Source organism: Streptomyces sp. NPDC014991 (assembly GCF_043080665.1).
Classification (GTDB): Bacteria; Actinomycetota; Actinomycetes; order Streptomycetales; family Streptomycetaceae; genus Streptomyces.
Genome location: NZ_JBIBVY010000026.1, coordinates 1 through 94,389, shown reverse-complemented (window position 1 = coordinate 94,389; position 94,389 = coordinate 1). Strand labels below are relative to the sequence as shown.

At 72.6% G+C, this 94,389-nt stretch carries 84 protein-coding genes and 4 pseudogenes; 39 read left to right on the top strand and 49 right to left on the bottom strand.

Annotated features, from left to right (window positions below):
- The 6 genes from ACF1BE_RS30630 to ACF1BE_RS30605 all read left to right on the top strand — a co-directional run.
- On the top strand, positions 1 to 149 hold a 149-nt coding region (locus ACF1BE_RS30630; protein ID WP_392202261.1), incomplete at its 5' end, for a sigma-70 family RNA polymerase sigma factor.
- A 395-nt stretch (positions 150 to 544) separates the two neighbouring features.
- Positions 545 to 1,207: a ScbR family autoregulator-binding transcription factor gene (locus tag ACF1BE_RS30625; RefSeq protein WP_392202258.1), complete on the top strand. Its 663-nt coding sequence runs from the start codon at positions 545 to 547 to the stop codon at positions 1,205 to 1,207.
- A 403-nt stretch (positions 1,208 to 1,610) separates the two neighbouring features.
- Positions 1,611 to 3,803: an MMPL family transporter gene (locus ACF1BE_RS30620; RefSeq protein WP_392202257.1), complete on the top strand. Its 2,193-nt coding sequence runs from the start codon at positions 1,611 to 1,613 to the stop codon at positions 3,801 to 3,803.
- A 330-nt stretch (positions 3,804 to 4,133) separates the two neighbouring features.
- On the top strand, positions 4,134 to 4,883 hold the full coding sequence (locus ACF1BE_RS30615; protein WP_392202256.1) for an FAD binding domain-containing protein: 750 nt from the start codon (positions 4,134 to 4,136) through the stop codon (positions 4,881 to 4,883).
- A gap of 194 nt (positions 4,884 to 5,077) precedes the next feature.
- Positions 5,078 to 6,517 carry an MFS transporter gene (locus ACF1BE_RS30610; protein ID WP_392202255.1) on the top strand — a complete coding sequence of 480 codons (1,440 nt, stop codon included), beginning with the start codon at positions 5,078 to 5,080 and terminating at the stop codon, positions 6,515 to 6,517.
- A 50-nt stretch (positions 6,518 to 6,567) separates the two neighbouring features.
- On the top strand, positions 6,568 to 7,029 hold the full coding sequence (locus tag ACF1BE_RS30605) for an AAA family ATPase (RefSeq protein WP_392202254.1): 462 nt from the start codon (positions 6,568 to 6,570) through the stop codon (positions 7,027 to 7,029).
- A gap of 120 nt (positions 7,030 to 7,149) precedes the next feature.
- Here the strand turns inward: ACF1BE_RS30605 and ACF1BE_RS30600 are convergent, their stop codons facing one another.
- Both ACF1BE_RS30600 and ACF1BE_RS30595 read right to left on the bottom strand, forming a co-directional pair.
- A complete protein-coding gene (locus ACF1BE_RS30600) occupies positions 7,150 to 9,087 on the bottom strand; it encodes a cellulase family glycosylhydrolase (protein ID WP_392202253.1) in 1,938 nt (645 codons plus the stop codon).
- Positions 9,088 to 9,269: 182 nt separating this feature from the next.
- Entirely contained in the window at positions 9,270 to 9,698 is a 429-nt protein-coding gene (locus tag ACF1BE_RS30595) for a septal ring lytic transglycosylase RlpA family protein (RefSeq protein ID WP_392202252.1), read from the bottom strand.
- A 482-nt stretch (positions 9,699 to 10,180) separates the two neighbouring features.
- Here ACF1BE_RS30595 and ACF1BE_RS30590 point away from each other — a divergent pair.
- A pseudogene (locus tag ACF1BE_RS30590) lies at positions 10,181 to 10,526 on the top strand (sodium-independent anion transporter); the annotation flags it as partial.
- 169 nt (positions 10,527 to 10,695) lie between these two features.
- Here ACF1BE_RS30590 and helR read toward each other — a convergent pair.
- On the bottom strand, positions 10,696 to 12,843 hold the full coding sequence (gene helR / locus ACF1BE_RS30585; protein ID WP_392202251.1) for an RNA polymerase recycling motor ATPase HelR: 2,148 nt from the start codon (positions 12,841 to 12,843) through the stop codon (positions 10,696 to 10,698).
- Positions 12,844 to 13,299: 456 nt separating this feature from the next.
- Between helR and ACF1BE_RS30580 the strand changes: the two genes are divergently transcribed.
- The 5 genes from ACF1BE_RS30580 to ACF1BE_RS30560 all read left to right on the top strand — a co-directional run bounded on the left by ACF1BE_RS30580 (position 13,300) and on the right by ACF1BE_RS30560 (position 16,407).
- Positions 13,300 to 13,752, top strand: a complete 453-nt coding sequence (locus ACF1BE_RS30580; RefSeq protein ID WP_392202250.1) for an SRPBCC family protein — start codon at positions 13,300 to 13,302, stop codon at positions 13,750 to 13,752.
- A 152-nt stretch (positions 13,753 to 13,904) separates the two neighbouring features.
- A complete protein-coding gene (locus ACF1BE_RS30575; RefSeq protein WP_392202249.1) occupies positions 13,905 to 14,189 on the top strand; it encodes a hypothetical protein in 285 nt (94 codons plus the stop codon).
- Positions 14,190 to 14,350: 161 nt separating this feature from the next.
- Positions 14,351 to 14,779 (top strand): phage holin family protein, encoded by a 429-nt coding sequence (locus ACF1BE_RS30570; protein ID WP_392202248.1) that lies wholly within the window; start codon positions 14,351 to 14,353, stop codon positions 14,777 to 14,779.
- Complete coding sequence (locus tag ACF1BE_RS30565) at positions 14,776 to 15,258, top strand: DUF3618 domain-containing protein (RefSeq protein WP_392202247.1); 483 nt, start codon at positions 14,776 to 14,778, stop codon at positions 15,256 to 15,258. Before ACF1BE_RS30570 ends, ACF1BE_RS30565 begins: the two co-directional genes overlap by 4 nt.
- Before the next feature lie 288 nt (positions 15,259 to 15,546).
- Positions 15,547 to 16,407, top strand: coding sequence for an oxygenase MpaB family protein (locus ACF1BE_RS30560; protein WP_392202246.1), 861 nt, complete (start codon positions 15,547 to 15,549; stop codon positions 16,405 to 16,407).
- A gap of 21 nt (positions 16,408 to 16,428) precedes the next feature.
- On the opposite strand, the gene ACF1BE_RS30555 is transcribed toward ACF1BE_RS30560, so the two are convergent.
- The 5 genes from ACF1BE_RS30555 to ACF1BE_RS30535 form a co-directional block, all read right to left on the bottom strand.
- Positions 16,429 to 16,602 (bottom strand): hypothetical protein, encoded by a 174-nt coding sequence (locus ACF1BE_RS30555; protein WP_392202245.1) that lies wholly within the window; start codon positions 16,600 to 16,602, stop codon positions 16,429 to 16,431.
- Positions 16,603 to 16,625: 23 nt separating this feature from the next.
- Complete coding sequence (locus ACF1BE_RS30550; RefSeq protein WP_392202244.1) at positions 16,626 to 16,982, bottom strand: PRC-barrel domain-containing protein; 357 nt, start codon at positions 16,980 to 16,982, stop codon at positions 16,626 to 16,628.
- Between the two features lie 77 nt (positions 16,983 to 17,059).
- Positions 17,060 to 18,283 (bottom strand): spore photoproduct lyase family protein, encoded by a 1,224-nt coding sequence (locus ACF1BE_RS30545; protein WP_392202243.1) that lies wholly within the window; start codon positions 18,281 to 18,283, stop codon positions 17,060 to 17,062.
- Between the two features lie 140 nt (positions 18,284 to 18,423).
- On the bottom strand, positions 18,424 to 18,765 hold the full coding sequence (locus ACF1BE_RS30540; RefSeq protein WP_392202242.1) for a DUF3140 domain-containing protein: 342 nt from the start codon (positions 18,763 to 18,765) through the stop codon (positions 18,424 to 18,426).
- A 7-nt stretch (positions 18,766 to 18,772) separates the two neighbouring features.
- Positions 18,773 to 19,009, bottom strand: coding sequence for a DUF2945 domain-containing protein (locus ACF1BE_RS30535; RefSeq protein WP_392202241.1), 237 nt, complete (start codon positions 19,007 to 19,009; stop codon positions 18,773 to 18,775).
- 297 nt (positions 19,010 to 19,306) lie between these two features.
- Here ACF1BE_RS30535 and ACF1BE_RS30530 point away from each other — a divergent pair, with 297 nt between their 5' ends.
- The 3 genes from ACF1BE_RS30530 to ACF1BE_RS30520 all read left to right on the top strand — a co-directional run bounded on the left by ACF1BE_RS30530 (position 19,307) and on the right by ACF1BE_RS30520 (position 24,696).
- Complete coding sequence (locus tag ACF1BE_RS30530) at positions 19,307 to 20,503, top strand: glutamate--cysteine ligase (protein WP_392202240.1); 1,197 nt, start codon at positions 19,307 to 19,309, stop codon at positions 20,501 to 20,503.
- 165 nt (positions 20,504 to 20,668) lie between these two features.
- Positions 20,669 to 22,450 (top strand): N-acetylglutaminylglutamine amidotransferase, encoded by a 1,782-nt coding sequence (locus tag ACF1BE_RS30525; protein ID WP_392202239.1) that lies wholly within the window; start codon positions 20,669 to 20,671, stop codon positions 22,448 to 22,450.
- Positions 22,426 to 24,696 (top strand): S9 family peptidase, encoded by a 2,271-nt coding sequence (locus ACF1BE_RS30520; protein WP_392202238.1) that lies wholly within the window; start codon positions 22,426 to 22,428, stop codon positions 24,694 to 24,696. The genes ACF1BE_RS30525 and ACF1BE_RS30520 overlap by 25 nt, the downstream gene beginning before the upstream one ends.
- A 112-nt stretch (positions 24,697 to 24,808) precedes the next feature.
- Here the strand turns inward: ACF1BE_RS30520 and ACF1BE_RS30515 are convergent, their stop codons facing one another.
- Entirely contained in the window at positions 24,809 to 25,381 is a 573-nt protein-coding gene (locus ACF1BE_RS30515; protein WP_392202237.1) for a Dps family protein, read from the bottom strand.
- A gap of 149 nt (positions 25,382 to 25,530) precedes the next feature.
- Here ACF1BE_RS30515 and ACF1BE_RS30510 point away from each other — a divergent pair, with 149 nt between their 5' ends.
- Positions 25,531 to 27,774, top strand: coding sequence for an FUSC family protein (locus ACF1BE_RS30510; RefSeq protein ID WP_392202236.1), 2,244 nt, complete (start codon positions 25,531 to 25,533; stop codon positions 27,772 to 27,774).
- 206 nt (positions 27,775 to 27,980) lie between these two features.
- Positions 27,981 to 28,127 (top strand): hypothetical protein, encoded by a 147-nt coding sequence (locus ACF1BE_RS30505; protein ID WP_392202235.1) that lies wholly within the window; start codon positions 27,981 to 27,983, stop codon positions 28,125 to 28,127.
- A 163-nt stretch (positions 28,128 to 28,290) separates the two neighbouring features.
- Here ACF1BE_RS30505 and ACF1BE_RS30500 read toward each other — a convergent pair whose 3' ends face one another.
- Positions 28,291 to 29,667, bottom strand: coding sequence for a hypothetical protein (locus tag ACF1BE_RS30500; RefSeq protein ID WP_392202234.1), 1,377 nt, complete (start codon positions 29,665 to 29,667; stop codon positions 28,291 to 28,293).
- A gap of 115 nt (positions 29,668 to 29,782) precedes the next feature.
- Between ACF1BE_RS30500 and ACF1BE_RS30495 the strand changes: the two genes are divergently transcribed.
- On the top strand, positions 29,783 to 31,012 hold the full coding sequence (locus tag ACF1BE_RS30495) for a molybdopterin-dependent oxidoreductase (protein WP_392202233.1): 1,230 nt from the start codon (positions 29,783 to 29,785) through the stop codon (positions 31,010 to 31,012).
- A gap of 310 nt (positions 31,013 to 31,322) precedes the next feature.
- Here the strand turns inward: ACF1BE_RS30495 and ACF1BE_RS30490 are convergent, their stop codons facing one another.
- From ACF1BE_RS30490 to ACF1BE_RS30480, 3 genes are read right to left on the bottom strand one after another with little or no spacing between them, the layout of a single operon-like run.
- Positions 31,323 to 32,069 (bottom strand): class I SAM-dependent methyltransferase, encoded by a 747-nt coding sequence (locus tag ACF1BE_RS30490; protein ID WP_392202232.1) that lies wholly within the window; start codon positions 32,067 to 32,069, stop codon positions 31,323 to 31,325.
- The gene (locus tag ACF1BE_RS30485; protein WP_392202231.1) at positions 32,066 to 32,683 is read right to left on the bottom strand and encodes a DUF2064 domain-containing protein; all 618 of its coding nucleotides are present in this window, start codon (positions 32,681 to 32,683) and stop codon (positions 32,066 to 32,068) included. Before ACF1BE_RS30485 ends, ACF1BE_RS30490 begins: the two co-directional genes overlap by 4 nt.
- Entirely contained in the window at positions 32,680 to 33,399 is a 720-nt protein-coding gene (locus ACF1BE_RS30480) for a glycosyltransferase family 2 protein (RefSeq protein ID WP_392202230.1), read from the bottom strand. Before ACF1BE_RS30480 ends, ACF1BE_RS30485 begins: the two co-directional genes overlap by 4 nt.
- A gap of 115 nt (positions 33,400 to 33,514) precedes the next feature.
- Between ACF1BE_RS30480 and ACF1BE_RS30475 the strand changes: the two genes are divergently transcribed.
- Together ACF1BE_RS30475 and ACF1BE_RS30470 are read left to right on the top strand one after the other, a co-directional pair.
- Positions 33,515 to 34,255: a response regulator transcription factor gene (locus ACF1BE_RS30475; RefSeq protein ID WP_392202229.1), complete on the top strand. Its 741-nt coding sequence runs from the start codon at positions 33,515 to 33,517 to the stop codon at positions 34,253 to 34,255.
- A gap of 1 nt (position 34,256) precedes the next feature.
- Positions 34,257 to 35,366, top strand: coding sequence for a sensor histidine kinase (locus ACF1BE_RS30470; protein WP_392202228.1), 1,110 nt, complete (start codon positions 34,257 to 34,259; stop codon positions 35,364 to 35,366).
- A gap of 6 nt (positions 35,367 to 35,372) precedes the next feature.
- On the opposite strand, the gene ACF1BE_RS30465 is transcribed toward ACF1BE_RS30470, so the two are convergent.
- The 4 genes from ACF1BE_RS30465 to ACF1BE_RS30450 form a co-directional block, all read right to left on the bottom strand.
- Positions 35,373 to 36,374, bottom strand: coding sequence for an NAD-dependent epimerase/dehydratase family protein (locus ACF1BE_RS30465; RefSeq protein WP_392202227.1), 1,002 nt, complete (start codon positions 36,372 to 36,374; stop codon positions 35,373 to 35,375).
- Positions 36,375 to 36,464: 90 nt separating this feature from the next.
- On the bottom strand, positions 36,465 to 37,628 hold the full coding sequence (locus ACF1BE_RS30460; protein ID WP_392202226.1) for an oxygenase MpaB family protein: 1,164 nt from the start codon (positions 37,626 to 37,628) through the stop codon (positions 36,465 to 36,467).
- A gap of 37 nt (positions 37,629 to 37,665) precedes the next feature.
- A complete protein-coding gene (locus tag ACF1BE_RS30455; protein WP_392202225.1) occupies positions 37,666 to 38,721 on the bottom strand; it encodes a polyprenyl synthetase family protein in 1,056 nt (351 codons plus the stop codon).
- Positions 38,711 to 38,989, bottom strand: a complete 279-nt coding sequence (locus ACF1BE_RS30450; RefSeq protein WP_392202224.1) for a polyprenyl synthetase — start codon at positions 38,987 to 38,989, stop codon at positions 38,711 to 38,713. Before ACF1BE_RS30450 ends, ACF1BE_RS30455 begins: the two co-directional genes overlap by 11 nt.
- A gap of 404 nt (positions 38,990 to 39,393) precedes the next feature.
- On the opposite strand from ACF1BE_RS30450, the gene rpmG reads away from it, so the two are divergent.
- Genes rpmG through ykgO form a run of 3 tightly spaced genes read left to right on the top strand, consistent with a single transcriptional unit; the run spans position 39,394 to position 40,024 of the window.
- The gene (gene rpmG, locus ACF1BE_RS30445; protein ID WP_121785364.1) at positions 39,394 to 39,558 is read left to right on the top strand and encodes a 50S ribosomal protein L33; all 165 of its coding nucleotides are present in this window, start codon (positions 39,394 to 39,396) and stop codon (positions 39,556 to 39,558) included.
- A 47-nt stretch (positions 39,559 to 39,605) separates the two neighbouring features.
- A complete protein-coding gene (locus tag ACF1BE_RS30440) occupies positions 39,606 to 39,866 on the top strand; it encodes a type B 50S ribosomal protein L31 (RefSeq protein WP_392202223.1) in 261 nt (86 codons plus the stop codon).
- Positions 39,867 to 39,901: 35 nt separating this feature from the next.
- Positions 39,902 to 40,024, top strand: coding sequence for a type B 50S ribosomal protein L36 (ykgO, locus tag ACF1BE_RS30435; protein ID WP_121785362.1), 123 nt, complete (start codon positions 39,902 to 39,904; stop codon positions 40,022 to 40,024).
- 443 nt (positions 40,025 to 40,467) lie between these two features.
- Here ykgO and ACF1BE_RS30430 read toward each other — a convergent pair whose 3' ends face one another.
- Positions 40,468 to 41,676, bottom strand: coding sequence for a glutamate--cysteine ligase (locus tag ACF1BE_RS30430; RefSeq protein WP_392202222.1), 1,209 nt, complete (start codon positions 41,674 to 41,676; stop codon positions 40,468 to 40,470).
- Positions 41,677 to 42,116: 440 nt separating this feature from the next.
- Between ACF1BE_RS30430 and ACF1BE_RS30425 the strand changes: the two genes are divergently transcribed.
- Positions 42,117 to 42,932 (top strand): nucleotidyltransferase domain-containing protein, encoded by an 816-nt coding sequence (locus tag ACF1BE_RS30425; protein WP_392202221.1) that lies wholly within the window; start codon positions 42,117 to 42,119, stop codon positions 42,930 to 42,932.
- 223 nt (positions 42,933 to 43,155) lie between these two features.
- On the opposite strand, the gene ACF1BE_RS30420 is transcribed toward ACF1BE_RS30425, so the two are convergent.
- The 3 genes from ACF1BE_RS30420 to ACF1BE_RS30410 all read right to left on the bottom strand — a co-directional run bounded on the left by ACF1BE_RS30420 (position 43,156) and on the right by ACF1BE_RS30410 (position 46,375).
- Positions 43,156 to 43,998 (bottom strand): carbohydrate ABC transporter permease, encoded by an 843-nt coding sequence (locus ACF1BE_RS30420; RefSeq protein ID WP_392202220.1) that lies wholly within the window; start codon positions 43,996 to 43,998, stop codon positions 43,156 to 43,158.
- Positions 43,995 to 44,954, bottom strand: a complete 960-nt coding sequence (locus ACF1BE_RS30415) for a carbohydrate ABC transporter permease (RefSeq protein WP_392202219.1) — start codon at positions 44,952 to 44,954, stop codon at positions 43,995 to 43,997. Before ACF1BE_RS30415 ends, ACF1BE_RS30420 begins: the two co-directional genes overlap by 4 nt.
- 101 nt (positions 44,955 to 45,055) lie before the next feature.
- Positions 45,056 to 46,375, bottom strand: coding sequence for an ABC transporter substrate-binding protein (locus ACF1BE_RS30410; protein WP_392202218.1), 1,320 nt, complete (start codon positions 46,373 to 46,375; stop codon positions 45,056 to 45,058).
- A 270-nt stretch (positions 46,376 to 46,645) separates the two neighbouring features.
- Between ACF1BE_RS30410 and ACF1BE_RS30405 the strand changes: the two genes are divergently transcribed.
- Positions 46,646 to 49,066, top strand: a complete 2,421-nt coding sequence (locus ACF1BE_RS30405; protein WP_392202217.1) for a glycoside hydrolase family 2 protein — start codon at positions 46,646 to 46,648, stop codon at positions 49,064 to 49,066.
- Positions 49,063 to 50,100: a LacI family DNA-binding transcriptional regulator gene (locus ACF1BE_RS30400; protein ID WP_392202216.1), complete on the top strand. Its 1,038-nt coding sequence runs from the start codon at positions 49,063 to 49,065 to the stop codon at positions 50,098 to 50,100. Before ACF1BE_RS30405 ends, ACF1BE_RS30400 begins: the two co-directional genes overlap by 4 nt.
- Positions 50,101 to 50,160: 60 nt before the next feature.
- Here ACF1BE_RS30400 and ACF1BE_RS30395 read toward each other — a convergent pair whose 3' ends face one another.
- Positions 50,161 to 51,495, bottom strand: a complete 1,335-nt coding sequence (locus ACF1BE_RS30395; RefSeq protein ID WP_392202215.1) for a cellulase family glycosylhydrolase — start codon at positions 51,493 to 51,495, stop codon at positions 50,161 to 50,163.
- A gap of 580 nt (positions 51,496 to 52,075) precedes the next feature.
- Here ACF1BE_RS30395 and ACF1BE_RS30390 point away from each other — a divergent pair.
- Positions 52,076 to 52,582, top strand: coding sequence for an EF-hand domain-containing protein (locus ACF1BE_RS30390; protein WP_392202214.1), 507 nt, complete (start codon positions 52,076 to 52,078; stop codon positions 52,580 to 52,582).
- Positions 52,583 to 52,817: 235 nt separating this feature from the next.
- On the opposite strand, the gene ACF1BE_RS30385 is transcribed toward ACF1BE_RS30390, so the two are convergent.
- From ACF1BE_RS30385 to ACF1BE_RS30370, 4 genes are all read right to left on the bottom strand, one after another.
- Positions 52,818 to 53,663 (bottom strand): carbohydrate ABC transporter permease, encoded by an 846-nt coding sequence (locus ACF1BE_RS30385; RefSeq protein WP_392202213.1) that lies wholly within the window; start codon positions 53,661 to 53,663, stop codon positions 52,818 to 52,820.
- 32 nt (positions 53,664 to 53,695) lie between these two features.
- On the bottom strand, positions 53,696 to 54,742 hold the full coding sequence (locus ACF1BE_RS30380; RefSeq protein WP_392202212.1) for a carbohydrate ABC transporter permease: 1,047 nt from the start codon (positions 54,740 to 54,742) through the stop codon (positions 53,696 to 53,698).
- Positions 54,739 to 56,037 carry an extracellular solute-binding protein gene (locus ACF1BE_RS30375; RefSeq protein WP_392202211.1) on the bottom strand — a complete coding sequence of 433 codons (1,299 nt, stop codon included), beginning with the start codon at positions 56,035 to 56,037 and terminating at the stop codon, positions 54,739 to 54,741. Before ACF1BE_RS30375 ends, ACF1BE_RS30380 begins: the two co-directional genes overlap by 4 nt.
- A 267-nt stretch (positions 56,038 to 56,304) precedes the next feature.
- Positions 56,305 to 56,805, bottom strand: a complete 501-nt coding sequence (locus ACF1BE_RS30370; protein WP_392202210.1) for a MarR family winged helix-turn-helix transcriptional regulator — start codon at positions 56,803 to 56,805, stop codon at positions 56,305 to 56,307.
- 82 nt (positions 56,806 to 56,887) lie between these two features.
- Here ACF1BE_RS30370 and ACF1BE_RS30365 point away from each other — a divergent pair, with 82 nt between their 5' ends.
- From ACF1BE_RS30365 to ACF1BE_RS30350, 4 genes and pseudogenes are all read left to right on the top strand, one after another.
- Entirely contained in the window at positions 56,888 to 57,742 is an 855-nt protein-coding gene (locus tag ACF1BE_RS30365) for an SDR family NAD(P)-dependent oxidoreductase (protein ID WP_392202209.1), read from the top strand.
- Between the two features lie 394 nt (positions 57,743 to 58,136).
- Positions 58,137 to 59,078, top strand: coding sequence for an SDR family oxidoreductase (locus tag ACF1BE_RS30360; RefSeq protein WP_392202260.1), 942 nt, complete (start codon positions 58,137 to 58,139; stop codon positions 59,076 to 59,078).
- Positions 59,079 to 59,128: 50 nt separating this feature from the next.
- Positions 59,129 to 59,326: pseudogene (locus ACF1BE_RS30355) on the top strand (radical SAM protein); the annotation flags it as partial.
- A 21-nt stretch (positions 59,327 to 59,347) separates the two neighbouring features.
- A complete protein-coding gene (locus tag ACF1BE_RS30350) occupies positions 59,348 to 60,166 on the top strand; it encodes a GNAT family N-acetyltransferase (RefSeq protein ID WP_392202208.1) in 819 nt (272 codons plus the stop codon).
- A 35-nt stretch (positions 60,167 to 60,201) separates the two neighbouring features.
- Here ACF1BE_RS30350 and ACF1BE_RS30345 read toward each other — a convergent pair whose 3' ends face one another.
- Genes ACF1BE_RS30345 through ACF1BE_RS30330 form a run of 4 tightly spaced genes read right to left on the bottom strand, consistent with a single transcriptional unit; the run spans position 60,202 to position 64,665 of the window.
- Complete coding sequence (locus ACF1BE_RS30345; protein WP_392202207.1) at positions 60,202 to 61,581, bottom strand: GH1 family beta-glucosidase; 1,380 nt, start codon at positions 61,579 to 61,581, stop codon at positions 60,202 to 60,204.
- Between the two features lie 30 nt (positions 61,582 to 61,611).
- Positions 61,612 to 62,439 (bottom strand): carbohydrate ABC transporter permease, encoded by an 828-nt coding sequence (locus ACF1BE_RS30340; protein ID WP_392202206.1) that lies wholly within the window; start codon positions 62,437 to 62,439, stop codon positions 61,612 to 61,614.
- Between the two features lie 5 nt (positions 62,440 to 62,444).
- Positions 62,445 to 63,398 (bottom strand): carbohydrate ABC transporter permease, encoded by a 954-nt coding sequence (locus ACF1BE_RS30335; protein ID WP_392202205.1) that lies wholly within the window; start codon positions 63,396 to 63,398, stop codon positions 62,445 to 62,447.
- 13 nt (positions 63,399 to 63,411) lie between these two features.
- The gene (locus ACF1BE_RS30330) at positions 63,412 to 64,665 is read right to left on the bottom strand and encodes an ABC transporter substrate-binding protein (RefSeq protein ID WP_392202204.1); all 1,254 of its coding nucleotides are present in this window, start codon (positions 64,663 to 64,665) and stop codon (positions 63,412 to 63,414) included.
- Positions 64,666 to 65,036: 371 nt separating this feature from the next.
- On the opposite strand from ACF1BE_RS30330, the gene yicI reads away from it, so the two are divergent.
- Positions 65,037 to 67,313, top strand: a complete 2,277-nt coding sequence (gene yicI, locus ACF1BE_RS30325) for an alpha-xylosidase (RefSeq protein WP_392202203.1) — start codon at positions 65,037 to 65,039, stop codon at positions 67,311 to 67,313.
- Between the two features lie 164 nt (positions 67,314 to 67,477).
- Here yicI and ACF1BE_RS30320 read toward each other — a convergent pair whose 3' ends face one another.
- From ACF1BE_RS30320 to ACF1BE_RS30305, 4 genes are all read right to left on the bottom strand, one after another.
- Positions 67,478 to 67,885: a thiol-disulfide oxidoreductase DCC family protein gene (locus tag ACF1BE_RS30320; RefSeq protein WP_392202202.1), complete on the bottom strand. Its 408-nt coding sequence runs from the start codon at positions 67,883 to 67,885 to the stop codon at positions 67,478 to 67,480.
- Between the two features lie 208 nt (positions 67,886 to 68,093).
- Entirely contained in the window at positions 68,094 to 69,446 is a 1,353-nt protein-coding gene (locus ACF1BE_RS30315) for an MFS transporter (RefSeq protein WP_392202201.1), read from the bottom strand.
- Between the two features lie 8 nt (positions 69,447 to 69,454).
- Positions 69,455 to 71,467 (bottom strand): PEP/pyruvate-binding domain-containing protein, encoded by a 2,013-nt coding sequence (locus tag ACF1BE_RS30310; protein WP_392202200.1) that lies wholly within the window; start codon positions 71,465 to 71,467, stop codon positions 69,455 to 69,457.
- Entirely contained in the window at positions 71,464 to 72,837 is a 1,374-nt protein-coding gene (locus ACF1BE_RS30305) for an acetyl-CoA carboxylase biotin carboxylase subunit family protein (protein WP_392202199.1), read from the bottom strand. Before ACF1BE_RS30305 ends, ACF1BE_RS30310 begins: the two co-directional genes overlap by 4 nt.
- Positions 72,838 to 73,180: 343 nt before the next feature.
- On the opposite strand from ACF1BE_RS30305, the gene ACF1BE_RS30300 reads away from it, so the two are divergent.
- Positions 73,181 to 74,464: a PAS domain-containing protein gene (locus ACF1BE_RS30300; RefSeq protein ID WP_392202198.1), complete on the top strand. Its 1,284-nt coding sequence runs from the start codon at positions 73,181 to 73,183 to the stop codon at positions 74,462 to 74,464.
- A 226-nt stretch (positions 74,465 to 74,690) separates the two neighbouring features.
- Here ACF1BE_RS30300 and ACF1BE_RS30295 read toward each other — a convergent pair whose 3' ends face one another.
- Positions 74,691 to 74,933, bottom strand: a complete 243-nt coding sequence (locus tag ACF1BE_RS30295) for a hypothetical protein (RefSeq protein ID WP_392202197.1) — start codon at positions 74,931 to 74,933, stop codon at positions 74,691 to 74,693.
- A gap of 201 nt (positions 74,934 to 75,134) precedes the next feature.
- Here ACF1BE_RS30295 and ACF1BE_RS30290 point away from each other — a divergent pair, with 201 nt between their 5' ends.
- Both ACF1BE_RS30290 and ACF1BE_RS30285 read left to right on the top strand, forming a co-directional pair.
- Positions 75,135 to 76,343, top strand: a complete 1,209-nt coding sequence (locus ACF1BE_RS30290; protein WP_392202259.1) for a phosphatidylserine/phosphatidylglycerophosphate/cardiolipin synthase family protein — start codon at positions 75,135 to 75,137, stop codon at positions 76,341 to 76,343.
- Between the two features lie 233 nt (positions 76,344 to 76,576).
- Entirely contained in the window at positions 76,577 to 77,083 is a 507-nt protein-coding gene (locus tag ACF1BE_RS30285) for a MarR family winged helix-turn-helix transcriptional regulator (RefSeq protein ID WP_392202196.1), read from the top strand.
- A 33-nt stretch (positions 77,084 to 77,116) separates the two neighbouring features.
- Here ACF1BE_RS30285 and ACF1BE_RS30280 read toward each other — a convergent pair whose 3' ends face one another.
- The 6 genes and pseudogenes from ACF1BE_RS30280 to ACF1BE_RS30255 all read right to left on the bottom strand — a co-directional run.
- On the bottom strand, positions 77,117 to 78,304 hold the full coding sequence (locus ACF1BE_RS30280; protein WP_392202195.1) for a PP2C family protein-serine/threonine phosphatase: 1,188 nt from the start codon (positions 78,302 to 78,304) through the stop codon (positions 77,117 to 77,119).
- Complete coding sequence (locus ACF1BE_RS30275) at positions 78,282 to 80,144, bottom strand: PP2C family protein-serine/threonine phosphatase (protein ID WP_392202194.1); 1,863 nt, start codon at positions 80,142 to 80,144, stop codon at positions 78,282 to 78,284. Before ACF1BE_RS30275 ends, ACF1BE_RS30280 begins: the two co-directional genes overlap by 23 nt.
- Positions 80,141 to 80,521, bottom strand: coding sequence for a hypothetical protein (locus ACF1BE_RS30270; RefSeq protein WP_392202193.1), 381 nt, complete (start codon positions 80,519 to 80,521; stop codon positions 80,141 to 80,143). Before ACF1BE_RS30270 ends, ACF1BE_RS30275 begins: the two co-directional genes overlap by 4 nt.
- Positions 80,518 to 80,961, bottom strand: a pseudogene (locus ACF1BE_RS30265) (anti-sigma regulatory factor). The gene ACF1BE_RS30270 and the pseudogene ACF1BE_RS30265 overlap by 4 nt, the downstream one beginning before the upstream one ends.
- Positions 80,962 to 81,377: 416 nt before the next feature.
- Positions 81,378 to 82,268: an STAS domain-containing protein gene (locus ACF1BE_RS30260; protein ID WP_392202192.1), complete on the bottom strand. Its 891-nt coding sequence runs from the start codon at positions 82,266 to 82,268 to the stop codon at positions 81,378 to 81,380.
- Positions 82,269 to 82,409: 141 nt separating this feature from the next.
- Positions 82,410 to 83,029 (bottom strand): annotated as a pseudogene (locus ACF1BE_RS30255) (SpoIIE family protein phosphatase); the annotation flags it as partial.
- A gap of 162 nt (positions 83,030 to 83,191) precedes the next feature.
- Here ACF1BE_RS30255 and ACF1BE_RS30250 point away from each other — a divergent pair.
- Complete coding sequence (locus ACF1BE_RS30250) at positions 83,192 to 83,629, top strand: MarR family winged helix-turn-helix transcriptional regulator (RefSeq protein ID WP_392202191.1); 438 nt, start codon at positions 83,192 to 83,194, stop codon at positions 83,627 to 83,629.
- Positions 83,630 to 83,778: 149 nt separating this feature from the next.
- Here ACF1BE_RS30250 and ACF1BE_RS30245 read toward each other — a convergent pair whose 3' ends face one another.
- The 4 genes from ACF1BE_RS30245 to ACF1BE_RS30230 all read right to left on the bottom strand — a co-directional run bounded on the left by ACF1BE_RS30245 (position 83,779) and on the right by ACF1BE_RS30230 (position 88,068).
- Complete coding sequence (locus ACF1BE_RS30245; protein ID WP_392202190.1) at positions 83,779 to 84,540, bottom strand: ZIP family metal transporter; 762 nt, start codon at positions 84,538 to 84,540, stop codon at positions 83,779 to 83,781.
- A gap of 160 nt (positions 84,541 to 84,700) precedes the next feature.
- Entirely contained in the window at positions 84,701 to 85,243 is a 543-nt protein-coding gene (locus tag ACF1BE_RS30240) for an MOSC domain-containing protein (protein ID WP_392202189.1), read from the bottom strand.
- 283 nt (positions 85,244 to 85,526) lie between these two features.
- On the bottom strand, positions 85,527 to 87,065 hold the full coding sequence (locus ACF1BE_RS30235) for a hypothetical protein (protein ID WP_392202188.1): 1,539 nt from the start codon (positions 87,063 to 87,065) through the stop codon (positions 85,527 to 85,529).
- Between the two features lie 94 nt (positions 87,066 to 87,159).
- The gene (locus ACF1BE_RS30230; RefSeq protein ID WP_392202187.1) at positions 87,160 to 88,068 is read right to left on the bottom strand and encodes a GNAT family N-acetyltransferase; all 909 of its coding nucleotides are present in this window, start codon (positions 88,066 to 88,068) and stop codon (positions 87,160 to 87,162) included.
- 187 nt (positions 88,069 to 88,255) lie between these two features.
- Here ACF1BE_RS30230 and ACF1BE_RS30225 point away from each other — a divergent pair, with 187 nt between their 5' ends.
- Positions 88,256 to 89,179 (top strand): Ku protein, encoded by a 924-nt coding sequence (locus ACF1BE_RS30225; RefSeq protein ID WP_392202186.1) that lies wholly within the window; start codon positions 88,256 to 88,258, stop codon positions 89,177 to 89,179.
- A gap of 48 nt (positions 89,180 to 89,227) precedes the next feature.
- Positions 89,228 to 89,428: a hypothetical protein gene (locus ACF1BE_RS30220; protein WP_392202185.1), complete on the top strand. Its 201-nt coding sequence runs from the start codon at positions 89,228 to 89,230 to the stop codon at positions 89,426 to 89,428.
- A gap of 57 nt (positions 89,429 to 89,485) precedes the next feature.
- Here the strand turns inward: ACF1BE_RS30220 and ACF1BE_RS30215 are convergent, their stop codons facing one another.
- On the bottom strand, positions 89,486 to 89,827 hold the full coding sequence (locus ACF1BE_RS30215) for a hypothetical protein (protein WP_392202184.1): 342 nt from the start codon (positions 89,825 to 89,827) through the stop codon (positions 89,486 to 89,488).
- A gap of 604 nt (positions 89,828 to 90,431) precedes the next feature.
- Between ACF1BE_RS30215 and ACF1BE_RS30210 the strand changes: the two genes are divergently transcribed.
- A complete protein-coding gene (locus tag ACF1BE_RS30210) occupies positions 90,432 to 90,935 on the top strand; it encodes an MFS transporter (RefSeq protein ID WP_392202183.1) in 504 nt (167 codons plus the stop codon).
- Here the strand turns inward: ACF1BE_RS30210 and ACF1BE_RS30205 are convergent.
- From ACF1BE_RS30205 to ACF1BE_RS30195, 3 genes are all read right to left on the bottom strand, one after another.
- On the bottom strand, positions 90,860 to 91,744 hold the full coding sequence (locus ACF1BE_RS30205; protein ID WP_392202182.1) for an aminoglycoside phosphotransferase family protein: 885 nt from the start codon (positions 91,742 to 91,744) through the stop codon (positions 90,860 to 90,862). The genes ACF1BE_RS30210 and ACF1BE_RS30205 overlap by 76 nt on opposite strands.
- Before the next feature lie 117 nt (positions 91,745 to 91,861).
- Positions 91,862 to 92,506 carry a dihydrofolate reductase family protein gene (locus ACF1BE_RS30200; protein ID WP_392202181.1) on the bottom strand — a complete coding sequence of 215 codons (645 nt, stop codon included), beginning with the start codon at positions 92,504 to 92,506 and terminating at the stop codon, positions 91,862 to 91,864.
- Positions 92,507 to 92,741: 235 nt separating this feature from the next.
- Positions 92,742 to 93,908: an alanine--tRNA ligase-related protein gene (locus ACF1BE_RS30195; RefSeq protein ID WP_392202180.1), complete on the bottom strand. Its 1,167-nt coding sequence runs from the start codon at positions 93,906 to 93,908 to the stop codon at positions 92,742 to 92,744.
- Positions 93,909 to 94,389 lie beyond the last annotated feature (481 nt).

Genomic DNA, 94,389 nt, shown 5'->3' with positions numbered 1-94,389 from the left:
GGGATCGGGTGATCCTGCATCTGCGGTTCGTGGAGGAGCTGACGCAGGCGCAGATCGGTGAGCGTCTGGGTGTCTCCCAGATGCATGTCTCGCGGCTGCTGTCCCGCACCCTCAAGCGCCTGCGCGAAGGGATGCTGGCCACCAGCTGACGGCCACGGACTCACCCGGCGCCCTTGAACACGGGGGCGCCGTCACCGTCGCCCCGCACTCGTCGGGTCGCCCGCGCCACCGCGTGCGGGGGCCGAGGGCTCCCGGTCCGCCGGGGAGCCGACGGCCGTGCGGGGCGTCGTGCGTCGACGGCGTCGCCGCCGTGTTCACCGCCCGTCCGCGCCTCCGGCCGGTTCCGGCGCGCATGCCCACAAGGCAGGCCACAGCCCCCCACCCGCGGGGGCTTTCCGCTTTCCCCCGTCCCCCGGCGGGCAAGTCGGGCCTGCTCGGCGCCCCTTCACCCGGCATTCGCCCAACGGCCCTGCCTCGCCCTCTTGTTGAACGGCGTGCGGTAGGGTACGTCCTGTTCGGTTTGATTTCCGGCCGGGGAGGGGCCATGGCTCAGCAGGAGCGAGCTGTCCGGACCCGGCGTGCTGTTCTCGAGGCCGCCGCCGGCGTCTTCGCGGAACGCGGATACGCGGCTGCCACCATCGCCGAGATCCTCCACCGGGCCGGCGTGACCAAGGGCGCCCTGTACTTCCACTTCGACTCCAAGGCCGCCCTCGCACGGGGTGTGCTCCAGGAGCAGATGAGGACCGAGTACCACGTGCCCCGGGAGCTGAAGCTCCAGGAGTGGGTGGACGCGGGCATGACCCTGGCCAAGCGCCTGCCCCAGGAACCCATGCTGCTCGCCGGTGTCCGGCTCTCCGCCGACCTCCAGGGCCACGACGTCCTCGGCAGTACCTGGCCGGCCTGGGCGCGGCTGACCTCGTGCGTCCTGACGGAGGCCAAGCAACGCGGTGAGGTCCTCCCGCACGTGGCGCCCGAGGAGACCGCCCAGGTCTTCCTCGGTGCGTGGATCGGCGTGCAGTTCGTCTCGCAGGCGGTGGCCGGCTGGGCGGACCTCGACGACCGTATGGCGGCACTGTACGACCACCTCCTCCCCTCGATCGCGGCCCCGGCCGTCCTGGTCCGGCTGGACACCGCGCCGGACCGCGGCGCCCGCGTGATCGCCGAGGTCCACGAGAAGTCGGCGGCCCTGGCCGGCGCCCCCGCCTGACCCGGCCCCACGCCGGAACCCCTCCCTCAGCCGTGTCCACGCCGCACCCGCCGCCTGATACCGAACCGCTGAGCCGGTTTTTCCGGAGGGGACCGCACGGTACGGAACGGCCGCCGTCCGAAGGGCCCGCGTCATCTGCCCGGTCAGGCACGCGGGACTCCGTCCGCCGCCCGGATCACTCTCAACCTCGCCCGTGCCGACTGCCGTTGGCGATCCGTTCACCTCTGGACGGCGTCGGACGCGGGCAGCGCGTCCGATGCGAAATCATGTGCGCGTGGTCACTAGGATGTGAGACCAAGACAACCAAGCGACCGGCCCGTGACCTGCGTGCCGGTCGGGGTCGCCGATGCCAGGGACCGCTCCCCGGGCTGCGGTGATCTTCCTTCCCAGGAGGACCCTCCGCATGTTCCGACGAATAGGCAACGCCGTCGTCCGTCATCCCGTTTGGACGATCGTGGCGTGGCTGATCGCCGCGGTGGCCATTGTGGCCACCGCTCCGAGTCTGCCCTCCAACAGCGACGAGAGCAGTTTCCTGCCGAAGAGTTACGAATCCATCAAAGCGGCACAACTCCAGGAGAGGGCGTTCCCCAGCGCCTTCACCCCGTCCGCGATCGCGCTCTACCAGCGCACCGACGGCGGCAAACTGACCGCCGCCGACCAGAAGGATGTCGCCCGGATCACCTCGGATCTGGGCAAGAAGCACATCGACCAGGTGCAGAAGGTCGTCCCCGGCCAGCCGTCCAAGGACGGCAGGTACGCCCTGACCCTGGTGCAGATGGACAGCAAGAACGCCGGCCAGCCCAAACAGGTCGACGCTGCCAGGGACTTGCGCGCGGAGGTCAGGAAACTGGCCAAGGGCACGCATCTCGACGTGAAACTCGGCGGCTCGGCCGCCCAGGCGCTCGACCAGGAGGACTCGTCCAAGCGCGGCCAGGCGCTGATCGGTATCGGCACCTTCGTGATCATCCTGGTGACGCTGCTGATCATCTTCCGGGCGCCGATCCTCGCCGTGCTGCCCCTGCTGCTGATCGGTCTCGTGTCCGCCGTCGCCAACGGGCTGATCGCCTACGCCACCAAGCTGTTCGACCTCCAGGCCAACAGCTCGATCTCCTCCATCCTGATCGTCGTCCTCTTCGGCGTCGGTACGGACTACTTCCTGTTCCTGATATTCCGGTACCGCGAAAGGCTGCGCGCCGGTGACGAGCCCAAGCAGGCCATGATCAACGCGGTCGCCCGGGTCGGCGAGGCCATCGCCTCGGCGGCCGGAGCGGTCATCATCGCCTTCCTCGCCCTCGTGCTGTCCACGCTCGGCTTCCTCAAGCAGATGGGCCCGGCGCTGGCCATCGCGGTCGCCGCCACCCTGGTCGCGGGCCTGACCCTGATCCCGGCCGTGGTCTCGCTCATCGGACCCAAGGTGTTCTGGCCCTCCAAGTCCTGGCAGAAGGAACCGGAGAACGCCCGCTTCGCCGCCCTCGGCCGTGGCGTGCAGCGCCGCCCGGCGCTGACCGCCGTGGTGTCCGGTCTCATCCTGCTCGCCCTGTCGCTCGGCACGCTCGGCTACAAGGCCACCTTCGACCTGGCTTCGGGCTCCATGCCCAAGACCAAGGAGTCCATGGTCGTCCAGGACGAGATGCAGAAGGCGTACTCGGCGGGCGCCGCGGCACCCACCGACGTCTACCTCTCCAGCACCGACGGCAAGCCGCTGGACAGGTCCGCCTTCGACGCCTACGCGCAGAAGCTCGGCGCCGTGGACGGTGTCGCGGCCGCCCGCATGACCCAGGTGAACAAGCAGGGCACCACCGCCGACTTCACCGTCACGCTCAAGTACGAGGCGTCCACGGACAAGGCCATCGACGCCGTGGGCCGGGTCCGCGACGTCGCGCACTCCGCCGCGCCCGGCGGCACCGAGGCGCTCGTCGGCGGCATGTCCTCGATCTTCAAGGACATCAACGCCGCGGTGAACCACGACTACCGCACGGTGTTCCCCGTCGCCGCCCTGCTCATCATGATCATTCTGGGGCTGCTGCTGCGCAGTGTGGTCGCACCCTGGTACCTGATGGCCTCGGTGGGCCTCGGCTTCGGTGCCACCCTCGGCGCCACCGTGTGGATCTTCCAGGACGGGCAGGGCCACTCGGGGCTGATGTTCATGCTCCCGGTGATCATGTACCTGTTCGTTGTCGCGATCGGCACCGACTACAACATCCTCATGATCGCCCGACTGCGTGAGGAGGCCCGTGAGGGCCGCGACCCCCGCGAGGCGGCGGGCATGGCAGTACGCCACGCCGGACCGACCGTGGCCGCGGCGGGCTTCATCCTGGCGGCGACCTTCGCCACGATGATGCTGGCGGGCAACTCGCTGCTCATGGAGATGGGCTTCGCCGTCTCCTTCGGTATCGCGGTCGCCGCGTTCGTGATGGCGATGTTCTTCACCCCGAGCCTCACGGCGCTCATCGGCCACGCGGCCTGGTGGCCGGGCCACGGAGACCGGGTGACGGTGCCGGCCGCCGGCGCGACCGCCGTTACCGACGGCTCCGCGCCGGTGCACGGAGACGAGGACCGGGACGCCACCCACGACCCGGCGGGTCGCCGCGGCTGACCGCGTCACCCACCGAAGCTCTGCCGGGCCGTACGGCCCACGGAAGTCCTGCCGGGCCGCACGCCCGGCAGGACTTCTTCGCGTTCGGCGGGCAAGCCGTGCCGGCGCTCCCGGGCGCCGACGCGGACGCAGGCGCCCCGCACCGGACACGGCCGTGCGCGGAAAGCTGGGGGCCACGGAAACCGTGACCGTAGGCGGTCAGTGCGCACCGCACGCCCGTGTGAGCCCTGTACGCGCCCCCGCCCGTGCGACAAGACTGCGCTCTCGGCGGGCAGTCGGCCGCGGTGCCGACGCCGGCCGTCCCAGTGACCAGGAAGGCAGGTCGGCGCCGTGCTGTTGTGTCTGCCCACGTCCGTGACGGAAGCGCAGGAATGCCTGGCCGAGGGGGCCGTGCCGATCGGCGGGGCGACGCTCGTGTGGGCGACGTGGCAACGGGACGGTTTCCCCGGCCTCGCCATGTCCCTGCGGGAGGTGCCGGAGGCCAACGTCCTGGGACGCGAGACCGTCGGTGGCGCCGTGCTCCTGCACCGGATCGACGCCCAGCAGCCGGACGTGCTGCGGCTGGCCGCCGCGACGATCGGGACCGGCGCCGTGCGGCGGACCGCGACGGTCGGGGGCAACCTCGTCGGCAGTACGCTGCGTTGCCTGCTCCCCGCCGCCCTCGTCCTGGATGCCCGCGCGACGGTTCTGGAGACCGACGGGATCCGCGAGGCGGACCTGGCCGAGGTCGTCGCCAAACGGCCCGTCCTGCTCAGCCTGCGCTGGCGCGCGCCGATCGCCTCCGCCTACCGCAAACTGCCCGGCGAGGCGGGCGGGCCGCCCCCTCTGGTCGTGGCCTCGGCCCTGCGTGCCGGTGACGGCGCGGACCGGCGCCTGCGCGTCGCCGTACGCGACGGCTACGACGTGCTCAGCGGGGACACCGCCGCTGACACCGACGCCGAAGAGGCCCTCGACGCACTGCGCGGCACGGCCCTGGGCGACCTGCCGGCCGTCGCCTGGCAGGTGGTCCGCCCGCAGGTCACCGGTCTGCTGCACGGCAACGCTGACGACCGAGCCGGCCCCGGCGCGCCGCAGCGGTGACTCCGCCGTGCGCCCCGGGAGCCGGGACGCCGCCGCACGGTCACGGCGTGAACCGGGCGGCGGCGTACGTCCGCGCAGGTGCAGAACCGTCCCGGACCCGCCGGCCGTTTGCCGTCTCGGCAAAGACGCTGGCCGCCGGCCGTCGCCCTGACCGAGCCTGACCGGGCACCGCTCCCGTACCCGGAAGGCACACCGTGACCGCGACGACGATCGCCCCGACCCCACCCCTCCTGCCGAGCAGCCGCAGACGCTGGACGGTGCTGGCCGTCTGCTGTCTGAGCATGTTCCTGGTCGGCCTGGACACCACCGTCGTCAACGTGGGCCTGCCCGCCATCGGCCACGGTCTGCACGTGGGAACCCGCGGTCTCGAGTGGACCGTGGACGCCTACACCATCGTCCTGGCCGGTCTGCTGATCTCCTCCGGCGCGCTGGCGGACCGGTTCGGGCGCCGGCGGGTGTTCCAGTGGGGGCTGACGGTGTTCGGCGCGGCCTCGCTGGCCTGCGCGCTGGCCCCGTCGGTGGGCACGCTCATCGCGGCCCGCGCGGTGCAGGGGATCGGCGCCTCCATGCTCAGCCCCGTGGCACTCGCCATCGTGGTCAACGCCATTCCCGACCCGCGGGAGCGGGCGCGGGCGATCGGCGTGTGGGCGTCCGTCTTCGGGCTCAGCACGGCCGCGGGCCCGGTCACCGGCGGCGCTCTCGTCGCGGGACTCGGCTGGCGGTCACTGTTCTGGATCAACGCTCCGGTCATCGTGGCCGCCCTCGTCCTCAGCGCGGTGTTCGTGCCGGAGTCCCGGGCGGCGAAGCCCCGGCGGCTCGACCTTCCGGGGCAGCTCCTGCTGACCGTGACGATCGGCCTCTGGGTCGGCGTCCTCATCGAGGGGCCGCGCATCGGCTGGACGTCACCCGCGGCGCTCGCCGCCTACGCCCTCGCCGTCGCGGCGACGGCGGGATTCGTGTGGGCGGAGTCCCGCCGGGCCGAACCGCTGGTGGACCCGGGCCTGTTCCGCGGGCCCGTGTTCAGCGGCGCGGTCCTGGGCGCCGTGGCGGTCTTCGCCGCGCTGAACGTGACACTGCTGCTCAACACCCTCTACCTCCAGCACGCCCGCGGCTTCACCCCGCTGGCCGCCGGTACGGCGACCCTGCCCATGGCGTTCGGCGCCACCGTCTGCGCACCGTGGTCCGGCCGCCTGGTCGGCCGTACCGGCCCGCGGCTGCCGCTGTGCCTGGCGGGCGGCTTCCTCACCGCCGGCGGGCTGTGCCTGACCGGGCTCGACCGGCACACCAGCGTGTACCTGCTGCTGTTCGCCTACCTGCTCATCGGCATCGGGTTCGGCTTCGCCAACGCGCCGATCACCAACACCGCGGTGAGCGGACTGCCGCCCGCCCGGGCCGGGGTGGCGGGCGCCGTCACGTCCACCGCCCGACAGCTCGGCTCCGCCGTCGGCATCGCCGTCGCCGGTGGCCTGGTCGCGGGCACCGGCCCCGCGGGACTGGCCCATGCCGCCCGCCCGGGCTGGCTGCTGGTCGCCGCCTGCGGCCTCCTGCTGCTCCTCGTGGCCCGCGCGTTTCGGCCCCGGCGGACCGGCCAGGAGCCCGGATCCGGCACACCGGCCGCCGCGCGGGCCCGCTGACGGACGCGGGTGTTTCGTCCGGCCCGGGGCGATGTGTCATGGTGGCCGGTATGGCGACACAGACGGACGTGGCCGTGCTGGTCGGGTTGCAGGCCTCGGGGAAGTCGACCTTCTGCACGCGGTGCCTGTCCGACCGGTACGAGCTGGTCAGCAAGGACCTGTTCCCCCAGAAGGCCAGGAACAAGCAGGGCCGGCAGATGCGGCTGCTGGCCGAGCACCTGGCGGCCGGACGGGCGGTGGCCGTGGACAACACGAACCCGTCGCCGCAGGAATGGGCTCCGCTGGTGGAACTGGCCCATGCCCACGGCGCGACGACGACGGCCTACTGGTTCCCGCCGGACGTGACCGGATCCCTGCGGCGCAACGCCGCGCGCGAGGGCCGCGACCGGGTCCCCGACGTCGGTGTCCTGGCCACCCTGAAACGGCTGCGCGAACCGTCGCCGGCGGACGGGTTCGACGCGGTGCACGAGGTACGGTTCGACGGCCGGGGCGGCTTCGAGGTGCGGTCCTGAGCCGAGTGCGCCCTTCGGCCCGGACCGTGCCGCCGGGCCGCTGCCCGAGAGCCGTCGCCCGGGTGCTGCGGTGATCTGGTGCTTGGCGCGGGGCGCCCGCGGACGGCCCGGGCCCAGCCGTCAGGGCAGGGTGCGGCACAGCAGGGCCGCGGGGCCGGGGCGGCTGCCCACCCGGGTGGTGAAGGCGATTCCGGCGGCGTACTCCGTCGCCGCGCACTGCCCCTTGGAGCTGCCGTACGCGAAGTCCCCGCCGGCCGCGTCGGCGGGACGGTTGTCGGACCGGTCGAACCACACCGTCCGCCCGGCACCCGACAGCGCGCCGCGTGCCGGGACGCACAGCGCCGTCGACACGCGCTCGCCGCGCAGCGCGTAGCCGATGAGGAACTCCCCTTCCGGGCACTGGTACTTGGTGTAGCCGGATGCCCAGTCCCCGCCGGCCGGCACCTGCCGCTCGTCGGTGACCACCGTCCGGCGCGCGTCCGCGGCGCGCAGGTCCGCCGTACCCGTGTCGGTGCACAGGCCGCGCCCGCCGGTGTGGCTGAGCCCGAGCAGTCTGGTGCCGTCGGGGCAGGCGGCCTTGTACGCTCCCGGGTCCCAGTCTCCCGCGGCGCGCACCCGCAGTGACGCGACCGCGTCACCGTGATCGGTGCTGAGCATGCGCCAGACGGGAACCGGCGTCACGGGACCGGCCTTGCCGCCCGGCGCGGTCATCAGGTGCTGCCATGCCGCGCCGCGCCAGTCGCCGGGGTCGAGGATGCCGGTGCGGTGCCCGGTGTCGTCGTAGCGCAGCAGTGCCCAGTCGTCGTGGCCCGCGAAGCCGACCAGCGGCCAGAACGCGAAGTCGGCGTCGTGCTCGGCGAGATATCCGGTGACGTTGCCGAACCAGGCCCGGGCCGTGGGGTTCGTCTCGCCCGACCCGATGCCGAACTCGCTCACCCACACCGGAGCGGTGTAGTGCCGGCCGCTCTCCTCCACGAAGAACGCCTCGTCGTCGAGGGTCGTGGCCAGCTCGGCGCGTGACAGGTCCTGGTAGCGGGCGTCGTGGGTCTCGCCGACGCCGGTGGCACCGCTGTGGTGCGGGCCGGTGTAACCGTAGAAGTGCGCGGAGTAGACGAGTTTCCGGGCGTCCACGAGCGTGTGCGACAGCGTGCGGGCGGGAGTGAGCACCGGCCGGCCGTGGGGGAGCCCGTCCACGGGCACCCCGGTCCAGTTGATCCCCTCGATGACGACGAGGAGGCGTGGGTCGCCCTCGGTGAGGATGCGGTCGGCGGCGGCCTGGGCCGCGCCGTACCAGTCGTGGTCGTCGCCCAGGCCCCAGTTGGGATCGTCCAGCACGTCGCGCCGGACCTCGTTGTACAGATCGGCGCCGACCACGCGCGGGACGGAGGCGTAACGGCGGGCCATGAACACCCAGTCGTCCGCCCACTGCCCGGTGGACTGCCCACTGTTCCACCGCTCGTTGCCGTCGATGCCGCAGCACCAGCGGGAGGTGTTGGTGTGGTTGTTGAGGACGACCGCGAAACCGCCCCGGCTGAGCGCGTCCACCACGGCGTCGTACACCTCCAGCGGTGTCCTGCCGCGGAGTCGGGGATTGGCCGCGACGGCGCTGTCCGGGACGGCAGCCGTACGGTGGATCATCTCGTTGGAGAACGGCAGCCGGATGGTGTTGATCCCCGACTGCCGGAAGTCGGCGAGGAGTTGGGCCAGTGGTGCGCGGTCCAGACCGAGGGGGATGCCGTGGGAGTCCTGTCCGGCGTGATGGTTGGCGGGGTCGGCGGCACTTCCGCTGCCGCTCCAGGACCCCTGCGCGCCGTCCCAGTTGGCGCCCTTCAGCCGGAAGCGGTCGCCGTGCGCGTCGACGATGTACCGGCCCCGGGCCGACAGGGGCGCTTCCCAGTCGGCGGGGTCCGCCGCGTCGGCGGCGCCCCCGGCCACGGCGGAGCGCGGTGGTACGGCGGCGGCCGGCGTGGCCAGGGTGGTGGTGAGGGTGGTGGCGGTGGTGAGCATGAGACCCGCGGCGGCGACGGCGAACCGCAGCACGGCTGGTGGCATCGGCATGAGGGGCTGCCTTGGGTCGGAGGCATGGGGAGCGGGGCGACGGGCCGGCGGCCCCGGCCGGGGCCGGGGCCGGAAGGCGGACGACCGGAGCGCGGCCGGCCCCGGACGGTGCGCGAGCCTTGCGGAGAACGCTCCAGGTCACGGGGAAGCCGCGGAACGGATCAAGAAACGTGCGGCGGACGTCAGCCGAGGACCTGCTGCGTGACCACGATGTGTCCGGCGTCGGGGTTCAGGCTGCCGCCCAGCCGGCCGAACGCGCCGTCGGTGAGATCCAGGCACTTGGGTTCCTGCGGGGTCTGCGCGAACGTGCCCCGGTCGTTGATCCGGACCACCAGCGACCTGCCGTTGGCGACGTTCGTCACCTGGACCCGGGTCCCGAACGGCAACTGGGGCAGGCGGCTGAGCGAAGTGGCCGCCGTGTCGGCGTTGTTGTCGAAGACCTCGCCGCTGGCGGTCAGCGCGCCGGGCGGTTGGGGGCCGTAGTGCGTCGCCCAGCACTGCTCGCCGGCGGCCTGGGCGGGGGAAGCGGTGAGCAGGCCGGCCGGTACGGCGAGGGCGACGGCGAGTGCGGCCTGTAACAGTGCGGAACGGGTGGGGGGTTGTACGGCCACGGAGAAGATCACAGCCTTTCGCGGTCGACGGATGTAAGGACGGGCCGCACCCGGCTCGCTGCCCCGGGTGCAGGTCCGCCCGGCATCGGAACGTAAAAGGTCTGAACCACAGCCGTCAAGGTGTGAACTGGCCGCTGGCGCACGAGACTTGTGATGTCCGGAACGTGAAGGCAGTCTTCGTACGGCGATGAGGAGGCTGTTCGGATGACGAAAGTCCGCTGCCTGCCTGCCGACGCAGCCGTGGTGAGGTTCCGCCCGCGCACGGCCGCCTGCGTGTACCTCGCCTACGCGGGGCGGGGGAGGCGCTCCGCCAGCGTGGCCGCGAACTCCTCCACCCGGGCCGGCCGGGTGCGCAGATCCCTCACCCGCTGCCGGGCGGCGTGTTCGAAGTCGCGGACCCGCTCCAGCAGTGCCTCGCGGGGGAGTCCGGTGCCGCGTCGAGACGGTCGGTGGCCTCCGGCAGGGCACGCCTCAGGCCGAGGCTCGTGTCCGTGGGCACCTTCGACTGGCACTCCGTCGCCCCGAGGACGCTGAGGCGGATGCCGGCCGGGGAGATCACGGCCATGCTGATCACCGTCGTCCGTGTGGCCGCCACCCACAACCTCGCCATCGGTGTCGTCGTCGGCCCGGTCCACTACGCCACCGACCCCGGCAAGGCCGTCATCGACCTGACGGCCGCGCACATCTGGGCCGCTTCCTCCGTGGCCGCCCCGGGCGCCATCGAGACGAAGTACGCCCAGCGCGGCGAGACCGCCGAGATCATCGGTCTGAACGAGGCCGGGCGCCCGCATGCACGGGGCGCCCGGCGGCGAGCCGGCCGGCAGCCACTGGGCCGAGCGGGCGGCCGGCTCGGTCGCCGGAGCGGCGACGTCCCGTCGTTCACCCTCTCCCCGCGACGCGGATACGAGCGGCAGGGCGACTCCGGCCCACCTCTCGGCCCACGCCGCGGCCGGAGCACGCGCACCGCCGCTCGTCGCGGAGTCCCCGGCCGGCGGCGTCAGTCGCCCGTGAGGACGACCAGCTGCCGGGTCGCCCGGGTCATCGCCACGTAGCGATCCACCGCTCCCTCGATGCCCTCGCCGAACCTCTCCGGGTCGACGAGGACGACCAGGTCGAACTCGAGTCCCTTCGACAGCTCGGGGGTCAGGGAGCGGACGCGCGGCGTCGCCCGGAACGTGGGATCGCCGATGACGCAGGCGGTCCCCTCCGCGTGCGCGGCGAGCCAGCCGTCGAGGATCGCGTCCAGGTCGGCGGTCGACCCGTGGACGACGGGCGCGCCGCCGCCGCGGATGGACACCGGCACGTTGGCATCCGGCAGCACGGCCCGGATGACCGGCTCGGCCTCCGTCATGATCTCCTCGGGCGTCCGGTAGTTGATGCTCAGGGGTGCCACGGTGACCCGGCCGAGCCCGACCCGTGCCAGCCGTTCCTGCCACGACTCCGTGAACCCGTGCCGGGCCTGGGCGCGGTCCCCGACGACGGTGAAGCTCCGGGACGGACAGCGCAGCAGCAGCATCTGCCACTCCGCGTCGGTCAGTTCCTGCGCCTCGTCCACGACGACGTGTGCGAACGGGCCGGCGAGCAGGTCCGGGTCGACGGTGGGCAGGGCGCTCCGGTCGACGAGGCTGTCCTTCAGGTCCTGGCCGTGCAGCATCATCACCGCGCCCTCACCGTCGTCGTCCGCCCTGAGCAGGCCCTCGACGACGGTGGACATGCGCTCGTGCTCGGCGGCCACCGCGGCCTCGTGCCGGCGCCTGCGCCGCGACGCCTCCGGGTCACCGAGCCGCTGCCGGGCCGCGTCCAGGAGCGGCAGGTCGGACACCGTCCACGCCTGGGCGTCCGCGCGCTGCAGGCGCTGTACGTCGTCCCGGTCCAGCCAGGGAGCGCACATCCGCAGGTAGGCGGGCACCGTCCACAGGTCACCGACGAGGTCGGCCGCCTCGAGCAGCGGCCAGGCGCGGCCGAACGTCGTGAGCAGCTCCCTGTTCTGCCGCAGCGCCCTGCGCAGCAGGGTCTCCGAGACGTCGCCGGGGTGCTTGTCCACCAGCATCGTCAGCAGCTCTTCCCAGACCTGGTGACGGGCGTCGTTGTGCGGCGTACCGGGCTCCGCCGCATCGAACGCCACGGCCCAGTCGTCGGCGGTCAGCCGGATCTCCGACCAGGGGGTGACGACCGTCATCCCCTCGGCGGGCGGTTCCTCGTAGAACCGGACGGCCTTCTCGATCGCCCGCACCATGTCCGCGGAGGACTTCAGCCGGGCCACGTCCGGGTCGGTCTCGACGGTCGCCGCCGCCCCCTCGGCGACGAGGTCCCGCAGGATGCAGGTCTGCACACCCTCCTCGCCGAGACTGGGCAGGACATCGGCCACGTAGTCCAGGTACGGCCGGTGCGGACCGACGAACAGCACGCCGCCCCGGCGGTGACCCAGGCGGGGGTCGGAGTACAGGAGGTAGGCGGAGCGGTGCAGGGCCACGACGGTCTTCCCCGTGCCCGGACCGCCGTCCACGACGAGAGCGCCGCGGGACCCCGCGCGGATGATGGCGTCCTGGTCGGCCTGGATGGTGGCGAGCACGTCCCGCATCCGGGCCGAGCGGTTGCCTTCGAGGCTGGCGATGAACGCGGACTGGTCGTCGAGCGCGGCGTGCCCCTCCAAGCCGTCGGCGGCGAACACCTCGTCCCAGTAGTCGCTGATCCGGCCGCGGGTCCAGCGGTAGCGGCGGCGGCTCGCCAGTCCCATCGGATTGGCGTGCGTGGCCCCGAAGAAAGGCTCCGCCGCCGGCGAACGCCAGTCGACCAGCAGCCGGCGTCCCGAGCTGTCGGTGAGGCCGAGCCGTCCGACGTACACGGGCTCGGGGTGGTCGGTGCTCACCATGTGCCCGAGGCACAGGTCCAGGCCGAAACGGCGCAGGGTGCGCAGGCGGGCGGTCAGCCGGTGGATCTCCGCATCCCGGTCCATCGCCTGGCGGCCCTTGCCGCCGGGCGCCTTCCGCTCGGCCTCCAGACGGTCGGACAGTTCGGCGACCGACTGCTCGAGGCACTCCGCGATGGCCGCGAAGTGCTCCTCGTCGCCACTGATCAGAGCCGGGTCGGCCTTGGAGGACAGGCGGTCGGGAAGGTCGAACGCGCCGAGGGCCAGGGGGTTCACGCATCAGCTCCGATATGAGATCGCTTGCGGCCATGACGACACCCGGTGCCGCGAGAAACCGGTTCAGGCCGGTCATTCTGCGGCACGACCGGGGCCTTGCCGCAAGGCCCCCGATCGGCTATATGTTGAGAGTGGCAAGGAGTGGGTGACCTCCTTGCCTTTTCTTTTTGCCCGTCTCCGTCCGGAACCCGGTCCCGTCCCCGTCCGGAAACCGGTGACGAAGCCAGGGTACCGAGCGTCCCTCTGAACGATCTTGGTGTAGGGACCCGGCTTCGGGATACCCGCGTCACACACCCCGCCCGACGCCGCCGGACGCGCGGTGGCGGAGTGCCGTCATGCGAACGCGGCCGGCCGGGGTTCGAGCGCCGTACGCGTACGGACAGACCGGGTGTCCGGCCACCCGACGCGAGCAGGACCCGAAGGATCCCGAGAAGACCCGAGACAAGGAGAACACGCATGTCGCAGGTGGAGGAGTCCATCGAGGTCGACGTCCCGGTCCGCACCGCCTACAACCAGTGGACCCAGTTCGAGACCTTCCCCCAGTTCATGGACGGCGTCGAGCGCATCGAACAGCGCACGGAGACCCTCACGCACTGGGTGACCAGGATCGACGGTGCCACCCGCGAGTTCGACGCCGAGATCACCGAGCAGATCCCCGACGAGCGCGTCGCCTGGACCACCGTGAGCGGCGAGGCCAAGCAGGCGGGGGTCGTCACCTTCCACCGTCTGGACGAGACCCGCACCAAGGTCATGCTGCAGATGAACTACGAACCCCACGGCCTGGCCGAGACCGTCGGCGACAAGCTCGGCGTCGTCAAGCGGCAGGTCACCGGCGATCTGGCGCGATTCAAGAAGTTCATCGAGGCCCGCGGCGGCGACGAGACCGGCGCCTGGCGCGGCGAGGTCTGAGCCACGCAGGTGAGGCCGTACCCCGCACCCTGCCGCACGGCGGGCGTGGGCACCGGTCTCGCGTCCGGCCGTCGTACGGGCATAACCCCGGCCGGCCGGGCAACACGCGGTGGCAACGGCGGGCAACCGCGCGACGAGGAGGGGACAGGGCCATGGCGGTCACGCGGCACGAGGCGTTCGCGATCAGCTTCGCGGCGATTGCAGGAGCGGGGACGGCCGTCGCGGCCGTCCGCTGGTGGAACCGCCGCCGGCCGCGGCCCTACCCCCACCGGCCGGGTGAGGACCGGGTGGAGGAGCTGCATCTGGCCTTCCAGGACCCCTCGGTCCCGGCGTCCGACGCCCCGGAAGAGGCACTGCACCGGTACTGGAGCCGGTTGCAGCCGCTCGACCTGACAGCCGAGAGGGCGGACGCGCTGCCCGCGCTGCCGCCCGAATGAGAACACCGGGAACAGCGAGGCACCGCTTCATCACCGTCGGCCGGATGAAGCCGGGCCATCTGCCCTGCACTGCTCTGTTCGGGGTACTCGCAGGCTCTCCGGGGGCCGGGCGCCGACGGCGTCTTCGGCCCGGACACAACGAGTGACGGGAGGTGATCGTCATGTCGGATACACAGTTCCACCAGGAGGCAGGCCGGCAGGCGCCGGGTTCGGAGCCGGTGGGCGAACTGGTACAACGCGCGTCGCAGCAGCTGACGGAGCTGGTGCGGGGCGAACTGCGCCTGGCACAGGCGGAGATGAAGGACAAGGGCAAGCGGTACGGCAAGGGCGGCGGACTGTTCGGCGGTGCCGGACTGGTCGGGTTCCTCATGCTCCAGGCCCTCGTGGCCACGGTGATCGCCGCACTGGCGGTACCCCTGCCGGTGTGGGCCGCGGCCCTCATCGTCACCGCGGTCCTCGGCGTGATCGCCGCGGTGATGGCGCTCAAGGGGAAGAAGGAAGTCGCCCAGGCCGCGCCGCCCGCGCCCCAGCAGACGATCGAGAACGTGAAGGCCGATGTGGCCGAGATCAAGGAGAGTGCGCACCGATGACCCAGCCGCCGCATGACGAACCGACCGCTTCCAGCCAGGAGGAGCTGCGGGAGCAGGTCGAGCACACCCGTCAGGAGTTGGGGGAGACCGTGGAGGCGCTCGCGGCCAAGGCCGATGTCAAGGCCCGCGCCCAGGAGAAGACCGCGGAGGTCAAGGAGCAGGCCGTCGCGAAGGCCGGTGAGCTGAAGGAGCAGGCCTCGGTCAAGGTCGGTGAGGTCAAGGCCCGGGCCGCCGAGGCGGCGGCCCGGGTGCAGGAGAAGCTCCCCGAGCCGGTCAGGGACAAGGCCTCTTCGGCGGCCGAGCAGGCCCGCGCGAAGGCCGCCGAGGCGGGCCGGCTGTGGGAGGAGAAGGCCCCGGAGCAGGTGCGGGTGAAGGCGGCCCAGGGCGCCCGGATGGCCCGGGAGAACCGTACCTGGCTGATGGCGGCCGTCGGGGCGGTCGTCGTGGTGGGGCTGCTCTGCCGCCGCCGCAGGGGATGAACCCGTGACGGCGACGAAGGGGTGGCAGCCCGCCGCCGCGCGGGCCGGCACCACCACCACCACCACTCGCCGCCCGACCGGACACCGGGCAGACTGACCCGCCCCGTACGGGGGGCACCGGCGACACCGTGTGAAGCCGGCGCCCCCCGCGCTCCCGGCGCCGTACACACCGAGCCGTCCCGCAGCCGGCCGCCCGGAAATCACGTGCACGGCCACCGGCCGGGACGGCCGGCGAGCCACGGCCGGGCTGCCGTGCCGGACACTGAAGAAGGACACGGGAGGTGGCGGATGGTGGCGGACGTGCGTGCGCAGCTGGGCAGGGCCCTGTTCCAGCGGGTCGCGGGTCCCGACGGGGCGGTCACCCGCGCCCGGATCCACCGGACACCTGGCCCGCGCTGGTTCGGCCCCGACCGTCCGATCCGGACCGTGCACGGTGACGCCTCGATGTTCGTCGGCGGGATCAGCGCCCTGCTGCTCCAGTCGCTGCACCCGCGCGCCATGGCGGCCGTCGCCGCCCACTCCGGTTACCGCGGCGATCCCTGGGGCCGGCTGCAACGCACCAGCACCTTCCTGGCCGTGACGACGTACGGCACCGCAGCGGACGCCCAGCGTGCGGTCGACCACGTCCGCGCCATCCACGAACGGATCCGCGGCACCACGTCCGACGGCCTCGCCTACCACGCCGCCGACCCGCACCTGCTCGGCTGGGTGCACGCGGCCGAGACGGACAGCTTCCTGCGAGCCCACGCACGCTTCGGGGCCCACCCGCTGGACGCCGCCGGATACGACGCCTACGTCGCCGACACCGCCCGGGTCGCCGAGGCACTGGGTGTGACCGACCCGCCCCGTGACCGCCGTGCCCTGGCCGAGCGCCTCGCCGCCTACCGGTCCGAGCTGCGGGCCGCCGCGGAGGCCCGCGCCGCCGCCCGCTTCCTGCTGCTGCGGCCTCCGCTGCCCCTGGCGGCCCGGCCGTTCTACGCGGGGCTGGCCGCGAACGGCGTCGCGCTGCTCCCGTCCTGGGCCCGGAACATGCTGTGGCTGCCCAGGCTCCCCGTGGTGGAGGACATCGCCGTTCGCCCCACGGGCCACGTGCTGACCCGGACCATCCGCTGGGCCATGACGCCGCCGCCGTACTCGCGCACGGACTGATCGGGCCGGCCCGGCCCCGCCTCAACGCCGGATGCGGTGCTTGCCGCCGCCCCGGCGGAAGCGCATCGCGGCGTAGACCAGATCGACGACGAGTACCACGGCGCCGATGATCAGGAGATAGAACAGGCCGTGCGCGGCGACTCCGATGATGCCCAGGACGACGGCCACGAGGATCAGGAACAGGAACAGGCTCATCGGGTCTCCCGGCGGCTCGTGCGTCAGCGGCGGGCCAGGCGTCGCTCGCCGCCCGCGCCAGGTGCGTAGGGCAGTTCGTAGTGGGCGAAGACACCCGGTTCCTCGGTGGCGGTCAGCTCACCGTCGGTGTCGATCGCCGGGGCCTTCCTGACGGTGTCCTTGCTGTGCGCGACCTTCAGGTATCCCGGGCCCACCGTCGCACCGGTGAGAGGCACGAAGGCCAGCCGGCGCCGAGTGGGCAGGCCTACGGTCACGGTGGCGAAGAACGGCTGGTCGGTGCGGGTGTCCACGTACACCGACTCCAGTACGCCGATCTTGTGACCGCCCGGGTCGACCACGTCGTGGCCGCGCCATTCACGGATATCGGATGCCTCGAACATCGCAACCTCCTCTGCGGGGGTACCCACCATGACGCCGGTGATGTCGGCACCGCCGTCGGCCGCCGCCCTCGTGGTGATCAGAAGGCGTACCGGATGCGCAGCCAGGGGGCGTGGGCCGCCACGAGACCGCGCACGGCGTGTACGGCCTCCGCCTTGACGTGGTTGGTGTAGCGGACGTTCGACGCGCCGTTCTCGGAGCGTTTGCCCTGTTGCAGGGCGGGCTGCCAGAGCAGCTCCTCGGCACGCGGATGCCAGCCGAGATTGACCTCGTGCAGCTCCCGGTTGTGCGTCAGCATGATCACTTCGGCGGCTGCCTGCCGTTTCACCCGGTCCGGCAGGACGTCGTCCAGCTGTTGGAGCACCTCGGTCCAGGCGTCCTGCCAGCCGGGGCGCAGGACCACGGGGGAGAGGTTGAAGTGGACCTCGTAGCCCGCGTCGAGGAAGTCCGCCGCGGCGGCGATCCGGTCGGCCACCGGTGAGGTGCGCAGGTCCAGCAGTCGGGAGTCCGCCGCGGGCATCAGCGAGAAGCGGATCCGGGTCCGGCCGCGCGGGTCCAGCGTCAGCAGGTCGGGATTGACGAACTTCGTGGCGAACGACGCCTTGGCCGTGGGCCACTGCCGGAAGGACCGCACGAGGTCAGCGGTGTTGTCGCAGATGAGGGCGTCCACGGAGCAGTCGCCGTTCTCGCCGATGTCGTAGACCCAGGCCGAATCGTCGCACTGGTTGGGTTCCGGTTTGCGGCCCTGACGGGCGATGTGCCGTGCCAGGTGGGCGATGATGCCGTCGATGTTGGTGAAGACGGTGATGGGGTTGGCGTACCCCTTGCGGCGCGGCACGTAGCAGTACGCGCAGGCCATCGCGCACCCGTTGGACGGGCCTGGGGCGATCCAGTCGGCCGACCGGCCGTTGGGCCGCGTGGTCAGCGTCTTCCTCTCGCCCAGGACCAGCGTCTCGCCCTTCACCCGCACCCAGCGCTCGACGTTGCCCTCGTTGCCGTGCAGGCCCGGGATGCGCCAGTGGGACTGCACCTCGATCACCTCGGCGGCCGGGAAGCGGGCGAGGATCTGACGGCCGCGCGGGGAGGCGGCGGCGGCCGGCTCCGCGTAGACGGCCCGCACGGGCAGGAGGCGGCGGGCCGCGGGGGAGTCGCGGAACGGAGGGCGGTCGTCCTGCGGCCGGCCCCCGCAGGCCGTGCCGCCGTGCCCGGGCGTGCCGTCCCCGCCCGGCGCCGCAGGGGCGTCCAGCGCGTCGAGACCGAACAGGGCGTCGGAGGCGTCGTCCGGTGCGGAGGGGTACCTCATGTGCGCTCCGCTCGGGAAGTCGGGGGTGGCGGCCTCACACCACTGTAGGCACGCGCCGGACGTACGGGCGCGGGCCCAGGCCGTCCGCCGGGTCCCGGGCGTCGACGGCTCCGGCCTCCCCGTCGCCGGCCGGACCGGTCTCAGCCGTCGTCGAGGGGATCGTGCCCCCAGTTCATCAGCGAGTGGCGCCAGCGCGTGTCCCGCACGTCCCCGGAGGGGCGCTGCGCGAGGTGGCGCCGGATGTAACCGGTCACCTTGCGCATGTGCGCGTAGTCCGCGTCCGAGAGGTCGGTCTTCTTCTTGCGGAGGATGTCCACGATGGCGCGGCCGGAGGCGTGCCCGGTGGACTCGCCCCCGTCCTTGTGCTGTCCGGCCGCCCGGGAGTCCTCGGTCGCCAGCCACTTCTCCAGTGCGGAGGGCGACATGTTCACCAGTTCGCCGAAGGAGTCCAGGGTCTCGCGGTGCTCGTCCTCGCCCGCCACGGCGGCGCTACTTCTTCTTCTTGAGGGCCGACGGCTTGTGCACGGCCGTACGGCCGGACTTGTCGCTGCGCACCTCGTACTGCGGGTCGTCCGGTGAGGCGTCCACGGTGCGGCCCGCCGCTTCGGTCCGCTCGGTGATCTTCTTCTCCACCGTGCCCGAGGTCTCACTGCCGTGACTGCTCCAGGCGACCTTGTCACCCTTGGACGGCTCGTTCTTCCCGGAAGAGTCCTTCGCCCTGGCCATGGTCGTACTCCCGCCGTGAGGTGTCCGTTGTCGTCTCGCAGTACCACCTTGCGGGCGGGGACCGCACTCCGCACGCGCAGGCGGCGGGCGCCGCCGGCGACCGCCGGAAACCCGGCCGCTCATCGCCGGAACCAGGCCGCTCATCTGCGTTGCAGCCGTCTCCGCGGAGCATCGGTTGCTTATTGCTGAGCCATCTGGGAAGTCGGAGGTGCACAGCCCGCCGTCCGCACCGCCGGCCCGGCGGGGTCGGTTCGGGGCGAGGCGGCCAAGCGCCCGCCCGTCAGCTCAGGGAGTACCGTGACCGTTCGCATCGGAGTGGAAGAGGAGTTCCACATCGTCGAGGTGGAGACGGGCCTGCTCGTACCAAGGGCCGACACGGTGCTGGAAGATCTCCCCAGACAGATCTTCACGACCGAGTTGCAGCAGGCGACCGTGGAGTCGAACAGCGGCGTGCACACGTCCCTGGACGACCTCTACGGCGACGTCATCAGCACCCGGCGCCGGCTCGACGCCGCCGCCTCCGCCCACGGTCTGGCCGTGGTGGCCGCCGGTACCGTCCCGCTGGCCCGTACGGCGGACATCCACCCCACCGCCGGCTACCGCTACCGCCACATGGTCGACGAGTACCGGATGGTCGCCGACGAGCAGCTGATCTGCGGAGCCCACGTCCACGTCGACGCCCCTGACCGCGACCTGACCGTACGCATCATGTGCGAGGTCGCACCGTGGCTGCACGTCCTGCTGGCGCTGTCCGCCAGCTCCCCGTTCTGGCTGGGCGCCGACACCGGCTACGCCAGCTGGCGGACGATGCTCTGGCAGCGCTGGCCCACCGCCGGACCGGCCGGGTGCTACGCCGACGCGGCCGAGTACGACACGGCCGTGCAGGACCTCATCGGCTCCGGTGTCATCAGCGACGCGAAGATGATCTATCACGACATACGGCCCTCCGCGCATCAGAAGACCATCGAGCTGCGCATCTGCGACGCCTGCCCGCGCGCCGAGACGGTCGTGCTGATCGCCGGCCTGTTCCGGGCCCTCGTGACCGAGGCCCGTGAGCGGCTTGAGCGGACCGGGGTCCCTCCCTGCCAGGGCCGCCACGAGTGGCTGCGCGCCGCCGCCTGGCGGGCCGCGCGCTCCGGCCTCGAAGGCGTCCTCGTCGACCCCCGCACCCGCCAGGAGGCGCCCGCGGCCGAGGTCGTCCGGAGCCTGCTGCGCCGGGTCCGCCCGGCCCTCGAGGCCGCCGGCGACTGGCGGACGGTCCGAGAACTCGCGGAGCGGGCGCTCACGGACGGCAGCGCTGCACACCGCCTGCGCCGCACGGCCGCGGACCAGGACCTGCTGGCCTGCACCGACCTGGCCATCGCGGAGACCCGCGGCGCCGCCGGCCTGCGCCGCCGGACCGTCACCGCCCCGGCCCGGCCCGTTCCCGGCATCGGTCTGCCCGCCGAGGACGAGGTTCCCGGTCCCCACCCGGCACCGGTCGCCGGCGGCTGACGCGGACGAAGAGCGCCCTCACCCCAGCCGGCCACACCGTACGCACCCCCGTTCCCGAAGGAGATGCACCACCATGTCAACCAGCCCCGACCAGATACCGACGGGCGGGTCCGCGCACACCTCACCACCGCGCGACCCGGACGTGCACCGGGGAGGTGGTGCCTGATGTGCGGTCTGAGCGGAGAGATGCGCTTCGACGGCGGGCGGCCAGACGTCGTGGCCGTGCAGCGCATGAGCGACCGGCTCGCCGCCCGCGGTCCCGACGGCCACGGGATCTGGTCGCGGGGCGCCGTGGCGCTGGGGCACCGGCGGCTGAAGATCATCGACCTGTCGGATCTCGGGGCCCAGCCGATGACCGACGCCCAGCAGGAGGTCACCGGCGTCTTCAACGGCTGCATCTACAACTACGAGGAGCTGCGCACGCAGCTCATGCAGCTCGGCCACCGGTTCCGGTCGACCTCCGACACCGAGGTCGTCCTGAAGGCGTACCAGCAGTGGGGCACCGCCTGCGTCGACCGCTTCCACGGCATGTTCGCCTTCGCCCTGGTCGAGCACCGCACCGGCCGCCTGATCCTCGGACGTGACCGGCTCGGCATCAAGCCCCTGTACCTGGCGCAGAGCGCCGGACGGCTGCGTTTCGCCTCGTCGCTCCCGGCGCTCCTCGCGGGCGGCGACATCGACACCTCGCTGGACCCGGCCGCCGTCCACCAGTACCTCAGCTGGCACGCCACCGTGGCCGCGCCCCGCACCATACTGAACGGCGTCCGCAAGCTGCCCCCGGCCACCGTGCGGGTCGTCGAGCCGGACGGCACCCACCGGGACCACCGCTACTGGCAGCCGTCGTACACGCGCCGCCCCGAGCACGCGGGCATGAGCGCGAGCGAATGGCGGGACGCGGTCCTCGAAGCCCTGCGCACCGCCGTACGCCGGCGGATGGTCGCGGACGTACCCGTCGGCGTCCTGCTCTCGGGCGGCCTGGACTCCAGCCTGATCGTGGCGCTCCTGGCCGACGAGGGCCAGCGCGACCTCGCCACGTTCAGCGTGGGCTTCGAGTCGGAGGGCGGCGCCGAGGGGGACGAGTTCGCCTACTCCGACCTCATCGCCCGGGAGTTCGCCACCGACCACCACCAGCTGGTGGTTCCCTCGGAGCGCGTGTCGACGGCCCTGGACGGGGCCGTCGCCGCGATGAGCGAGCCGATGATGAGCCACGACGTGGTCGCCTTCCACCTGCTGTCCGAGCAGGTGGCCAAGGAGGTGAAGGTCGTCCAGAGCGGGCAGGGCGCGGACGAGGTCTTCGCCGGCTACCACTGGTACCCGGAACTGGCCTCCGTGGCCCGCGAACAGGAACCGGACAGGTACGCCGAGACGTACTTCGACCGCACGCACGCCGACCTCGCCGCGATGCTCCAGCCGCACATGCTGCCGCGGGAGGACGTCTCCGGCCGGTTCGTCCACGAGCACATGGCCGCGCCGGGCGCCGAGACCGCGCTCGACGCCGCGCTGCGCCTCGACACCCATGTCATGCTCGTGGACGACCCGGTCAAGCGGGTCGACAACATGACCATGGACTGGGGCCTGGAGGCCCGCGTGCCGTTCCTGGACCACGAGCTGGTGGAGCTGGCCGCCGCCTGCCCGCCCGAGCTGAAACTGGCCGACGGCGGCAAGGGCGTCCTGAAGGAGGCCGGCCGCAAGCTGCTGCCCCACGAGGTGGTCGACCGTCCCAAGGGCTACTTCCCGGTCCCGGCGATCACCCACATGGCCGGGCCCGTCCTGGACCGGGTGCGCGAGGCGCTCAACGCCCCCGAGGCCAAGCGGCGCGGCCTCTTCAAGGACGACTATCTCGCCGAACTCCTGGCGGCCCCCGACCGACACCGCACCAAGCGCGGAGCGAACGCGCTGTGGCAAGTGGCTTTGCTGGAGATATGGCTTCAGACGCACGGAATCTGACCGAGCGGCGCGCCGCGGAGGACACGGCCGGCACGGCCGCCGCCGCAGCCGGGCAGCCCACCGTCGCCCACCGGGCACGGGACGCGAGCCCGGCTCCGCCGGCCCGCGACGGCCGTACCCGCGAAGGCCGTCCCGCCGACGGCCTGCCCCCCGCCTTCGCCGCCCCCGCCCGCGTCCCGCTGCCGGACGCCTCCGGGCCCCGCGAAGCCACGACCCGGCTCGTCGCGCACGGCTGCTGGTACCCCTCGGCCGACCCCGCCGGAACACAGGCGGCCTTCATCTGCGACCGCGGCGGCGTGCCCCAGTTGTGGGCGGGGTCCGTCGACGGGGACGACGTGCGGCTGCTGGACTCCGATCCGGACCCCGTCCGCGAGGTGTCCTGGTCGCCCGACGGCCGCTGGATCGCCTACACCACGGCCCCCGGCGGCGGTGAACACTCACGGGTGCTGTGCGTACGTCCGGACGGCACCGGCCGCCACATCCTGGCCGGAGCCGAGCCGGGCAGCTCCGCCCACCTGGGCTGCTGGGCGCACGACGGATCTGCCGTCGCCGTCACCGTCGCCGTCCCCACCGGCCCGCCCGCCCCCCAGGACACCGGGGCGGAGCCCGCCGCGACCGAATCCGCACCGCCCGCCGGCTGGCCGGGACGGGACGGCGACGCCGTACTCCTCGGCGCGCCACCCCACACCGGGGCGGTACGCGGACTGCTCCTGCCCGGCCTGACCGGCACCGCCATGGCCTCCGGGTCCCCGTACGACCGGCACGCCGTCCCCACGGCGGGCTTCGGTGACGGGCTGTCGGCCTATCTGATCGACCCCGACGGCGTGGCCGCGCCCGTCCTGCTCGCCAGCGAGAAGGACGCGGCGACACTCCGCGTGTGCGACCTCAGCCGCGACGGCGCCCTGGCGCTGCTGCGCCGGGGACCACGCGGAAGGCGCGAGGCGGTCGTGCTGCGCACCACCGACGGCGCGACGACCTGCGTGGTGCCGGTGGCCGACGGCGACCCGTGGATCGGCAGGTTCTCGCCGCGCGCGGACACCCTCTGGCTGCGCAGCAACGCCCACCGGGAGTTCGCGGTCCTGCTGGCCGCCGACCTCGACCCGCAAGCACAGCCCCGCGGCTGGTCCGTCGCCGCCGCGCGCGAGGACACCGACCTGGAACTGCTCCAGGTCGCCCATGACGGCGGCACCGCGGTGCTGGCGTGGAACGTCCGGGGCGCCAGCGAGGTGGAGATCCTCGACCTGTACCCCTCCAGCACGGCCGCGGCCGCCACCGGCCCGCCCCGGCCCGTTCCCCTGCCCCACGAAGTGGTCACCCGCATCGTGGGCGCCGGCACGCGGCGGCTGGTGCTGGCCCTGTCCGGGTCCCAGCGCCGGCCCGGAGTGTGGTGGCTCCCGGAGGGCGTGTCCCTGCTCCGCACCCCGTGGTCGTCCCGGGACGAGGACGCCGTTCCCCCGGGCCGTCCGCCCGTACGACCGGTCCAGCTGCGGCTGACCGCGCGGGACGGGCTGCCGCTGAACGGCTGGTACTACCGTGCGCCCGGGCGCGGCTCGGCGGAACCGGCACCCTGCGTGATCCACCTGCACGGCGGCCCGGAGGAACAGGAACGCCCCGTCCTCAACCCGCTCTACCACGAGATCCTCGGGCGGGGACTGGACATCTTCGCCCCCGACGTACGCGGCTCCTCCGGGTACGGCCGGTCGTTCGTCGACGCGGACCTGGGCAGGGGCCGGTTCGCCGCGCTGGACGACGTGGCCGACTGCGCGGCCCACGCGGTGCTGGCCGGCCCGGCCGATCCGTCCCGGCTGGCCGTCATGGGCCGCTCGTACGGCGGCTACCTCACGTTCGCCTCGCTGGTCTGGCATCCGGACCTCTTCCGCACCGGGGTGGCGGTGTGCGGCATGTCGGACTTCGCGACGTTCTTCGAGGGCACGGAACCCTGGATCGCCCAGTCGGCGGCCCACAAGTACGGTCATCCCGACCGCGACCGCGAACTGCTGCACTCCCTGTCACCGATGAGCCGTATCGACGCGCTGCGCGCGCCGGTGCTCGCCGTGCACGGGGAGCACGACACCAATGTGCCGCCGGGGGAGTCGGAGCAGTTCGTACAGGCCGCACGCGAACGCGGCCTCACCGCCGAGCTGCTCACGCTGCGCGACGAGGGGCACGACTTCCTGCGCGCGGACAACCGGCGGTTCTTCCGCCGCTCCGCCGCCGACTGGCTCGAACGCCATCTGACCGGCTGACCGGGCCGACCGTCCGGCCGGGTGCGCGGGCGTCGTGACCGGCCGCGCGCCGCCGTCCCCGGGGACGGCGGCGCGCCGGTGCCTGCGGAGCGGGCCCGCCGCCCCGGTGGGTTCAGCTCAGTTCGGCTCCCTTGGCCGCCGCCTCCTCCTCGGAGTGCGCGTCGCCGGTGGCGAGGGTGCCGCGAGAACTCTCCAGGTGCGCCCGCACGAACCACTGGAACTGCTCCAGGTCGCGCAGCTGACCGATCAGGAGGTCCTCGGTGGCGGGGTCGATCTCGCCCGCCTCCTTGACCGCGGCCCGGACACCCTCGATCACCCCGGTGTAGACGACGTCGAGCGCGCCGAGGTGCGCGATGGCGTCGGCCCGGCCGATGGAGTAGTCGTCCCAGGTGCGCTCCTTGACCAGCGCGCCCGGCGTGCCCTGGGCGATCCCGCCCAGCGCGGCGATGCGCTCCGCGACGTCGTCGGCCATCTCGCGCACCTGGTCGACCTGGGGGTCGATCATCTCGTGCACGGCGATGAAGTGCGGTCCGACCACGTTCCAGTGCACGTGCTTCAGCGTCAGGTGAAGGTCGTTGAGGGCGTGCAGGCGCAGCCGCAGCAGACCGATCAGCCGGCCGGCCGCCTCCCGCTCGATGCCCGGAACGGTGTACTTGGGGGTCAGGTCGTTGGGCTGCGTGGTCATAGCTCACCTCTGTGTCGATGGGGGTGAAGTCCCTGCCTGGGCACGGGTGCCCCCGTCCGACGCTGTCAGACCCGTGGGCCCGCCGCACCTCGTGCGGAACGGGAGGGGATGCGCGGCGGTGGCCGACGCGAGGTGCCGGGCCCGGGGCCGTGGGTGATCCTGTAGGGGTGTGGGGTGCCCTGGTCGGTCGTCTGCCGACGGCCTACGCCGTCTCCGCCCGCCATGCGCTGACCGTGACGCCGGCCGCCGCGGCCGGCTTCTACCTCTTCCGCTACGGCCTGGACCGTCCCGTGGCGGCGACCTACGCGCTGTTCGCCGCGGTGGCACTGGGGGGACTGTCCAGGATTCCCGGCACCGGGCGCGGGCGCTCCGTGACGGTCCTGCGCCTGCTCCCGGTGTGCTGGGTGCTCGTCACCATCGGCACCTGTCTGTCGGTGCGGACGTGGAGCGCGGTGGCCGGCATGCTCGTGATCGGCTTCACGCTGGCCTTCGCCGCCGTGGGCGGCCCGCGTCCGGCCGGGGCGGCGCCGGGACTCCAGCTCCTCTACATCCTGCCGTCGTTCCCGCCGTACGACCTCGCTTCGCTCGGCGACCGGCTGGCCGGAACGACCACCGGCCTGCTCGTGCTGGCCGCCGCCGAGGCCCTTCTGTGCGCCGAGCCCGGCCCGACGACGTACCGGGAACTGTCGGCCCGGGGCGCCCTGGCCGCCGGGCGCTGCGCGACGCTGCTCGCCACGCCCCCCTACGCCCTGACCGGCACGGACATCGAGGCCGCCCAGCGGACCGGGCAGACGCTGCGGGCCGTCACCGTACCGGAGGCCGAGCGTCCGGCGGGGCCGGGGGTGCGGGACCGCGCACTCACCCACACCGGTCTGGCCACCCGTGCCCTGCTCGGCAGACTGGCCCAGCTGCCGACCGCGCCCGGCGGGGATCCGGGCCCCGACGTGGTCGCCGTGCTGCGTGCCGTGGCCCGGCTGGCCACGGCGACCGCGGCCTGCCTGCGGTCGGGTCCGCCGCCCACGGCACAGCTGAGGCAGTTGGCCGCGGCGCGCGCACACCTGTCCGCCCTGTCCGCGGGCCCTCCTCCCGGCACGGCCCACGTGTGTCACCCGCCCGACGGGCCGGCGCCCGCGCCGGCCTTCCCGCCCGCCGTACTCCGCCGCCACGCCGCCCTGCTGGAGATCGCCGACGCGGCGCTGGCGATGGGCACGGCGGCCGACCTCGCGGTGCGCGGCCGGCACGCCGTGGTGGAGGTGCCGCTCGGGCGTTTCTGGTACGCCTCCCTGCGGGCCCCGGTCCTGTGGTGGCACCGGTTGCGCGGCCATGCCGGACGCCGGTCGGTGTTCTTCCAGAACGCGGTGCGTATCGCCCTGGCGCTGACGGCGGTCCGGCTCGTGGCCGGGGTGGACACGCTGCCCCACGGCTTCTGGGCCATGCTGGCGACGCTCACCATCACCCGTACCACCGTGAACCAGACCTGGAGCACCGTCCGCCTGGCGCTGGTGGGCACCCTGGCCGGGGCCCTGCTGACCGCCGGGACACTGCTGGTGGTGGGCTCCGACACCGCCGTCTACGCCGCCGTGCTGCCGGTGTGGATGCTGTTCGGATTCACGGTCGGGCCGGTCAAGGGGGTCGGCTGGGCGCAGGGCCTGTTCACCGTCCTCGTGGCCCTGGTCTTCGCCCAGCTGGCGCCGCCGACGTGGCGGCTGGCGGAGGTCCGGCTGCTGGACGTGCTGGTCGGCAGCGCCATCGGTGCCGTCTTCGGCGTGCTGGCCTGGCCCCGGGGCGCCCACGACGAACTGCGGTACGCGGCCGCCGAACTGCTGCGCAGGGCGGCGGAGATCGTCGTGGCGACCAGCGCCTCGGTTGCCGGTCCCGACGGCACGGGTGCGGCCGTGCGGACGGGCGTGCCCGGTCACCGGTCACTGCAACGCGCCGTCATCCTCGCGGAGTCGGCCTACGCGCAGTTCCTGAGCGAGCCGACGCCGTTCCAGCTCAGCAGGCGCAGGGCGGAGCTGCCCCATCTGGACTGGCAGGCCACGCTGATGGCCGGGCATCACACCCTGTGGGGCTCGGACCGGCTGCTGGAGCCACCGCTCACCGCGCTGAACCCGGCGGCGGCCACGTCGGCCGGCGCGCTGGGGGAGCGGGTGGCGGGGCGGATGCTGCTGATGTCCGCGGCGCTGGACCCGGGGGACGACACCCCGGCATCCGTACCGGTGATCTCTCCCGACGCGGCGGCGCTGGCGCCCTTCCGGGCCGAGCCGCCCGACGCCCCCCGGCGGTACTACGCGACGGCGTCCTGGCTGGCCTCCCTCATGACCGACCTGGCACGGATCGCGCACACCGGCCCGGCGCCCGCGGCCGGCGAGAAGGCCGCCGGCCGGCAGTGAGCCGGTGGGCCGCGCACGCCTCCTGAGCACGCGCCAGGTCGGTGCGCGGACGGGGCGGTGACCGGCGTGTCGGTGTACGAGGAGAGCGGCGGCACGCCCGGCCCGGTCTCGGCCGGAAGGGGCTGGAACGCCGGTCACCGGGTAGGCGGAACGGCACAGGACGTGAAGACAGCGGGGTACCCCGGTATCCCGGCGGAAGGAGAGTCGTGTCCGGAGTCGTCGAACGGATCAAGCAGTTCGCGCGCAGCCCCCAGGGCCGGCGCACGATCGAGCAGGCACGCCGCGCCGCGGCCGACCCGCGCCGCCGCGCCCAGGCCCAGCGGCTCTTGGAGAGGCTGCGCGCCCGCCGGTGACGAGCGGGGCACGGCCCACGCACCGCGGGCCGCACCACTGTCACACGCCGGCCCACCCTCAGGAGTGCGATACCCCGTCGGCTCGCCGGACCCCGCCGGCAAGGTGGGTCCCGGGGCAGGGTCACCAGCCCGGCCCGCGCCCGCGCCGGGGAGGACGCGCGGCTCACCACCCGGTGCTCAGCAGGTGGTTCAGGAGCAGAGCGAGGACCGCCTGGGCGGTGAGCCAGGCGCGAGGGTGGCTGAGGAACGCGCCGGAGGGCAGCAGCCACAGCGCGAAGGGCAGCCAGATGCGCTCCGTCTCCGCCTTGCTCATGCCCGACAGGTCCGCGCACAGCAGGGCGAGCAGGGCGGCGGACACGAGGAGCGCGAGCCGGGCCTCGGCCCCGGGCCGGCCGGGGAGGGTCAGGAGATCGCGGCGGCGCCGGACGAGCAGCGCACCGGTCCGGCGCAGGCCCGCCGCCGTCGCCACACCGGTGATCAGCACCGTGCAGGCCAGGTTGGCCCACACCCAGTAGCCGTACGGCCGGATCCCGCCGACGCCTTGGTAGTAGCGGGTGACGAGCAGCCGGTATGCCTCCCACCAGCCGAACCCCAGGAGCGTGAACAGCACGGGTACGACCGCCGCCCCTACGGCCGCCGACACGGCGATCGACGGGCGTTCGCGGACCCGGTGCCGCCCCGACACCAGCACCGCCGCCGCGATCAGCACGTACAGCGTCAGACCGTACGAGAGGTAACACGTCAGGCCGAACAGCAGCCCGGACAGGGCCGCCCACCCCACGGACCGTCCGGTCACCGCGAGCGCCAGCAGGGCCACGGACCACGCGGCGACCGCCATGAAGTAGCCGTCGGCCGAGGCACCCACCCAGACGGCGGCCGGAGCCAGCACCAGGAAGGGCGCCGCCCGCCGGGCGAGCCGCTCGTCGGCCAGCGCGCGGATCGCCACCAGCGCGGCCACGCAGGCCGTCGCGCCCACGGTGACGCACCAGGCGCCCGCCCAGCCGCCACCCCGCAGACCGGCCCGGTCCAGAAGGACGAAGGTGAGCGTGGCGGCCGGGGGATGTCCGGCGACGTGGGCCGGCCAGGCGTCGGACGGGCCCGCGACGATGTGCCGGGTGAAGTCCCGCAGGGCGGCCGGGATGTCGTCGAAGCGGCCGATGACCGTCAGGTACTCGTTGGGCGTGGTGAGCCGCCCGGCCACGCCCCGCTGCCACCCGTCGACCAGGGCCAGCGACCACGTCCACGCCAGGGCCGCGGCCCAGGACGCGGCCAGCAGCCCGCGCCACGGCAGCCGCAGTGCCACGGCCGGTCCGTACAGCACCGCGGCGGACGCCACCAGCGCGGCGGCCGGCGTCCCCGGCCCCGTGTGCGGATCCCAGTCGGCGAACAGCGGCGGCCAGTGGACGAAGAGGGAGTGGCGGGCGTCCTGGACGCGGCGGCCGACCAGCGCGGCCGTCAGCACGAGCAGGACGGCGGCCAGGGCGGCGTACAGGTCCGCGTACAGGTCGGCGGCGCGGCCACGGGGGCGGAAGCGGATCACAACGGAAAACGCTAGGCCGTGCGGCCGGTTCCGTACCGCCGTCCGGTCCCGACGTCAGCGTTTCGTCATCAGCGGCACGCCCCGCATCGCGGACCCGCGGACCTACCGTCGAGGCATGCGGCACCCTCTCTCACCCAGCTCACCCGCCTTCTGGCGCAGCCCGCTGCGCGGCACCCGGCTCACCGCGGTGCTCGGCGTCGTCCTCCTCGCCGGCATCACCGTGCTGTTCGTGACGGGCCTGGCGTCGTACGCCGCCTACAACCCCGACCTGTCACCGGTGAACGACCAGACCCCGGGCAAGGGCGTCCTCGGCTTCTACCTCTTCTCCTGGCCGACCGACCCGCACTGGCTGTACCGGCTCGACCAGGGCGTCCACGTCACCCTCGGCATCACCCTGATCCCGGTCCTGCTCGCCAAGCTGTGGTCGGTGGTGCCCCGGCTGTTCGCGCTGCCTCCGGCCCGCTCGCTCACCCACGCGCTGGAGCGGATCTCCCTGCTGCTCCTGGTCGGCGGCGCGCTGTTCGAGTTCGGGACCGGTGTGCTCAACGTCCAGCTCGACTACGTCTTCCCGGGCTCCTTCTACCCGCTGCACTTCTACGGCGCGTGGGTGTTCTTCGCCGCGTTCGTCGCCCACGCCGTGCTCAAGACGCCGGCGGCCGTCCGCGCCCTGCGCCGGCGGGGGGAGCAGGACGGCGAACTGGCCTCCCCGGTGCCGGACCCGCCCACCGTCTCCCGGCGCGGCGCGCTCCGGTTCGTCGGCGGCGCCTCACTGCTGCTGTTCGCCACGACGGTGGGCCAGAACTTCGACGGCCTGCGGCGCACCGCCCTGCTCGCACCGCACGGCGGTGCCGACCCCGGCACCGGCCCGAACGGCTTCCAGATCAACAAGACGGCGGCCTACGCCGGCATCCGGACGGCGGACACGCGCGAGGACGCGTGGCGGCTCGTCGTCACGGGCCGGGCCGGGACCGTCCGGCTCGGCCGGGCCGACCTGTTGCGGCTCCCCCTGCACAGCGCCGCCCTGCCCATCGCCTGCGTCGAGGGCTGGTCCACCTCGGACCAGTGGTGGCGCGGGGTGCGGCTGCGCGACCTGGCGGTACTGGCCGGGTACGACGACGATCCGCCGGACCTGTTCGTCGAGTCCCTCCAGCGGCACGGGGCCTTCCGTGAGGCGGCCCTGCGCGCCAACCAGGTGGCCGACCCCCGCTCGCTGCTCGCGCTGTACGTCAACGGCGAGGAGCTGTCCCCGGACCACGGCCACCCGGCGCGTGTGATCGTCCCCGCCGCACCCGGGGTGCTGAACACCAAGTGGGTGGCCCGGATGACGTTCGGAGACCTGCGATGAGGCGCCGGCCGCCGCTGGGCAGCCCCTTCCACCTGCTCGTGCTGGCCTGCTCGTTCGCGCTCGCCGCCTACGCGGGGGTGCGCCTGCTCGCGGACGACTGGTCGGGCGTGGCGCTGTGGTGGGTGGGCGCCGCCCTCCTGCACGACCTGGTCCTGCTGCCCCTGTACGCGGTCGCGGACCGGGCCGTCGTGCGGGGGCTCGGCGCGGCCGGCCGCCGGGAGTGGACGATGTACGTACGCGTACCGGCAGCCCTGTCCGCGCTGCTCCTCCTCGTCTGGTTCCCGCTCGTCAGCGGGATGGCGGACCGGCGTTACCGGCTCGCCACCGGGCTGTCGCCGGACGGCTTCCTCGCCCGCTGGCTGCTGATCACCGCCGTGCTCTTCGGCGGTTCCGCCCTGCTGCTGGCGCTGCGGATGCGCAGGGCGACGAAGGACCGGCCGTCGGCCGTCCACCGGCCGGCCCGCTCCCAGCCCCGCGCGTGACGCAGCAGCGCCGGCGTCCCGACCCGCGCCCACGGGAAGGGGGCGCCGGCCGCGCGGGTGCCCGCGGCGTCCACGACGCGTACGTGGGCGCGTTCGTCGACGTCCACCGGGGCGGTCTCGGCGATCAGCAGGCCACCGGGGCGGAGCAGCACGGCGACCCGGTCCAGGAGCGTGCCCGGGTCGCCGCCGATGCCCACGTTGCCGTCCATGAGCAGGACGGTGCCCCAGCGGCCCTCGCCGGGCAGCGGCTCGAACACCGAGCGCCGCAGGGCCTGGCCGCCGAGCCGTACGGCGTGCCCGACGGCGGCCTCACTGACGTCGATACCGAGGGCCGCCCGGCCCCGCGCGGCGAGTTCGGCCACCAGCCGCCCCGGCCCGCACCCCACGTCCAGCACGGTGCCCTCGCACCGGTCCAGGACGTCCAGGTCGGCCGCGTCGGCCCGGGCGCACCAGCGTTCCACCTCCAGCGGCAGCAGCCAGCCGTCCTCCCGGCACAGGAACAGCGGCCCGCGTCCGGCGCGCAGGGCCGCCGTGTAGGAGTCGGCGGCGGCCCACGCGGGCACGGCGGTGCTCATCGGCCCGCCCCCGTCGCGTACCGGGCCAGGTGCGCGGCGAACCGGCCGTGCGGGACCAGTGCGGCGACGGCACGGGCATCGGCCGCCGTGTCGACGTCCCGCAGCAGGGGCAGCTCACGCACCCGCAGCCCGGCGTCCACGAGCCGCGCGCGCTGCACCTCGCCCGTCACCGGGGTCGACATGGGTACGCCGCGCAGCAGCCCCGGGTCGGGCTCCGCCAGACCCAGAGCCCAGAAGCCGCCGTCGGCCGACGGCCCGAAGTACGCGTCGCAGCCGGCGAAGTCCACGGTCAGCAGCCCGGGTGTCACCTGCGGGGTGTCCATGCCGATGAGGAGCGCCGGACCCGGACAGCCGGCGAAGGCGTCCGCCAGCCGCTCGTCGAGACCGCCCGCGCACTGCGGGACGACCTCGAAGCCGGGCGGCAGCCAGGGCCCCGGAGCGCCGTCCAGGACGAGGACCCGGCGGGCGGCCGGGGTGGCCGCCACCACGTCTAGGGTGTCCGCGAGGCACGCCTCGGCCAGCGCGGCCGCCTCCCGGGGCGTGAACGGCGGGGTGAGGCGGGTCTTGACCCGTCCCGGCCGCGGTTCCTTGGCGATCACGAGAAGCGTGGTCACCGCCCGGCCCTCCGCCCGCCCGGCGCCCCGGCCGGCCGCTCGGCCAGGACCCGGCTCATGTCCCGTACCGCCTGCCAGGTCCCGCGCCACGTCCCGGTCACCTTGGACGTGCCCGTACGGGGCCGGTACGGCACGTCGTGTTCGGTGACGCGCCAGCCCGCGTCGGCGGCCCGTACGACCATCTGGAGCGGGTACCCGCTGCGGCGGTCGGTCAGACGCAGGGAGAGCAGCGCCTCACGGCGGGCGGCGCGCAGGGGGCCCAGGTCGTGCAGGCGCAGACCGGTACGCCGGCGCAGCATCCGCGTCACCGCGAGATTCCCGGCGCGGGCGTGCGCGGGCCAGGCGCCCCGGCCCTGCGGACGGCGCCGCCCCAGCACCAGGTCGGCGACGCCGTCCTGTACGTCGCGTACGAAGGGCACCAGCGCGGACGGGTCCAGCGAGGCGTCACAGTCACAGAAGCAGACGATGCCGGCGGTCGCGGCGCTCAGGCCGGTGTGGCAGGCGGCACCGAAACCCCGGCGCGGCTCCCGCACGACGGTGGCGCCGAGTGCCCGGGCGACCTCGGCGGAGCCGTCGGTCGACCCGTTGTCCACGACGAGGGCACGCCAGCCGGGCGGGATGCGGGCGAGCACCCAGGGCAGGGCCTCGGCCTCGTTCAGACAGGGCAGGACGACGTCGACATCGTGCGGTGGCGGTGAGATGGTCACGGCCTTCACCCTACGGACGCGAACTACGCATTCCGGACCTCCGCTTCTTACGAAACGAGGACGCCGGCAGGCCGTGCGGCGGTCCGGGGCGACGCCGGGCGGAAGGCGGTGCCACGCTGGGGGCATGCAACAGCAGTACGAGCCCGTCGAGGCCCGAACAGCCGCCCGGCCCGCCCGGATCCTGGTCGTGGACGACGATCCGACCGTCGCCGAGGTCGTCGCCGGCTACCTCGACCGCGCCGGCCACCTCGTCGACCGCGCCGACGACGGTCCCACGGCCCTCACCCGCGCCGAGGCGCACCGGCCCGACCTGGTGGTGCTCGACCTGATGCTGCCCGGCATGGACGGCCTGGAGGTGTGCCGCCGGCTGCGTGCCCGCGGCCCGGTACCCGTCGTCATGCTCACCGCCCGCGGCGACGAGGAGGACCGGATCCTCGGCCTGGAGGTCGGCGCCGACGACTACGTCACCAAGCCCTTCAGCCCCCGCGAACTCGTCCTGCGCGTGGAGTCGGTGCTGCGCCGCACCCGCCCGCAGGCCGCCTCGCCGGCCCGCCCGCTCGGCGCGGCCGGACTGACCGTCGACCCCGCCGCCCGGCGGGCCGCCAAACACGGCACCGAACTCGCTCTCACGTTGCGCGAGTTCGACCTGCTCTCCTTCTTCCTGCGCCATCCCGGACGGGCGTTCAGCCGTGAGGACCTGATGCGCGAGGTGTGGGGCTGGGACTTCGGTGACCTGTCCACCGTCACCGTGCACGTCCGCCGGCTGCGCGGCAAGGTCGAGGACGACCCGGCCCGGCCGCGCCTGATCCAGACCGTGTGGGGCGTGGGCTACCGCTTCGGGACCGACGCCGGGGAGACGAGCTGACATGCGCGACACCCTCCTCATCGCCCTGTACGCATTCGCCGGCGCCGCCGCGACCGGCCTCGCCGGAGCGGGCGTGCTGCGGCTCATCCGGCGCCGCTCGCTCACCGCCTCGCTCGCCGTGGTGGCGGCGGTCGGCGTGCTGGCGATGCTGGCGGGCACCCTCGCCGTCGCCTGGGCGATGTTCCTCTCCCCGCACGATCTGACCGTCGTCACCACGGTGGTCGCCATGGCGGCCGTGGTCTCCCTGGCCACCGCCCTGCTGCTGGGCCGCTGGGTGGTGGCCCGCAGTCACGAACTGGCTGCCGCCGCCCGCTCGTTCGGTGACGCCGGCGCCTTCCGCGCCCCCACCGGACCCGCCACCGCCGAACTGGACGCGCTGAGCCGGGAACTGGCGGCCACCAGCGCCCGCCTGGCCGAGTCCCGGCAACGCGAGAGGGCGTTGGAGACCTCCCGGCGGGAACTCGTCGCCTGGATCTCCCACGACCTGCGCACCCCGCTCGCCGGGCTGCGCGCCATGGCCGAGGCCCTGGAGGACGGGGTCGCCGCCGACCCGGGCCGCTACCTGAAGCAGATCCGCACCGAGGTCGAGCGCCTCGACGCCATGGTCGGCGACCTCTTCGAACTCTCCCGCATCCACGCCGGCACGCTCTCGCTGTCCCTCTCCCGCATGTCCCTGTACGACCTGGTCGGCGACGCCCTGGCGGGCGCGGACCCCCTGGCCCGTGAGCACGGGGTGCGGCTGGTCGGCGCCCATGTCGAGCCGGTGCCGGTGGAGATCGACGGCCGGGAGATGAGCAGGGTCCTGGGCAACCTGCTGGTCAACGCGATCCGCCGGACCCCCGCCGACGGCACGGTGGCCGTTGCCGCCGAACGCGGGCCCGACGGCGTGGTCGTGTCGGTGTCGGACGGCTGCGGCGGCATCCCCGAGGAGGACCTGCCCCGCGTCTTCGACACCGGCTGGCGCGGTACCGACGCCCGCACACCCCCGGCCGGCGCGGGCCTGGGCCTGGCCATCGTCCGGGGGATCGTCGAGGCGCACCGGGGGCGGACCGCCGTACGCAACATCCCCGGCGGCTGCCGCTTCGAGGTGACGCTTCCGCTGCCGTCGTAGCGACGTTCACCGCCCGCCCGGAGCGGCCCGCGCGAACTCCCGCATGCCTTCCGCGAATCCCACCGTGGGCCTCCACCCCAGTTCGTCCCGCAGCCGGGCGGAGTCCGCGGTGATGTGCCGGACGTCGCCGAGACGGTACTCACCGGTCACCACGGGCCGGGGTCCGCCGTGTGCCGCGGCGAGCGCCCGCGCCATCTCCCCGACCGAGTGCGGCTCACCGCTGCCGGTGTTGTAGGCCCGCAGCACTCCCGCGGCGGTGTCCGCCTCCAGCGCGACCGCGTTGGCCGCCGCCACGTCCCGGACGTGCACGAAGTCCCGCCGCTGCCGCCCGTCCTCGAAGACCCGCGGGGCCTCGCCCCGGGCGAGCGCCGAACGGAAGAAGGACGCGACCCCCGCGTACGGGGTGTCACGGGGCATCCGCGGCCCGTACACGTTGTGGTAGCGCAGCGACACCGCCGACCCGCCCGTCACCCGGGCCCAGGCGGCGGCCAGATGCTCCTGCGCCAGCTTGGTCGTGGCGTACACGTTGCGCGGGTCGGCCGGAGCGCCCTCGTCCACCAGCCCGGGGGAGAGGTCCTCCCCGCACACCGGGCAGAGCGGCTCGAACCGGCCCGCGTCCAGGTCGGCGACGGCTCGCGGCCCCGGCCGCACCACCCCGTGCGCACGGCACTCGTACCGGCCCTCCCCGTACACCACCATCGATCCGGCCAGCACCAGCCGCCGTACGCCTGCCTCGGCCATCGCGGCCAGCAGGACGGCGGTGCCCAGGTCGTTGCGCGAGACGTACTCCGCCGCGTCGGCGAACCCGGTACCGAGACCGACCATGGCCGCCTGATGGCACACCGCACCGACGCCGGCCAGCGCGCGGGCCACCGCCGCCGGGTCGCGTACGTCGGCGGCGGGATCGTCCCGGACGTCGTACACCACCGGCTCGTGCCCGCGCTCCCGCAGCGCTTCGACGACATGGGACCCGATGAACCCGGCACCGCCGGTGACCAGTACACGCATACGGCCACGCTAGGTCCGGGACCACGCAGGGACGGGCGACCGGCCCGGCACGTCACCGCTCCGTAAGACCTCGCCGGCCCGCCGGACCCCTCACGTGGAGACGGTGGGGGTGGGCGGGGTCCACCGGTGGGTGCGGGGCACCATGCCGTCGACGCCGTAGTCCTTCCGCAGGTGTTCGGGGATGGCGTAGTGCATGACGCGTCCGCGGGTGAGGGAGGACAACTCGAGGATCGTGGTCAGGTGGCCGAGCCGGTCCAGGGCCCAGGCACCGAGGGGTGAGCGGTCCTCGATGGTCTCCAGCACGCCCAGCAACCGGGGAACGGCCTTGACCAGGACGTCCCAGCGGGTACGGGGCACCCGCAGCCAGTCGGCGCAGGTGTCGCCGACGAGATGGCGGATGAGCGCGGAGACGATCGGGTCGAAGAAGGTACCGGGCACGACCTCCTCGTAGAGGTCGATGAGCTGCCGGGTCAGCTGCGCGCCCTCCTCGGAGGGGCCCATGTGCCGGATCATGTACAGGTCGAGGAAGGCCCGCGCGTCCTCGAGGGTCTTCGGTACGGCGTCCTGGTCGACGCCGAGCATCGCGCCGACCACCCGCCACGCGTAGTAGTAGGCCTCCGCGCCCTCGCTGGTCATGTGGACACCGAGGCGGTGCAGACTGTCGAGGACCAGCAGCGAGAAGAACAGCTGCCCCCCGATCAGGTCCTCCTGGCAGATCGGCGTGCCCCACGCCCGCGTGTCCCAGCGGTGCTCGCGCTCCAGGTGGTGGCGGATGGAGGCGTGCAGCAGCCGGACCTTCTGGGCGGCCGGGATGAACCGGCTGCCGGCCTCGAAGGCGTCGGGCTGCATCAGGTAGACGGTGAACTGGCCGGTCTCGGCCATCCGCTTGGAGGGGTACTGCAAGGAGTGGGTCGCCGAGAGCAGCCGCGCCACGTTGGGCACGACGTAGCAGGCGGGCATGGAGGCGAAGGACAGGGCCGTGGAGATGTGCACGTTGTTGTCGATGAAGAACAGCCGTGCCTTCTCCATCTCCTCCCAGTCCACCCAGGCCGGCGGGATGCCGGTGGCCGCGAGGTACTCCCGGGCGACCTCGGGCAGCCCGTCCGGCAGCGGGGCGCCGGCGGTGGAGACGTAGCGCATCAGCGTGTTGAACGTGCCGACCTCTCCGCGGGCGAAGAGCGTGGCCACGGTGGCGTCGGCGAGTTCGTCGCCGGTCCGGCGCAGAGCGTCCAGCGACGCCTCGGTGTAGGTCATGACAGGGCTCCTTGGGTGCCGGCCGTCGGGCGGCCGGTCAGTACGGGCGGACCGTGGCCGATCGCGCCAGGGCGCGCAGGGTGTCCTCCGCGGGCGTGGGCAGGCGCAGTCCGTCCAGCGCGGCGAGGGACTCGTCGACGCGTTCGGTGATCATGGCCTCGACGCGGTCCGGGGCCTTGAGCCGGCCCATCAGCTCCCGTACCGCGCGCAGGCCGTCCCCGTCCGGATCCGGGTGCCCCAGCAGCGCACGCAACCGCTCCCGCTCGGCCGGGCCGGCCAGCCGCCAGGTCTCCGCGAGCAACGCGGTGGGGCGGTGGCCGCGTACGTCGTCCGCGCCCGCCTTGCCGGTGACGCGCTCGTCGCCGAACAGCCCCAGCAGATCGTCCCGCAGCTGGAAGGCCTCGCCCAGGGGCACACCGTAGGAGGAGTAGCCCCCGCACAGCCTGTCCCCGGCCCCGGCCAGGACACCACCGATCAGCAGGGGCTGCTCGACGGTGTACTTGGCCGTCTTGTAGCGGATCACCTTCAGCGAGGCAGGCAGGTCCGGGACACCCGCCGTCTGCAGGATCTCCAGGCACTCGCCCGCGATCAGCTCCCGGGCCAGCGTCCCCCACAGCGGGCGGGCCCGGGCGAGGTAGGCGGCGGGCAGACCACTGGTCGCGAACAACTGCCCCGCCAGTGACATCAGCAGGTCGCCCACCAGCATCCCCAGCGCCTGTGCCGCCTGTGCGGCCCCGGGCCGGTGGGCCACGGCGGACCGCAGCGCGAGATGGACGGTGGGCCGGCCGTGCCGCAACGGGCTGTCGTCGATCAGGTCGTCGTGGACGACCGCCGCGGCGTGCACCAGTTCCATGGAGGCCGCGGCCCGCACCATGGCGGCGCTGTCCGGCTGACCCGCCGCCCGCCAGCCCCAGTAGCAGAACGCGGCTCGCAGCCGCTTGCCCTGTGCCACCGCTGCCTCCAGCTGCCCGGCGACCGGATCCAGCGCCGGGTCGATGGCCGCCAGCTGGTCGGCCTCCGCGCTCACGAAACCGCGCAGCACCTCGTCGACGCGGGCTCTGAACGCGGGCCCGTCCCAGCGGTCAGACGCCATCGCCGGCCCGACGGGCCACTACGTGCCGGGCGAGTACCTCCAGATGCGCCGGCGGCACCACGGCGTACCGGTCCAGGGCGAGCCGTCCGCGTGCTACCAGATCCTGCTCGGCCTGCGCCGCCAGGTGCGCCGTGTCCGAACGGCGCAACAGCCCGCGCACCGCTCCCGCGGCCGACATCAGAGTGCTCACCGCCAGGTCCGCGAGCCCCGCCACGAGCAGCACCGCCTGCTCGTCCAGACCCTCCCGGCGTCCGGCATCCCCAGCCACGTCCTCTCCCCTCGCCCGACCACGGGACGCCGCCGGTTCGCGCGCCACCGCCGCCAGCGTCGCCCACGCGGCCGGCGGGAGACCCGCGGAACTCACCAACGAGTGATCACTCCGCACACCCGTACGCGTCCGGTCTGTCGGCCCGTCGTCTCCCGGACCGCCGGCGGGAGCGGCCCGCACATGGCCCGGCTGCCGGTACCGGCCGCGCGCGGGTGCGGCCGTCCGGTCAGGGCGGGCACGGGCGGCCGGAGTGCGGACCGGCCGGCAGCAGCCGTGTTCGGCCGCCGTGTCCGGGCGGGAATGTCCGGGCGGCCGGCCCCGTTGACACCCATGTGACTGACATGCACGGACCAAGGAAGTGATCCGGTCGACAACGTGGTGTCGGTCCGCGAAAGGAGGGTCCCATGGCACGCAGCACCGTGCGTCCCGTCGTCCGGCTGACGTCGGCGGCCGGAACGGGCGTCACCTATGTGACGCGCAAGAACCGACTCAACGACCCCGACCGGCTGGTCCTGCGCAAGTACGACCCGGTGGCCGGGCGGCACGTCCTCTTCCGTGAGGCGCGCTGACCCGGACCCGCGTCGGCCCCAGGACCGCTGAGAGGAAGGACAACCCCATGAGGCCCGCGATTCATCCCGTGTCCCGCCCGGTCGTCTTCCGCGACCGTGCCGCGGACGTGGCGTTCCTGACCCGTTCCACCGCCGGCTCCGACCGGACGGTCGAGTGGGAGGACGGCGTCACCTACCCGGTGATCGACGTCGAGATCTCCTCGGCGAGCCACCCGTTCTACACCGGCACGTCCCGCGTGCTGGACACCGAGGGCCGCGTCGAGCGCTTCCAGCGCCGCTACGGCCGTACCGCGCCGGCCCACAGCTGAACAGCCGGCTCTCGTGACGAAGGGAGAGGACGCGGATGAAGGTGCGTAAGTCCCTGCGCGCGCTGAAGTCCCGGCCCGGCGCCCAGGTGGTGCGCCGGCGGGGAGTGACCTACGTGCTCAACAAGAAGGAACCCCGCTTCAAGGCCCGCCAGGGCTGAGCGGGCGACCGCACACACCGACGGGCCCGGTCCCTCAGGGCGAATGCCAGGGGACCGGGCCCGCCCGTGTCCCGGCGCACCCTCGGACACCTGCCACCGCATCCCGGGCGGATCCCGCAGCTCACCGATCCGCATCAGGCGGGCGGGACGAGACAGGCCACGGTCAGCAAGCCCGCGGCGAGGGCGACGGCCCCGGTCCATGTGCCGGGTCAGTCCCGTTGCCCGGGAGAGACCGATCCACCGCCGTCAGCAGCGAGGAGCGGGCCGGCCCTCCCGTCGCCGCAGTGTTCCGCCGAGCGGCATGCCGCCCCGCGCCCGCTGCCCCGACGACGCGGCCCGCGTCGCGGTCCTGGCCCCCTGCACCCTGGTGACGCCTACGTGCTCGCGATACTCGGGCATCGGCCGCCCGGCCTCCGCACCGGCCCTCGGCGCGGGCGCCGGGGTCAGGCCGGGCGGGGCGGCGGGGAGGGCGCCGCGCGGTCGGCGGTGGTCTGGCGGATCAGATGGTCGACCACGTCGGAGAGGCTGTGCCGACCGCGGTAGGCCATGCGTTGGCGGTCGGCACCGTTGCCCGCGGTGCCGAGGCGTGCCCACGCCGCCCGGACCATGCGGCGCTCCGCGGGAGCGAGGACCGGCAGGGCGGTGTGCCAGAGCCGGCCGAGATGCACGGCGGCGGGCTCCAGCCGGCCGGTCCGCTGGTCGACGGCCTGGCCCCGGATGCCGTCACGGGCGGCCCGCCAGTACGCGGCCCGCAGTAACTCGGGCTGCGGGCGTGGGGCGGGCCGCCCGTCCCGTACGGCCGCCAGGGCGGCGCCGGCCAGGCCCTTCACGGCCGCGGCGAGGAGCAGTGTGTCGTCGACCGTGGGCGCGGCGTCGGCGACGCGGATCTCCAGGGTGGGCACGTGATGGGAGGGACGGATGTCCCAGTAGAGCCCCCCGCGGTCGAGGAGCGTCCCGCCGGCGATGAGCCGGCCGACGAGGTCCTCGAAGTGGGCGACGGACTCGAAGTACGGCGGGGCCCCGGCCACCGGCCACCGCCCCCAGGTCAGCGTGCGCCAGCTGTCGTAGCCGGTGTCCTGCGCGTCCCAGTACGGCGAGTTCGCGCTCAGCGCGATCAACGCCGGCAGCCAGGGCCGCAGATGGTTGCCCACCTCGAGCGCGGTGGCCAGGTCGGGGATGCCGACGTGGACGTGGCATGCGCAGACGCTCTGCTCGTGGTCCAGGGCGCGGAAGGTCGCCAGGCTCTGGGCGTAACGGGCCCCGGCGGTCAGCGGTGGGGGACTGTGCCGGCCCAGGACCGGTGTGCCGCTGGAGATGACGCGCAGCCCGAGGCGGGCGGCGGCGTCCGCCACGGCCTGGCGCGTCCCGCTCAACTCGGCGGCCAGGCCGGCCAGGCTGTCGTGCGGATCGGTGCGCACCTCGACCTGGAACCGGGTGAGTTCGGTGCTGACCCGGTCGCCGAGCCGTTCCGCGGCCTGCGCCACGACCTTGTCCGCCCGCGTGCTCAGCTCCCGGGACACCGGATCCACCAGCAGGTACTCCTCCTCCACACCGACCGTGAGCGCGGGCGCGCCGCCCGAGCTCGGTGACGTGCCGCTGCCGCTCGCCGGCGAGGGCCGCGCGCCGGTGGATGTCCACGTCTCGCTCTCCATGGCCATCAGTGTGACCCCCGCGGCCACGATGACGGTGCGCGCAAGTCGGCCAAGCGGCCGGCACCACCTGGGCCCTCTCGTTCGGATCATGCCGGGCTCGCGGGCCCTGGCACCGCGCCTCGCCGCGTTGTCGTCGGTTGCCATGGCTCCGCCATGGCGCCCTCCTGGTGCCTTGCGATGCACGGCACCAGGACCCGCTGCCTGATCCGGCCTGATCCGAACGAAAGACCCTAGTTCGATCCCGCGAACGAAACGGTCGCCTGATCCATGCCGGCCCGCCTACGGGCCTTCGCCGCTGTCACGGTCCGACCCGGCACAAGCACCCGTCACCGGCGTCACCGCTCCCGCCGGCCGCCCGACTGACGACGCGCCTTCCTCAGCAGGGCGTGACCGCTCGAAATCCGGTCGCGGACGGGGACACGGTCCGGCACACTCCGGGTGTGGACCGACTGACGGAGATCGCCGATCGGCTGGCCGACGTCAGGGGTGTCGTCGCGGTGGCCCTCGGCGGCAGCCGGGCGAAGGGGACGTCCCACCCCGACTCCGACCACGACCTCGGCCTGTACTACCGCCCGCCCCTGGACACCGACGCCCTGCGGCTCCTCGCGACCGAACTGACCGGCACGTCGGTCGACGTGACAGAGCCCGGCGGCTGGGGGCCGTGGGTGGACGGCGGGGCCTGGCTCACCGTGGACGGCCACCGCGTCGACTGGATCTACCGTGACCTGGACCGGGTGCGCCGGATCTGGGCGGAGTGCGAGGACGGACGCTTCGAGGTGGGCGCTCAGCCCGGCCATCCGCTGGGGGTGTACTCCCACACGTACGTCGGCGAGGTGGCCGTCGGGCGCATCCTCGCCGACCCCGGCGGTGAGCTTCGGGCCCTGAAGGAGCGGGCACGCCGTTACCCGGAACCGCTGCGCGAAGCACTCATCGCCAACGCGCGGTGGGAGACCCCGTTCATCCTGGCGGCCGCCCGCAAGGGAGCGGCACGCGGTGACACCTTCTACGTCGCCGGCTGCCTCTTCCGCGCGGTGGGTCTCCTCGTGCACGCCCTGCACGCTCACGCGCGCTCCTGGGTGCTCAACGAGAAGGGCGCGGTCCGGGCCGCGGGAGACCTCCCCGCCGCTGTCCCCGGTTTCGCCGCGCGGGCTCACGGGCTGTTCGCCGCGCTCGGCGCCACCCCGGACACCCTCCGCACCGCGCTGGACGCGGCGGACGAACTGGCCGCCGAGGTCTGCGGGCGGCTCACCTCCTGACGGCAGTCAGGTCTCCGGACCGTCTGCGCCCGAGCCTCCCCCTGCCTGAGCCCAGCCTGCCCGGGCCCTCCGCGCCTCGGGCCCCCACTCCGCGCCTCGGGCCCCTCCGTGCCCGGCCCTCGGACCCCACCCGCCGCGTCAGCCGGCCCCTTGCCCCCCGGGGCCCCGGCGAACACGCCAGGGCTCCCGGCCGACGGGGACGTCGGTCGCCGGCGCGCGGAGGTCACTTGGTCGCGCCCTGGGCGAAGCCGTTGTAGATGTAGCGCTGGAGGAAGAGGAAGACGAGGAGGGTCGGGAGGATCACCAGGATCGTGCCGGCGGAGATGTCCTCCCAGTGCGCGCCGAACGGCCCCTTGAAGCGGAACAGCGCGGTGGAGATGGTGCCCAGGTCCTCGGACGGCATGTAGAGGAACGGTATGTAGAAGTCGTTGTAGACGGTGATGCCCTTGATGATGACGACCGTGGCGATCGCCGGTTTGAGCAGGGGCAGGATGATCTTCCAGTAGATGGTGAACGTGTTCGCCCCGTCCAGGCGCGCGGCCTCGTCGAGGGAGACCGGGATGCCCCGGACGAACTGGAGGAAGATGTAGATCGAGACGATGTCCGTCCCCATGTACAGCAGGATCGGCGCCCAGATGCTGTTGAACAGCCCGAAGCTGTTGACCACCTGGAAGGTCGCCACCTGTGTGGTGACACCGGGCACCAGGGTGGCGACCAGGAACAGCCCCATGATCGACTTCTTCGCCCGGAAGTCGAAGCGGTCGATGGCGTACGCGGTCATCGAGCCGATGATCACCGTGCCGGTGATGGAGAACAGCAGGATGAAGGTGGTGTTGGCGAAGGCGGACAGCATCTTGCCGTCGCTGAACGCCGTCGCGTAGTTGTCGAAGTTCAGCCAGTCGCCCGGCAGCGACAGCGCACCGCCGTCCGAGACCTCCTCGGAGGTCTTGAGGGAGGTGAGGAAGACGACGACGAGCGGGATCAGCACGACCAGGGAGGCGACGGCCAGCGACAGGTAGGTCAGTGCGGGTGCGATCCGGCGGCGGGCCGGCAGGGGCGTGGTCATACGAGGTCCACCTTCTCGTCGGGCACGAGGCGGCGCTGGATCCAGGTGATCAGCAGGATGATCAGAAGCAGGACGACGGCGGCCGCCGAGGCCAGGCCGGTCTTGTTGAACTGGAAGGCGAGTTTGACCGTCTGGATGACGAACGTCGTCGTGCCGGTCGCGCCGCCGGTCATGATGTACGGGATCTCGAACACGGACAGGGAGCCGGAGACCGCCAGGATGACGCTGAGGCTGACCACCGGCCGGATGCCCGGGGCGATGATGTGCCGGAACTGCTGCCGGCGCGTGGCCCCGTCCAGCTGGGCCGCCTCGTACAGCTCGCCGGGGATCGACTGGATCGCGCCGAGGAACAGTACGAAGTTCAGCCCGGTGAAGCGCCAGACGGACACTCCCGCCAGGGAGGTGTTCGCCGACGAGGGGTCGCCGAGCCAGGCGTGCCCGGAGCCGGCGCCGAACCACGACAGCACCGAGTCGAGCGTGCCGCCGTCCTGGAAGAAGTACAGGAAGACGAAGCCGATGGCCACGCCGTTGATCAGGTAGGGGAAGAACAGGATCCCCTTGAACAGGTTGCGGAACCGCAGGTCGAAGCTGAGCACGGTCGCGAAGTACAGGGCGATCACGGTCTGCACGGCCGACGCGGCCAGGTAGTAGAAGCTGACGAGGAACACCCGGAACAGCTCGGGTCGGGTGAATATCCGCTCGTAGTTGCCGACACCGGTGAAACGGCGGTCGGGGCTGACGCCGTCCCAGTCGGTGAAGCTGTAGTAGATCATGTTGCCCACGGGCACGTAGGTGAACGTGACCAGCAGGACGAGGGGAACGGCCAGGAAGAACCAGGGGGTGAGCCGGCGCAGGACGCGCACCCCCCGGCGGCCCCCGTCCGCGGCGGGCGTCCGGCGGGGCGGCGGGGCGGTGCCCGGCACCTTCGCGGGCGCCGTGCGGGTCGTCTCGGTCATGTCGGGCCTTTCGTCTTCGCGGGTGGGCGACGGGCGGTGGCCCCGTCCGGCGCGGACGGGGCCGGAACCGGCGTCGGGCGGGCCGGAGGCACCGGCGCCGCTCAGGAACCGGCGGTGCGGGCCGCCTCGTTCCACCGCTTGTCGAGGTCCGCGAGGTAGTCGTCGAGACTGCCGTGCTGCGCGCCGCGGGCGAGGTCGACCAGCTTCTGGCGGTAGTCCGGCTTGTTCAGGCCGATCTCGGCCGCGTTGTCGATCGTGTTGACCTCTCCGGTCCTCGCCTCGGAACGCTCCAGAAAGGTGACATCGTTGTCAGTGAAGTCCTTCAGGGTGCCGGGCATGGGAGCGGACTTCAGGGCCGGCACGGCGCCCTCCTTCGCCGAGTAGCCCGACTTCTCGGTGAACCAGTCGATCCAGGCCCGGGCGGCGGCCTTGTGCGCGGAGTGGATGTTGACCGCCTGCTGGTAGTCGCTGGCGAGGACGGCGCAGTACTTGCCGCCCTTCTGCACGGGGAAGGGCATGAAGCCGATGTCGCCGGGGTCGGCGCCGGCCTTCTTCGCCGCGTCCCGCATCTGCGTCACGGCCCACGAGCCGAGCTGCATGGTGGCGACCTCGCCCTGGGCGATCAGACCTTTGGACGCCTCCCAGTTGGTCGTGCTGGGGTCCTTCTCCGTCAGGCCGCCCTTGACGATGTCGTACAGCAGGGAATCGATCGTGTTCAGTTCACCGCCCCGCTTCCACGGGGAGACGGCGCCGGCGAGCTTGTCGGTGGCCTTGGCGTCGCAGGTGACGGAGCCGACGTTGTTGGTCCAGGCGGTCAGCGGCCAGCCGTCCTTGAAGTTGGTGTAGTACGGCAGGGCGTCCGTCTTCGCCTTGACGGCCTTCAGGTCGGTGAGGAACTCGTGCGGGGTGGCCGGCCACCTGGTGATGCCGGCCTCCTTCCAGACGGCCTTGTTGTAGAGGAAGCCGTTGGCCGTGCCGAACTGGGCGATGCCGTAGACCTTGCCCCCGACCTCGCTCTTGTCGCTGAACCGGTACTTGGCGCCCAGTTCACCTGCGGGACCCAGAGGGGCGAAGAACTTCGGGTAGTCGTTCTTGGCCACGGCGGCCGGGATCATGAGGACGTCGCCGTAGTCCTCGGTGTTCATCCGGATCCTGACCTCGCCCTCGTAGTCGGTGAGGGCCTCGAACTTCACCTTGACCTTGGGATAGGTCTTGTTGAACTCGCCGGCGTACCTGGCCATCGTGCCGTTCTGGACGAGGTCGGTGCGGGCCGTCAGTACCTTGATCGTGCCCGACGCGTCGGCCGGGTCGGCAGGTGCCTTCGCAATCTCCGTGGAGGCTGTGCCCCCGCCCCCGCAACCCGCGACGGTCAGTATCGCGGTCACCAGAAGCGCCTCGGTGAGTGCCTTCCTCTTCCTCATGTGCCCAGCTCCTTCAGGATTGCGGCTCAGCTCTGCGAGTGGGATGTCGGCACTATGTCAGCCCTTGGTTAACCGGTAAAGCTGAAATTTCGAGCACGATGCGTAATTGTTACCGTCCAGTGGATCGTGACCCCTGCGACGTGGCACTCTCACAGGCAAGCCCTCGCAGGGAAGCAGATAGACCGGTTTATGGACAGTGTGCAGATCAGCGCGTTAGGTTGGCCGCCGTTGTCCCTCGAACGGCCTGAGTCAGGCGATTGGAGCCGCACCATGAAGGACGTCACCTCGCTCACCGGGGGCTGGAGCCTGCGCCACGGGGAGGACCTGCTGGAGGCCCGCGTGCCCGGCTGCGTCCACACCGACCTGCTGGCGGCCGGGGCCGTCCCGGATCCCTTCCTAGGCCGCAACGAGGCCGACGTCGCCTGGGTGGGGCGCCGGGCCTGGACCTATGTCCGGCACCTCGGCCACGACACCGCCCACGAGCGCACCGATCTCGTCTTCGAGGGCCTCGACACGGCCGCGTACATCACCCTGGACGGGCGCCCCGTCGGCACGACGCGCAACATGCACCGCGGCTACCGGTTCGACGTCACCGGACGCACCGGTGAGCTGGAGGTCCGCTTCGGCTCCGCCTACGACGAGGCGGCGGCCGTCCGCGCGGTCACGGGGGAGCGGCCCAACGTGTATCCCGAGCCGTCGCAGTACATCCGGAAGATGGCGTGCAACTTCGGCTGGGACTGGGGGCCGACCCTGGTGACCGCGGGCATCTGGCGGCCGGCCCGGCTGGAGCACTGGTCCACCGCGCGCATCGCCCGGGTGCGGCCCCTGGTCGGCGTCGAGGACCGCACCGGCCGCGTCGAGGTGCGGTTGGAACTGGAGCGCACCCCGTGGGGGCGGGGACGCGCACTGCGCGCCGAGGCCGAGGTGGCCGGCGTCCGTACCGAGGTCACCGTCACCGGTGACACGGCGGTGCTGCGGCTCGACGTCCCCGACCCGCGCCTGTGGTGGCCCCGCGGCTACGGCGAACAGCCCCTGTACGACCTCGACATCACCCTCGGTGACGAGTCGGGCCCGCTCGACACATGGCGCCGCCGGATCGGATTCCGCACCGTCGAGCTCGACCGCTCGGCCGACGAACACGGCACCGGCTTCACCCTCGTCGTCAACGGCGTACGGATCTTCGCGCGCGGCGTCAACTGGATCCCCGACGACGCCTTCCCCTCCCGGATCACCCCCGAGCGCTACCGCACCCGCCTCACCCAGGCCGCCGACGCCAACATCGACCTGGTGCGCGTATGGGGCGGCGGCATCTACGAGGACGACGCCTTCTACGACGCCTGCGACGACCTGGGCCTGATGGTCTGGCAGGACTTCCTCTTCGCCTGCTCCGCCTACCCGGAGGAGCAGCCGCTGCGCGGGGAGATCGAGGCCGAGGCCCGCGACAACGTTGTCCGGCTCATGCCACACGCCTCACTGGTGCTGTGGAACGGCAACAACGAGAACCTCTGGGGCTTCCGCGACTGGGACTGGGAGGAACCGCTCGCCGGCGACTCCTGGGGCGAGGGCTACTACCTCGGCCTGCTGCCCCGCATCGTCGCCGAACTCGACCCCACCCGTCCCTACACCGCCGGCAGCCCCTGGTCCGGCTCCTGGGACCACCACCCCAACGACCCGGCCCACGGCACCCACCACTCGTGGGAGGTGTGGAACCGCCAGGACTACGCCGAGTACCGGGCGGACGTGCCCCGCTTCGTCGCGGAGTTCGGCTGGCAGGCGCCCCCCGCGCTGACCACCCTGCGCCGTGCGCTGCCCGGCGAGGAACTGGCCCCCGACTCCCCGGGCATGCTCCACCACCAGAAGGCCGAGGACGGCAACGGCAAGCTGGACCGCGGCGTCGCCCGTCACTTCACGCTGCCCGAGGACGACTTCGACCGGTGGCACTACCTGACCCAGCTCGTCCAGGCCCGCGCCGTCGCCGCGGGCATCGAGCACTGGCGAGCCCACTGGCCGGTGTGCGCGGGAACGATCGTCTGGCAGCTCAACGACTGCTGGCCGGTCACGTCCTGGGCCGCCATCGACGGCGACGGACGCCCCAAGCCGCTCTACCACGAGCTGCGCCGCGTCTACGCCGACCGGCTCCTCACCCTCCAGCCGGACACCGACGGCCTGGTCCTCGCCGCGGTCAACCAGTCCGCCGAACCCTGGCGTACGACGGTGACGCTGCGGCGGGTGGAGGCGGACGGCACCGTGGTCGGCGAGACCCTCCTCGACGTCACCGCGGACCCCCGTTCCGTCGCCCGGACCGCGGTGCCCGGACCGCTCGTACCGGACGAGCGGTCCGCCGAGGAGTTCCTGGTCGCCGACAGCGGAGGGGACGCCGGGAATGGGGGAGGGCTGCGCGCGCTGCACTTCCCCGTTCCCGACAAGGACTTCGCCTACCCCCGGCCGCGCTACGACGTCACGCTGGAGCCCGTGCCCGGCCAGGGAGATAGAGTCGATGTCGTGGTGAGCGCCCGTACTCTCGTCAGAGACCTCCTGCTCCAGCCCGACCGGCTCGGCCCGGCCGCCGTCTGTGACCGCGGCCGGCAGACCCTGCTGCCCGGCGAGCGGACGCGCATCCGGGTCCAGGGCTGCGGCCCCGTCACCGCCGACGCCGTCGAGGCCGCCCTGTTCTGCGTGGACGTGGTGTGAGCGGCTCCGCCCGGCGCGTCACCATCAAGGACGTCGCGGCCCGGGCCGGGGTGTCCAAAGGGGCGGTGTCGCTCGCCTTCAACCACAAGCCCGGCGTCTCCCAGGCCACCCGCGAGCGGATCTTCGCGGCGGCCCAGGAACTGGGCTGGGCTCCCAGTGCCACCGCCCGCAGCCTGTCCAGCCAGCGGGTCGACATCGTCGGGCTGGCCCTGTGCCGGCCCGCCCGGCTGCTCGGCCTGGAACCGTTCTACATGGACTTCATCTCGGGCATCGAGAGCGTCCTGGCGGAACGGTCCTGCTCGCTGCTGCTGCGCCTGGTGCGCGACCTCGACGAGGAGATCGCGGTCTACCGGGAATGGTGGCGCGGCCGGATGATCGCCGGCGCGATCCTCGTGGACTTCCGCGAGGACGACCCACGGGTGCCCTCCCTCCAGGGCCTCGGCCTGCCCGCGGTCGCGGTCGGCCACCCCTCCCTCACGGGCGCCTTCCCGGCGGTGTGGACGGACGACGCGTCCGCGGTCGCCGAGGCGGTCCGCTACCTGGCGGCCCTGGGCCACCGGCGCATCGCGCGCGTCGGCGGCCCGGCCGACCTCGGGCACAGCGCCATCCGGACCCGCGCCTTCGCCGCCACGATCCGGGAACTGGGCCTGGAGGAGGGGCGGCAGATCGCCACCGGCTTCGACGAGAAAGAGGGTGCCCGCGCCACCCGCACCCTGCTGCTCGCCGCCGACCGGCCCACCGCGATCGTCTACGACAACGACATCATGGCGGTCGCGGGGGCGGGCGTCGCGGCGGAGATGGGCTTCACCGTCCCCGACGATCTGTCGCTGCTTGCCTGGGACGACTCCCAGCTGTGCCGGATCACCCACCCGCCGATGACGGCCATGAGCCACGACGTGCACCACTTCGGCGCCGAGGTGGCGCGCGTGCTCTTCGACGTGGTCAACGGCACGCACACCGGCGGCCATCAGGTGCCGACGCCGTCCCTGACCCCGCGCGGCTCCACCGCCCCGGCGCCGGGAACGGACGCGTAGTGATGCGGGAGGGCCGCGTCCGGTGCGGACGCGGCCCTCTGGCGGCCCGGGGGAGCGGTGTCAGCTCTTGACGCAGGTGCTGCCGTTGAGAGTGAAGGCGGCCGGGACGCCGTTGGTGCCGGTGGAGGAGCCGTTGAACCCGAAACTCACGGTGGAGCCGGCCGGGATCGTCTCCGTCCAGGACTCGTTGCTCGCCCGGACCTCGCTGCCCTGCTGGACGGCGTTGGCGTTCCACACCGAGTTCAACTTCTGCCCGCCCGGGAAGGCGAAGGCGAGCTGCCAGCCCTTGACGGCCGTCGTGCCGGTGTTGCGAATGGTGACGTCCACGTCGAACCAGTTGCCCCAGTCGCTGAGGCTGTAGCTGACCGCGCAGCTTCCGGTGGCCGGACCGCCGTCGGTGAAGACGCCGGCTTCCTCGGCGGTCTGCTTGATGCCGTTGGCGCCGGAGAAGATCCGCTGTCCCCAGGTGGTGAGCCGGGAGGCGTCGAACCCGGTGGCCATGTCCAGGTACTCGACGCCACCGCCGTTGCCGCTCCAGGACCAGCCGAGGTAGCCCACACCGAGCTGCTGCGCGGTGGACATGATGGCGTCCTCGTCCGGGTCACCGTCCGAGTGCATGTCGCCGAACTCGCCGACGACTATGGGCAGATGCCGGGAGGTGAACCGCTCCAGGTAGCTCCTGACCTTGTCGGCGGTGTCGAACACGCCGTACATGTGGATCGAGAACAGCGTGTTGCGGTCGGGGTCGGCGGCGAACACCTCCGCGGCGTGGTCGCGCATCGTGAAGGACCAGTCCTGGCCCCAGTTGGGGGCGTCGACCATGAGCGTGTGGCGGAATCCGGCGGCCCGCATGCGGGCCACGGCGTTCGCGGTGTCGGACGTCCACGACGCGTACCCGGTGTTGCCGTAGGGCTCGTTCCCGATGTTCAGGACGACATACTTCTCCTGGCCCTGCACCGCGTCCTTGACGCTGGTCCAGTAGGCGACGGCGCGGGAGAGGGACACGGCTCCCTCCTGCTCGCCGTAGCCGGTGGTGTCGTGTGCCTCCAGGACGCAGACGAGCCGGTTCTCCTTGCACCGCGCGACGACGGACGCGACATCGGCGGTGTCGTTCTTCGTCCAGCGGTCACCGGTGGCGAGCACCACACGCACCGAATTGGCGCCCAGCGCCTTGACGTCCTTCAGGGCCTGCGTCGTTCGGGTGGGATACCAGGCGTGGGCGTGGTTCACACCCCGCAGGACGAAGTCCTTGCCCGTCGCGTCCAGCAGCCGCCCGTCGGTGACGTGGAAGCCCGGCGCGGCCTGCGTGTCCGCCTGCGCGGGGGCCGGCGCGGCCAGTACCGAGGCGGCGAGGGCCAGCAGCGCTCCCGCCGCGGTGGCCAGTGACTTTCTCATGACTGCTCCCAGGATGGTGGCGCGTGCGGCCGGACACGAGGGACGTCTCCGGCGCGCACGGCACTGCCGTTCACTGCATGGCTGTGCGTCCGGCTCGTCCGTCCGGTCCCGGCGGGGCGCCGGCAGTCCGGAAAGGCGAGGAGCGAGCCGGTTGGAAGCCCGCTGCCCGGGCATCGGTTCGCGGCTCACACCGGGCAGCGGGACGGCAGACCGCCGAAGAGGGACACCCCAGGTGACCTCGCCAGGAAACGGGTGGCTCGAAATCCCCTTCGTCGACGGCCGGGAGAGAGGCTAGAACGAGACTGTCGAGGAGGCAACCATCTGAACCAAACCGGTTAAGTTTAGCTTCGGTTCAGTCAGCGGCGTCAATTGGGCCAGTCATTCCGCTCGCGTGGACAAGTTTACGGAACCGGTTTAGCGAACATGTATCCCGCATTTGGACGCCACATCCGAGAACGGCCACCGAGATCTCCGTCGCCCCGCACTCCGGGCGCGGACCGACTGTCGTCACGATCCGCATCTGTCGCTGTGCTTATAGTGACCGTCTGGATCGTCTCCGTAGTCTGTCGAAGGGAGCCGCATGGACGTCATGGCCGCGAGGGACCGGGTCTTCCGCACGCTGGACGCGGACGGCGACGGTGTGATCACCAGGGACGAGTACCTGACTCGCCCGGACCGGGCGGCGGCGAGGCTGGGACGCGGCGTCAACGACCCCCTTGTGGCCGTCGCCCGCAGCCGGCACCAACGGGTCTACGACTCCATGGACGCGGACGGAGACGGCAGGGTGACCTTGCGGGAGTACGCGGCCTGGGCGGGTGCCCACACCTTCGACGACGTCTGCCGGCCGGCTCTGGGGTCCCTGTTCGACCTCGCCGACACCGACGGTGACGGCATGCTGGACCGCGAGGAGTTCACCCGGCTGCGGGAGGTCCTGGGCAACAGTGCCGGCAACGCGGGGGAGGCGTTCGACGCCCTGGACGCCGACGGTGACGGGCGTGTCGACCGTGACGAGTACCTCTCCGCCATCCGTGCCTTCGTCAGTGAGGGCGCATCGCCCATGTACGACGCCCTGGTCGCCGTCCGCTGAACCGGGCCGGCCAGGGCCCGCGACCGGACCGCGTCGGCTCAGTTCCTGCCTGGCAGGGCGGCGACGGCCAGGCACACGCCGGGGGACGCACGACCGGCCGCGGCCGCCGGCGCGGGGAAGCGGGATGCTCCACCCGCAGGGCCGGGGGCTGGACGGGGGAGTGGGCCCGCCGGCCCCGCCACCGCATCGCCTCCCGCCCGCGCCACCGCATCGCCTCCCGCCCGGCGTCCGCCCGTCAGTCCTTCACGGCTCCGCCCAGCCCGGAGACCAGGCGTCGCTGTACGAGTACGAAGAACACCAGCACCGGCACGGTCATCACCGTGGACGCCGCCATGACCCCGCCCCAGTCCGGCTCGTCGGGCTGGTAGAAGACGAGCAGCGCCATCGGCAGGGTCGACTGCGAAGTGTCGCTGATGAGGAACGACTTGGCGAACAGGAAGTCGTTCCACGCCGAGATGAAGGAGAACACGCTCGTGGCCACCAGACCCGGCAGGACGAGCGGAAGAAGGATCTGCCACAGGAACCGCGCACGGCTCGCCCCGTCGAGGTACGCGGCCTCCTCCAGCGACTCCGGCACGGCCTTCACGAATCCCCGCAGCATCCAGATCGCGAACGGCAGCGAGAAGGCGATGTGCGGCAGGATCAGCGAACTCAGCGTGTTCAGTCGGCCGAAGTCGCGCATCAGGAAGAACAGGGGGATGGTGAGCGCCTCCACCGGCACCATCTGCGCCACCAGGAACATGATCAGCAGGGTGGTCCGGAAGCGGAACCGGAAGCGGGTCACGGCGGTCGCGGCGAGGAAGGCGATCAGCGCGGAGGCGACCACGACACTCACCGCGACGACGAGGCTGTTGACGAAGTACCGGCCGAACTCGTGCTGTCGGAACACGCGCCGGAAGGAGTCCAGGGACGGGGACGACGTCCAGGGCCTCGGCCGGGTGGACTCGATCTCCCCGGCCGGCCGGAACGCGCTGAGCACCATCCAGTAGAGGGGGAAGGCGACGACCACGGCGGTCAGCAGCGCGGTCGCCTCGGCCGCCAGCCGCCAGGGGCGCCGCACAAGACCACGTAGGGGACGCACAGTTCTTCCCCCGCTCGTGACACCTCCCCTGCTCACAGTTCCTCCCCCTGGCGGCGCAGCAACCGCAGATAGCCGAGCGTGACGGCGAGCAGGATCAGCAGCGTCACCACGCCGATCGCCGAACCCAGGCTGTACTGCGAGGACGCGAACGCCTTCTGGTAGGCGTACACGTTCAGGACCAGGTTCTGGCCGGCGATGCCGCCGCCGTCGGTCATCACGTAGATCTGGGTGAAGACCTTGAAGTCCCAGATCATCGACTGGATGGTGACGATGACCAGGATGGGTCTGAGAACCGGCGCCAGCACCGAGCGCCAGATACGCCACTGCGAGGCGCCGTCGAGTGAGGCGGCCTCCAGTACCTCGCGCGGCACGGCGCGGATGCCGGCGTAGACGGTGACCATCACGAACGGGAAGGAACACCACACCACTTCGAGCAGGACCAGCAGGAAGGCGCTGTAACGGCCGTAGGTCCACGAGAAGTCGCCGAGCCCGAGGAGGCGGTCGACCGGGCCGAAGTCGGGGTCGAAGAGGAACAGCCAGACCGTCGAGCCGGTGACCGTCGGTGTCGCCCACGCCCCCAGCGCGGCGAGCATCAGGGCGAGCCGCGGGACGGCGCGGACGCGGGTGAGCAGGACGGCGAGCGCGCAGCCCACCGCCAGGGTGGACAGCACACAGGCCGCCGCGAAGCCGACCGTCGCCAGCAGCACCTGCCAGAACTGGTCGTCGGCGAACAGCTCGGAGTAGTTGGCCAGCCCTCGGAAACTGGTCGGTTCGCCGCCGCTGACCTGGGCCTGGGTGTACTCGAGCACGGACATCAGCCCGAGCTGGTAGACGGGGTAGACCAGCAGCCCGCCGAGGACGACGAGGGCGGGCGCGAGGTAGAGCCAGGGAGTCCAGCCCCCGTGCGGGCGTGGCCTCCTGACGGGCCGCACGGGAGCTGGAGCGGCCGGCCGGCCGGCCGGTCGCGGGGCGGGGCCGGCCGCCGTCGTCCGGTCGGGCCGTGCGGCCTCCGGCCGTCCGGTGGTGGTGTTCGGTGTGTCCCGCTCCGGCGAAGGAGCGGCGTCGGTCTTCCGCGTCATCCCACGGATCCGAACGCGTCGTTCATCTTCTTCGCCGCGTCGGCGGAGGCGGCGGTCACGTCCTTCTTGCCGCTGACGATCTCCTGGAACATGGTCGGCAGCACCAGTGAGGAGTCGATCTGTGCCCACGCGGGCGAGGCCGGCACGAACTTGGTGCCGGCGGCGAGGGTCCGCACGAACGGCTTGACGAACGGCTCCTTGGCCGCGGCCTGCTGCCGCACGTCCGCGAAGGTCGGCAGAAAGCCCATGGCGTCGAAGAGCCGGCCCTGCGTCCGCTTCGAGGCCAGCCGCTTCATCAGGTCCACGGCGAGGGTGCGGTGCGACGTGCTCTTCAGGACGCCGATGTTGTTGCCGCCCGCGAACGCCGGCGCGATCGAGCCGGGCTTCACCCCCGGCAGCGGCACCACCGCGTACTTCCCCCTGACCTTCCCGGCCTCCACCGCGGCATGGCTGAAGTCGCCGCCGATCGCCATGGCCGCCTTGCCGGAGGCGAAGGCGGTCACCGTGTCGTTCCCGCCCATGCCCGCGCACTTGGCGGCGGGACAGTTGTCGTCGCCGAAGAGGGAGGTGTACGCCTCGATGCCCTTCCGGGCGGCGGGGCCGTCGATGACGGAGGCGTACGAACCGCCCCTACCGGTCGCCAGTTCACCGCCGCGGGCCCAGATGAACGGCATCGCGCCGTACGTGTAGGCGCCGCCGACGGCGAGTCCGTACAGACCGGGCCTGGCGGCCCGGATCCGCTTCGCTGTGGAGATGAGTTCGGCCTGTGACCTCGGTACGCCGAGGCCGAGTTCGCCGAGTATGTCGGTCCGGTAGTACAGCGCCCGGACACCGACGAAGTACGGCGCCCCGTAGATCCTGCCGTCCACGGTGACCGACTGCCGGGCGGTCGGATCGGTGTCCTTGGCCTCGCTCCAGGCGTTGAAGTCCCGGGTGACGTCCGCGAGTCCGCCGTCCCGTACGTAGCCGGCGGTGTCCGTGTTGCCGTACTCGATCACGTCGGGCGCGGACTTCGGGTCGTTGAAGGCGGCCTTGATGCGCTGGGCGCGGGTCTCCACGGGGATGTACTCGACGGTGACCTCGGCGCCGTCGTGCGCCTTCTCGAAGCCGGCGAGGACCGCGTCGACGACGCGCTGCTTGGGCCGGTTGTCGACCTCCTGGAAGAGCCAGACGCGCAGGGTGCCGGTCTTCTCGTCCTTGCCGGCGGGTGAGTTGCCGGAGGTCTGGGGAGCGCAGGCGGCGGCCAGGGTGACGGCGAGCGCGGTGAACCCGGCAAGACGGACGGACAGCTTCATGGAGTGCTCCTCCGATGCGGTGTTGCAGCATGTGCAATGACGGTTTCGCTCTGCACAACAGCTCGGAGGTTAGAGACAGCAGGAACACGCCCACAAGAGGTCTCAACCACTCTGTGACCGGCAGACGCACGCCGTGCAACGCCCGAGCGGCACGAAGGCCGCAGGGCGCGCGAAAGGGAGCCTCTCGCCGCCGAGGGCGAGAGGCTCAGGTCTTCCTGGTGCGGGTCGCGAGCGCCCGTGGCGCAGGCGTGAGGTCGCGCCCGTCGGCTACCGGCGTGACCGGGTGGACCGGACGGCCGGTTCCTGCCCCAGCTTGTCCTTCTCCGCCTTGAGCTTGCGCCACACCGTGCCGAGTGCCTCGATGTCGTGCTCGTCGAGGAGATCGGTGAAGACCGGCGCCAGGACCTCGCGGCGGGTGGCGTCCGCCTGCTCGAAGACGCGGCGGCCCTCGTCGGTGAGCGAGACCTCGACCGACCGTGCGTCGCGCGCCGACGGGGTACGTGTCACCAGACCCCGGCCCTGGAGGGCGTCCACGACCCGGGAGACCTGGCTGCGGCTCAGCATGGTGCTGTTGCCGAGGACGGAAGCGGGCACGGGCTCAGGGCTGGACGCCAGCCACAGCATCACCTCGAACCAGGAGACGGGGAGGTCGTGCGCCCGGATCAGGGCCCGGTCGACGTGCTCGGTCATCACCGTGCCCGCCCAGACCAGCCCGTAGAAGGCGTAGTCCGCGGCGGGCATCTCGGCCTGTGACAGCTTCTTCGGCATGGGCCGAGTATAGGCGGGTTGCGTGCGCACGCACATAAAGCTACGTTGTGTGTGCACGCACATAAACGAGAGAGGCTTCACCATGTCCGCCACCCCCCGCACCCCCCGCACCGTCCTCATCACCGGCACCTCCTCCGGTATCGGCCTCTCCGCCGCCGTCGCCGCGGCCCGGGCGGGCTGGCACACGGTCGCCACCCTCCGTGACACCACCCGCGCCGGCGCGCTGCGCGAGGCCGCGGCCGAAGCGGGCGTCACACTCGACATCCGGCAGCTCGACGTGACCGACGAGACCTCCGTCACCGCCGCCGTCGACGGCGTGATCGCCGACCACGGCCGCCTTGACGCCGTCGTCAACAACGCGGGCGCCGGCCACCTGGGCACCCTGGAGAACGACGCCATGGACGACGTCCGCGACGTGATGGAGGTCAACTTCTTCGGCGTGCTGAACGTCTCCAAGGCCGCGCTGGCGCACCTGCGCGCTACCGGCGGCCGCCTGGTCACCGTCACCAGCGTCGGCGGCGTCATCGGCCAGCCGTTCAACGAGGCCTACTGCGCCGCCAAGTTCGCCGTCGAAGGTTACATGGAGAGCCTGGCCCCCGTCGCGCGGACGCTGGGCGTGAGCGTGTCCGTCGTGGAACCCGGCGCGGTGGCCACCGAGTTCGTGAACAACGTCGGTGTCGACCTGAACGCCGACATCGCCGCCGGCCCCTATTCCGACGCCCTGCGACGCTACATCGACCGCGCCACCGAGCAGTTCCTGAAGGCCGACGTACAGACCTCGGCCGCGGCGGCGGAGGCGGTCATGGAGGCTCTCCACGCCGACCGGCCCGCCTTCCGGATCCAGACCTCCGACTGGGCCCGCACCTTCGTCGGCACCAAACTGGCCGACGTCGACGGTTCCGCGGTCCAGGACCTCACCGCCACCTGGATCGCCTGACCGACCGCGCGGGGAGTTCGGCTGAGAGGACCGTGAACCACCTGGGCAACCGGCTGAGCGGGCTCCCGCTGGTCCTGTCCGACCCGCGCCGCGTGTCCGCCCGGCCGCAGGAGCACCCCTGGGAGCGTCCGGCTCCTCGCTGACGTCCACGACACGGTCGGCCCGGTCCGCCACCGAAAGCCGGCCGGTCCGGTCGAGCGGGAGGCCGCGCCCGTCGTGCGTCAGTTCGCACAGGCGCTCCCGCTTCCGCCCGCGCCCCTCACCGGCGCCCGGCCCCGGCCACTGCCGCGCGCCGTGCTCCCGGTCACTCCGCATGGCGGAGAGGCAAACCCGTCCATTTCGGGTAGTGCGGTAGGGAGCGCCACCGCCGGTGGCCGACGAACACGAGGATCGGATGCGCGACATCGAGGGCACCGCCGGGCAGGCCTCCGGTCACGGCACACCTTTGCGGGGACGCGTCGCCGTCGTCACCGGAGCGGCCCGCGGAGTCGGCGAAGCCCTCGCCCGACGACTGTCCGGCGCCGGGATGAAGGTGGCGCTCCTGGGCCGCGAGGCGGAAACCCTGCGGCTGGCCGCCGCGGCCCTGCCCGCACCGAGCATCTGCGTCGAAGCGGACGTCACCGACCGTGCCGCGCTCGACCGTGCTGCCCGGCAGGTCGCCGAACAGCTCGGCCCGGCCAGCGTGCTCGTGGCCAACGCGGGCATCGCCGTCGGCGGCCCGTTCAGCCGCACGGAAGCCGACCTGTGGCAACGGGTCATCGACGTGAACCTGGTCGGCGCCGCCAACACCGCCCGGGCCTTCCTGCCGCAACTCACCTGCACTCGCGGCTACTTCCTCCAGATCGCCTCCACCGCGGCCTTCGGCTCCGCGCCCATGATGAGTGCGTACTGCGCCTCCAAGGCAGGCGTGGAATCCTTCGCCCAGGCCCTGCGCGGCGAGGTCGAACCCGACGGCGTCGCCGTCGGCATCGCCTACCTCCACTGGACCGGCACCGACATGATCAGCGGTATCGACGACCATCCCGTCCTGCGGGCCCTGCGCCAGAACCAGCCCTGGTTCGCGCGCCGTATCCACACCCCGGCACAGGTGGCCGACTGGCTCACCACCGGCGTCCTGCACCGCGCCCACCACGTCTACGCCCCACCGTGGCTGCGCTGGTGCCAGCCCCTGAGGCCGCTCTTCCCCGCCCTCGTCGCCCGGCTGGCCCGGCGTGAACTCCGGGCGCGTCCCGGGGCGGAACTCGCGGACGACGTGGGCGTCCTGGGCGCCGGGGGACGCGCCGACTGGGACGCGTTCTCCTCCGCCGCACACCCGCACCGCGGCCCGCAGCAGTAGGAGCGGCGCCCCGCACCGCCTCCGCGACAGCGACAGCCCGGCTGCGCTTCGGCCCCCACCGCGCGGCACTGCGGCCGCGGCCCTGACCCCTGGCGGTGTGCGACTGTCACATCGGCTATGTCCGCCTCGAAGCACTCCCGCTGTACGACGTCTTCGCCGGCGGTGTCCTGGAACGTGTCCCGGTGGAACGCGATGGCGCTACGCGTGCGCCCGTTGACGTAGCGTGGCCGGGAAGCGGACTGCCGCCACTCCACCACCCGGGGGGACTGATGAGGGATCGTACGGAAGCGGTCGAATCGATGGAGCAACTCGCCGTGGTCTGGCGGGCGATGGTGCTGGACCGCGACACGGGCGCCGATGTGCGGGACCTTCCGGGCATCGCCGTCCGCTGGGCCGACTGCCGGTTCCCCTTCTGGAACTGCGTCACGCTGACGGACGTCGACGCGGACGCCGCGCTCTTCGGGCGCCGCCTGAGCCGGGCCGCGGACATCATGCGCTCCAAGACGCGTCCCGGATTCCTGTGGCTCTTCGAGGACCTCCTCGGCGACGAGGCGCGCGGGCAGGTGCGGACGGCGGCCGAGCGGGCGGGCCTCACGTACGCCTTCTCCGGCACCGGCATGGCCGGAGACCTCCTGCCCGTCCCCGAACCGTCCCACCCGGACCTCACGTTCGTCCGCGTGACCACGGACGAACACCTCCGGGCGTACGCGGACCTGAACTCACGCGCCTACGGTTTCCCGCTGGAGGACGGCCGCGACGGGCTGCTCGGGTCCACGGCGTGGAAGAGCCAGGTGCACGCCTACCTGGGGCTACGGGACGGTGTCCCGGTGACGTGCGCGGGAACGGTGGAGGCGGAGGGCCGGCTCTTCGTCGTGCTCGTCGCCACGGCCCCGGAGTGGGAGCGCAGGGGCTACGGCGAGGCGGTGACGCGCAAGGCCCTGTACGAGGGTGGCCGCGCCACCGGCCTGACCCGCGCCACCTTGCACGCGACAGCGGCCGGCGCCCCCGTGTATCCCCGCATCGGGTTCCGGCCGAACTCGCCCGTCCATTTCTACGCGCTGAGCTGGACGCCGCCCTCCCACAGCTGACAGGCCCTGGCGGACGCCCGGTGGGACCGATCCGGTCAGCCGGGCTGTGCGGCGATCATCGCCCGGTACCAGTGGTAGCTGTCCTTCGGGGTGCGCTCCTGGGTGTCGTAGTCGACCCGGACGATTCCGAACCGTTTGCCGTAACCGAACGCCCACTCGAAGTTGTCCAGCAGTGACCAGACGTAGTAGCCGCGGACGTCCACGCCTGCGTCCGTCGCGGCCCGCAGCGCGGTGAGGTGATCGCGCAGGTAGGCGACCCGGTCCGCGTCGTGCACCGCTCCGTCGGGGCTCACCTCGTCGTCCTCCGCGGAACCGTTCTCCGTGAGGTGCACGGGTGGCAGCGCGTCCCCGTACCGGGCCCCGAGCCGCACCAGCAGCTCGGTGAGGGTGCCGGGGACGACCGGCCAGTCCATCGCGGTGTGCCGCACGCCCGGAAGCCGTACCTCCCGGTACCGGTTGTCCGTGGCCACGCGTCGCGCCGGGTCGCTCTCGCGGTAGGGGGCGTCGGCGACGACGATCGGCCGGTAGTAGTTGATCCCCAGGAAGTCCAGCGGCCGGGAGATCAGTTCCAGGTCGCCCTCCCGCCGGAAGTCCTGCCCGGTCACCAGTTCCCCCCAGGTCTCCTCCTCTGTGGCCGGGTAGCGGCCCGCCAGGAGAGGTTCGGTCCACACCAGGTTGTGCTGGGTGTCCGCGCGGACGACGGCCGCCAGGTCGGCGGGGGAGCCGGTGGCCGGCAGGTTGTGGTCGAGGTTGAGCGTGATGCCCACCTCGCGCACGCCCGCCTCCCGCAGCACCCGTACGGCCAGGCCGTGGCCGACCAGCAGATGGTGGGCCGCGGCCAGCGCGCCCCGGCCCTCCCGGGCACCCGGGGCGTGCCGGCCCACGGAGTAGCCGAGGAAGGCGCTGCACCACGGCTCGTTGAGGGTGATCCAGCGCGGCACGCGGTCCCCGAGGTGCCCGGCGACCACGGCCGCGTACTCGGCGAACCGTTCCGCCGTCTCCCGCACCCGCCAGCCGCCCCGGTCTTCCAGTGCCTGCGGCAGGTCCCAGTGGTAGAGGGTGGCGGCCGGTTCGATGCCGGCCGCGAGGAGCTCGTCGACCAGCCGGGAGTAGAAGTCCAGCCCCTTGGTGTTCACCGGGCCGGTGCCGTTCGGCACGACACGCGGCCAGGCGATCGAGAACCGGTACGATCCGACGCCCAGCTCCCGCAGCAGGGCCACGTCCTGCGGATAGCGGTGGTAGTGGTCGCAGGCGACGTCACCGGTGTCGCCGCCGGCCACCAGACCGGGGGTGTGGCTGTAGGTGTCCCAGATCGACGGACCGCGGCCGTCCTCCCGCGCCGCTCCCTCGATCTGGTACGAGGCGGTCGCGGCGCCGAGGACGAAGCCGGGCGGGAACATGGGGAAGTCACTCATGGCAGGAGCCCGTTCCGATGGGGGTGCAGGTCACTTGACGGAACCGCCGGTGATGCCGGCGGCGATGTACTTCTGGGCCAGGACGAGGAGGACCGCCGCCGGCACCGCGGACAGGACGGACGCGGCCATCACCGAGCCCCAGTCACCGACGTGCGCGCCGATGTACTGGTAGATGCCCAGCGTGACCGGCTTGACGTCGTCGGTGGTGTTCAGGGTCAGGGCGAACATGAAGTCGCTCCACGAGAACAGGAACGCGAACAGGCCCGAGGTGATGAGCGCGTTGCGGCTCATCGGCAGCACCACCCGCACGAACGTCCGCACCGGCCCGGCACCGTCCATCTGCGCCGCCTCGATCACCTCGCCCGGGATCGACAGCATGAAGGACCGCATCAGCACGACGGAGAACGGGATGCCGAGCGAGGAGTCCGCCAGCATCAGTCCGAAGTAGGAGTTGACCAGGCCCAGTTCGACGTACGAGTCGTACAGCGCGTTGGCGATGACGATGCCCGGGACCATCTGCGTGATCAGGGTGCCGAACACGATCGTCCGTGTGCCGCGCAGCCCGAACCGGGCCAGTCCGTACGCCGCCGGCGCGGAGACCGCCAGGCAGAGGACGACCGCGCCGAGCGAGACGGCCAGGGAGGTCAGCAGGTGTCCGCCCTGGTCACCGAGGGCCTTGGAGAAGCCGGACAGGTCCAGGCGGCTCGGCACCGGATCGACCTGGAGCAGTCCCGAGGCGGGCTGGAGGGCGGTGTCGAGCATCCAGTACAGCGGGAAGAGCATCACGCACAGGATGAGCACACCGGTGAGGGTGGAACCCCAGCGGCGCCTGGATGTCGTGGGCGTCCGGATGGTCATGGACGTCACTTCCCCTCGCTGCGGCCTGCCCGCAGGTAGATCACCGCGAACACCGCGGAGACGAGAACGAGCACGTTGCCGACGACCGCGCCCGCCCCGAAGTCCAGTTGGACGAACGAGTTCTGGTAGGTCAGCGTGCCCAGGGTCTGGGTGGCGTCGGCCGGGCCGCCGTCGGTGAGCGCGAGGATCAGGTCCAGGATCTTCACCGTCGACATGAAGCCGAGGACGAGGACGACGGTGATCACCGGCCGGAGCATCGGCAGGGTGACGGAGCGGAACGTCCGCCAGGCCGAGGCGCCGTCCAGCGAGGCGGCCTCGTACAGCTCCGCGGGGATCTCCTGGAGACCGCCGTAGAGGATGACCATGTTGAACGGGACGCCGATCCAGATGTTGACCAGGATCACCGACAGTAGGGCCAGGTGGGGGCTGGTCAGCCACGGGGTGTGGCCGCCGAGGCCGAGGGTGTCCAGGAACGAGTTGAGTACGCCCGTGTCCTGGTCGAGGATCCGCCGCCACACGATGCCGGACACCACCATGGGCACCAGCCAGGGCAGTAGGATCAGCGACCGCAGCACGCCGTTGAGAGGGAACCTGCGGCTGAAGAACACCGCGAGCGCGAGGCCGGCGCAGAACTGCCCGAGCAGGGATCCGGCCGTGAACACGAGCGTGTGCCACAGCGCCCTGCCGAACAGGGCGTCCCGCAGGACGTGCGACCAGTTGTCGACGCCGTTGAAGGGGGCCTTGCCGGTGAAGAACGTCTGCGGTGTGTAGTGCTGGAAGCTCATCACGACGTTGCGGACGAGCGGGTAGCCGAAGAACAGCAGCATGAAGACGACCGCGGGGGCGACGAACCCCCACTGTGCGAGGCGGCGCCGCAGGCGCAGCCGTCCCGGATCCGGGACGCCGGCCGCCCGGCTCGCGGGGGAGGGCACCGGGACGGTGACGGTGGACGTGGTCATGTGCGCGTGTACCTCAGTTCCCGCTCGTGGCCCGCTGCTGGGCGCGTGTCAGGGCGGCCTTGCTGGACTCGCCGGTCAGTGCGGACTGGAAGGCGCTCTGGAGGGCGAGCGACACGCCCGGCCAGCCGGCGCCCAGCTCGGCCGTGCGGGAGCGGGCGGCGGCCACCTGGTCGGCGAGGGCGTCCAGCTCGGGCACCCGCTCGCGCCACACCGCGGCGGCCTTCTCGGCGGCAGGGACCATCCAGCTGTTGAGCGCGTACGTCAGCTGCTCTCTCTCGCCGGACAGGCAGGCGACGATCCGCCCGGCCATCCTCTCCCGCGCCCTGTCACCGGTGTTCGGGACCGTGAGAACCGCACCGCCGAGGGGACCCACCGACCTGTCCCCGGCCTTCGGCACAGGGATCCGCGCGATGCCCCAGTGCAGCGACTTGTCGGTGTTCAGCGTCTCCACCTGCCACGGGCCGTTCACCATCATAGCCGCGTTGCCCGCCATGAACTGGTCGTTGACGTCCGCCTGCGTCCAGCCGACCGTCGACCTGGACAGCGAACCGTCGTTCAGCAGGGCCTTCCAGAAGTCCAGCGCCTCGACGACCCGCGGCCCGTCGAGGCGTCTCTCGTCGCCGCCGTTCGACCACATGAAGGGCGTGAACTGGAAGACGCCGTCCTCGGCGCCGCCCGCGCTGAGCGCCAGGCCGTACCGCTTGCCGTGGGTCAGTTTCTTCGCCGTCGCGCGCAGCTCGTCCCAGGTGCCCGGGACCTCGAGGCCTGCCCCGGCGAGGGCGTCCTTGTCGTAGAACAGGGCGAGTGTGTTCACCGAGCGGGCCGCGCCGTAGTACGTCCCCTTGTAGGAACCGAAGTCGACGATGCCCCGGGGGACGCCGTCGGTGCGCAGGCCCAGTGTCCTGAGGTCGGTCAGCCCGCCGGCCTCGGCGAACGTCGGCATCTCGGAGGCGTCGAACTGGACGATGTCGGGCAGCGACTTGGACGACGCCATGCGCAGCGCCTTCGTCATCACCTGCGCGGCCGGAACGCTCAGCTGCTCGACGGTGACGCCCAGCCGCCGGCCGCAGCGGGCCATCGCCTGGGCGTCCCAGCGGTGGTAGGACTCGTCGGTCGAGGAGTTCATCACGGTGTAGACGTCGCTGTCGCGCTGCGAGCCGCATCCGGTCAGGGCCGCCCCGGCGACCAGGACGCAGACGGCGGCGAGCGGCGTCACGGTCCTGCGGGAGCGTCCGCGGCGCGCGGCAGCCGGAGTGGGTGCTGTCACGGTGGGTGCCCTTGCGTGGGAGAGGGAGGGACGGGCGTCAGCGGACGCCGTGGACGTGATGACGCATTTCGTTGAAGCGCTTCGACATGGTGCGGCCTCTGCTGTCGTGTCGTCGGCGTCGCCGCCGCCGCCTTTGTTTGCTGCGATGACTAATACGTCAGAACCCTGCCGTCCCGCTAGTCCCGTGCACCGGGACCTTTTCCCGGCCTCCGCGGTGACGCCTCCCGTCCGAATGCGAAGAGGGCCAGTTCAGCCCAGGTATTAGGGCCGTCGGACGCCGATGGGTGCCGTCCGTCGTGTGTACGATCCACAGGCCGGGGCGACAGCCTCCGCAGTCCCCGCCGAACAGCCCTGCTCCCCCGAGGAAGACCATGAAGTTCACCAACGGGTTCTGGCGCGTCCGCGATGGCGTTCAGATCGCCTACGCCACCGAGGTACGCGAGGTGCGCGTCCAATCGAAGCGCTTCACCGCCTATGCCGCCACGCAGAAGGTGACGCGCAGAGGGGACACTCTCAACGCGCCGCTCCTCACCGTCGACTGCTTCTCGCCCGCCGAGGGTGTCATCGGTGTGCGCGTCACCCACCACGCCGGCAGGTCGCGCCCGGGTCCCGACTTCACCCTCATGACCGCCCCCGGTGCCGAGGGCGCGGGCGAGGTCCGGCAGGACGGCACCGTCACCCAGCTGACCAGCGGCCCCCTGACCCTGCGCCTGGACCGGGCCGCTCCCTGGGCCCTGACCTTCCTCGACGCGGGCGGGCGGGAGCTGACCCGGGCCGGCCGCAAGGGCACCGCGTTCGCCACCACCGACGACGGTGCCCACCACGTCCTCGCCCAGCTCGCGCTGGGCGTCGGCGAGCAGATCTACGGCCTCGGCGAGCGTTTCACGCCGTTCGTCAAGAACGGCCAGAGCGTGGACATCTGGCAGGCCGACGGCGGCACCAGCAGCGAACAGGCCTACAAGAACATCCCGTTCTACCTCTCCTCGCGCGGCTACGGCGTCTTCGTCAACCACCCCGGCGGGGTCTCCTTCGAGGTCGGCTCCGAATCCGTGGGGCAGGTGCAGTTCAGCGTCGAGGACCAGACGGTCGAGTACCACGTCGTCGCCGGGCCCACCCCGAAGGACGTCCTCACCCGTTACACCGCCCTCACGGGCCGTCCGGCCCTGCCGCCCGCCTGGTCCTTCGGCCTGTGGCTGACCACTTCCTTCACCACGGACTACGACGAGCCGACGGTGATGTCGTTCGTCGACGGCATGGCCGAGCGCGGCATCCCGCTGTCGGTCTTCCACTTCGACTGCTTCTGGATGCGCGAGTACCAGTGGTGCGACTTCGCGTGGGACCCCGAGGTCTTCCCCGACCCGGAGGGAATGCTCGCGCGGCTGAAGGCCAGGGGGCTGCGGGTCAGCGCCTGGATCAACCCGTACATCGCGCAGAAGTCCCCGCTGTTCGACGAGGCCGCCGCGCTCGGCCACCTGGTACGCCGGCCGAACGGCGACGTGTGGCAGTGGGACCTGTGGCAGGCCGGCATGGGACTGGTCGACTTCACCGGCCCCGACGCCCGCGCCTGGTTCCGGTCGAAGCTGAAGCCGCTGCTGGACCAGGGCGTGGACTGCTTCAAGACCGACTTCGGCGAGCGCATTCCGACCGACGTCGTCTGGCACGACGGCTCCGATCCGGAGCGGATGCACAACTTCTACACCCACCTGTACAACCGGACCGTGTTCGAACTCCTCGAGGAGGAGCGCGGACAGGGCGAGGCCGTGCTCTTCGCCCGCTCCGCGACCGCCGGCGGCCAGCAGTACCCCGTGCACTGGGGCGGCGACTGCTGGGCGTCCTTCGAGGCCATGGCCGAGTCGCTCAGGGGCGGGCTGTCCCTGTCCCTGAGCGGCTTCGGCTTCTGGAGCCATGACATCGGAGGCTTCGAGGGCACCCCCGACCCGGCGGTCTTCAAGCGCTGGCTGGCCTTCGGCCTGCTGTCCTCCCACAGCCGCCTGCACGGCTCGTCGTCGTACCGGGTGCCGTGGGAGTTCGGTGCCGAAGCCGTCGACGTCACCCGGCGGTTCACCCTGCTCAAGCACCGCCTCATGCCCTACCTGTACGGCGCCGCGGCCGAGGCCCACCACACCGGCGTCCCGGTGATGCGGCCCATGGTCCTGGAGTTCCCGCACGACCCGGCATGCCGCCCCCTCGACCGCCAGTACATGCTCGGCGCGGACCTCCTGGTCGCCCCGGTGTTCAGCGAGGACGGCCGGGTGGAGGTCTATCTCCCCGAGGGCACCTGGACCCACCTGCTCAGCGGCGAGCAGGTCACCGGCCCGGTGTGGCGCACCGAACGGCACGGCTACGACAGCCTCCCGCTCTATGTCCGTGAGGGTGCCGTCCTGCCGCTGGCCGCCGACGACCAGCGGCCCGACGGCGACTGGCTGGACAACCCCACGCTGCTCGTCCACCCGCCGGCCACCGCCGAGTACACGCAGGAGGTCAGCGTCCCCGACCTGACCGGCGCGACGGCCGCGCGGTTCCGGGTCAGGCGCGAGGGCGGCCTCCTGCGCGTCACCGCGGACGGCCACGACCGGCCCTTCACCGTGCACGTCGCCGGTGGCGCACAGGCCGAGGGCGCGGGCGAGGTCACCGTTGCGCTACGGTGACCGGCCGCTCCGGGGGAGACCCACGGCGGCACCGACGGCCAGCCCGTCACCCTGCCGGGGTGGCACCGGCGGCGGCATCGGCCTTTCGGAGAACGCCGGGCCGAGGTCGGGTCGTCCCTGATGCGCGGGCCGGTTCGTTCCGGCTACCGGCTACCGGCTACCGGCTACCGGCTACCGGCTACCGGCTGCCTACGGCCGAGGCCGGCCGGCAGGGCGCAGGCCGCCGTACCACCGGGCAGCCGGTGCCGGTTGTGGGCGACGAGCCGGTAGACGCCGTGGGCGGTCCACCGGATCGGAGGGAGCCTCAGCAGGGCGCCGAGAACGCGCCAGCCGCCGCCCGCGCTCGCCAGCAGCCGGGCGACTGCCTGGGCGCCCCCGTACACGGTCCCGTCCGGGGTGATCCACAGCGCCTCGTACGCGGCTCGCCGCGGGGTGACGCCCAGTTCGTCCAGCGGTGCCTGCTGCTGGGCCACCACCTCGCAACGAGGCTTGATCCGCTTCTGGGTGAAGGCCAGGGAGGCCGTGCAGAAACCGCAGTCACCGTCGTAGACCAGTACAGCTCGTGTCCGCATGCCTCCATGGTGCCGCACCGCCGATCCGGATCACCCGCGCCCGGCTGCCGACGGACGCCTAATCGCCCTGGCGAGCCCTCCCGTCCGGGAGGGACTTTCGTCCGGGCGGCGCCCGCCGGCCAGGGACCGTACCGGAGGGAGGAGGTCCTCCTCGGTGTCCGGGGGAGTCCTCCCCGGCGCCCGACCGGGCCGCCCGGCGGCGCTCCGCTCAGGCGCGTGGCGCCGCTCCCTCGTCGACGGGCAGGGAGACGGACTCGTCCGGCGCCGGGGCACCCGTTCCGCCGGGGCCCGTCGCGGCGCGGGCCTTCCCGGCCGGGGCACCGCGCGGGCCGGTCCGGCGCAGGGCCAGGTGGAGCGCCGGCATCAGGACGCAGGTGATCGCGGCGCTGTACCAGAGCAGGGCGTCCAGCCGGCCCGCCGCCAGACAGGCGCCCGCGGCCACCGCGGCCGCCGCGCACACACCGCGGTCCAGGATGCTCTCCACCGACAGCAGCGTGGCCCGCGGCGCGTCCACCGGGATGGCGTCGTTGACGAGCTTGCGCTGCACCGGATAGACGAACCCGGTGATCGCGGCGAACGCGCACAGCAGCGCGACCACGGTCCACGGGCCGCCCACGACGGTGCCCGCCAGAACGGCGGCCAGGGCGACGCTCAGCAGGGACACCCAGCCGGCCGGCGGCAGCCGGCGGCTCAGCCACTGGGGACGGGTCGACGCCACCGCCTCGGCGACCGTCATCGCCGCGAGCACGCTGCCGTGCGTGCTCTCCCCGATGCCGTGCTCGAGCAGCACCGGCTGGAAGAGGTTGACCTGGCAGATCCGCGACAGCGTGAACACGGCGACGCCCTGGACCATGAGCAGCGCCAGCCACGGCGACGACCACAGGGCGCGCAGAGCGGCGCCCGTGTCGCGCAGTGGTCCGCCACCGCACCGCGGCCGGCCGCGCCGCCGGGCGTCCGTGCCGGGCGTGGCGAGCCGCGGCAGGGCGAGGGCGCAGCCGAGGGAACCGGCCGCGCACGCCGCGCTGAGCACGTACGGCGTCTGCGGGGCCAGGGCCATCAGCGGCCCGACGAGCGGCCAGCACACGACCTTGGCGCCGAGCCCCAGGGCACGCGCCGTGCCCTCGGCCTTGAGATAGTGCGCCTCCGCCCGCTCGGCGCGCAGCCCGTCGTACAGGTAGGCGCTCGCCGCGCCCGACGCCAGGGAACGCCCGGCCGCGATGGCGAGGAAGTGCGCGAGGAAACCGGTGTACGTCGGAGCCAGCACCGGCGCCAGGTTCGCCGCCGTCATGACCACCGCTCCCGCGCGCAGGCAGTTGCGGGCGCCGATGCGGTCGGCGACGATCCCGGTCGGTATCTCGAACAGGCAGAAGGCGATGTAGTAGATGCTCTGGATGCCGAAGATCTGCCCGTCGGACAGGCCCGCGTCACGCTGGTAGGCGTAGAACACGGGCATCCACCACAGCAGGTTGAACAGCAGCTGGAACCCGTTGTTGAGGCGGATGACGCGGCGCGCGGCCGGGGGCGGCGCCGGTACGGGGGGCGAGGACCGCGGGAGGGGCATGCGGCGCCTCACCGGGCGTAGGGGCGGACCTGGACCAGGTGGAAGGCCCCCTCCGCGGTCATGAGCCACTCGATGTCCAGGGCGCCGTCGGGATCGTCCTCGCTGAAGTGGGACTGCAACAGGCGCCCGGCGAGGGCGAGTTCGGCCAACGAGGCGCGTGTCGCCGCCGGGAGGTCCGCACCCGACGAGCCGATGTCGACCGTGCGCCCGCCGCCCTCGACGGTGTTGTAGAGGTACTGCTGCGGCAGGACCGTGCCGTCGACCACCTGTTCGGGCGAGCCGGGCGTGCAGTTCAGGTACACGTTGCGGAAGTCCTCGGGGCGGGTGGGATCACAGGTCACGAGGACGCCCCCCAGATCGGCGGGTACGTACTCCTGGACGATCACCCCCATGTAGGTGTCGTCCAGGGGGATGCCGACCTGGTGCCGCAGGCGCACGCTGCGCGGCGACAGCAGAGACGCCCACACCTGCCGTACGGCGTCCATGAGCTGGTCCGTGCCGTGCACGGTGGTCACCGAGTCGTAGATCCCGGCGGCCGAGAACCCGGGCAGGTCCTCGGCGTTGGAGGAGGACCGCACGACCAGACGGCGTCCGTCGGCCGTGAGCGCGGCCACGGAGGCGGTGATCGCCCGCGTCACCTCCTCGGGCACCGGCGTACTGCACGTCAGGTGCTGAAGGTGCAGGGACAGCGGGTCGATCACGTCGAGGGCCTCGAGTTCGAGCGCCATCTTCAGCTTGCCGATGCCCTGTTGGAGGGCGGGGGAGGAGGTGAGGAACAGATGGTGCAGCCGGAACGGCAACGCCACGCCCCGGGGAGCGCGGACCGTCCGCGCCACCCGTTCGGCCGCCGCGGCGCGCAGCCGCCGCGGTGACGCTCCCGTCTCACCCAGCCGGGCGGCGAGGTGCCCGAGCAGATCGGGCCGTGGCGGACGCGGGCGCGCGTAGAACGCCGTCAGGTCCGCCGTGCGGCTGTCCAGGACGTGGTGCAGTTCCCCGAGGTTGGCCGCCTTGGTGCCGTAACTGTCCCGGTCGGCGCACCGCAGCCGGTGCAGCTCCAGGATCGGCGCCTCCTCCAGCAGCGGTGTCTCGATGCGGATGCGCTGCTGGTGCCAGGCGGGCCGTTCCAGAGCCGGTGCGTGGGGAAGTCGCTCAAGGGTGACGGCGTCCTCACGCACGCGGTAGCGCACCCACGCGCCGTCGAGGCCGTCCTGCCGGACGACGGCGTCCAGGTCGCGGACGATCGCGTTCGGGATCCCCCAGCCGGCCGCGAGGACGTTGGTGTGCGAGAGCGGTGTCGTGGGGGCCGTGTTGATGAACCCGGCGGTCCGGGGCACGTTGTCGGGCAGCCGGGGCATCGCCACGATGTCCGACCAGCCGAGCTCCCCGGCCGCGCTCTCGTACTCCGCCGTGGTGCGGAAGTAGCGCAGCCGTCCCTCGGCCTCACCCGGGTTGAGGCAGGTGCGGGTGCGGTTGCCGAACAGCTCGTGGCTGAGGACGCGCGGCACGCGCGCCTCCCCGACCGCGGCCAGCTCGTGCTCCTGCCCGTGGTTGGCGGGCTTCAGCAGCAGCGGCAGACGGCCGTCCACCCGTCCGCGCACGTAGTGGTAGAACTCCTCCAGCAAGGGCCCCGGCATCGTGTCCGCCTCGGTCGTCTCCAGCACGAGGAAGGGCCGTTCGGAACCGTCGGCCTCCTCCTCGGTGTGCAGGGACACCACCCCGAGGAGGAACCGGCGTTCGGGGTCCATGTACACCGAGGCGTTGAACGCGTCGAGTTCCGCGTCCAGTTCGTCCAGGGTCATGCCGAGCACGCGGGTCGCGATGTAGTCGACGTGGAAGGGATGCACCCGGGTGTCGAGCAGATGCCAGGTGTTCTCGGCACGGTCCACGACGACCTTGAGGTACGGGTGGCCGGCCAGTACCCCGGACAGCGCGCGGAACAGCGGCAGCGACAGGTTCGCGCCGATGACGGTACGGTCGCCGGCGGCGTCGGGCACGGCCGCCTCGGCCGGTGCGTGCGTCATGCGCGGGCCTCCTCGGTGACATCCGTGGGCAGGATCCGCGGCAGGGCGTCCACCACGGCGGCGAAGTCGCTGACCACGGTCTGCGGCCGGTCCGCCGACAGCAGGCACACGGCCGCCATGGTGTTGGCGCCGGCGGCGGGGTCGTAGACCGGCACGGGGGCGCCGTCGGGCAGGGCGCTCTCGGCGACGACGGACAGCGTGCTGCCCGCCCCGAGAGGAGCCGAACGGACGACCGTCGCGGAGTCCCACAGATGGCGACGGGCCCAGGGCGAACCGTCACCGTTCACGGCCAGCACCACCAGGGACCCGGCCGCCCCGACCGCGTCCTGCGGCGTCAGCACCCGTGCCGGCCAGGCGGGTGAGCCGCCGAGCAGCTGATCGGTGAACATGCCGGCCAGGTCCAGTCCGAAGACCTGCTCGATCTGCGGCACCGTCATCGCGCCGCCGAACCGCGCCGCCGTCTCGATCACCCACATACGGCCGTCCGCGCCCAGTTTGATCTCCGTGTGCGTGCCGCAGTCCTCCAGGCCCAGGGCGTCCACGGCGCGCCGGGCCAGCTCCACGATCCTGTCCTGGGCCGCGCTCCCGAGCGCGGCCGGGGTGATGCCGGCCCGCTCGGTGAACGGTGCCACCGTCGGCATCCGGCCGCTCACGCAGACCGGACGGAACACACCGCCGACGACCACGCCCTCCACGCTGACGTAGTCACCCCAGCCGGAACCGTCGAACCACTCCTCGGCGCATCCGCTGACGATCTCCTCGACGATGAAGTCCTCACCGGCCCCCGCGACATGCAGCTCCGCGAACCCGAGCAGCGCCGACTCCGCCATCACCGCGCGCGACCGCTCCCAGGCGTCCCGCACGTCCCCGGGCGTCTCGATGATCTGGTGGGCGGTCGAACCGGCGCTCCACGCGGCCTTCAGCAGCAGCGGGAACGACAACTCCGACGCGGCGCGCTCCAGTTCGGCCAAGGTCGTGACCGCGCGGAACCGGGGCTGAGGTATCCCCCGGCGCTCCCACGCCGCGCGCATCAGCCGCTTGTCCCGGGCGAGCGTCGCGGCCGGCCCGGCACCGCGCAGCCCGAGCCGCCGGGACGCCTCGGCGACCGCCACCACCGCGTACTCCGAGAAGGTGACGACCGCCTCCGCCCTCACCTCCCGGGCCCGGGCCGTGATGACCTCCACCAGGTCGCGCCCCTCCGGGGCGGCGTGCGTGACCACCGAGTCGCACAGGCTCGTGGCCCGTTCCGCCACCGTGGCGGGCAGTTCGCTGAGTGCCAGCAGGTGCACCGCGGACCTCGCGGCCACCCGCGCGAGGGCATGCCCCACCGGGGGGCCGCCCTTGGCATGCACGTACAGCACCTTGCTCACCGATACCCAACTCCCTTGGTCGTCCCGAAGGCCCGGACGCGAGCCGCGCCCGGACGGGATACGGCGGCCGGCGGACCCACCGCCCGGTGAAGTCAGCTGACCCGCCGTTTCCTTCAAGCGAACCAGCCCCAACTGCCCCCAGACACACGGAGACAGGCGAACCGTTCAGGCAAATGCCGGACTGCTGCGACCAGTTGTCGCCATGTGGAGACCGTGTGATGCGCTAGTGCCCGACCGGTGCGCACGCGCATGGCATCCGCCCGCTCCGCATGTCTGCTCCGCCACGGGATACGCATGCTGTGTCACTCAACGTGATGTAGTGGACCATTGAAGGAGTTGGGCCGTGGACGAGGCCGATTTCAAGACGCTGCTCGCGCCCCTTCCGGTGTCCTGGTGGGAGGCCGACGGCGGGCTGGGAGTGGTCGACAGCGGGGGCGGCGCGTTCGACGACGAGCGGACCGCACGCCGCTTCCTCGAAGCCCTCCGCGCCGACCGCGACGGGCCGTCCGGCACCCCCGACGCGCCCTACCGGGCGTGTTTCGAGGGCCGTACCTTCCATGTCAACTGGCCGGCCCGCCACGACGGCGCCGACCGCGACGGCAGCAGGGGAGTGGCGGTCGAGGTGAGCGGCCGGCCGGAGGACAACCCGAACGCCGCGTTCGCCGACCTCACCCCGGCCGCGGCCTTCGTGCGCGACGCCACCGGCCGCTACCTGTGGGCCAATCACGCGTACGCCCACCTGTACGGCACCACACGCGACGCCGTGGTCGGCCGCCACCTCGCCGAGGTCGACGAACCCGACGACGTCACCCGGTTCCTCGCCCTGGACCGGGCGGTCCTGGCCGAGGGCAGGCCCGTACGGCACACCCTCACCTACCGGCGCCCCGACGGAACCTCCGGACAGGCCGCGGGGTACCGCTTCCCCGTCCGCTGGGGCGGGCACCGCTGTGTGGCCGGTATCTACGTCGACGTCACCGACTACACCCGAGCGCTCGACCAACGACGCCGGGCCGAGGAGGAACTGAGGGCCCTGCGCGACCACAGCGGCCTGCTCTGCGTCCGCCTGTCCACCGACGGACTGGTGGGGGAGGCCGGCACCGCGGTCGCCGAACTCCTGCGCGTCCGCCTCTCCGACCTCATCGGGCTGCCGGCCGACACCTTGCTGGCGAGGACACCCGAACGCACGGCTGTGCACCGGATCTGGCACGACCTCATCGGCGGCCGGCGCAGAAGCGCCCGGACCTCCGCGGTGCTCGTCGACGGAGACAGCCGGCAGCGCCGCGTGCGGGTCCACCTGAGCGCCGTGTGCCACACCGCGGAACGTGTGCCCGGTGTGTGGGCCGTCATCACCCATGTCGGCCTGCGCCACGAGGTTCAGCCGCCGCTGACGGCCAGCCAGGTCCGCATCCTCGCCCTGCTGGCCGCCGGGCACAGCAACGCGGACATCGCGGCGACCCTGCACCTGTCACGGCAGACGGTCGACTACCACCTGAGCCGGCTGCGCGACCTGCTGGGCGCAGCCACCCGGCCGGCCCTCGTCGCCCGCGCCTACGTGCTCGGCATCCTCTCCCCCCAGGCCTGGCCGCCCCGGTCCGCCACGGCGGCCCACCCACTGAGCCCGGTGTGAGCGGACGTGCCGGGCGCGGCGCCGGTGAGGAGACGCCGGGCCCTCCGAGCGGCCGCCCTGCCGCACCGTCGTCGGCCTCTTCCCCCCCACCCCGCCCGCGACGTGGACGTGGAGAACGCCGAGTACGCCCAGGACGCCCGCCACCCTGGGCACGCGTGGTAGACATCGACCGACCAGAACAGTGAGGCGGGAAAAGGGCGTCGGACCCGGCCCGCCCGTCGGTCGTCTACTCGACGGCCGGGTCCTCCTGGCCCTGCCGGACAGCCTTCTGCACGGCCTGTTCCACCTCGTGCTCATCGTCCCCGGTGGCCGCGGCGCGCCGGGTGACGGCCGCCCGCGCCGCCTCGGACGCCGCCCGCCAGCGACGCCACTGCGCCTCGTACTCGTCACCGGTGAGGCCGGCGAGCGCGGCCCGTTCCTCCTGGGCGCATCGTTCCAGCCTGATCAGCTCATCGGGGACGTCAGCCACGGAGACAGATCCTAGTCGGCCCGCGTGACTCGCCGGCCGTCCGACTCATCGCCCGATCGGGTGGCCTTGCGGTCGGCCCCGGCGACCGGCCGGTGCGGTACGGGCGGGGGAGTGAGACACGGCCCGCCGGGCATGTGCTTCTGCGGGCTCGCCCGGCGAAGCCCGTACCCATCCGTCCTCATGGCCCTACGGAGTACCTGCGTGATCCTCGACGGCATACCGGCAGCCCCCGCCCGTGGCACCGCGTCCGACGCGGCTGCCCGTAAGCAGCGCCTGCGCCGCCGCCTGGAGCGGCTGATCGGCATCGCCGCCACCGAGGGGAACGAACTGCTTCCGCTGCGCAACGGTGACGAGATCTTCCCCGCGATGCTCGGGGCGATCCGTTCGGCCCGGCACACGATCGACATGATGACGTTCGTGTACTGGCGTGGCCAGATCGCCCGGGACTTCGCGATCGCCCTCGCCGACCGCGCCCGCGAGGGGATACGGGTGCGCCTGCTGCTCGACGGGTTCGGTGCCAAGCAGATCGAGCGGGACCTGCTCGACCTCATGGACGCCGCGGGTGTGCAGGTGGCCTGGTTCCGCAGGCCCGTCTGGCTGTCGCCGTTCAAGCAGAACCACCGCTGCCACCGCAAGGCCCTCATCATCGACGAGCACACCGCCTTCACCGGCGGTGTCGGCATCGCGGAGGAGTGGTGCGGCGACGCCCGGGGGCCCGGCGAGTGGCGCGACACCCACGTCCAGGTACGCGGCCCGGCCGTGGACGGCATCGCGGCCGCGTTCGCACAGAACTGGGCCGAGTGCCACGACGAACTCTTCGACGACCGCGACCGCTTCACCGAGCACCGTCAGCCGGGCACGTCGGTGGTGCAGGTGGTGCGCGGCTCGGCGAGCATCGGCTGGCAGGACATGCAGACCCTCATCCGGGTCATGCTCACCTCGGCCGAGGAGCGCTTCCGCCTCGCCACCGCCTACTTCGCCCCCGACACGTACTTCATCGACCTGCTGTGCCAGACCGCCCGGCGCGGTGTGCGCGTGGAGATCCTGCTCCCCGGACCGCACACCGACCAGCGCGCCTGCCAGCTCGCCGGCCAGCACCACTACACCCGCCTGCTCCAGGCGGGCGTGCACATCCGGCAGTACCAGCCGACCATGATGCACGCCAAGATCATCACGGTGGACTCGGTCGCCGCCCTGATCGGTTCCACCAACTTCAACCGCAGGTCCATGGACCACGACGAAGAGGTCATGCTCGCCGTCCTGGACGAGACGTTCACCGCCGAACTCGACCGCGACTACGACGAGGACCTGCGGCGGAGCGTGGCCATCGACCTCGCCCGGTGGAGACGGCGCACGGTCCTCCAGCGTGCCAAGGAGGCCGCCGTCACCCCGGTCCGCCGGTTCCTGTGACCCCCCGGCCGAGTCCCCGGCCCGTCGGCCGCCGGACGGAACCGGCCCCGCCCCTTGCCCGGGCACGGACGGGCAGGTACGAAGAAGTCCCCCTCGGACGATAGTCGTCGGCCAGGAGACGTCAGCTCCTACGATGGCCGCCCTGCGGTGCTTGCCCGGCGGCTCGTCGGGTAACCGCGTCTGGATGAGGGTGGTATCCGTATGGGCAGGCTATTACCGAAAGCGATGTGTTCGTGACTCGTCTCAGCGGCTCGGGGGACGACCGGCCGGGCGGACCCGGGGACGACGACCCACTGTCCGTCGCATCGGAGATCGCCGACGCCGCGGACGGTCTGGCGAACCTGTGGTCGGTGGCCGCCCAGGGGGCGAGCCTGCGGCTGTCGCCGCACCAGCTGCGCGCCCTGCGGATCCTGGAGTCACAGCCGGGGCTCAATCTCACCGCTCTGGCCGAGGGGATGGAGATAGGGCCACCGACCGCCAGCCGGCTGTGCGACCGACTGGAGGCGGCCGGTCTCCTCGAACGTCTGATGCATCCGCACAGGCGACGTGAGGTGCGGCTGGTCCTCACCGGACCCGGCCGGCACGTGCTCGAAGAGGTGGCCGCGCACAGGTCGCAGGCGCTCGCCGCGGTCCTCGCTGCCATGTCACCCGGCGAGCGGGACGCACTGAGCCGGGGGATGCGGGCGTTCCTGGCCGCCCAGGCCGACACCGGCCGGGGGACCGACGGCCCCGAGCCCTGAATCGCGACACGCCGGATCCGGTGCCGCTCGGCGTCAGGTCCGGGAGCCGTGCCAGTCGAGGCAGACCACGGCGGCGTCGGACGTCAGTTCCTTGCCGCCGTGGTGCTCGATCAGCCCGGAGACGACCGCGCGGGCCGTCTCGTGCGGCGGGGCGGGACGGGTGGCACCGAGGATCAGGCGCAGGGCCTGCTCGCCGAAGAGATCGCCTCCCGCGGAACGGGTGCCGTGCACTCCGCTGCTGACCACGAGCAGCCGGTCGCCGGGCTCGACCTGGAAGGTCTGCTCCTCGTAGACCGTCTCCTCGAACATCCCCAGCGGCATCTGGGCCTCCAGTTCGATCCGCTCCGTGTGGCCGTCGCGCTGGCGGAACAGCTGGGGCGAGCCCGCGTCCACCGCGCGTGCCGCGCCGGTGGCCAGGTCGAACTCCAGCAGCAGGGTGGAGGCGTACATCTTGCCGCCGTGCTGGGCGTAGACGGCCTGGTCGGCGAGGGACGCCTGGTCGGCCAGACCGATGCCGGCGCGGCGGGCGTTGCGCAGGGCACCCACGGTGAGGCTGGTGAGGAGGGAGGCGTCGATGCCCTGCCCCATGCCGTCGGTGACGGTGAGGACGAGGCGGTCGGCGGTGGTGGACCAGTCGAAGTTGTCCCCGCCGATCGCGTAGGCGGGTTCGAGGTGGGCGCCGATGACGTACTCGTCGCGGGCGCAGCCCCGGCCGGGCAGGAGCTGCCACTGCATCTCCGCGGCGAGGGTGAGACGGCGGGTGCGACGGGCCTGGAGATAGAGGTCGGTGTCGCGGCCGGCGGTGGTGACCTCATGACCCAGTGCCGTGGCGAAGCCACTGAGCTGGAGCACGGTGTCCGGGCCGGCGGCCCCCGCCGGCAGGCGTACGGAGAGCACGCCCAGACGGTCGCCGCGCACCGTGATGGGCAGATGCACCAGATGGCCGGCCGGCTCCTGGAGGACCTCGATCACCGGGTTCTGGGTGAGGAAGGCGCTGCCGGCGGGACCGTCGTGGGCGGAAACCGGGGTGCCGGTGTGCGGCAGATGGGACACCGGTTGCAGAACCGTCAGACCGTAGTCGGCGAGAAGGAGGGTCACCTCCTGCGCTCCGACACCCTCGGCGAGGATGCGGCGGGCCGTGGCGACCAGCGCGTGCGGCGCGGCCGCGCGCAGGAGCGCCTCCGCCGACGGGAGCGGTTCAGAAGCTTTCACGGTATCCACCCTCTCGCCTCGTGTCCTTCACGCTACCCCGAGCGGTTCCGCCTCCAGGACGCCGGGTGGGAGACGGGCCCCGGTGCGCCCCCCGCCGCGGCTCCCGTCCGGCCGGCGTCATGGTGTGGCAGATCAGTACGCAGACGTCGTCGTCGCGTTCCGAGTCGTGCAGCAGGGGCTTGAGCAGGGCATCGGCCGCGGCGTCGAGATCGTGTTCCAGTTCGGCGGTGGTCAGCGTGGCCAGCGCCCGGCCAAGACGCTCGATGCCGGGGTCGATGCCCCCCGCCCGGCGTTCGACCAGGCCGTCGGTGTACAGCACCAGGGACGAGCCGGCGGGCAGGTCCGCCCGGTGGTCCGCGTACGCGCAGGGCACGGGGATGCCCAGCATCAAACCGGGCTTGGCGTCCAGCACGCGTACGGTGCCGTCGGCGTCGCGGACCACGGCGGGCGGGTGACCGGCCGACGCCCAGACCACCTCCGGCTCGCCAGGCCGGAAACGGGCGATCATGGCGGTGGCGTACAGCTCCGGTTGCAGGTGCCGGAGCATGCGGTGCAGATGCGTGAGGATGTCGCCGGGGCTGTCGTTCTCGACCGCGTACGCGCGCAGCGCGGTACGCAGCTGGCCCATGACCACGGCGGCGTGCAGACCGTGCCCGGTGACGTCCCCTATGACGGCCAGCAGGCTGCCGTCGGGCTGGAGGAAGGCGTCGTACCAGTCCCCGCCGATGTTCAGGCCCCGGGTGGCGGGGAGGTAGCGCGCTGCCAGCAGCATGCCGGACACGGTGGGCAGGTCGGTCAGCTGAGCGTGTTGCAGGGTCTCGGCGGTGTCGCGGTACTGCTCGTAGCGGCGGGCGTTGTCCAGGGCGACACCGACCCGGCGGGCGAGTTCGACCAGCATCACCGTGGTGTCCGCGTCGAACCGCGGCCCGGGCGCGGTGAGCGTGAGCACCCCCAGCTGACGGTGCGCCACCAGCGGGATGGCCAGCACCGGCCGCCGCGGGGACGGCGCGGAGGGCGGGAGGTCCTCGGTGCCGGGCAGCTCCCCGGGGTGGGCGGCGGCGTGCTGGGGACGGCCGGTGCGGGCGGCGGCCACCGCGGCGGCCGGACGCTCCCGCACGCGGTGCGGGTCCGCGTCGTACTCCTGCTGTTCCCCGTCCTCCTCGTCGAAGAGCCACACGTCGAGGTGCTCAGCGTAGTCCGGCACCAGCATGTCGGAGAGGCGGCGCAGGATGGCCGTACGGCTGAGCGACGCCGTGATGGCGGCGCTGGCGTCCCCGAGGAAGCTCAACAGCCGCCGGGCCCGCTCCGCCTCGGCGCGCGCGGTCCGCTCGGCTTCGAGGAGTTCACGCTGGGCCAGTGCCGCGGCCTCCAGGTCGGAGTGCAGCGCCAGGACGCCCTGGTTGGTCTGGTGCAGTTCCTCCAGGTGCAGCCGGACGAGGCGTTCCTGTTCGTCCAGGACGCCCAGTACGGCCGCGGTGTTCTCGTCGGCGCGCAGCAGGGCCTCGGGCAGCGTCAGGTCGGCGGCCGGGCCGTCCGGGCCGGGCCGGTGCGGCAGGGAGCAGACGAGGGCCGGCTCGTCGTCCGGGCCCGGTACCGGTGAGCCGGCCGGCCGCAGGGAGACCTCGAGCCGGCCCTCCCGTCCGGCCGTGGTCTGCCGGGCGTCGAGCCGGAGTTCCCACGTGCCGCCCTGGCCGAGGCAGCGACGCAGCCGTGCCGTCAAGGACGTCAGTAGGCGGGCGCGGTCGAGCGCCGGCGCGCCGCCGGCCGTGGCGACACGGTCGACGGCCGCGCGGGCCCGGGCCGCGTCGCCGACGGACGCGATCTTCCAGACTTCGGGGGTTGCGGTCATGGACGTCCGTCCGGTGGGTCAGGGGTCAGTACGGCCACACTGCTGTCGTCGCGCGGGGGGCGTGCGGCGCTGCCGGCTTCCCACGGGACGCGGAGCGCCGCCGGCGCGTCCCGGACGCCCGGCCCGTAGGCGAGCGAGGCGCTCCGCGCGCACGGTGTGCTCTCCACGCGGGTGCCGGAGGGGCCGGTGGCGCGGACGGCGATGCGGTCGCCGCTCGCGGGCTCGACGAGTCTGGGCGCCGGCTCGGTGGCGACCGGCGCAGCGACCGCCACGGCATGCGCGTCCGGCGCGGGAAAGCTGCGGGCGCCCTCCACGGCGACGCGGACCTCCGGCACCCTGATGCGGTCCTCGACCGGAGTGTCCCGCACCCTGTTCATGACGCACCTGTGCGGGGAGCGGGCAGGCCTGGGGCCCGGTCGGTGATGGTGACGGTGGTGGCCCCGGTCGGGGCAGGTGCCGAGGGCGCACTCCCGGACGAGCAGCCGGGCCCCGCTCAGGCCGAGGCCCAGGCCGCCCCCGGTGGTGTACCCGTCGGTCATGGCCCGTGCGACGTCCAGGATCGCGGGGCCCGCGTCGACGAAGCGAAGCCGCGGTCCGCGGCGGGCACCGTCCCCGAGCAGCGTCATCTCCACGTGTCCACCGCCCCGTGCGCGAGGGTGTTGCGGGCCGGTTCACCGGCCGCGGTCACCAGCTCCGTCTGCTGGACCCGCCGGGAACCGAGGTCGGCGGTGGCCTGGCGCACCCGCTGGCGCGACTGGGAGAGATCCGCGTCCCCATGGATGGGCAGGCGCGCGGCCGGGAAGAGGGGGGAATGCATCACGCACCCTCCTCCGGGTGACCGGGCGGTCCGGGGGACGTGTGCTTCAGCGGCGACGACGCCCTTCCGGCGTCCAGGGCCGTACCACTGCCGGGCGGCGGGAGCCCCGGCTCGACCAGGGTGCCGGCCACGCCCGGGCGCCTGCCGGCCGGCACGCTCCGCGTGGCCGGCGGGCGCGTGCTCCCGGCGACCTCGGCGGGGACGCGGCCGGAAGGAGTCGACCGTCTCGGTGCCGGAGACGTCGATCACGACACCGCCCACCGGCTCCGGGCCGGACCCGACGCGATGGACGACGTCGTACCGCGGTCGTTCGGCCGCCTCGTCGTGCGGCTCTCCTCGCAGGGTGGCCGGCGGGACGACTCCCGGTGCCGGTACCGGAACCGGCATCGGACCCGGACGGGCGGCGGGCGGGCGGGTCACCGCGGGATCGCTCCCGCGGCCGGGGCCGGAGAGACGACGATGCCCTGCCGGCCGAGCGCGTACGCCAGCGCGTCGGCGAGGTCGGCCCGCGTGATGATCGACCCCAGGTCGATGCCGAGCCGGACGAGGGTCTGCGCGATGACGGGACGGAGACCGGACACGATGCACTCCGCGCCCATCAGACGGGCGGCGGCGACCGTCTTCGTCAGGTGCTGGGCCACGAGCGAGTCGACGGCCGGCACACCGGTGATGTCGAGGATGGCGAACCGGGCCCGCTGGTCCACGATCGCTTCCAGCAGGCTCTCCGTCACCACCTGGCTGCGGGCGCTGTCCAGGGTCCCGATCAGCGGCACGGCGACGACGCCGTCCCACAGCCGGATGACCGGAGTGGCCACCGCAAGCAGCTGCCGGCGCTGCCGCGCGATCAGTTCGTCGCCCGCGCTGACGGCCGTCTCCATGACCACCAGGCCCAGCGTGCTCATCAGGACCGTCAGCGCGAGCCGGCACGCGTGCGCCTGTTCCTCGCCGGGGTCCGCGAACTCGGCGCCCAGCAACGCGATCAGCGGTTCGCGCAGGCCGGCGACCTCACCGGCGATCTGCGACGGGCCGGACCCGGCCCAAGCCCGGGAGGCGGACATCCGGCCGAGCCGCTCTCTCACCGTGCCGAAGCCGCAAGCCCCGATGTCCTCCAGCCGCCCGGTGCGGGCCACCTCGGCCAGGGCGTCCACCACGGCCTTGCACGCCTCGACCGCCTCGCCCCGGGAGACGGGGAAGACGGTACGGAACAGGGCGGCGTCCGCCCATCGCTGGGCCAGCTGCTCGCGGTGCCGTTCCAGGAAGCCGCCCAGCCGCCGCGCCACTTCGGAGGCCGTGTCGTGCTCCGCCACCACCTGCACCGTCTCCCTGCTCCGAGCCCATGCGGCCGGCCGAACGACGAGCCATCAGACAATTATTGCTCTATGGCAAACATTAGCGCGAGCGCAGAAGGGGAACAACACGCGATCGTCACAACCGCGCCGGCGCGCCGGTCACCGGACGGCCGGCCACCCGCGCCGGTCCAGGCGGACGGCCACGGCATCCTCGTCCGGTACGGCCCCACCGCGGTGGCCGGTCAGCTCCCGCAGGACGGCGCACGGCACCTCGGCCGCGGGCAGCAGCCGGGTGGACCGGGTTTCCCGCGACGGTGCCGCACCCCGTACGCCGCCTCCGCGGTCGCTGACGAGGACCAGTCGGGTCGCCGGGCTCGGTCCGGAGGTCCTGGGGCACGTGGTCGGACTCCCCGAACATACCCAGGGGCAGCTGGGCCTCGAAACCGACGTCTTCCGGACGCCGTCACGCAGCCGCCACAGCCGGGGGAGCCCGGGTCCACCACGCCCGCCCGGTGTCCACCGCTCTCGGCGGCCAGGACCGTTCGGTCCATGCGCCGCGCCCGGAGATACGGGTCGGTGTGCCGCTCGGCCACAAGCACCTCCCGCCCCAGCACCTCGGCGATCTCCGCCGGCTCCGGCTCCCGGGCGGCCGGCGTCACCAGCGAGCAGCGTCACGGACAGCACGCCCAGCCGGTCGCCGCGCACACAGACCGGAAGATCCGGAGGTCACCGCATTCCTCGCGGTACGGCGTCTGCGAACCGAAGGCCCCCCGGCCGGCCCGCGGCGCACCGGACCGAGCTTGTGAAGGGGCTGCGACGGTCACCCTGGATCATCTGTGGCCGGCGCGTGCGACTAGTACGCTGACAGGCGCCCCAGTGCCTGCGAGAGTGTGACCGTGACTGCCTTCCGCCGCCGTCCAGAGCCCGATGAGGTCGCGCGTGTGACCACCACGGCCGTCGAGCTGCTGGAAGTCGTGTGGGGCCGCGCCTCCACCGCGCCCACCTCCGCGTCCCAGCTGCGCGTGCTGCACATCCTGGAACACCACGACGGCATCAACCTGCGCACCCTCGCCGAGTCCCTCGCGTCCACCCCGCCGTCCACCAGCCGCCTGTGCGACCGGCTGGTGGCAGCCGGGTTCGTGGAGCGGGCGGTGAGCGCGCAGGACAGGCGTGAGGTGCGGCTGCGTCTCAGCGGCCGGGGCCGGGCGTTCCTCGACGACCTGCGCGGCCGCAGGGAGAGGGAGCTGCGCAAGGTGCTGGCGGACATGCCCGCGGCCAAGCGGACCGCGCTGCTGGAGGGGCTGGAGGCGTTCTGCGTCACCGCGGCGACGCAGATACTGGACGACGACGCCCCGGGCTCCGGCAGCCGAACCGCCTGAACCGCCCCTGGCGGCCTCACCGCCACCCTCGCCCGCCGGCACGCGGAGCGCTGAGTACCTCCGCCCGACGGGGCACGCCCCGTCCTTCCGCGGTGTCCGTCCGACGTCGTCCCCTTGCTGCAGGTCCCCCGGCCGCCCTCCGCGCCAGGTCAGGTGTGGGACAACGCGAAGGAGACCAGGAAGCCGCAGACGGTGACCAGCCCGATCGCCAGGTGCGCTTCCTGGAACGCCTCGGGAATCATCGTGTCGGCGACCATGGCCAGAATCGCCCCGGCGGCCACGGCCGTCACGGCCGCGATCACCGCTACCGACAGGCCACCGACCACGGCGTAGCCGAGCACCGCGGACAGGGCGCTGGCCGCGGCGATCGCTCCCCACACCCCGAAGACGTAACCCTTGCCGCGCCCGGCCTGCTTCATCCCGGCGGCACTCGACAGCCCCTCGGGAATGTTGCTGATGAACACCGCCGCCACCGTGACCAGGCTGACCGCGCCGCCGTCGAGCAGACTGACCCCGATCACCGCAGACTCGGGCACACCGTCCAGCAGCGCGCCCAGCGCCAGGGCCAGACCCGATCCGCTCTGCTGTTCCTCCGACGGCTGTACCTGGTCCCTGTGATGGCCCGACCGTTTGCGATGGCGGGCGCCACGGTGTGCCAGCCACACGTTGCCCAACGTGTAGGCCGCCGCACCGGCCAGCGTTCCGACGGCCGCCGGCGCCAGCCCGCCCTGCTCGTACGCCTCGCCGATCAACTCGAAGGAGACGGCCGACAACAGCACGCCGGCGCCGAAGGCCATCACCAGCGCGATGACCTTCTGCGGCACGCGCAACGCGTACCCGCAGGCCGCGCCCAGCAGCAGGGCACAGCCCGCCAGCAATCCCCATCCACCTGCTTGAATCACTTCTGGCATGGGCCACGTATACCCGGACGGCCCCCGATCAGCGCGTGTCCGCCCCCCCCGCCACCGTCATCGCCACGCCCGGAACGAGGACCGCCGTCACGGCCGGATGACGGCCCGCACACAGCCGTCGACCTTGGGCGGGCCGGGCAACGGCCCGCCGGGGGAGACGTCAGACCCGCTCCAGGCGCCGGTGCGGCCCGCTGGGAAGCTCCACTCGGATCGCGTCGCCCGGCCGCACCGCACCGCCCTCCCTCACGACGCTCATGATCCCGGCCTTGAGTACGACGTGCCCGGCCTCGTCGCGGCCGACGACCCGCTTCAGCAGCCCGTCCTGGAAGCGGTCGATCTGCCGGCACGGGTTGCGCAGGCCGGTCACCTCCAGCACCGCCTCGTCGCCGACGCGCAGCAGCGTGCCGACCGGCAGGCCCAGCAGATCGATGCCGCTGGTGGTGATGTTCTCGCCGAGGTCACCGGGTGCCACCTGGAATCCCTCCGTACCGACCTCGGCGAACAACTCCTCATGGATGAGGTGGACCTGACGAAGATTCGGCTGGGTGGGATCCTGGGCGACCCGCGAGCGGTGCTTGACCGTCACGCCGGCATGTACGTCGCCCTCCACACCGAGCCCGGCGAGCAGTGTGATGCTGTCCCGGTTCGGCTTGGTGAACGAATACTCGCCGTTGCTGCTGACCGCCGTCACTGTCCCGCTCATCCTCGGGGCCCCCTCCTCGATGACAATCCTCAGCCATGACTCTAACGCCGGTCGCAGGCCGCTCACCGGAGTGGGGCCGGCGTGCCCAGGTGCCGCCGGCCGGCGCGAGCGGGACGGGGGGCGTCCGCTCAGCTCACCAGGCGTGCGACATGCACTCGCTCCCGGCCCGTGGCACCGCCTGGAACGGCCCTCGGCGCCGAACTCACCGGCGCACTCAGGCTCTTTGCGGAGCACTGGCCCGGTGCCGGAACCCCGGGCCGCTGCCGGCCGTCCGGCGTCCGTCTCAGCCTGATACGCCCAGCCCCGGGGTCCACGGCACCAGGTCCGCCATCACGGCGGACGGCAGCGACGGGTTCGCGGCTGCCGCTTCCACCACCCGCCAGTCGTCGTCGGCGAGCAGCCCGACGATGACCTGCAGGGGCAGAGCCGGGTGGCCGGCGGCTACGGGCCGTGCCCGCCCGTCCGCCAGACAGGCGAGCAGTGCCGGGCCGGCGGCGTGGGGATGCCGGGCGACCTCTCGCAGAACCTTCCACACCGGTGGCACGAGTCGGGTCAGGTCCTCCAGCAGCGCGGCCGGTGCGTCCGGATTCGCCGCCACGCCGGCCGCGACCCGGACACCGTGGCGCTCGACCATGGCCCGTAGCTGAGTCTCCGAGAGCCCCGGGTGCCGCGCGATGGACTTGACCACCTTCGCGTCGGGGTCGGCGGCCAGCGCGTCCCGGATCTCGGCCGGCAGATCACGCCGTGCGGCCAGGAGCATCCGCACCGTCGGATCGGACGACGTGGACAGCTGCGCGACCTCGGCCGGGGTGGCGGCAGCGATGCGCGGCAGCAAGGTCGGGCCGATCCTGACGGTGGCGGCCAGACGGGAGAGGACATCGAGCGGCACGCGGGGATTGTGGGCCGTCCTGCGCTGCACGTCGTGGCCACGGTCGGCAGCCAGCACACGCAGTACGGCCTCGCTGATCGCCGGGTTCTCCGCGAGGTCGGCGCGCACACCGGACGCGGGGTCACCGGCCAGCCGGGCAGCCACCTTCGGCGGCAGGTCGGGGCGGGCGGCGAGCTCAGAACGCAGCAGCATCGAAGGGTGTTCGGCGAACCGCAGGAGAGACTCGACAGGCGTGGCGGGGTTCCGCAACGCCTCCTCGGCCGTCTCGTGAACGGTGGACTCGTGGGAACCGTCGCACGAGGCGCCGGCCCGAAGATCGCAGTCGAGCCTCGGGCACTGCCGGTCGTGCGTGTAGGGCGTCTCCTCGCTGTCGCACACCAGGCACCGCTCCACCGGAGGGAGCCCCTCGCCGGTGACCAGCATCGCCAGCACCTCCGGTGGCGTCGCCTCATTGGCCGCCACCGCGCGGCGGACCTCCGCGTGCGGGTGCCGCGCGAGACGGGCCGCCTGATCCGCGGTGGTCCGCGACGCGAGTTCCGCGACGACGTGTACGTCCGGATCCGCGGCGAGCGTCTCCCGTACATCGTCCGGAAGGCCGGGACAGGCGGCCAGCTTCGCCCTGCGCTCGACGTCCGCGTCCCGGGCGAACAGCCGAGCCCAGTCCGGGTCGCCGGAATCCTCGTCGAGCAGGGCGAGCGCGGCCTGCGGCTGTGTGACGGGGTCGATGTCAGCGGCGGTCAGCAGGCCCTCGTACGCGAGTCGCACAGCGCTCTGCGGGACCCGCGCGGCCAGGTCCACCGCCTGCTCACGACTGAGGTCGGCGCGGTCGGCGAGGGCTTCGGCGATGTCCGGGTCGGCGACCGCGATCAGGCGTCCGACCAGCTCGGAGGGCAGAGCCGTGTTGACGGCGAGCCCGCACAGTACATGGTTCACGAGAAGACATACTGACCCGACCGCCGACCGAACGGCCCACGGTTTTCGGCACCGCGAGCCGTACTCCGCCGGCGACCGCCGAGCGCGTGCTGCGTCACGTGCCGTGCCGGCAGGCTTCCTGACCGGCCTCCGGTGTGCCGGAGGAGAAGTCGTACACGGCCCAGTCGGTGACCGGGACGAAACCGATGCGCTGGTAGAGGGCGTTGCTGGTGGGGTTGGCCGGGTCCGCGAAGAGCACGACGTCCGTCGCACCCGCGGCCGGCGCGGCCCTGCTCACCTCGACGGTCACGGCACCCGCGTAACCGCGCCCCCGGAGGTGAGCCGGGGTGTACACCGGTTCCACCCGGACCATGCCGGCCACCATCGACGTCGCGGCAGCCATGGAGACGGGCGTGCCGTCCGGAGTCTCCCAGAAGGTGAAATGCCGGTCGGCGAAGCGCGAGCCGGCCCAGGAGTCGGCGTCCACAGCGGGGACCTCCCCGACGGTGTCGACGAACTCGCCGCACCAGCGCACGAGTCGCTCGTGGTCCTGCTCGCCCGGGGTGCGACCCCGGCCCTCCGGGACCGGCTGCGGTGGCGTGAGCGTGCCGAGACGGTACAGACGGATCCGCGTGCCGAGTTTCGGTGCTGCGCCCGTGCGCCGCTGCCATGCCTCGGCGAAGGCGGTGGCGCTGTCGTGGTCCCCGCTGACACCGGGGACGGGGCGACCGAGGCCGGCCAGGCGAACGGTGAGCAGGTCGGCCTGCTCTCGGCTGACGGGGGTGAGGCTCAGGAGAGCGGACGGGGTGCGCTGGTAGAAGGTGGCGCGAACCGCGCCCCCTGGCTCCTCCAGTCGGCCGAACACAGGTGCCTCGGTGCCGCACCCGGCCGCCCCGTTCGCGCGCAGCTTCTCGGTCACCGTCAGCGGCATGGTGTGCAGGGCGGGGCGCGAGCGCAGGAAGCCTCCGGCGCGGGCGAGGAAGTCGTCGACGTCATCGGTGAGGTGCCAGTCATCCGGGCGCATACCGCATGATCCCCGATGTACCCGACTCGGGGGAGGCCTCGCCCGGGATCGAGTCGTGCCGCGGGCCGGTCCGACCTGACGCGGGCGACATGGAGCAACCGGGGGAGCGGCTGAGCCGCCCCCGCATGCGAACCGACTGAGGCGTCCATAGCCTGGTGGTGCTCGGGGCACCTGCGAAAGGACAGCCATGCCCCGAACGATCTGGTCCGGCGCGATCTCCTTCGGTCTGGTCACGGTGCCGATCAACGTGGTCAGCGCCACCGAGGATCACAGCATCCGGTTCCACCAGTACCACCTGCCCGACCAGGGCCGGGTCCGCTACCGCAAGGTGTGCGAGCTGGAGGACCGCGAGGTCGCCCAGGAGGAGATCGGCAAGGGATACGAGCTGACCAAGACCATGGTCATCCCCATCACGGACGAGGACCTGAGCAACCTGCCGCTGCCGACCGCGAAGGCGATCGAGATCGACGCGTTCGTGCCGCTCGACTCGGTGGATCCGATCCGGATCGCCGAGGGCTACTACCTCCAGCCGGCCGGCCAGGTCGCGGCCAAGCCGTACAAGCTGCTCGTCAAGGCACTCACCCGTTCGGCCAAGGTGGCCGTCGCGAAGTACGCCTGGTCCGGCCGGGAGCGGCTGGGACTGCTGCGGGTACGCGACGGCGTCCTGGTCCTGCACGCCATGCGCTGGCCCGACGAGATCCGCGAGCCCACCGAGCTGCTGCCGCCCCCCGTGGAGGTGTCCGAGGGCGAGATCGAGGGCGCGCTCGCCCTCATGGACACCATGACCGTCGACAAGCTCGAAGGTGAGGAGTTCCAGGACCGGTACACCGAGGCCATCGCGCGGATCATCGAGGCCAAGCGCGAGGACAAGCCGCTACCGGAAGCACCGGCGCCGGAGCAGCCGGCCCAGGTACTGGACCTGATGGCGGCGTTGCAGGAGTCGGTACAGAAGGCCAAGGCGTCCCGTACCGGGGAGGCGGGTCCGGCCGACGTGCACGAGCTTCCCACGCCGAAGAAGAAGACGGCCGCGAAGAAGCAGCCGGCCAAGAAGGCAGCGGCGAAAAAGGCCGCGGCCAGGAAACCGGCCGGACGCCGGCCGAGAAGCGCGTGACCGCATGCGCATCCGCGAGCCGGGCCGGTGGCGAGGGCCCCACCGCACATGACCGGTCCCGGCCGCTACCACCTGCGGCTGTCCGCCGAGGGCAGAGGGGTGCAGCACGGCTGGTGGGGCCGCGAGGAGACCGCACGGGACAAGTTCCGGCGCTGGGTCGGCGAGTACGGCGGCATGCCCGGCGCACGCGTCACCCTCACGGACGAGGAGACCGGCGACGTGCTGGCCGCCTGGCCCGACCCGCCGTAGGCCACGCGGCCACAGCCCGCTCGGCCCAGGCGCACCGCACCGCCTGAACCTGCGAGATCAGTAACGCTGCGCCTTGGCGAGAACGGGCGTCAGCTTCGGCTCCGGCGGCTGATGACTGAACGCGATCGGCTGTTTCCTCTCCCCGGGCTTCAGGTGTTCCGCGCCCACGTACCGTGTCTCGACGACCTTCCCGGATGCGTTCCTGAAGTCGATCTGCACGGCGTACGAGGCTTCGCTGCCGGTCTTGTTGGTGATTTTGACCAGGACAGCGAGCACTCCGCCGGTCTGTGCTTTCGGCATCCCCGTCATGGCGACCTCGGAGAGTGCGTTTCCCCGGCCCTCGACATCTTTCAGCGCCTTCTGCGCTGTCGTGCTCCTGCGCTGGGTCTCGGCGTCCACGGATGCCTCGAACTCGGAGGCCCGAGCCGAGGCCGACGACGCCGCGGCAGAGGCGGCGGCACGGGCAGAGCTGATCGCCGACGAGGCGGCGGACGCCAGTGCCGACGGCGGTGTTCCGGAGAACGACGACGCATTCGGCGTACGGGGAGCGCTCGCCGGGGCCGAGGAACCGGCGTCCTGACCACTCCCGCCGCCACAACCCGCGAGCCCGCCCGCGAGCACAAGGACGCCAAGGGCACTCCCCGGGGCGATCCGGCGCCGGGCCCTTCCAGAACCTCTGAGTCGACTCACCGACATGCTGCCGTCCAAGGGTAGATGTTCCCGTCGCCCCATCCTCGGCGCCGACCCCACCACTCGCGACTCCGAACCGTCCGGCCGGGGCGCGGCCATGACCCACCCGCACCGGCGCCGACGGCGACACCTGACGCACCCCGTCCGTCACCGCCGGCCGCTGCCAGACCCGGCGCGGTGGACGAATTCGGTTGCGGCGGGGCCGGTGAGCCCGGTGAGGTGTTGCTGTGGACGGTGCGGCGCAGCAGGCGCAGCAGGCCAGGACGGGAAGTGTCCGCAGCGGCACGACGCGACCGCCCCCGTCCTCGGCGCAGTGAGCGGCTTCTCCCCGAGCGCGGTCACCGCGCTGCTCGTGGCGTTCGGTGGTGCGTGTCCGGCCGGGGTGAGCAGCACCGGGGCGCTGCTGGACCGCTGTCCGCGGGCCGCGCTGACCACTGCCGTAGCCACGCAGGCGGCGGGCATGCTCGGCCTGTACGCGACCGGCACCGACCCCGTGGCCGCGGTGGTGTTCCTGGTGCTGATGGGCGGGGCGCTCGGGCCCGTGTTCATGGCCACCCAGAACGTGATGCTGCACTGCGCACCGGGCCGCACGGATGTCGCACTCGCGGCGAACTCCGGTGCCTACAACGCGGGAATCGCGACAGGAGCCATGCTCGGCGCCCTGGTCCTGTCGCTCGCCGACGTGCGCGGCACCTTCCTCGCCGGCGGCCTGCTGACCGCCGGGGCCTGCGCGGTGCTGTCCTACGCCGGGCTACGGAGAATCTCCCGGATGACGTACCGGGCGTTGGCCGAAATGATCGGATTGGTCGTCCGGTAGTACGGCAGCTGGATGACCGCCATGGACAGCGCCCAGCCCCGGCTGCGCGCCCAGGTCGCGTCGTCCACGTCCACCGCCTCGCGGTACGCCCGCCGCGCCGCGGCGGGCAGCAGGTTCCACGCCGGGATGAGGTCGGTGGCCGGCTCGCCCATGCCCACGGTGCCGAAGTCGATGACCGCCGAGACGCGGTCGCCGGTGAGCAGCAGATTGCTCGGCATCAGGTCGGAGTGGGTCCAGCAGGCCGGGCCCGTCCACCGTGGTGCCGCGAGCGCCTCCTCCCAGGCGGCGGTGATCTCGGCGGCGTCGAAGGGTTCGTCGGTGCGGCGCAACGCCTCGATCGACGCCCGCATCTCCTGATCCTCGGCGATCAGCGGCTCGCCCCGGTGCGCGGGCGGACCACCGGGAAGATCGATCTTGCGGAAGGCGACCGCGAACTCCGCGAGGTCACGGGCGACGAGTCCGGGTTCGGCCAGGTCACCCTCCACCGGGTTGCGCCCTTCGATCCACCGGTGCACCGACCAGGCCAGGGGGTACCCCTCGCCCGGGGCACCGGTCGCCACCACCTCCGGGATCGGCAGCGGCAGCAGCGGGGCCAGCCGTGGCAGCAATCGTGCCTCCAGTGCGATGACCGCGCCGCCGCCGGCGCGCAGCGGCAGCCGGACGGTGAGGTCCTCCCCGAGCCGGTAGATCGCGTTGACCGTGCCTCCGGAGGCGAGCCGGGAGACCGGCAGGTCGGCCCACTGGGGGAACTGGGCGCGCAGCAGCCTGCGGACCAGCCCGGCGTCGGTCTCCGTCTCGTCCGCGTGCATCGTGCCCACCTGCCCACCACATCCCTGGGTTCCTGCCGGGATCCTCGCACAGCCGGACCACGGCCCGAGGCCCCTTTTCCGGCAGCCTCCTCGGTCCGGCTGAGCCCTGCGATCTGGTCACTTCCGCCAGAAGAGGTGGTGCGTCACGCCGCTCGGGCTGGGGACGACGTCCAGGTGGAACCGGTCGAGCAGCTCATCGGGTGACTCCCAGAGTCGTAGTCCCGACCCGAGCTTCACCGGTGAGACCGCCACATGCATGGTGTCGACGAGGCCGGCGTCGAGGAACTGCCGGATGGTGGTGACCCCGCCGCCCAGCCGGACGTCCTTGCCCTGCGCCGCCTCCCGCGCCCGCTGGAGGACCGCGGCCGGTTCGCCGTCGAGGAAGTGGAACGTGGTGTCGGAGAGCGTGAACGAAGGACGCTCGTAGTGGGTCATGACGAACACCGGGGTGTGGAACGGGGGTTCGTCCCCCCACCAGCCACGCCACTCGTCGTCGCGCCAGGGCCCGCGCTGAGGCCCGAACTTGTTGCGTCCCATGATCTCGGCACCGATGTTGCGTGCGTAGTCCCGTGTGAAGTAGTCGTCGAGACCCCGGCTGCCCCCGGGATCGGTGCGCATGGGCCAGCTCGCCGTGGCGCCGGCCCACGCGAACAGCTTCCCGGGATCGACGTGTCCGAACGGACGCTCAAGGGTCTGGTCCGCACCCGCACCGATGCCGTCGCTCGACACGTTGAAATTCTGGACTCTCAGCAGCTGAGGCACGTGTTCCTCCTTCGGTGGTGATGACGGTGATGAGACTCCCCGGTCCGCGGAAACTCATCGCCGCCCCTCACGGCCGTCGGCGCCGCGCTGCGCAACGGTACCCGCCGGCCGTCCGCCCCGCGGCCGGCCGGGTACATCGAGAGCGTCGGCCACGACGCCGACCCGACCCCGGCCGGCTCACCGAGTGCCACGGAGCCGACGGCTCAGGCGACGACGACGCGGCTGGGACAGGCCGTCACCGCGGCCGAAGGCCCAGTACGAGGTCACGTGGAAGGCCGTAGGTGTCGTGGAGATGGTGGAAGTCCTCCTCGCTGAGCGGCCTCCGGAACCGCGGTCGGGCCAGTACCTGCCGGCCGCGCTCCAGTAGCCGGCCGAAACGGTGCTCCTCGTCCAGCAGCACGCGGCGCACGACGTCCGGATCCTCGTCCTGCCGGAAGTGGTCCAGGGTGTGCCGAACCAGCTCGTCCGGCAGGTCTCCGAGGCCGCGCGACGGATCGTCCCGCCGGAGCACGGTGAGCACCCGCCGCAGGAGACGGCGCAGTACGTAGCCGCGGCCGGTGCCGGCCGGGCGGACCCCGTCGCCGATCATCACAATGGCTGAACGCACGTGGTCGCAGACCAACCGTAGTGATACTTCGTCCAGCTGCCACAGGGCCGGCACCAGGCGCCGCCAGGGATCGAAGACGTCGCACTCGAACACCGACGTCCGGCCCTGCAACAGCGAGGCCAGCCGTTCCAGGCCGAGTCCGGTGTCGACGTTGCGCTGGGGGAGTGGCACGAGTGAACCGTCGGCGAGCCGCCGGTAGCGCATCATCACGTGATTCCACACCTCCACCCAGCGCTCGTCCTTCGTGGGCGTCGACTCCGGCGGGGTGTCGCCGGTCCACAGGAAGATCTCCGAGTCGGGGCCGCACGGGCCGGTCGGTCCGTTCGACCACCAGTTGTCCTCGACGGTGAGTTCCACCGGCACCCCACGTCCCTCCCACAGCTCCAGCGAGGCAGTGTCCGGACCGGTCTGGTCGTCGCCACCGAAGACCGTGACATGCAGCAGGCCCGGATCGATGCCGAAGCCCTCGGTGAGCAGACCGTAGCCCCAGCCGAGGCTCGACGGGCCCTCGTAGTCACCGAGCGACCAGGTCCCGAGCATCTCGAAGACGGTCAGATGGGTGTCGTCGCCGATCTCGTCGAGGTCCGTGGTGCGCAGACACCGCTGCACGTTGACCAGCCTCCTGCCGAGAGGGTGCGGGCGCCCCTCCAGGTAGGGGGTGAGCGGGTGCATGCCCGAGGTGGTGAACAGTACGGAGTCTCCCGGCGGCGACAGCAGAGTCGAGCCGGTGATCCGGCGGTGGCCGCGGTCCTCGAAGTACTCGAGGAACGTTCGTACGATTCGGTCGGTGTTCACGGGGTGGCTCCTTCGCGTGTGCAGCGGGGGAGGCACCGGACAACGCGTCCGCACGGGCATCGGAACCGAGGCGGGAGAACGCCGAGGAACCACCGGCAGACCGTGTCCGGTCGCCGGTGGGACTGGTACGTCAGGCGGCGGCAACCGGCGAGCTGGTCGCTCGCGCGGTCGCGGTGATGCTTCGGCCCATGACGTTCATGGCAGCGAAGGTACCGCGTCCCGTCTTCCCGGGCACCCGATTTCCTTGCCGCCCGGACGCAGCGGCGAAGCCCGCTGTCCGAAGCACTTGGTGTGCACCACGACCGGCCGGCACCGAATGCCGTCATCGGCGATCACTGACCGGCCGGATACACGGGAGCAAGGACGAGCGGACCAGGAGGTGACGCGCTAGGTGTGTTGTCCCGGGACGTTGGTGACACGCGGGCTGGGTGCTTGAACAGGTGAGGGCCTTCTGGGTTCGGTGTGGATTGCGACATCTGCA

Excerpts from the sequence above, each read along its gene's own strand:
- ACF1BE_RS30625 (WP_392202258.1), top strand. The coding sequence starts at position 545 with ATGGCTCAGCAGGAGCGAGCTGTCCGGACCCGGCGTGCTGTTCTCGAG.
- ACF1BE_RS30620 (WP_392202257.1), top strand. The coding sequence starts at position 1,611 with ATGTTCCGACGAATAGGCAACGCCGTCGTCCGTCATCCCGTTTGGACG.
- ACF1BE_RS30605 (WP_392202254.1), top strand. The coding sequence starts at position 6,568 with ATGGCGACACAGACGGACGTGGCCGTGCTGGTCGGGTTGCAGGCCTCG.
- ACF1BE_RS30600 (WP_392202253.1), bottom strand. The coding sequence starts at position 9,087 with ATGCCGATGCCACCAGCCGTGCTGCGGTTCGCCGTCGCCGCCGCGGGT.
- ACF1BE_RS30580 (WP_392202250.1), top strand. The coding sequence starts at position 13,300 with ATGTCGCAGGTGGAGGAGTCCATCGAGGTCGACGTCCCGGTCCGCACC.
- ACF1BE_RS30575 (WP_392202249.1), top strand. The coding sequence starts at position 13,905 with ATGGCGGTCACGCGGCACGAGGCGTTCGCGATCAGCTTCGCGGCGATT.
- ACF1BE_RS30570 (WP_392202248.1), top strand. The coding sequence starts at position 14,351 with ATGTCGGATACACAGTTCCACCAGGAGGCAGGCCGGCAGGCGCCGGGT.
- ACF1BE_RS30565 (WP_392202247.1), top strand. The coding sequence starts at position 14,776 with ATGACCCAGCCGCCGCATGACGAACCGACCGCTTCCAGCCAGGAGGAG.
- ACF1BE_RS30560 (WP_392202246.1), top strand. The coding sequence starts at position 15,547 with ATGGTGGCGGACGTGCGTGCGCAGCTGGGCAGGGCCCTGTTCCAGCGG.
- ACF1BE_RS30555 (WP_392202245.1), bottom strand. The coding sequence starts at position 16,602 with ATGAGCCTGTTCCTGTTCCTGATCCTCGTGGCCGTCGTCCTGGGCATC.
- ACF1BE_RS30550 (WP_392202244.1), bottom strand. The coding sequence starts at position 16,982 with ATGTTCGAGGCATCCGATATCCGTGAATGGCGCGGCCACGACGTGGTC.
- ACF1BE_RS30545 (WP_392202243.1), bottom strand. The coding sequence starts at position 18,283 with ATGAGGTACCCCTCCGCACCGGACGACGCCTCCGACGCCCTGTTCGGT.
- ACF1BE_RS30535 (WP_392202241.1), bottom strand. The coding sequence starts at position 19,009 with ATGGCCAGGGCGAAGGACTCTTCCGGGAAGAACGAGCCGTCCAAGGGT.
- ACF1BE_RS30525 (WP_392202239.1), top strand. The coding sequence starts at position 20,669 with ATGTGCGGTCTGAGCGGAGAGATGCGCTTCGACGGCGGGCGGCCAGAC.
- ACF1BE_RS30520 (WP_392202238.1), top strand. The coding sequence starts at position 22,426 with ATGGCTTCAGACGCACGGAATCTGACCGAGCGGCGCGCCGCGGAGGAC.
- ACF1BE_RS30515 (WP_392202237.1), bottom strand. The coding sequence starts at position 25,381 with ATGACCACGCAGCCCAACGACCTGACCCCCAAGTACACCGTTCCGGGC.
- ACF1BE_RS30495 (WP_392202233.1), top strand. The coding sequence starts at position 29,783 with ATGCGGCACCCTCTCTCACCCAGCTCACCCGCCTTCTGGCGCAGCCCG.
- ACF1BE_RS30490 (WP_392202232.1), bottom strand. The coding sequence starts at position 32,069 with ATGAGCACCGCCGTGCCCGCGTGGGCCGCCGCCGACTCCTACACGGCG.
- ACF1BE_RS30475 (WP_392202229.1), top strand. The coding sequence starts at position 33,515 with ATGCAACAGCAGTACGAGCCCGTCGAGGCCCGAACAGCCGCCCGGCCC.
- ACF1BE_RS30470 (WP_392202228.1), top strand. The coding sequence starts at position 34,257 with ATGCGCGACACCCTCCTCATCGCCCTGTACGCATTCGCCGGCGCCGCC.
- ACF1BE_RS30465 (WP_392202227.1), bottom strand. The coding sequence starts at position 36,374 with ATGCGTGTACTGGTCACCGGCGGTGCCGGGTTCATCGGGTCCCATGTC.
- ACF1BE_RS30460 (WP_392202226.1), bottom strand. The coding sequence starts at position 37,628 with ATGACCTACACCGAGGCGTCGCTGGACGCTCTGCGCCGGACCGGCGAC.
- ACF1BE_RS30455 (WP_392202225.1), bottom strand. The coding sequence starts at position 38,721 with ATGGCGTCTGACCGCTGGGACGGGCCCGCGTTCAGAGCCCGCGTCGAC.
- rpmG (WP_121785364.1), top strand. The coding sequence starts at position 39,394 with ATGGCACGCAGCACCGTGCGTCCCGTCGTCCGGCTGACGTCGGCGGCC.
- ACF1BE_RS30440 (WP_392202223.1), top strand. The coding sequence starts at position 39,606 with ATGAGGCCCGCGATTCATCCCGTGTCCCGCCCGGTCGTCTTCCGCGAC.
- ykgO (WP_121785362.1), top strand. The coding sequence starts at position 39,902 with ATGAAGGTGCGTAAGTCCCTGCGCGCGCTGAAGTCCCGGCCCGGCGCC.
- ACF1BE_RS30430 (WP_392202222.1), bottom strand. The coding sequence starts at position 41,676 with ATGGAGAGCGAGACGTGGACATCCACCGGCGCGCGGCCCTCGCCGGCG.
- ACF1BE_RS30420 (WP_392202220.1), bottom strand. The coding sequence starts at position 43,998 with ATGACCACGCCCCTGCCGGCCCGCCGCCGGATCGCACCCGCACTGACC.
- ACF1BE_RS30415 (WP_392202219.1), bottom strand. The coding sequence starts at position 44,954 with ATGACCGAGACGACCCGCACGGCGCCCGCGAAGGTGCCGGGCACCGCC.
- ACF1BE_RS30410 (WP_392202218.1), bottom strand. The coding sequence starts at position 46,375 with ATGAGGAAGAGGAAGGCACTCACCGAGGCGCTTCTGGTGACCGCGATA.
- ACF1BE_RS30405 (WP_392202217.1), top strand. The coding sequence starts at position 46,646 with ATGAAGGACGTCACCTCGCTCACCGGGGGCTGGAGCCTGCGCCACGGG.
- ACF1BE_RS30395 (WP_392202215.1), bottom strand. The coding sequence starts at position 51,495 with ATGAGAAAGTCACTGGCCACCGCGGCGGGAGCGCTGCTGGCCCTCGCC.
- ACF1BE_RS30390 (WP_392202214.1), top strand. The coding sequence starts at position 52,076 with ATGGACGTCATGGCCGCGAGGGACCGGGTCTTCCGCACGCTGGACGCG.
- ACF1BE_RS30380 (WP_392202212.1), bottom strand. The coding sequence starts at position 54,742 with ATGACGCGGAAGACCGACGCCGCTCCTTCGCCGGAGCGGGACACACCG.
- ACF1BE_RS30375 (WP_392202211.1), bottom strand. The coding sequence starts at position 56,037 with ATGAAGCTGTCCGTCCGTCTTGCCGGGTTCACCGCGCTCGCCGTCACC.
- ACF1BE_RS30370 (WP_392202210.1), bottom strand. The coding sequence starts at position 56,805 with ATGCCGAAGAAGCTGTCACAGGCCGAGATGCCCGCCGCGGACTACGCC.
- ACF1BE_RS30365 (WP_392202209.1), top strand. The coding sequence starts at position 56,888 with ATGTCCGCCACCCCCCGCACCCCCCGCACCGTCCTCATCACCGGCACC.
- ACF1BE_RS30360 (WP_392202260.1), top strand. The coding sequence starts at position 58,137 with ATGCGCGACATCGAGGGCACCGCCGGGCAGGCCTCCGGTCACGGCACA.
- ACF1BE_RS30350 (WP_392202208.1), top strand. The coding sequence starts at position 59,348 with ATGAGGGATCGTACGGAAGCGGTCGAATCGATGGAGCAACTCGCCGTG.
- ACF1BE_RS30345 (WP_392202207.1), bottom strand. The coding sequence starts at position 61,581 with ATGAGTGACTTCCCCATGTTCCCGCCCGGCTTCGTCCTCGGCGCCGCG.
- ACF1BE_RS30340 (WP_392202206.1), bottom strand. The coding sequence starts at position 62,439 with ATGACCATCCGGACGCCCACGACATCCAGGCGCCGCTGGGGTTCCACC.
- ACF1BE_RS30335 (WP_392202205.1), bottom strand. The coding sequence starts at position 63,398 with ATGACCACGTCCACCGTCACCGTCCCGGTGCCCTCCCCCGCGAGCCGG.
- yicI (WP_392202203.1), top strand. The coding sequence starts at position 65,037 with ATGAAGTTCACCAACGGGTTCTGGCGCGTCCGCGATGGCGTTCAGATC.
- ACF1BE_RS30320 (WP_392202202.1), bottom strand. The coding sequence starts at position 67,885 with ATGCGGACACGAGCTGTACTGGTCTACGACGGTGACTGCGGTTTCTGC.
- ACF1BE_RS30315 (WP_392202201.1), bottom strand. The coding sequence starts at position 69,446 with ATGCCCCTCCCGCGGTCCTCGCCCCCCGTACCGGCGCCGCCCCCGGCC.
- ACF1BE_RS30310 (WP_392202200.1), bottom strand. The coding sequence starts at position 71,467 with ATGACGCACGCACCGGCCGAGGCGGCCGTGCCCGACGCCGCCGGCGAC.
- ACF1BE_RS30275 (WP_392202194.1), bottom strand. The coding sequence starts at position 80,144 with ATGACCGCAACCCCCGAAGTCTGGAAGATCGCGTCCGTCGGCGACGCG.
- ACF1BE_RS30270 (WP_392202193.1), bottom strand. The coding sequence starts at position 80,521 with ATGAACAGGGTGCGGGACACTCCGGTCGAGGACCGCATCAGGGTGCCG.
- ACF1BE_RS30245 (WP_392202190.1), bottom strand. The coding sequence starts at position 84,540 with ATGCCAGAAGTGATTCAAGCAGGTGGATGGGGATTGCTGGCGGGCTGT.
- ACF1BE_RS30240 (WP_392202189.1), bottom strand. The coding sequence starts at position 85,243 with ATGAGCGGGACAGTGACGGCGGTCAGCAGCAACGGCGAGTATTCGTTC.
- ACF1BE_RS30230 (WP_392202187.1), bottom strand. The coding sequence starts at position 88,068 with ATGCGCCCGGATGACTGGCACCTCACCGATGACGTCGACGACTTCCTC.
- ACF1BE_RS30225 (WP_392202186.1), top strand. The coding sequence starts at position 88,256 with ATGCCCCGAACGATCTGGTCCGGCGCGATCTCCTTCGGTCTGGTCACG.
- ACF1BE_RS30220 (WP_392202185.1), top strand. The coding sequence starts at position 89,228 with ATGACCGGTCCCGGCCGCTACCACCTGCGGCTGTCCGCCGAGGGCAGA.
- ACF1BE_RS30205 (WP_392202182.1), bottom strand. The coding sequence starts at position 91,744 with ATGCACGCGGACGAGACGGAGACCGACGCCGGGCTGGTCCGCAGGCTG.